Here is a 115,343-nt window from a genome sequence, read left to right as displayed (position 1 = left end):
CCGACAGATCAACTTGAGTATGCGGTGCGTTAACCAGAGGGTTATTCTCTAGTGGCCATTCACCCTTCTTCACTTTCGCCATCTCTTCACGAATCGCGATCATTGCCTCACAGAAACGGTCGATCTCTTCCAGATCTTCAGACTCTGTTGGCTCAACCATAAGCGTGCCGGCAACAGGGAACGACATAGTAGGTGCGTGGAATCCGTAGTCCATCAGGCGCTTAGCGATATCTTCTTCACTGATGCCTGTGTCTTCTTTCAGCGGGCGAATATCAATAATGCATTCGTGTGCTACGCGGCCATTTGTACCACGGTAAAGAACAGGGTAGTGAGGGCGTAGACGCTCCATCATGTAGTTCGCGTTTAGAATCGCAACCTTGGTCGCATCAGTCAGTCCAGCTTCACCCATCATGGCGATATAAGCCCAAGAGATAGGCAGAATTGACGCGCTACCGAGATCTGCTGCAGAGACAGCAAAGTCTTCGCCTTCCACGCCGTTTTCGATGTGGCCAGGAAGGAATGGTGCTAGGTGCGATTTCACACCGATAGGCCCCATACCCGGACCACCACCACCGTGCGGGATACAGAAGGTCTTATGCAAGTTAAGGTGAGAAACGTCAGAGCCAATAAAGCCTGGAGACGTCAAGCCAACCTGAGCGTTCATGTTGGCACCGTCTAGGTAAACCTGACCGCCAGCAGCATGAACCATTTCACACACTTCTTTCACTTGCTCTTCATACACACCGTGCGTAGAAGGGTAAGTGATCATAATGCTAGACAGGTTGTCTTTGTGCTTCTCAATTTTTGCCGCGAGATCGTCGATATCGATGTTACCGTCGTCATCACACTTCACCACGACGACTTTCATTGACACCATAGAAGCTGTTGCAGGGTTAGTACCGTGTGCTGAGCTTGGGATCAAACAAACGTTACGGTGACCTTCACCGCGGCTGTCATGGTAGCGTTGAATCGCGATAAGACCAGCGTACTCACCAGATGCCCCCGAGTTTGGTTGTAGGGAGAAATCGTCGTAGCCTGTGATTTCACACAGCTTCTCTTTCAAGTCTTTCGCTAGAGCTGAGTAGCCTGCTGCTTGCTCGATGGGAGCGAATGGGTGAATTGAGCCGAATTCAGGCCAAGTCACCGGGATCATTTCAGCCGCCGCATTCAGCTTCATGGTACAGCTGCCCAGTGGAATCATACCGTGCGTCAATGAGAAGTCTTTGTTCTCTAGCTGCTTGAGGTAACGCATCATCTGCGTTTCGCTGTGGTGCGTATTGAATACTGGGTGAGTTAGGTACTCTGAAGTACGACGCAGTGCTTCAGGGATAGCCGCGAACTCGTTGGCTGCGATTTCAGAAGACAGTGCATTGATTGCTTCTTTTACGCCAAATATAGCAAATAGTGCTTCCACATCGTCAGTCGTTGTCGTTTCGTCGCAACTGATACCTAGCTTGCCGTCTAGCTTACGCAGGTTGATGTCTGCCGCTTGTGCTTTCGCGTACAGCTCTTCTGTCTTACCAGCCGTGTTGATCGTAATGGTATCGAAGAAGCTATTGTGTGCGAGCTCGTAGCCTGACTTAGTCAGACCTGCTGCAAGCATAGCGGTCATGTGGTGAGTACGACGAGCAATGGTACGTAGACCTTCTGCGCCGTGATAAACCGCATAGAATGAGGCCATGTTTGCCAGCAGTGCTTGAGCTGTACAGATATTTGAAGTCGCTTTCTCGCGGCGGATATGCTGCTCACGAGTCTGCATTGCCATACGCAGCGCTTGGTTGCCTTTTGTATCAATAGACACACCGATGACACGACCAGGCATGGTACGTTTGTGCTTGTCACGTGTTGCCATGAAGGCGGCGTGTGGACCGCCGTACCCCATAGGCACGCCGAAACGTTGAGCGGAACCGATGACAACATCTGCGCCCATTTCGCCAGCTGGTTTCAACAGTGCACATGCAAGTAGGTCAGTGGCGACAGCCACCAATGTTTTGTTGGCTTGCGCTTTGGCGATGATGTCTGTTAGGTCACGAACTTCACCCGTCGTACCTGGGTACTGCACCAGCGCACCGAATACGTCTTGCTCCGGAAGTGATTCAAGCGAACCGATTTGTACGTCAAAGCCGATGTATTTAGCACGAGTCTTGACCACTTCTAGCGTTTGTGGGTGAACATCGTCGGCAACGAAGAATACGTTACTTTTGCTCTTGCCTGCACGCTTACATAGGGTCATCGCTTCGCCAGCTGCTGTTGCTTCATCGAGCAGAGACGCGTTAGCGATATCCATTGCCGTCAAGTCCATTACCATTTGTTGGTAGTTCAGCAATGCTTCTAAACGACCTTGAGAAATTTCTGGTTGGTAAGGAGTATAAGCGGTATACCAGCCTGGGTTTTCCAATACGTTACGTAGAATCACGTTTGGCGTAAAGGTATTGTAGTAACCCTGACCGATGAATGTACGTTTAATTTGGTTTTGATCTGCGAATTGACGCATTGCAGCCAGCATGTCTGCTTCGCTTAATGCTTCAGCCATTGTCATTGGCTGTTCTAGGCGAATTTGAGCTGGTACGGTCTCGTCGATCAGTGCGTCAAGACTGACAGCATTGATCGCATCCAACATTTTTTGTTGGTCAGATTTGTTTGGTCCGTTGTGGCGAGCAACGAACTCATTTTGTGTACTGAGGCTTTGAAGTAATTCAGTCATTGTCCTTTACCTACTCCGTCATTCCGGGTATCGGATATCATTACTGATATAAATAATTATACGTCCGAACTTTGAAAAAAAGCTGCCTCCCAGTTGGGGGCAGCTTTAAACGGGTCCTAATTACTCGTCTTCGATCGAGTTTAGGTACTCTTCTGCGCTTTTCAGATTGTCTAGCTCTGATGCGTCTGACATCTTCACCTTAACAATCCAACCGCCTTCGAAAGGTTCTTCGTTGATAAGCTCTGGGCTATCTTCTAACTCTTCGTTGATTTCTAGAATTTCACCAGTGATTGGCGCGTAGATATCTGAAGCGGCTTTTACAGATTCAACCAAAGAGAAGCTGTCACCCGCTTCGATTTCTGCTTCAACTTCAGGTAGGTCTACGAATACAACGTCACCTAGCATTTCTTGTGCATGCTCTGAAATACCGATAGTTACTGTGCCGTCACCGTTATCACGTACCCACTCGTGGCTATCTGCAAACTTCAGTGTGTTGTCCATTGCTTCATCTCCAAAAATATAAATTTGATTAAATTGTTTATTGGTAAAGTGGGTAGCGATTACACAACGCTTTCACTTCTTTGCGAACGCGTTGCTCTACTTCTGCGTCACCTTCAGGGTTGTTCACCAATCCATCCAGTACATCGCCAATCCAGTTACCGATGAGTTTGAATTCTTCAGCGCCAAAGCCGCGGCTTGTACCCGCAGGCGTCCCTAAACGGATGCCCGATGTAATCATAGGCTTCTCTGAATCGAAAGGGATGCCATTTTTGTTACATGTGATCCCCGCACGCTCCAGTGCTTCTTCGGTTTTGTTACCTTTCAAGCCCTTAGGGCGAAGGTCAACCAGCATTAAGTGCGTGTCGGTGCCGCCAGTCACAATGTCACAACCGCGAGTTTGCAATACTTCTGCTAGAACTTTTGCGTTATTGATCACTGAATCAATATAAGTGTTGAATTCTGGGCCTAGCGCTTCACCGAATGCGACGGCTTTAGCTGCGATAACGTGCATCAGAGGTCCACCCTGAAGGCCTGGGAATACCGCTGAGTTAATTTTCTTAATAATGTCTTCGTGGTTAGTCAGAATCATGCCACCACGAGGGCCACGTAATGTTTTGTGCGTCGTTGTGGTTACAACGTGTGCATGTGGCAGTGGGCTAGGGTGAGCGCCTGTAGCGATAAGACCCGCGATGTGCGCCATATCAACCATTAGAATCGCATCGACTTCATCTGCGATTTCACGGAACTTAGCGAAGTTGATAGTACGCGGAATAGCACTACCACCAGCGATGATCATTTTGGGTTTGTGCTCCAGTGCCAGAGCGCGAACGTCTTCGTAGTTGATTTCTAGGGTTTCACGATCCACACCGTACTGAACGGCATTGAACCATTTACCAGAAAGAGCAGGTCGCGCACCGTGAGTTAGGTGGCCGCCCGCATCGAGAGACATGCCTAGAATGGTATCGCCAGGTTGAAGCAGAGCCAGTTTAACCGCACCGTTTGCCTGGGCACCAGAGTGAGGTTGAACGTTCGCGAAATCGCATTTGAACAGCTGTTTAGCGCGCTCAATGGCAATGGTTTCTACGGTATCAACATGCTCACAACCGCCGTAGTAACGACGACCAGGGTAACCTTCTGCGTATTTGTTGGTTAGGCAAGTGCCTTGAGCTTGCATAACGGCTTTAGAAACAATGTTTTCTGAAGCAATGAGCTCGATTTGTTCGTTCTGACGGGTATTTTCCGCTTGGATACCAGCGAAAACCGCGTCGTCTGTAGCAGCAAGATTCGTCGAGAAAAAGTTCTCTAGGCTGTGATTTTGGTAAGTGTTGTTCATGGTAGATGACCTTCCATTCGCGCTAACGAGATTATTAATAGGGTTATCGCTCTCGTTAGTCCTCTTTCTATTTTCTGCCCTCAAAACTGAAGACAGGGTGAATTCTATACCCCAAAGTGATGTGTCAAAATCTAGGGGAAAAGCCGATTCTCACTGTTAAATCACTTTATCAGCCAGTTCGGAAATAGCATCTCTACAACTAACAAGTTGGTAACATAACGGTTGTCGAAGGAACAATCAACCAAAAATTTCCTATTGGAAACATGGTTTCTAAAAATGTTACAAAGAGCACGCTTTATTTCCTATTGTTATCTTTCCTCTCTGAGTGGGTTGGTGCACAATGAAAATGAAACAGGAAGTGGACGTTTAATAAGAGGGAAGCATGCCCGAAGATATCTATGATGAGTACCCATCTTTGACTCTGGCAAAAGAGGCCGCCGATCAAAATATCGAGCCCCTGAAATTGGGTGAGAGAATCAAGGATATTCGCGGTAAGTTAGGGATCACTTTAGAAGAGGCGAGTCAACGTACTGGTCTCGCTCGTTCAACCCTAAGTAAGATCGAGAACGAGCAGATTTCTCCTACGTTTCAGGCGATGCAAAAGTTGGCGCTTGGATTGCAAATAGATATGCCACAACTCTTTGAACCACCTAGAAAAAAGGTGGCAACAGGGCGTAGGGATATCACCAAAAATTTGCAGGGGAAACCTCACCCGACACCGACCTACGAACACGAGCTGTTAGCGACTCAGCTTTCCAATAAAAAGATGATGCCTTTTAAAAGCCAAGTGCATGCTCGAAACTTTGAGGAATACGGTGATTGGGTTCGTCATGACGGTGAAGAGTTTTTGCTGATTTTGTCTGGCTCTGTCATGTTCTATTCGGAGTTTTATGAACCGGTGGAGTTGAGTGAAGGAGACAGCGTTTACTATGACGCGAATATGGGTCATATGCTGATCTCAACCAGCGAGCAGGATGCCAATATTTTGTGGGTGACCGCTAAATAACATGATTTAAATACAATTTCCTATAGTGAAGGCAAACGTTTGCTATTGGGATTTGGATGAGTACAATAGCGCCATCTCGGGCTTTATCAGTCTGGGGTGGCGTTTTCTTTTGGTGCCTTCTAATGTGAATATGATGTTAAATGTCACACTTTGGACTGTTCTCCTGCGGTTAATGGTGCAAAAATTCTCCACTCGTGTTTATTATTGGAAACAAGGTTTCCTTGAACGGAAAACGAACCTGATTAAATGGAGACAACAATGACTCAAGATCTACTCAAAACACCACTTCATACACTTCACGTGGAAGCTGGTGCGAAAATGGTTCCTTTCGCAGGCTATGACATGCCAGTCCAATATAAGCTGGGTGTAAAGAAAGAGCACTTGCATACTCGCGACGCTGCGGGTCTTTTTGATGTGTCCCACATGGGGCAACTTCGTTTGCACGGTGAAGGTGCCGCGGCATTTCTTGAGTCGTTAGTTCCTGTTGATATCATTGACTTACCACAGGGTAACCAGCGCTATGCTTTCTTTACCAATGAAGAAGGCGGCATTATGGATGACCTTATGGTGGCAAACCTAGGTGACCACCTTTTTGTTGTGGTTAACGCTGCATGTAAAGAGCAAGACATCAATCACCTTGAAGCTCACCTACCTGCAGGTGTTGAACTAGAGATCATCGATGATCGCGCATTGCTGGCTCTTCAAGGCCCTAAAGCCGTTGATGTGCTGAAACGTTTCAACCCAGAAGTGGCTGAGATGCTATTTATGGATGTGAAGAAGTTAGACATCCTAGGTGTCGAATGCATCGTCAGCCGCAGTGGTTATACGGGTGAGGATGGTTACGAAATCTCTGTTCCGAACACCCATGCTGAAGAGCTTGCACAGAAGCTGACAGCAGAAGAAGAAGTGGAGTGGATTGGCCTCGGTGCACGTGATTCTCTTCGTCTAGAGTGTGGCCTGTGTTTATACGGACACGATCTTGATACAACAACAACGCCTGTAGAAGCAAGCCTTCTTTGGGGCATTCAGAAAATTCGCCGGATAGATGGTGAGCGAGCAGGCGGTTTCCCCGGTGCCGATATCATTCTTAAGCAGATTGAAACGAAAGATGTGTCACGTAAGCGTGTTGGCCTAGTGGGGCAGACGAAAGCGCCAGTGCGTGAAGGTACGGAGCTGTTTGATGCTAATGACAATAAAGTTGGTGTTGTTACCAGCGGTACAGCGGGTCCAAACGCAGGTAAGCCCGTTTCGATGGCCTATGTACGTGCTGACCTCTCCGCTATTGGTACGGAGCTGTTTGCAGACGTTCGCGGTAAAAAGCTGCCGATGACGATTGAAAAAATGCCATTTGTACCTCAACGTTACTACCGCGGCTAGTGACAGCCCATAAGATAGTCTCGTTATTGAAAAGCTCACTAAGGTGGGCTTTTTTCTTTTGCAGCCTCACACTTTAACTGATAGTTAAATTTTTAGCGTCATAGTTTCAAGCAAGTTAACATTTTTGAGGAAAAGATAGCTCGACGATCTTAAATTACTCGACTTGAAGAATTTCTGATGGGTACCATTGCTGTTTGATTTAAATGTGCATGGAAACCTGTATGAGAAAGCTATCCATACTTTTGCCTCTATTGCTTGTGTCCAAGAGTTATGCGCTGGATGTGACCCCCTATATTGTCAATGGCACCGCTGCGGATATCAATGAATTCCCTTCATTTGCCAGTTTGTATTTTAATGATGGTAGTCAGTATGGGAACTTTTGTGGAGCGACGGTCATTAACTCTCAATATGTGTTGACCGCCGCACACTGTATCTACAATGAGAGTTACAAGAATTTGCATACTTGGGTGGTTCCCCAGTTAACAGATCAGAGTCAGTACCCAAGCGGGAGCTTTCAAGCCTCTCGAGCGAAAGAGTTCTATTTTCCTGATGATTATGTCGATTCTAAAGCGCAAAGGTGGCCCAACGATATCGCTATTATCAAACTAGAATCCCCACTCAATATTTCGGATTATCAATATCTTCTGAATACCACACAAAATGATAGCTACGCATTGAACAATGGAACGAATTCGTTCAAGGCGGTAGGGCATGGTTTGATTCAAGGCAATGTGGCTTCGAGTGGCACCTTGCTGGAAACGAGTTTGGAGCTAGAAGATAAATCAGTGTGTGGTTCTACCGATAAGCAGCTGTGTTTTGATGGTGTCCAAAATGGCTCGTACAAGAACGCAGTCTGTAACGGTGACTCAGGCGGCCCGGTCTATTGGCATGATGGTGGTCAGTTTGTTCAGATTGGCATTACCAGCTTTGGCCCTGAAACTTGTGGCGATCCTTCTCAGCCCGCCACCGGTGTATTTACAGAAGTGTACGATTATAATTCATGGATCAGCAGTGTAATTTCTGGTGGGCAAACTCCTAAATATTATGTTTCTACGAGCAATGGTGGTACACGTTCTCTCGTCGACAACACAGTGCAAAGCACTAGCGACAGCAGTGGTGGAGGCGGTGGTGGCTCACTGGGCTATCTGTCTTTATTGTTAATACTGGGCGCTTTTTCCAGAAGGAAGTTAACAAGTTAGATACCGTTTGTCCTTTCGTGAGCTAAACTTAACGTTGACGGATACGAAAGGGAGACGGGAATGTGAAAAATTCAATTTGGTTTCTTAGCCTGATACTACTCAGCTCCCGATTAATGGCGTTTGATGTCTCGCCTTATATTGTTAACGGGAGCAACGCAAACATCGTTAATTATCCTTCTTTTGCCAGCCTTTTTTACCGCAACGGAAACACTTACAGCACCTCTAGTTATTGTGGCGCGACAATGATAAACAGCCAATACGCGTTGACCGCAGCTCACTGCATTTACGGTAATGAAAGTACCATGTTATACACGGTTGTGGTGCCCCAATTAGAGGATGAATCCAATTTTCTCACCACTCAGCAGGCGCAAGCTTCAGAGTTTTATTATCCGGATGATTATGTTGACTCAGCGTCAGAACTTTGGCCTAACGATATCGCGATTATTAAACTCGAAACCGCACTTTCTGTATCCGATTATTCTTCACTGTTAAATACGACGTTAAACAATAACTTTCCTAGCCCAGCAGATTACAAAGCAATAGGCCATGGCCTGATAGAGGATGGTTCGAATGGTACTCGGTTGTTGGAAACGTCGCTGGAATATATCTCACTGGCGAGCTGTCAAACCCAATACAGTAAGGTGACAGATAAACAAATCTGTTTTGGTGGACCACTGGTTGGCAGCTTGCAAAACTCTACCTGTAATGGTGATTCAGGTGGGCCAGTCTATTGGTATGATGGCAGTCAGTACATTCAGATTGGTATTACTAGCTTCGGACCGAGTACGTGTGGGGATGCGTCACTGAACGTGACTTCCGTGTTTACTGATGTCTATGATTACATCGGTTGGATAAACAGTGTTGTTAACGGGCAAGTCACACCAAAGTACTATGTGACGACCGTCAATGGGGTCCGGGTTTTGAACAGCAATGTCAATGGCAGTTACACCAGTGCGACGTCTGAGGGTGGTAGTGGCGGAACCCTTAACCTTGTCGTTTTACTGTCCATGGGCATGATTTATTCAAGGAGAAAAGGCATCCTAACTCGCCTATTCAAATAGATACGAGATATATAAACCGAATCTCAAAAATGAGACTAAGTGGTAAGTATCTAAAATAAAGACGATAAATTGTGCGTTTGAATCGCTATCAATGATTTACTGTGTTGACTATTTACAACTAAACGATAGTTTTAAATGACAGAATAAGTTGAGCCGGAGAGTTCGCAGATGGCAAATAAATGTACCCACGAAATAACCTTTCTTTCAGACGTGAGCATGCAATCCAAATTGTTTAAAGATTCTTTAGAGCAAGGCGTTCAATTGGACGTCACTATTGTTCCGATTGAAACGCTGGAAGAATGTGAAGGTAAGAGTGCCGTTCTTGGCGATTACATTCTGTTTGACTACCACTATCTTGACGACGAGAGATTTGATTTCTATAGCCACATTCGCTCTCTAAGTAGCAAGAACTCAAAGGAAATTGTGATTAACTGTCCGAAAGATGTGCCTTCGACACAACTTTTTAAATGGCGAAATCTCGTCGGGGTTTTCTATGTCGATGACGACATTTCTTTACTGTTAAAAGGTATGGAAAAAATCATGCAGGATGAAATGTGGTTGTCGCGCAAAGTCGCTCAAGATTACATTGAGCATTTTCGTTGTGCGAACAATGTAACCACATCGCAAGCTTACGCCAACTTAACCAAGCGTGAGAAAGAAATTATGCGCTTGCTGGGCCATGGTGCATCCAATCTGCAAATTGCCGATGAGTTGTTTGTTAGCGAGAATACAGTGAAAACCCACCTACACAATATTTTTAAGAAGATTAATGCTAAGAACCGTCTTCAGGCACTATTGTGGGCGAATAATAACATTGCACTCGAAGAAAGAGTTTAAAAGCGTTTAGTTTTAGGGTCGTGATTTAAAAACGGGAGCTGAATTGCTCCCGTTTGTTATTAGTCGTATAGGGTCGGAATTGGTTGACGTTTATGTTGTGTCGCTTTGTAGATGGCGATCAGTTTGTCTGATGCTTCTTGTGACACTGGCTTTCCTTCCAAGAAGTCATCAATCTGGTCGTAAGTAAGGTTGAGCGCATCTTCATCGGCTTTTTGCGGGGCCAGTTCTTCTAGATCGGCGGTGGGTGTCTTTTTAACAAGAAGTTCTGGCGCTCCTAATGTTGCTGCGACTTCACGTACCTGACGTTTGCTCAAACCAAATAATGGCGCTAGGTCACAGGCACCATCACCGAACTTGGTGTAGAAACCAGTAATGTTTTCCGCTGAGTGGTCAGTACCAAGTACTAGCCCCCCGACATACCCAGCAATTTCGTATTGAGCAACCATGCGCGCTCGAGCTTTCACATTACCTTTTACAAAATCGATCTTAGAGGCTTGTTTGGGTAAGAGGTCTGTGTGCGCTAGCGCTTGATGTGAAGCGGCATGTAGGCCATCTACACCAGCTTTGATGTTAACCGATACTGAGTGTGAAGGCTGAATGAACTGAAGCGCGATTTGTGCTTCGTCTTCATCTTTTTGTTCGCCATAGGGCAGACGAACAGCAATAAATTGATAGCCGCCATCCGTTTCTTCGTTCAGTTCATTGACGGCAAGCTGTGCTAGGCGGCCACAGGTTGTTGAATCGACTCCGCCACTGATACCAAGCACTAACGCTTTGCACTTTGCTTCCTGCAATTTACGCTTAATAAATTCGACACGACGCGATATTTCAAACTGTGGGTCGATTGATGGCAATACACGCATCTCGTCGCGAATTAGCTGTTCCATTATGTTTCCTTCCTGCAAGCAATGATTTTCAAAAATAATGGTAATATCATACCTAATTGAACAGATTTGAACACGGTGAACAGTGATTTCACAATCATCAGGAAAGAAAATGAACAAAATCGCAGTATTCGGCAGCGCATTTAACCCACCGACGCTTGGCCACAAGAGTGTGATCGACTCACTGACCCATTTCGATCGGGTTTTACTGCTGCCGAGTATTTCTCATGCTTGGGGGAAAGCAATGCTTGACTACCAAGCTCGATGTGAATTGGTCGATGCATTTATCGAAGATCTGCAACCTAGTAATGTTGAACGGTGTCGAGTTGAAGAAACGATTTATCAACCAAACCAAAGTGTCACAACCTTTGCAGTTTTGAATGAATTGCAGCGTCAGTGCCCAGAATATGACATTACTTTTGTCATTGGCCCTGACAATCTATTTAATTTTGCTAAATTTTATAAAGCAGATGAAATACTTAGTCGATGGTCAGTGATGGCATGTCCTGAAACTGTCAAGGTCCGTAGTACGGACGTGAGAAATGCAATAAGTGACAAAAAAAACATTAATTCACTGACGACGCCTAAAGTTTGCCAAATGTTAGCCGAAAAAGGGTATTATTAACGAATGCTGTACTAATTATTCGGGGTGTGAATGAAAGGTCGCTCATTGATATTGATGATTGGGGTAGTGTCTTCCTCTGCTGGCGCATGCGAGCTGTATAATACTGGCTATTCGTCTGATTCGGTGTTGTTTCATTCTTCACGCGGGATCTGTTTCTCTTTACTCGATGGCATCCAATATACTGCGAATAAACTCGATGCTTTTGATGAGTGGATATCGGAAGAGCGCTCTACAGACTATTCCTCATACTGGGCTGACTGGGTTTTGCAAACAGAGACCAGCCCAATCCTGAGTCAAAGTCTTGCTTCTAATTATATTGGCATTGGTGTTTGGGTTCCGTCGGAACTAGAAGACAAAATCAATGTTGCAGAGACAGAAGATTGGATCATGAGTCATGGGCTGCAGTTAAGTGTTGGTTTCGGCGAGAAGAAGCTAGGCGAGCCAAGGCTAAGGTTGGATTATCGCTGGCATGATGACTACGAACGTGATGTTATCATGCAGCTAGAACTCCCATTCTAAACCTAGCAGTTTAACGACACCCATAGTGCTTTTTATGAGTCGAACATGTTGACCACGGTTGATGGTTCATTGGACATAGTGAGTTTTTCCTGTCGCTCAATCAGGATTTGAGGCTTTTCGGGACGTGAGTAGAAATAGCCTTGGATCTGGTTGCAGCCCATTTCATGCAACTTATCGAGTGCGTCTTTACTTTCCACACCCTCTGCGACTAGCTCAACGTTGAGCTGCTTCGCTAATTGAATGATGAGCCAGACCACGTGTTCAGAGGTTTCGTTACACAGCATGTTACGAATGAAAGTGGCATCGATTTTGATACAATCAATCGGGTAACTGTGGATGTAATTCAAACTCGAATATCCGGTACCGAAGTCATCTAACGCCACTGTGAAACCGAGTACTCTAAGCTGGTTGAGTATGAATCTTATTTCGCTGGTGCGTGAGAGAAGCACGGTTTCTGTGAGTTCAATGGTAAACTCACTCGGCTTGAAACCATATTTGCTAATGGTTGAAGTGAGATGTGCTAGATAGCGATTGGTATCATTGAGTTCATGAGCCGAGCAATTGATGCCAAGTTTAACCTGATACCCTAAACCTTGTTCAAGCTCTTTTTTCGCCTGGCAGGCGAGATCGATGATACGTTCTCCCAATTCTACAATGAGTCCAGACTGTTCAGCCGCTTCGATGAACTCTAAAGGCGAAATCATACCTAAAGTTTTGCTTTCCCAGCGTGCTAAAATTTCGAAGTAGTCCCAGTTATCTTGATCACAACGCACAATTGGTTGGGCGAGTACGTAGATTTCACTGGGTTTCAGGTTGGCTGGTGACAATTCGTTACGAAGTGCATCTATCACCATGGTTCGTCGATAATATTGCGCACTCAAATGAGTATCGTAGCACTGGACTTGAGAGTTTCTTGAACGCTTACAATCTTTGAGCGCGAGGCTAGCGTTAAGAATCAACTGATCGGCGGTCAGTCTATGATCCGTTTTTCTGGCAATACCAATACTGACGCTAATTTTAATATTGTGCGCCGAGTCTTTGTAACCACCCTCCAATTTGCCAAGAATAGTCCGACATACTTCAAGCGGGTCACCGTTGTAGGTGATGAAGGCGAATTCGTCGCCAGCAATTCTAAATGCTAATTGTCTGTCTTGAATTGAGGACTCAATTGCGTTGGCGACAAACTTGATCACTTGATCGCCGATGTAATTGCCATACAAGTCATTGACGGATTTAAAGCTATCAATATCGACGTAAGCGAGTGTAAATCCATCCTTCCGCTCTTCAGATAGTCGTTCTAGTTTGTCTGACAAGAAACTGCGGTTAAGTAAACCAGTGAGATTATCATGCGAGACTTCGTAACTCAGCTGATTGACCAAACTCTCAGAGCGGGCAGCAAGCCATTTAGATCTCAAGCTATGTACCACCACGTTAGCAAATAATTTGTGGTAGTAAATGAGTGCGTCACTGTCTTCGATAGGGGTTTTGAACGTAGACAGTAATACACCGAGTACATCTCCAGAGCGAGTTCTTATTGGTACCCCCAAGTAAGCTTTTATTTGGTGCTGTATGAGGTAAGGGTCTTGCGGGTATTCTTGATCAACCTTGTTATCATAAAGAATATAATCGCGGTCCGACTTTCTGACATGCTCACAAGGTGTGCCCCGCAGGGCATAGGAGATGGTTTGACCTAACGTATTGTTGCACGCATGGGACAAGGTTTGCGCATTTGAATTGAACTTATCAATTTCAATAATGCAGGTGCAAAAGGACTCAAAGTGTTTGTGTAGTACAAGCGTGACCTTGTCGAGTAACGCAGGCCCATCGAGTTGAAGCGTTTTGTTCACCACATCTAAATCCATCGATGTGGTTTGTTGTTGTAACCTAGCCATTTGAGTAACCTACCTTGTCGTGACCAAAATCACTTATTTGTTGGTATTGGTTCAATCAAAATATGGTACAGGTCTCATAATAATTCAAATCATCAAAACCACTTTTTTGTATTAATGGTCTTGCATTTGTTCTCTCGCTAGCCGCTGTTTCAGATAGTCCAAGAATAATTTCGTTCGGGTGTGTTGATAGTCAAGCTTCGGATAATAGGCGTAAACTGTTGCTTCATCAGCGGTTATTCGGGGCAAAATACGCTTTAATGTGCCGGATCTGATTTCATCTTTGATCATGACATCATTGGAGATCAAAATACCCATAGCATTTTTTGCTGCATAGAACAGTGCTTCTGGATTGGTGGTGGCGAGGTTGCCTGAAAGGACAATTTTTTTTCCGTTGGTCAGGGTGATTTCGCGTTGTGGACGTTCACCCCATACTAACGCGTTGTGCTGTGTCAGCTCGTCAATGGTTTTAGGTTCGCCATATTTTTCTAAATAGTCTGGTGACGCGTAGAATCCTGCCTTGTGTTCGAATAGGGCAGATGCCTTAAAGCTAAGTGAATTCAACTGCTCAATTTCTCGACTGATAAACAGATCCAAACTAAGTTCAGGCAACTGACCTGGGGTGGTAGTGATGAGCTGGATGCGAATTTCCGGGTACATTTGTAAAAAGTCATCGAGGTATTGGACCAAAAACTTAGAGCCGACGGCAATGGTTGCGCCAATCTTGAGTAGCCCGGCGGGTGTCTGATTAACCGAGCGGGTTTCGTCGACAATGGATTGCCAGCCTTCGAGCTGAACTTTTGCACGTTCATAGAATAGGGCCCCTGCTTCAGTTTGAGTTACGGTACGTGTCGTGCGTTTCAGTAACTGCACCCCAATACGTTCTTCGAGCCAATGAACCCGCTTACTGATCGCCGAGCTGGTGGTATTCATCTTTCTTGCGGCGCCGTTGAAACTGCCTTCATCGACCACTCGAATGTAACTTTGAACACTTTGAATCCAATCCATCCTTCCCCCAATTGATTCTTTATAGGAACTAATTAGTTTCCAATTGAGGATATTATCATTCATTAGCATCGAATTTAAACTCAATTGCATAAAGAATAAACGAGGTGATGTTATGAAGAGAACGCCGATTCTGCTGGCGATGATGATAATTGCAACGGGTCAGGTAGGTGTGAGTATCTATCTACCATCATTACCCATGATCAGTGAGACGCTTCAGGTTAACCAAGCTGATGTCCAACTTCTCGTCACTTTGTTTCTAGTTGGCTTTGGTGTTTCACAGCTTTTTTATGGCCCACTGTCGGATGCGATTGGACGTCGTCCGGTATTTCTTCTTGGCCAAGGGATATACCTGATCGGGACGGTGATTTGTTTGCTGTTTTCTCATCACTTATGGATATTGGCGTTGGGTCGTCTTCTGCAAGGTCTCGGGGCGGGCAGTGCGTCTGTATTAGGCCGAAGTGTGCTGCGTGACTGCTACGATGGCGCAGAGCTAACCAAAGCTCTCTCTTATGTGTCTGTTACAGCCTCAATTATGCCCGTGATCGCGCCTGTCTTTGGTGGCTGGGCAGCATTCTATCTGGGTTGGGAAGCCGTGTTTATTTTTGTTCTGGTCTACCTAGCCGCAATTTTTACACTGGGTTACTTCATCTTACCTGAGACCATGAACTACGGTCGAACATCATTCAAGGTAGGCCAAGTAGTCAAAAACTATGGAGAATTGATCACCAACAAACAGGTATTGAGTAGCGCAAGCTACAACTGGATTACTTACCTTGCTTGTATGGTTTCTTTGTCTGTAATGCCTTTCATGTTACAGCATGAATTGGGCTTAACGGCTGCCGAATATGGTTCGGTCATGGTGATACCGTCCGCGGGACTATTGATTGGTACGCTGGCGCTGAATGTACTCAATCGCTATTTGAACGCGCATCAACTGATGGTCTTAGCGATAGCGATCATGATGGCGTCTGGTACTTGGCTGATAGTGACAGGTTTGACCCTGTTTAATATCATCTGGGCCTTTACCTGGATGACCATTGCGCAGGGCTTGTCTTTCCCTCTCTCAATTAGCATGTTGCTTGGACCACATAAACGGCAAGCGGGATCAGTCTCTGCCTTGTCGGGTGCTATTCAGATGTGTTTGGCTGGTGTGTTGGGGGGATACTTGGTTGAAAACTGGATAGAGAGCCAATTAGCGTTAGGCATGGTCTATCTGATCTCTGCGAGCCTAATGGCAATGGTACTGTATTCAAGCCGTGTGAGACGCGCTGTAGGCCAAGAGTTTGCTTGAAAGGAGTAAAGCCCCTGCTACAATGCGCCTCAATGATTGAAATGACGATCTGAGAGGTCGACGATGGAACACAAACAATTCGAAGAGTTAGTCACTGCGCTTTGTGCAAAAGAGAACTTACCACAAGCACTTGAAGTGTTGAAACAACATGAAAATGAAGAAGTTGCTGAGGCGGCGCAGTCTCTAACAGGTCAGTTTGCTTTGGCAGAAGTTGACGGTGAACAACGCATTTACCATGTGACGATGCAAGAAAACGATCACGGTGAAGAGCAAGAATACGTTGAGCATGTGATGAATGAAGGCGATGACTTGATTCGATTTGTAGCTTGGTTCTTTGAAGTGATGTTTGATGTGAAGCGCAAAGATACCTATCAGGCAGCAGGTAAAACATACCAACAACCAAAACGCGCAAAATAGTCGAGTTTACGTTTTCGATAAAAACAAAGCCCCATATTTGGGGCTTTGTTTCTTTTTAACCAACAGAGCTTTGGCTGTTGTCCATGGTTACCACGTTATCGGGCACATTACTTAAGCCTTTTTCTGCTAGCCAAGCTTGTAGATTGTCGGCGCCACCAATGTAATGACCATCAAGCCATATCTGAGGAACAGTTACTGGTGTTTTTTCACCGATAATGGCTTTCACTTCTGGGATCATGCGATACAGAGCCGCGCTGTCTTTAACGACATCGTGATACTGGTAATCAATCCCAGCGTCATCAAGTAATTTCTTTGCTTTCACACAGTAAGGGCAGGTCGCTTTGCCGTAAACAATGTTGCCTTTCAACGTATCACGCTTGGTCCATTCCTGAATGATCGATTGGACCAAAACACCGCGGTTTAAGGCTTCACCTTGACTGACAACTTTGCCTTCTACCATCAGAATAGGTGCATGCCACGCACCCACTTTCAGAGGTTCCCACCAATGAGAGAGCCAATCTTTTACTTCCAATTCTACAGGGATACCCGCTAACTCATTCTCAAATGTATCTTTAAGAATGTCTTTTGTTAGTGTGCACTCACCACATGGAATTTTAACACTGAACGGCCCCCAACTGCCGCCCCAGCGATAGAGTGTTAATTTGATTGGATCTGTCATAGAGCTCTCTCCCATAGTTACCTTTAGTTAATAGAACGGTAATGGCGGATATTTATTTCATTTGGCGAGATTTTTTTGATTCCCAATGTGTAATAAAAGCAACAGATACGATAATGATCGCCGCGCCCAGCCATAATCGACCAGGTGGCACCCAACTGAATACGAGCCACCCCGCCAGTACATTCAATGGTAATTTGGCATGATCAAAGGGTTGAACAAACGATGCATCTGCAACCGAGTATGCTTTCACAATAGCCCATTGAGCTAATGCTGTCAGTACGCCTGCGGCGAACAACACCATCCAGATGGTGCCGCCGACAGGGGTCTGCCAGTCAGGAATAGCGAGTAAGATGTTGAATGGGGTGATGAGGATCAGGAGATAGACCACCATAGTGGATGGAGAATCATCAGAAGAAAGCTTTTTAACCATTAATGAATAACAAGCCCAAAAGAAAGCGGCGCCTACGGGGAGTAGTGCTGCCCAACTGAAGTCATCGGCCCAAGGCTCCAGAATGATCATAGCACCGATAAATCCGGACAGTGTGGCTCCCCATCGTGCGATACCCACTTTTTCCTTAAGGAACAACCCCGAACCAACCGTTGCGAAAAGTGGTGACGTCATCAGTAGGGCTATTCCTTGCCAGATTGGCACAGGATAAGCCAGGGCCCATAACCAGAGTTGAATTCCGATTACAGAAAGAAATACCCGGAAGATGTGCATTCCGAGATGTTGAGTACGCAGAGAATGTCGAATGCCCAATGTTTTTAAATAGGGCAGAATGACAACCAGAGCGATCGCGTATTGGATCAATGCGACAGTCGTGGAAGATAAGCCGAAATTAATACTGGCGACCTGAGCGAGGCTGTTAACCAAGGCAAAGGCTAAACCAGCCGTAAGCATCCAGCTTGCGCCTTGTATAGGGTGATGGGGTCTTGAAGCCATAATAGTCGTGGTAGAAAAATAGTAGGCTGAATCATACGATGTTCTTGGTAGTACGTCATCTATCTATCTTGTTGTACTTCATCAAAAAAACTGAAGAAACAGCCTGCTTCCTTTTACGGTATTGCGACGCCAGCGATGACGGGCTAGTGGGTTTTAGGTTTATTGAGCAGGTAAACCGAAAATACAACCAAAGTCATTCCCATAGCGTGCCAGACAGTAAATGCTTCCCCTAATACGAGTACTGCAGATATTGCAGTGATCGCTGGGCCAATATTACTGGTTAGGCTCAGTTGAGTCGGTGTTAAGCGCGCCATCGCGGCCGCAATCAAATAGGAAGGAACAACCGTACAAAAAATACCTAATGTAACGCCGATGGTAATTAGCTCTGAGCTCCAACTGTAGATTTCGGCCTGACTTAATAGCAGGTGAATGACGATTGCGACTCCGGCACTGCCCATGCCAATGCTCGTGAACAGAGAGCTACCCATGCTAGAGATGAGCGGCTTACTCCACACAAGATAAAAGGCGAACACTAAGGCCGACATGATGGCGAGACCGCTGCCGAATAAAACAGAGCTGCCAAGGGCGTTAAAGTCATGGACAAAGATCAAAGAGATACCAATATAGCCAAGCAATGTGGTCACAATGACCCGACGGCTTGGGACCTGCTGATACAGAGCCCAACTAATGAGTACGACAAAAGTGGGGAACAAGAAAATCAGTAGTCGCTCTAATTGAGCAGAGATGAACTCCAATGACGCGATATCCAGATAGCTGGCGATGTAGTAGCCCATGATACCGATAGCCACGGCTTTAAGGCCATGTTGCTTGGCCTTGGTACGATTGTCTGGTGTGCGACACAAATACACCAACATGGCCAGATAAAGAGGCAGAGAGCTGAATGCACGCAGTGCCATGATAGAAGTTGCGTCACCACCGTATTGGTAGGCGATCTTGATCAGTACAGGTTTAATGGAGAAGAGTAGACAACCCGCTAGAGCCAGCAATAGGCCAACTTGAGTGGCGCGAAAAGCAGGAGGTCGAATCGTCTGGGTGTTTTCGGTCATTATTCTCGTATCCTTTATTGATAGTTGGGCTACGAGAAGAATTAGGCTGGCTACGTTTTCTCGTAGCCAGGCACAGGTTTACCTACCGGCTACAGGCAATGAGAAGGAGCCAAAGGTAAGTAAACGAAATTTGCATCAGAGATATTCCTTAGTGATGAAAAACCAGATTAACCAGCATAGTGAGGAAAGGCAATCAGTTTTATCGCTCAAGATTGGCTTCAATCTGCCTCAGTGCTTTTTGATACATTAGCCATGCACAGATACCAGCTAATAGGTTACCAACCATAGAGCCCCAAAATAGCCCTTCTATTCCGCCAAGATGTGCACCCAGCCATAGACAAGGCAAGAAGAACGCGAATAGACGCAGCGCTGACATGGTTAAGGCGGTGTAGGATTTACCTAATGCATTGGCAATGGATACCATTAGCATGCAGATGCCTAGTGGTCCGAGGCTGACTGGGACAATCAATAAATGCCAGATTAAAATCTCAGTGACTTGAGATTCACTGGTCATCAATGAAGCTAGCCAATCGGCTGATAGCCAGGTAATGGCGGCAATCAGGAGTTGAAGTCCAATCACAAACTGGCTGGCGATGACTACGAGTCGGCGTATATCCGTGATGTTTCGCTCCCCTAGCAATCGACCGACCATTGGTGGCATTGACATCGTAAGAGCAAGCACAGAGACGATAGCAAAAAACTCGAACCTTGATCCCAACGCCCAAGCAGCGACTGCGGCAGTGCCAAACCCTGCAAGTAATTTGGTGGCTAACATCGAAGACAAAGGTGGTAGCAACTGGCTGATCATCGCTGGCCCCATGATATTACCAATCGACTTAACACTTTGCGCGATGTTGAGATCATGCCAGTCAAAGCTCATCCAATGTTTGCGTGTGACCTTAGGTGCAACGATCAGGATACCGATACCAAAGGCGATAATGGTTGCGATGGCAGCGCCGTTCAGTCCGAGATCGAGAGTAAAAATGAAAAAGGGATCTAGGACTAGGTTAAGTACACTGGTGACCATCATCATTGTGCCTGGCAGCATAGTATTACCATTGGCTCGGCAAACACTGTACAAGAAGTAGAGTAGAGCGCCTGTCCAAGCACTGATCAGCCAGTATATCCAGTAGCTGTCAATTACAGGAACCAGGGTTTCTGGAGCACTGAGTAACTGTAGGATCGGGACTCGAATAAGGTAAATAAACACAGAGATAACCGCAACACCAATTGTCCCCATGGCAATCACTAACCCGCCAAGCTGGTGGGCAAAGCGTGTGTTGTTAGCCCCAATAGCCTTGGCGATTACGGCGGTTGTTGCGATACCTAACCCGACTTGAATGCCGATGATGATCATCTGTATTGGTAAGGTAAACCCCTGTGCTGCAAGCGGCAGTACGCCAAGCTGGCCGATGAAAGCACTGTCGACCAACTGAAAGCTCATCAAAGACAGGACACCAAATAGCATTGGCCATGTCATTTTGAACAGCTGTTGACCCAGTGATGGGGAGTTTTCAATGTTTGTAGCAGTCATATCATTCAATCATTCTGTAAAAGAAAAACCGAGGCAGTGCCCCGGTCTCAACTTATTCTTCCTTGAACTCTTCAGCATAACCTTTGGGTGGCGGTGTCCAGCCTCGCTCACCACCCTCATGTTTGTCTGAGCGATCGGTATTCATCGCCAGTTTTATTTGCTCTTCGAGGTGCATAAAGAGTTTTCGGTAGTTGTTATCAAATCGTTCGCCTTCAGAGTCATCTTCCCAAGCCTGATAAAGCATATCGGATTTCTTGTCTTCAATTCGGCGATACGCAGTTCGTTGTTGCTCTACATGAAATGGGTGGTATCCCAGAGATTTCAAGGCCTGTGCTCCAAGTTCAAGCGCAGAATGGTAAGTTTCTGACTCGATAATGTCAGCGCCAGCCTGCCGCAATAGGTAGCTATGACCTCGATCGAAGGCACGGACCAACACTTTGACCTTTGGATACGTGTGTTTGACGTACTTGGTCAGCTCAACGCTGGTTTCTGGGTTATCAATGGCTATAACCAGCATAGAAGCTTCTTCAATACCAGCGGTGTGAAGTAAATCGGGCCGAGTGGCATCACCAAAGTAAGCTTTGGTGTCGATACGTCTCACGACATCCACTTGAGCAGCCTGATGATCAAGCACCACAGTTTTGACCCCATTAGCGACAAGTAATCGATTTACAATTTGTCCAAAGCGGCCAATACCCGCAATGATGACGGTGCCCTTTTCTTCAATTTGATCGGCTTCACGGTCATTCGACTCAAGCTCAAATCTTGGCAAGATGACTTTATCGAACAGGATAAATAAACCCGGAGTCAGGAACATCGAAAGGGCGACCACCAGTGACAGAGTTTGAGCAATATCTTGTGGAATGACATGATTCTGCACCGTAAAACTAAGCAAGACGAAACCGAATTCGCCTGCTTGGGCCAAGCTGAGTGTAAACAGCCACTTGTTGCTGTTTTTAATACGGAATATCAACGCTAACACGTAAAGAATGGTCGCTTTTAGCAACATTACGCCCAGTGTTAAACCGATGATAAGTGCAAAGTCGTCGAACAGGATACCAAAATTGATGCCAGCCCCAACGGTGATGAAGAACAGGCCAAGCAATAAGCCCTTAAACGGATCGATGTTGGACTCAAGCTCGTGGCGAAATTCACTGTTTGCCAGAACCACGCCTGCAAGGAAAGTCCCTAGTGCTGGGGACAAACCAACTAAGCTCATCAGTGCCGCGATACCGACAACTAACATTAATGCCGTAGCGGTAAAAATTTCGCGAAGCCCTGAACTGGCGACGAAACGAAATAGTGGACGACTTAAATAATGTCCTCCAACGACCAGACCAATAACAGAGCCAATAATCACCAAGGCATACGCCCAACCCGGTAAACCTGTGACTAAACTGAGCTCATCATGGTGATCGGCTGCACTGCTGACCGCCGCCTGAGCTTGTTCCACCAACTCGGGGAGTGCCAATAGTGGGATAAACGCCAGCATAGGAATAACGGCGATGTCTTGGAACAGCAATACCGAGAAGGCATTCTGCCCCCCCTCTGTTTTGTTGAGGCCCTTTTCATTAAAGGTCTGTAGTACAATCGCTGTTGAAGAAAGTGCGAAGATCAAACCAATTGCAAGGGCAATAGTCCATGGTTGGTCAAACAGTAAAGCGACACCCATGATGACCGCTGTTGTCCCACCGACTTGTAATCCTCCTAAGCCAAGCAAGCGATTTCTCATTGACCAGAGCATCTTTGGCTCTAACTCAAGGCCGACCAAAAACAGCATCATCACAACACCAAATTCAGCAAAATGCTGGATGGTGGTTGTTTCTTCTCCAACTAAACCTATGATCGGTCCAATGACGACGCCTGCAATTAAATAACCGAGTACAGAACCGAGCCCAAGTCGTTTTGCAATAGGAACAGCGATGACAGCGGCAACAAGATAGATAAATGCTTGTAGGAAATAACCAGTCATTGTAAACCTCCTACAATGATCTCATCCAAACAGTGGCAGAGCTTTTCGACTTTTGCAGCTTTGTCGTAATCGACTCTATCTTCAACCAATGCCGATAACAGTGCTTGCCAAGCCTCAACATGTGTTTTGATACGACCGTCTTCTTTCGCGGTACGTGCACCAAACAGAGCGAATGGAGCAAGGTATTCCATACCTGTCAGTGTCGCCATTTGTTCAAGAGGTTGGAGTAATTCACGTATGGTGAAGTGGTTGTATCCTTCTGTTTGGTACGCTTCTTCTTGACCCCCCGCAGTGAGAGCACAAAGAAACTTCTTACCGTGTAATGCAGTGCCATCGTGGCCATAAGCAAAGCCGTACTCCAATACCAAGTCTTGCCACTCTTTTAAAATTGAAGGTGTTGAATACCAGTAAAGTGGGAACTGAAATACGATTACATCGTGGTCGATTAGACGTTGTTGCTCACGATCGATATTGATGTTGTAGGTCGGGTATTCGTAATACAGATCAACCGCTGTAACCCCTTCGACTGCATGACAGGCTTTAAACAGTGGTTGGTTAACTTCAGAGCGTCGCTGAGAGGGGTGGGCATAGAGTACTAAAACTTTATTCTTTGACATTATCCAGTTCGCAGATCTTAGGTTTAGAACTTTATTGTTGCACACAGATCAACTTTTAACCATTGGTTACTTTCTGCTAAGTCATGAAATAGTTTCAGTTTTTTTGTTGATAAAAAGTTGAGAACAAGTCCAATAGATCGCTGAGATGATTCACGGTCAATGAAGCATGTTGAGTAAATGTACTCGGTTTACCATGAGTCACGAGACAAGACGGCATACACGCGTTACTTGCTGCCTGTAGGTCATAGACATAATCACCTACGTAGAGAATTTGTTGCGAATCCAATTGCCACTCTTTTGCGAGTGCTAGAAGTGAATCTGGAGCCGGTTTAGGTGGGAAATGTTCGCGACTGATGATACGAGAAATATTAAGCTGATTGTGGGCAACCTTGCGCTGAGAAGCTTGTTGACAGTTGCGAGTAATGATCGCGGTGTGAAGTTGCTGTTTGGCGATGAAGTCAAGTAACTTATGACAGCCGGGCATAGGCGAGGAATGATCTGCATCATCCAGCTCGTGTTGAAGGACTAACTGTTTGGCCCTTAGAGCAGATTGAGTGCACTCCAGCTCATCGATAAAAGTCAACAAGTCGACGTCCTTGGGACAGCCGACTTGTGTTCGTAACCATTGAAAGTCCAAGTCTGAGCTGACTAAAGTATTGTCCAGATCAAAGACGATCGCTTTAATCTCGGTAATTTCCAGCACAACCACATCCATGAACTTTTCCTTAGCGTAATTTAGGCGAACTCTTGCTCCAAGTAAGCCACAATATCAGAAGACTCGTACATCCATTCTACTTTGCCTTCTTTCTCGATTCTCAGGCAAGGTACTTTTATTTTGCCACCGCCCGATTCGAGCTCTGAGCGGTGAGAAGGATCGGATTTAGCATCTCGCAATTCAATATTAACGGACTGACGCTTCATAGCACGACGAACTTTGACGCAAAATGGGCACGCCTCAAACTGATACAGGGCAAGAGACTGAGCTTTTTCATTGACCGCCTGCTGGTCTTCTTGCGTACGCTTCACGCCTTTTGGTGAGAAGACAAAGTTAAGCAACAGGATAACACGGCCAAGGAACCAACGGATGAACTTCATAATCTTCCTTTCAAAAACAACAAATTGAGCGACTTTAATGTGGGTTTTCTCCCACTTTTGTATCTCTAATAATGAGCGTTGGCATTGTAACCAAGTTCATTGTTAATTAGTACTTATCTTGTGCTGCTTAGTGACAGTAATACCTAATCGTTTTGCCAACCTGGTTAGATTTGCCCGGTCGGTTTTTAGCTGTCTGGCCGCTTTAGCCCAGTTGAATTCTGCTTCGGTTAACGCAAGTGTAATGAGTTCTCGCTGAAAAGCTTCTGTCGACTCACGTAGCCCCTGAGTTCCATTTATCGCTTCAATCTGCCTTGCAGGGCTTGGTATCGCCACCGAGTTTTCGGTGGGCAGAGAATGGAGCTCACCGATATCGTCAATGGATACGGTGATCAATTTGCCATTGTTGCCCTTTGCTCGGGCTTTTAAAGCCGCGCGATTAATGACATGTTCCAGCTCTCGCACGTTACCTGGCCAGTTATAACGCGAAAGTACGAGTTGGGCATCTTTCCCGAGCTTTATTTGCACTATTCCCAGTTTACGACGAGCTTGCTCCAAAAAATAACCCGCTAGCAAAACGATATCGCCTTCACGTTGTCGGAGTGGCGGCACGCTGATCGGATAAACACTGAGGCGATGATAGAGATCAGAACGGAAACGGCCTTCGCTGACTTCTTCTTTTAAGTCACGATTGGTCGCTGCAAGCACACGCACATCGATGGTCTCGACCTTATCCTGCCCAACTGGCTGGATTTCATTGTTCTGCAAGGCGCGTAGAATCTTACTTTGTGCCGCGAGTGGCAGTTCACCAATCTCATCGAGAAATAGGGTACCGCCATCGGCAAGAGCAAACTTGCCAAGGCGTGATTTATCTGCCCCGGTAAAGGCGCCTTTTACATGGCCAAACAATTCACTTTCGACCAAGCTTTCTGGGATAGCCGCGCAATTGACGTAGACCAGGGGCTGCTTACGACGATGAGATAAATGGTGGAGGCTACGCGCTACAAGCTCTTTGCCTACACCCGTTTCTCCGTTGATCAAAATGTTAAAGTTGGATGGAGCGACCACATCAATGTCCGATTTCAACGAGATCATTTTACTGCTGGTTCCAATGATTTCTCCTCCATCACGCTCCCATGCATCTTCATTGAGTTCTTCAAATCTTTGCTGTGTCTGCTTAGCTTGGTGTTCTAGTTGGTTAACGGTCATTGCCACTTTAAGCGTTGAAGCTAATATTGCGGACAGGGCGTCTAAACTGCGAGTAGGGATTTGGTCAAAAACGTTGGGTGTTAAGCTATCAAGCGTCAGGATGCCAAGTAGTTTGTCCGAGTATAGCAAAGGTAACCCCATACAGGCGTGCATCGGCAGGTCACCATCGTAATCGAGAAGGAGGTTGTCGAATGGATCAGGCAGTTCACAGTCAGCGTCGAAACGCACTGCGGTTTTTGATGCGCAGATCGCCTCGAATCTTGGGTGTTCCTCAACTTTAAAACGACGGCCTAGTGTGTCTCTTGTTAAACCTTGAATGGCAAGTGGAACCAAAGTGTCACCTTGCAGAGATAGTAGAGCGACGCTGTCACATTGGATGGCTTTACGAATCGCATCAAGCAACTTATTGAATCGGTCATGTTCGTTGTGACCCGTCGCGAGGCCAATGGTCATATCGATCAGTGTAGAAACTGAAATGTCTTGCATGGTAAGGCTAAGCTCCAGAGTGCGTCGGTTACTTATGTGGAAAATGCAGTGAAGTAAAAGTAACCAATACGAATGTGTAATTATTATATTGTAGAGTCATTTAGACATAATTCAACTATGTCATAATGACATTATGTCAAAGGATAATACTATAAAATCCAAGTAATTAGGTAGTTTTTAAACTTGGCATCAATTGTGCTCATAGAAGGGAAAAGATAACCCCCCACTGAGGAGAGAATCAAGATGCTCAACAATCAACATATCGAAGTCGTAAAAAGTACCATCCCTTTGTTAGAAAATGCTGGCCCGGCTTTAACACAGCATTTTTATCAACGAATGTTTTCGCACAACCCAGAGCTTAAAGATATCTTCAATATGACGCACCAGAAAACCGGTCGTCAAAGTGTTGCTTTGTTTGAAGCGGTAGCAGCTTACGCTAAGAACATTGAAAACCTTGAAGCATTGACATCAGCAGTTGAACGTATTGCTCATAAACACACTAGCTTTAACATTCAAGCTGAACACTACCAGATTGTTGGTCATCACCTAATTGAAACCTTGCGCGAATTGGCGTCAGAGGCATTTACCAAAGAAGTAGAAGAGGCATGGACAGCGGCATATCTGTTCTTGGCCAAAGTGTTTATTGATCGTGAAGGCGAGCTGTATCTTCAGCGTAAGCAAGCCATTGGTGGCTGGGAAAACGCACGTCAGTTTGTGGTTAAACAGAAGCAACCTGAATCAGAATACGTTACCAGTTTTGTACTTGAACCAAAGGATGGTGGTGATGTGTTGGATTACAACCCTGGTCAGTACGTTGGTGTTGAAGTTAAGCCGTCTGCAGGCGAGCACAATGAAATTCGTCAGTACTCTCTGTCTCAGAAACCGAATGGCAAAAACTACCGAATTTCTGTTAAACGTGAAGTGGGAGAACACAATGGATTGGTGTCTAATTTCATGCATGACGAAGTAAATGAAGGCGATACCGTTCATTTATATGCACCGGCAGGTGATTTCTACTATCAAGAAAAAGACGCGCCAGTGGTTCTGATTTCTGCCGGCGTTGGCGCGACGCCAATCCAGTCGATGCTGCAAACATTGGCTGCGGCTGATAAAAAAGACGTCTCGTACCTTTACGCTTGTAATAGTGCTGAGCAACATACCTTCAAGAGTGAAACAGAACAGCTGATTTCACAGCGCGGTTGGCAGCAGTTTACATGGTACTTAAACGATCAGGCTCATTTCGAAGGACAGATGAACCTGTCTTTAGTGGAGCGCGAGTTACCGTTAAGCAGTGCTGACTTTTATCTTTGTGGACCAGTCGCGTTTATGGAAGCGGTGGTTAAGCAGTTAGAAGGATTGGGTGTGACAAGAGATCGAATTCACTACGAAGTGTTTGGACCTCATACCTATCTTTAAGATTGATAAAGGGCTTCCCATTGGGAAGCCCTTTTTAATCAACCGAAGGTGCGTTTGAACCAACTCCAAATAGGGTTGCTTCGTTGCGTTACTGGGGAATTGTCGCTTCCCAAGTAGTAGCTCGCGAGATACTGTGTCCGGATGGCATTGACATCTAGACCAGAAAGGTCGTTTTGTAGATTAGCGGTGGTTTCAGCGTGGTCATTAGCCAGGCTGAAATCCATTTTCAGATAACCCTGAATATAGAGCCAGACATGTGTTACCAGAGTTAGCATTTGATAATCTTGATACTCGAATCGCTTGGCATTTTGCTCACCAAGGTTATCGTGTAATGCTTTCCACATGGCTTGAACCGCTTCTCGGTTGGTTTCAACACGAGACAGGCACTCAATATGCGCTTTCGTCATGATGCCGAGTAAATGGGATTCATCGGCGCTATTGGGTTTATTCTGTTTTACTTTGTCAAACAAGACCGATTGTTGCTGCAAAAGTTGCTGCCACAGTTTGGGATGTTCCTTTACGGCGTCCAGTGACTCTGCGCTAATAGCTGTGAATGCCTGTTCCAGATCAGTCATTAGATTGTAGAGTCTCGATCTGAACTTCAAATGAGCCTTTGTCACAGTCAATAAACAAACTGCTGCCAGTAATCATGATGGATAAATCCATGCCGCGTTCAACGACTTCGGACAAAGCATCGATGCCTTCTGCACTGAGTCGATATATGTTGGCGTCATATTGGTGAGATTTGTTTTTGGTTTGTGCCCACCAGACGTCAGATTTGCTGGTAAAGGTGAAGATGTCGACCCTTTTAGCTAAGCGAGTGGCTTTCTTAATACGATCAAGGGAAGGTTCACCAATTTCAATCCAGTGTAGGATCGTATCGTCCAGTGCTTTGACCCAGAGATCCGGTTCTTCAATTGAAGACAACCCTTTAGTGAATGCAAGTTCTGGTTGATATTGAATACAGTAAGCCAGAATACGCGCCATCATTCGTGGAATGGTTTCTGATGGGTGCTGTGCAATAGTCAGTTGCGGAGAATCGTAGACGTCACGGTTAGTGTCCGAGAGCGAAATTCGGAACTTATAAATAGTCGGTTTTATAGCCATAGTCGTTTACTACACATAAAAAAATAGCCAGCTTGAAGCTGGCTATTGTAAAACTTTATCTAGCTAGTTGAAAATTAAACTAGTTTGATGTTTTCAGCTTGTGGGCCTTTTTGACCTTGAGATACAGTGAACTCAACTTTTTGACCTTCAACTAGAGTACGGAAACCGTCGCCAGTGATTGCTGAGAAGTGAGCGAAAACGTCAGGGCCGTTTTCTTGTTGGATGAAACCGAAACCTTTAGTTTCGTTGAACCATTTAACTGTACCAGTAACAGTGTTAGACATAATGTATATCCTTGATAAATCTTGTAAAAGCCATGACGGCAACGATAGCGTGGAAAAGGAGATTGCTATTGCGCACGACGTTACGGAAGAGATACAAGAAATCCAACGAAACGGCGAAATAAAAACAAGAACCGTTTTCTAGCTGCCCTCTAGTCTAAAGCTAAGTGGCACTAAGTCAATAAAATTCATATGATAGTTTTCCGTTACTATGCTCTTTTCATCCGAAACTTGCGCTATGTATAGTTTCGGAAATATTACTGTTTGGGCTGTAGATAGTGTAACATTCGTTTGTTTAGTGATTTATTCTACCAAATATGGCCTTGATGAGTAATTTATCATCGATTGGTAGTCGTTTGTAAAATCAATGCAGGACAAAATTATGGGCAAGAGTGCCAGAAAAAAAAGGAATGATGTCGCTTCTCTTCGAGCGAATTTAGAAGTCGGGCGAGGTGAAGTACAAGATAATGCGCTAAAAGCGGTTGTCACCAGTCCACTATTTAAAACACGTGTCGAAAAGGCAGCAAAAGGAAAGGGAAGCTTTACACGTAAGCTAAAACATAAGGGCAAAGAGCCCTATTCAAAAGCCGCTTAAACAGCTGCTTTCGAATAGGGCTCTATTTATCGCTATGGGTTGTAACTATCGTTCGATTCGCGGAGAGTAGATAGAGTAAGCCGTTACCTGACCAGCGACGATCGCTGAAAACATAAACAGTGCTGAAAGACCAATACTGGGAATAGGTAAAATGGATTGCTCAAACACAGATTGCCCAGCACTGACCAAAACTCGACTACCTGGTACCAAAATGATGATGCCCTGGACAATATAGATAGACCCTGTGAGGTCCATCTTCTTCGCTACCCAAGTGCCGTAGAGCGTGATCAGTACGGTGGTAATCCAAGTCCCCACGACCCAACCACTTTCGAAACCTAGGTAAAACGGTCCCCACATGCCAAGTACAGCAACTGGCAAACCAAGCAGAATGTCTGTTGGTCTGGCATTAAAAATGATGCCAAGGGAGGCTGAAATGAGAAATAGGCCTGAGATATGGAGCCAAGTCGGTATCTCATTGACGTAAGAAGTGATCTCTGGCTGCCCCCAAATGGCTTCTCCGATGTTCAAACCCATCATAATGCCGACAAACAATTTGATTAGGGTGAGAAAGCTCTGACCTAGCAGGCTTGTTCCAGATACCAAATCGTTAAATGCCAGACATTCGAGTGAGTTAGCGATGGATAAACCAGGGACAAATAGGACGATAGCGGCGATACACAACGCCCATACGGGAAGATCGACACTGGTACTTGCGAAAAAGGCGACGAGAACACCAGTCACCAAGGCAGCCACAAACTCCACCGCTATGGAGCGTCTAGCTTTGCAGACTTGTTGTGCACCCCAAGCGAGAAAACCGAGAAAGATGGATATATACACCGCTTCTAACGTACTGCCGACTAGCATCAGATATGCTGGAGGAATGCCCATGTTCGCAAGTGCGATCACCCATTTGGGGTAGCCGACAGGTTCCGGAACGGGCTCCTTACTCGGTTGGTTAATTCGAATGATGGTATTAGCCAGCAAACTGAGATTAATCGAAGCAGGTTGATGGCGTTTCATCACCACAGCATTGTTATCGTCGGGAAACTGATAATTAACCGTGGTTGGCGTTGCTTGAATCATGACATCGACGCCATGTTTACGAGCATAAAATTGAGTGTATTTTTCTAATTTGTAGGGTGCGCAGCCACTACGATGTAAGGTATCACCGATCTCGACGATCTTTTTGATTCTGTACTCTGAAGGCATGGTATGTAGTACGAAATATCGAATGCGCGCAAAGGTACCAGAGCGATATGTTCTGTTCGAGTATCAATCTATTGAACAGTGGCTAGAGTCACACTCTTTTTGACATTTCACAAAGTAACAGAACCAAAAGCGAGAACTTAGATTTCAAGCAGCTATTTGACTCGCTAATCGATGAACAAAAATGCACCAGATCACAAAATTGGTAATAACTATAGATGTAAATATTGTTACTAAAATGTAACCTTATATTTCTCTTTTTGCTGTTTTAGTGTCTTAAAAGCTTGAACTGTCTGGAACCTTACCTATTGTTTTGTTAACCTTTATTTTACATGTGGAGTGGGGGCATATGGTGGACAAAAAATGTATCAATTTAGGGGTTGAATTTAGTGTGAAAACGGCGAAAATATATGCAAAATGAGTTTGCAAGAATGAAAGGAAGCTTTTTCCCATTTAAAAAGCGAGGTTAAAGATGAAACTATTTCTGGTAATAATGGCATCGATTTCAGCAGGTATACTATCCGCTGATCACCTTCACTCTTTCATGTTGGGGCTTTCTATCTCCGCGTTGGCTGTGGGTAGTTGTTACTGGTTTGCGTTCAGAACCACACGTTTCCCTCAGCTTGCATTGCTATTACTTATCTGCGGTATGCTCTCTAAGTTAACCATTACGGTGATCGGTGTGAGTTGGAGTATGTCGGAAGAGTTGATTACGTCTCCATTGGTATTCGCATTGTCCTACCTCTTCTTCTCTTTAATCGTGACTTATTTGTGGTTCAGCTACCGAGACAGCATTACCCCTAAGCCCAATAAGGTCCAAGAAGCTCAGACATAATCGTTGAGATAAACTAGACGGGTAAAAAGCCAGTGTTGTGAACACTGGCTTTTTTGTATTAATCTAACCATATGTGGAGTCACACTCTCATAATTTCATAAAACTTTTCAATAAGCGTAACGATTGATTACAAAGCGAATAAATTTCATTGATGTTTGTTTATACTCAAACTCATCATAAATACTCCGATTGTGACTAGAGTTGGTAACGTCCCATGAAAAAAACGTTTCTTCTAAAAGCAGTACTTTTCTCCTCTATCGCTGCGACATGCAATGCCAATGCGGCGCCTACAATTATCCCTGAGCCTCCGACATTAGGGGCCAAGGGGTATGTATTGATTGACTACAACACAGGAAAGGTGTTGGTTGAAAAGAATGCGAATACTAGGTTAAACCCAGCGAGTTTGACCAAACTGATGACCGCTTATGTTGCGGGGCAGGAAGTGAAAGCCGGTAATATCACCTTGGATGATCAAGTTGTGATCAGCAAAAATGCTTGGGCAAAGAACTTTCCAGATTCGTCGAAGATGTTTATTGAAGTGGGTACCACTGTACCTATGATGGATCTATATCGCGGCCTAATTGTTCAGTCAGGCAACGATGCGAGTGTGGCGATAGCAGAATACGTCGCTGGCAGTGAAGGGGCTTTCGTCAATTTGATGAACTCTTGGGCTGAAAAACTGGGTTTGGAGAATACCGCGTACACCAATCCACACGGCTTAGACAGTCGTGGCCTTTATTCTACCCCTCTTGATATCGCTAAGCTGGGTCAGGCCATCATTCGTGATCTACCCGATATCTACCCTCTTTATAGCGAGACTTCCTACACGTACAACGGCATTACTCAATATAACCGAAATGGCCTTTTACGGGATCGCAGTATGAATGTCGATGGTATGAAAACGGGCTATACCAGTGGTGCTGGCTACAGTTTAACGACATCGGCAACCAACGGTGATATGCGTTTGATAGCCGTCGTGATGGGGGCGAGCAGCAGCAAAAGCCGTGAATCGGAAAGTAAGCAGCTACTAAGTTATGGTTTTCGCTTCTTTGAAACAGTTGCACCTACAAAAGCTGGTGAGATGGTAACCGAAGCAAAAATCTGGATGGGTGAACAAGATCAGCTGAGCGTAGGTGTTGAAGAAGATATTTACATGACCTTACCAAAAGGCAATGCAGCAAAGCTCACGGCTGAAGTCGAGTTTGATCGTGAATTGGTCGCCCCGATTCGTCAAGGGGAGAAAGTCGGGACCATCATTTACAGTGTTGATGGAGATGACGTTGCCACGGCTGACCTCATTGCTCAGACAGATGTGGAAGAAGGCAGCCTGTTTAAACAATTGGTCGACTGGTTTAAACGATTGATCTCGGGCTGGTTTTAGTTGACTGGAAAAGCGGATGCGTAAAGCGCCGCTTTTTTATTGAGTGTTGAAGGCATGATTTGAGCACATTGCTATTTCTTATCAGGCGAAGCGATGCCTAGACAGGCAGTGAACAAACCAAACTTTTAACTAACGTTAACTCCTCGCTGACATCTTAGTGAATGATAACGCTCAGAATTCATCATACTAAGCGATACAAGGATTCACTCAATGGAATTTACCGAGAAGGATAGAGAGGCACTATACAATACATGGATGTCTCAGAAGTCCAAAATGCGTCTCACGCAAATGGAATTTGCTAGAAAATTAGGGATGAACCAGCTGAGCTTTTCGCAGCTCTTACGTGGAGACGAGCCTTTGACCATGTCCTTCATTAATCAATTCTGCCGACTACTCCATCTCGATGCTAAACTGGTTTTTCCCTCTCTCAAGGAAACCAGTGAAACCGGTCCTAAGGTCGTTTATCTTCAAAGCCGTATGAGTGTTGATGGTGAGATTCAAAACGCTTACATAGAAGGCAACCAAATTGTGGTTGAGTACGCGCATACTCTGAATCAAATATAAGGTGAGTTCTTCTGTTTGGTCGTCGATTTCGATGGTACTCTAGTCTCCCTGTTGTTTCTGAATAACAAGACCATGTTAGAAAAAGAAAACCTGTTGAAATTAGCACGCGTACAGATGCCATTTGGCAAATATGCTGGACGCGTTTTGATTGATCTTCCTGAAGAATATTTGTTGTGGTTTGACAAGAAGGGCTTTCCCAATGGCGAGCTGGGCGATCTCCTCAAGCTATGCCTTGCGCTAAAAATTGAAGGATTAGACAGCGTTGTTAAGCCTTTGAAACGCATGTAACCCGAAGAACTTAAATAAAAGACTTACTATGAATTTTGATATTGAAGCCTTGAGACATCACCAATTGGTTGAAGATGGTCAATTGGAGGGGTGCTACATCCATCAGCCAGCCCAAGGTAGCCAGCAAGATGACCCCGCCGTCTTGGAAGAACGACAAGCGTTAGAAGAGATGGGGTTTAAGGTGGTGCAGGTTCAGGCCAAAGGCAGAACAACAACCTTTGCAGAGGCGATGCAAACACTAGTGATGAAAAAGGGTTATCAGCCCAATTCCTAAGGGTAACCCGCTTGGTATCTTTACCCTATCCCGAAATAAATCCTGTTTCTAATATAAAGAGTCAGAGCGTTAGCTGACTCTTTGTGCTTCTATCACACAGTGGCTTGAACAAACACCCGTACACGATTCGCTTTGTATTCTGCAAGAGTAAAAACTAATAGCTACCAAGTACTGAGGAATCCCCTAATGATTTTGATAAAAATCATTAAGTTAAGGTAGATGCACATCTTGTCATATGATCAAATGGTTTCGCCAAAAATCAATAATCAGACAACAAGATGTGCGAACTTAATATTTTACACGACTCTCTTTACCAATTCTGCCCTGAATTGCACTTAAAACGACTCAACAGTTTAACGCTGGCTTGCCACGCATTACTTGAATGTAAAACGCTCACTCTTACTGAACTTGGTCGTAACCTACCAACGAAAGCCAGAACAAAACATAACATCAAACGAATCGACCGATTGTTAGGTAATCGTCACTTACACAAAGAGCGACTCGCTGTATACCGTTGGCATGCTAGCTTTATCTGTTCGGGCAATTCGATGCCCATTATTCTTGTTGACTGGTCTGATATTCGTGAGCAAAAACGGCTTATGGTATTGCGAGCTTCAATGGCGCTACAGGGGCGTTCTATTACTCTTTATGAGAAAGCGTTTCCGCTTTCAGAGCAATGTTCAAAGACGGCTCATGACCAATTTCTAGCCGACCTTGCAAGCATTCTACCGAGTAACACTACACCGCTCATTGTCAGTGATGCAGGCTTTAAAGTGCCATGGTACAAATCCATTGAGAAGTTAGGCTGGTACTGGTTAAGCCGAGTAAGAGGGAAAGTCCAATATGCAGACCTAGGTTCTGAAAACTGGAAGCCCGTCAGTAGGTTACATAGCATGGCCTCAAGTCGTTCAAAGACTTTAGGTTATAAGAGGCTGACTAAGAGTAATGCAATCTCATGTCAAATTGCACTGTATAAATCTCACTCTAAAGGTCGAAAAAATCAGCGTTCGACAAGGACTAATTGTCATCATCCATCGCCTAAAATTTACTCTGCGTCAGCAAAGGAGCCGTGGGTTCTTGCGACTAACTTACCCGTTGAAACTCGAACACCAAGGCAACTTGTTAGGCTCTACTCGAAGCGTATGCAGATTGAAGAAACATTCCGAGACTTGAAAAGCCCTGCGTACGGACTAGGGTTGCGTCATAGTCGAACGAGCAGCCCAGAGCGTTTTGATATCATGCTGCTAATCGCCCTAATGCTTCAACTAACATTTTGGCTTGCTGGAGTTCATGCTCAGAAACAAGGTTGGAATAAGCACTTCCAAGCGAACACTGTCAAAAATCGAAATGTACTCTCAACAGTGCGCTTAGGCATGGAAATTTTACGGCATTCTGGCTACACAATAACGAGGGAAGACTTGCTCGCAGCTGCAACCCAGCTTGCTCAAAATCTATTCAAACATGGTTGCGCTTTGGGGAAATTATGAGGGGATCTCTCAGTACCAAGTATTATCTTGTACTCTTGTTTTCTCACAATGTTATTTGACACATTGAGTTGTCGAAGATATTTCTCTCGGTTGCTTCACGTCAATTTCATTGATTTACCCAAACCGATTTGATGCGCTTCACTCCACTTATTCACCTTACTGTTTTAATGATTGTATTGGTATTTATTTTTTCCTAGATGATATATCAGTAAAGCGCTTGTCAGTCAGTGAATCTAGCTCCCATTACATTGGGTATTGGTTAGGTGGTTGAACTTCTTTCTGCAAATCAAAACAGCCTTTACGATTTAATGGTATCGAGCTCACTAAATAAAATATTATTTGGGCTTAATTATGATTAACGCAACAGGCATAATTAGGACGCCTGTGAACAGGATGTTATGGTTTTTGGGACAGCGACCGAATTCAAACTCATCCGCCAATTATCTTCAATTGAATATCCACGAGGCCTCAACGAACCAGAGTTTTGATATCGGAACAGTACTTTTTCAGGAGATGCCCCACATGCCAACCCAGCATGAGCCTAATCGTCGCCCTCTAGCGGTGCGTGAAATATCAGTGGCCAAACGTATTGCCGTTTGGTTAAGTCAGAAAAACATCACCCCTAACCAAATTTCACTAATGAGTATGGCCTTTGCTGCAGTGGGTCTTATTTTTTCGATTGGCTACCACCTATGGCCAATGGCAATTTGGTTGGTGCTGTTTGCTCTGATGATTCAAATGAGGTTGTTATGTAACCTTTTTGACGGCATGGTCGCTGTAGAAGGCGGTAAGAAAACACCTGCCGGGGAATTGTTTAACGATGTGCCCGATCGCATCGCCGATCCTCTATTGATCATCGCTGCTGGCTTGGTGGCTAACTCTGCGTTTGCTATGCCACTTGCTTGGGTAGCGGCACTGCTTGCGGTACTTTCCGCTTATATTCGCGTATTAGGCGTGAGTATGGATTGCCCTGCGGATTTTCGTGGACCAATGGCAAAACAGCATCGTATGGCACTGCTGACAGTCACCTTGTTACTGATGGCATTTAATCAATGGTTTGGCTTCCTACCAATCTTTATTAGTGCCTACTTAATGGATATCGCGCTGCTGGTTATGGTGCTTGGCTGTGCATTGACCTGTTGGCGTCGTTTGGTGTTCATTTTTAATACCAAAGCGCAACTGAGCCCCCTTTCTGCGACGGAACAAGCTTGTCAACAAGACGAATCGCCAACCAAAGAATCAGACCAAAAGCCAATAGGGGAGATTGATCATGATTAATATCCCAATGCATTCGCTACATATGATGGCGGCGATCACACTTGTGCTGGTGATTGGTACGCTGGTTTATCTGTATTTATCACGCCGTAACCCAAGCAAAGATTATCACGAACTCAAACTGCGTATTCGCTCTTGGTGGTGGATGATAGGGATTGTGTTCGTTGTACTCTACCTGCCGACTCAATACACGCTGATCTTTGTTGCTTTCTTGAGTTTTATGGCGCTGAAAGAGTTCCTTTCAATAGTGCCTACCCGCATGGCCGATCGACGAGTGATTTTCTGGGCATACCTCTCTATCCCATTTCAATACTATTGGTTGTCGATCGGTTGGTATGGCATGTTTATCATCTTTATTCCGGTCTACATGTTCTTATACCTGCCAATGGTGGCGGTATTGATTGGTGATACCAAAGGTTTCATTCGCTCAGCTGGTATCATTCATTGGGCGCTGATGCTAACGGTGTTTTGTGTTAGCCACATGGCCTATCTCTTAGTACTACCTAGTAAGAACCCAGAGGCGGGCTCCATGGGTATGCTACTGTTCTTGTTAGTCTTTACCCAGTTTAATGATGTGTGCCAATACGTGTGGGGCAAGAGCTTTGGTAAACATAAAATTGTACCGAAAGTCAGTCCAAATAAAACGTGGGAAGGCTTTATTGGTGGTGCAGCAACCATCATCATCACCAGCTATTTTGTTGCACCTTATCTGACACCGCTAACTTCCGTGCAGGGTTTAGTCGCTGGTATGATCATCACCTTCAGCGGCTTTATTGGTGATTTGGTCATTTCATCAGTCAAACGCGACTTACAAATTAAAGATACCAGCCAGTTTATTCCTGGGCATGGTGGTATTCTGGATCGTATTGACAGCCTGATGTTTACGGCGCCTTTGTTTTTCCATTTCATTTACTATCTCTACTACTAGGAGGACGCGATGAGAATGTTCAAAGTTCTGTTCGTCCTGCTGTTCGTGAAACCATTGGTGTTTGTTGGCTTAGGGTTAAACCTTATCAATAGGCAAAACTTGCCGCTGAAGGGCCCAGTGGTTGTCGCAGCGAATCACAACAGCCATCTAGATACCTTGGTGTTGCTGGCGCTTTTTCCCATCAGTATGGTACACAGAGTGCGCCCGGTAGCGGCGGCGGACTACTTCCTTAAAAACAAAGTTTCGGCATGGCTGTCACTCAATGTGTTAGGCATTATTCCCATTCATCGTTCTCCGAGTAGCAGTGATCGTCACGCGGTTTTTGATGAGTGTCATAAGGCACTCAACCAGGGCGATATTTTGATCATATTCCCTGAAGGCAGTCGCGGTGCACCGGAAACCATGAGCGGTTTAAAGAAAGGCATTTATCATTTGATTAATCAACACCAAGCTTGCCCTGTTGTTCCGGTTGTGATGCGAGGGTTAGGGCGCGCGCTACCGAAAGGCACCGCGATGTTTGTCCCCTTTAATTGTGATGTGGTATTGGGTACACCGATTGCGACGTTTGACAGTGCGGATGAGTTTCTCGTGACGATGCAAACCGAATATCAGCAATTGGCACAAGCGTGTATCGTCACTAACTACGAAGAGTAAATACACTTTGTTACGTCACTAACTGTAAGTTACCTGAGGTATACAAGCCCTAAACATAAGCGGTATAAAAGTGTATTGGAAAGTAAAAATATCAAAAGGATAAAGCATATAGGGAGCAAACCGTTGAATTGGGGGAGACTTTAGCGCTATTGGAAGATTACCAAATGAGTGGACACGGTGATTATATGGAATATCAGTGGAACTGAACTTATTTTTAATAAAGATGGTAGTATTAAACGTTAAAATAACTTCAAATTTGAGATTGGATCACCTTTGTGAAAAATAAATTAAAAGTGCATGTAAACAACTTAAAAGGTGAAGGAAGGGTTTATAACGCTACATTAAAACGCCTTTTAAATACAAATCAGTCGGCATTAGATGATGCCGACAAGAGCTATTTTGGCTTTGAGACGGGGTACAGCAATCTTGTTAAATTGTTTGCTATAGGCCACCACTTACCTTCAGTTTCCAAACAAGAAGCCAGTGATCATTTATTCTCTGCTCAACAATATTTAATGTTGTGGCAACGTGTTCTTGTTCAGCCAGCGGGAGAGATTGTTCCTTTCATTTATCAAGGGGTAGATTTCGCCATCCCTGCCAGTGGGAAAATACAATCAATCCCTTCTCCGGAGTGGCTAGAAATGATCTATCTCACGATCGTTACTGGGCGTTATCAAGATTTAAACTTGCTCATGGGCTTACTTAACAGTGGTCAGGTGTTCTATCGTGCTGAACTGCAGGCACTCCATTGTGAAATTGTTTTGCATATGCTGGGGCTAAAAGACAGTGAAGACATTTCTGCTGCAATCAATCAATTGACCACTCTTATTGACAGTAAAGAGAGCTCAAGCCAAGGTCAATGGGCCCCTTTCCATGCTATTACCATCACGCTTGGCTTTTTTGATGTGATGAAAGCCGTGCACCAGCAAGATCAAGAGGCTTATCGTAAGGCTATGTATCGTGCTTTGGAAATGCACAAAGAATGGTGGACGCATGACAATGACTTTAGTGAAAGGGCTCAAGGTTATGTTGCTTTACCATTACTGACGGCTGCCAAATATGCATACGAAAAACATGGATTCACGCTAGATTTTGAGTGCGGTTACTTGCCTACATACATTTATCTTGATTAAGTAAACCGTTCACACTTATGCGTAAGCTGGCCAGATCTTCCCTTTGGTCTTGTTGGGTTCAATAGATGAGTGGTTTGATGTAGAGATTGGTATGGAGTGTTCAGGGAGAGCCAATGAGCCGACCATTAAGACTTGAATTTACTTGTGCGCAGTGTCCTATGACTTTTCTACAAGCTCTCAAAATAAACGGTGTCAATATGGACGGATTGAACACTTGAACCAATCCCGGTAATAAAGTGATATATAGAACGTCAAGCCGCAGAGGTAATGAATGAAATTTGCGTTATTACAGTTTTCGATTAGTGCTCGTGCTCAGGTTAATTACGAAAAAATTAAACGAGCGATATGTGAAGCAGAACAGAACGGCGCACAAGTATTATTAACTCAAGAGTGCGCGCTTTCTGGTTATCCACCGATAGAAATCAAATCGATCAGTGATATTAATTTTGAACAGCAAGAAGCTGCATTTTCACAAATCGTCGAGCTTGTGCAGGAAAAGAAAATCTATGTTTTCTTAGGCCTTGTCCGCCGCTGCGGCAACAAACTCGCAAACTCAGTCGCGATTATTCAGCCAACTGGCCGCGTTGATTACTATGACAAGAGAGCCTTGTGGGGTTGGGATGCTGAACACTTTACCGTAGACAGTGACTTTGATGGAGTGGTCGACATTCAAGGGGTAACCGTCGGTGTCCGTGTGTGTTATGAAGTGCGTTTCCCCGAATATTTTCGAGAACTTTACAAACAAAACGTTGATGTCGTTGTGATAAGTTCCTGCGATATACAAAAAGAATTTGATGCTAATCGCTATTCCATACTTAAGTCTCATCTCTTAACTCGTGCCATTGAAAATGTTTTTACGGTCATTTCGGTAAATTCAGCGAGTATGGAGCAGACGGCGCCGACTTGTGTTGTTGATCAACATGGCACCACGTTGGTTGAAGCTGAGCATAGTGCAGATTCAATGACTTACTTTGATTACCAGTCGCTCGAAAATGGATTTGGAGCCAAGGGAATTATTCAGTATGCGGATAAGTTACTAGGCGTAAACTAATCCAATAAGGATAAGTCTTGACTGCACTGAAAGCGGCTCAAGCAGAATCAAGGTTTATAGCCATTTGTCGAATCACTTCGCGTAAGCCATCGGCAGGATGCCCAAGCGCTACCTGAATGGCGTGTCATTCTACGGCTATTAGCCAGAATATTTAATCAAAAGTTCAATAATAGTATCCAGTTCTTGTTTCGCACGCCCTTCAAGTGGGTACCCGATATTGATTCTCACACAATCGGAGTAGAGGTCGAGGGTGGTAAAGAGATGCCCAAGGCGAATATCAATGTTATGAGTATCGATTTCGCTCTGTAGCTGTTGACTGCTCAGCCCCGGAGCTTGAATCCACAGCACCATCCCGCCTTGTGGGTTGCTGATCTTTATGTTGTCTGGCAATTGAGTGGTGAGGTAGTCGATATAGTCTTTTCTTAGCGAAAGTAGTTTTTGTTTTCTGCGTCTTAGTTGCTTGGCGTACTGGCCAGAATCGATGAAGTCAGCCACGGCCAGCTGAACCGGAGTCGGAACTCCATAGCAACTAGCGCCAAACTGACTTTGATAGATAGACTGATAACGCCCAGGTATGCACCAGCCCAATCGATAACTCGGAGACAAACTCTTTGAAACAGACCCACACCAGAGAATATAGCCGGCTTGATCGTAATATTTAGCGGGCAGAGGTGTATGGTCAGAGTAAGAGAGTTCTAGGTAAACATCGTCTTCTACCACAGGGATCTGGTATTGATTTGCCAGTTGTGCCAGTGTTTGTTTTTGCTGTGCCGACATGCTGATTCCCTGTGGGTTCATATGAGAAGTACAGAAGATGCCCGCTTTAACATTGCCTTGCTTAAAGTGTGTTTCCAGCTGTGCTAAATCGATCCCGTCATCTAAAGAGGGAATTTCGACAATTTTTCGCGCCATCTGGCCAAGTAAATCGATGATGCCGTTAAAGCATGGTGAGCTGATCGCGATGGCATCACCTTGCTCGGTGCATGACTCTATCGCGGTTTTTATCGCTGACATACAACCTGCTGTGACGACAAGATCATTGGCAGAAAAATGCACGCCCACTTTAGAAAAGTGAGTCGACAGTGCCTGACGCAGCAGAGGTTCTCCCTGAACATCTGGGTAGTGATTGAGTCGATCACCCATTCGCCGCAGTGCTCGACGAAAACTGCGTTCCAGCTCTGTCACAGCTTGTTGATCGCCAGCAGTACTGGAAACACCTAATGGGCCGCGCAATGCTGAATACACGAAATTAGAATGGCGAACCGTGGATAGAGTACTGACAAACTGTTTGAGCTCGGGTGTCTGATGAGAGTGTTGGCGAGGTGCAACGAAGTAACCAGCTTGAGGGCGAGACTGGATCCAGCCTTGTGATTCCAACTCTTGATAGCAACTAACGGCGGTCGACATACTAACAGAGTGCTGCTGTGAGAGTTGACGCAAAGAGGGCATTCTATCCCCTTCACACAGCTTAGCGTGTTGAATATCTTCAATAAATTGATTAGCTAACTGCTTATAAATGCTCATCATTATGATATCTGTACTGGTTTTTATTTAGAAAATTGTATCTGTACCCCTTTTTGTTCGCAAGCGATACTCGTCTTCACAGAATAAATGGAGGGATAACAATGAAAAGAAATGATCTGTTACTGGCCGCATTTGTTATGGCCGTTTGGGGATTTAACTTCTCAATGATCAAGATGGGGATCACCAGCGTTCATCCATTGATTGTGACAGCCGCACGTTTCGCTCTAGCGGTGATTCCGGCGATCTTTTTTATCGCTAGACCGAATGTGGCTTGGCATTATTTAGTCAGCTATGGATTAGTGTTTGGTGTTGGGGTTTGGGGGATGGCATCTTGGTCAATTACCGCTGGTTTGTCTTCTGGAATGTCCTCGGTTATGTTGTCGAGCAACGTATTGATAGGCATGGTGGTGGGGCTTTTAGTCTTTAGAGAAAAATCGTCACCTCGAAAATTGATGGGGGCTTTGCTGGCGATGGTCGCGTTACTGGTGCTGGTGTCTGCGACCAATGGCAATATTACGACTTCAGGCCTGATGCTGATTATGATTGCGGCAGTCAGCTGGACATTAATGGGGGTCATCGTGAAGGCTTCCAAAACCAAGCAAGCTTTTGCATTTAATGTATGGGGAATGTTGTTTGCACCTGTCCCGCTGGTGTTGTTCGCGATGGCGTTGCACGGCGAGAATATCGTTTGGCAAGCCTATGAGAATTGGGATATGAGTACGACAATTGCGGTGACTTTTCAGGCTTATCCAACCACCTTGTTTGGTTACTGGGTCTGGAATCGAATGCTGATTAAGTACCCGTTAAGTACCACAGCACCTTTGACCTTGCTTGTCCCGGTTTTTGCTTTAATCTGTGGCTATTTCATGTTTGGGGAAGTGTTGTCTTTGCCTCAAGTGGTCGCCAGTGCCTTGTTTCTGATCGGCATCGGTTTGATTGTCACACCTCAATCACAGGCTCGTTTAGCTGTGGGTACTTGTGCTAAGTCTTTGTGAGGGAATCTTTTTTATGACTAAATAGGCTGTCTTTCTCTTTCGGCTGTTGCCGGCAGGACAGATTAACAGTCTACTTCTGTTGAGGCCTGTGTTAGCATTTGCGTGATAAGTCTCACAAATAAATGACAAAATTGTGAGAGCGATACATGCTGTTTGCTCGCATTCAGCCTCAATATAAGTGAATTTTACATGTCTAATATGACTCAGGCAGTCAACCGAGCAGAAACCTGTCTCCTTGATTGCACTGACCGTCCGGCTACTTCCCCCTCACTCAACTTTGTTCAAAAACTTCAACTTAATAACCCAGTTTTCTGGTTGAGTGGAAGTTTTCTGATTGGTTTCGTGATGTTGGCAGTACTTGATACACCTTTGCTGACAAAGTGGGTAAACGGCGGCTTTTCTTACGCGATTGAGTACTTTGGTGCTTATTGGCAGGTGCTGTTATTACTCAATTTTGTGATTGGCCTTTATCTGGCGATATCGCGCACCGGGTGTGTACGTTTGGGTGGCTTATCGACACCGGATCTCGATTGTTTTAAATGGCTATCTATTATCCTATGTACTCTGCTCGCGGGTGGCGGTGTATTTTGGGCTGCCGCTGAGCCGATTGCACATTTTGTAACGGCCCCTCCTTTTTTCGGTCAAGCGTCACCTAAATCTGCTGCACTCAATGCTTTATCACAATCGTTTATGCACTGGGGATTTTTAGCTTGGGCCATACTGGGCTGTTTATCATCCGTGGTGTTAATGCACTTCCACTATGACAAAGGTTTACCTCTGAAGCCCCGTACACTGGTTTATCCGATTTTTGGCGATAAGGCGATTCACGGTTGGATCGGTGATTTGGTCGACGCGTGCTGCATCATTGCTGTCGCCGCGGGCACAGTAGGGCCGATTGGGTTTTTAGGTCTGCAAATTAGCTACGCGTTGAATACGCTGTTTGCCATTCCCGATACGTTTGTGACACAAACAATGGTCGTCTTGTTGGCGATGGTTACCTACACTTTGTCTGCATTGAGTGGTGTCAGTAAGGGCATTCAACTCATCAGTCGGTATAACATTATCCTGTCAGCAGCGCTAATTGGTTTTATTCTGGTGTTTGGCCCTACCAGCTTTATTGTCGATGGCTACCTTCAAGGCGTAGGCCGCTTGGTCGATAATTTCGTTCCTATGGCATTATATCGTGGTGATGCAGGGTGGCTTAGCTGGTGGACCGTGTTCTTTTGGGGGTGGTTTATTGGCTACGGCCCGATGATGGCGATTTTTATCGCGAGAATTTCTCGAGGAAGAACCATTCGACAGTTGATTCTATCTATCAGTATCGCAGCGCCTTTGATTACTTGTTTTTGGTTTAGTATTGTGGGGGGCAGTGGGTTAGCTTTTGAACTCAGTCATCCGGGTTCTATCTCTGCCGCTTTTGAAGGGTTCAATTTGCCCGCTGTTCTTCTTGCGATTACTAGTCAGCTGCCTTATCCAACAGTTATTGCTGTCCTCTTTCTGATCCTGACAACGACTTTTATTGTTACCACTGGCGACTCAATGACCTATACGATTAGCTCAGTGATAAGCGGAGAAGAAAACCCCAATAAAGTGATGCGCAGTTTTTGGGGGGTAATGATGAGTATGGTTGCTATTGCTCTTATCGCATTGGGTGATGGTGGTATTTCCTCATTGCAGTCGTTTATTGTGATTACTGCGGTACCAGTATCATTTGTTCTGCTACCTGCTTTGTGGCAGGGACCAAAAGTGGCGCATAAAATGGCGGTAGAACAAGGTTTGGCATAATTTTAAATGCCAGATAAGAGACCGAGCCAGTTCACAGGCTCGGTTTTTTATTGCTCGCATTAAGTCGGTTGAGCTGGTGGTTACCGATGGCGGTATGTTGCGTAACATTTGACTGACGGATTAGAGCATTGATGCCAACCGTAAAAAGTCAGCAAAAAATCTAAGCATCTCTTTTCCATAATGTTTGTGTGGCTATTGTTGGCTCTAACCACATTGCAATTGCATATTGCGATTTTTTTTGCAATGTGCAACTTACAATATGCACTTAATGGATATTCTCCTCTCTTTTCGCTTAAATCTCATCGCTGTTAGCGCTTTCCCACTTGGCATGTAAATTGTAAAGATTTTGTTAATATTGAGTTACCTATCGGGTGGTGGGGCTTTTAAGCAGAGGCTCTTGAGAGCAAGCCTTAATAACAAATGCTTTTGATAATAATCTGTTAACGAGTCTTTACCTGTTGTCTTGATGGAGCAAAATCAGTTCAGAACACACGATGTCCGCGGCATAAAAATGAATATGTTGTCTTGGGACATAACCGTGAAGGGAGCCCAGAAATGGAAATGATTGAACTCGTGTATGTCAGTAAAGCGGTTCAACGGCTTGAGCAAGAGCAATTGGAACAGATTCTGTCCAAGGCACGTAAAAATAACACCAACAACGACATTACCGGCCTTCTGTTGTACGACGGCTACGGCACCTTTATTCAAGTATTAGAAGGGCCTGAAGACAGCGTCGAATCCCTGTTTCTTAAAATAAAGAAAGACACTCGACACACCAACATCAACCGTATTGGTTTTCATCATATAGAGGCTCGCAGTTTCCCTGATTGGAAAATGGGTTTTAAAGTGCTTGATCAGCATCTTGGGTCGTCATTTCCTGGCTTTAGCGACTTTATGGCTCACAAAGGCGATCTCAATTATCTGTTGGAGCACAAAAGCTTTGCCATGCGAATGATCAAGCATTTCGTTAAAAAGGATTGAAGGGAGAACAGGCATGTTATCAAGACTAACCATTGCCCAAAAAGTGTATTTGCTCGGCTGTAGCCAATTGCTTGCCATGTTAATCATGGGCGTGTTTGCCCTGCATCAAATGAACAAAATTGGTAGTGAGCTAACTGATATCGCGGAAGAAGACATCCCGTTGACCAAAATGTTGACCTTGGTAACAGAGCATCAGCTGGAACAAGCGATTCTATTCGAGAGAGCTCTCATTAAGGCGATCCGTGTTGAGCAAGGTATGGCCCAGAAGAGCGTATTCGAAGAGGCCAAGAAAAAGGTTCATGACCTGACGGTCAAAACCGAAAAAGAGCTCTACGACGTTGAAGCCTTCATAGAGAAAGCGATTCCGTTATTGCACTCAAGCGAGGCAAAAGAAAAATTTAAGCGGCTCCTAGGTAAGCTGAAAGCTGTTGAGAAATCTTACAGCACACTTGTTGCTCAAGTTGACAAAACAATGGACTACGGCAGCAATGGTGACATTGGGGAAATGCTCAAGTTCTCAAAGAAAGTTGAAGCCCACGAAGATGAAATCGATAAAGCGTTGATTGCGATTCTCGACGAGGTACAAAACTTCACTCTCGCCAGTGCTCTACAAGCTGAAGAGGATGAGAAATTCGCGATAAAGTGGATGACGGTTATTGCTTCAGTCTCAATTGTGCTGGGCATCATTATGCCTTTCCTAATCACTCGTGCTATTCGGACGCCGATATTGAATCTCATCGATAGGCTCAAGCAAGTGGCGGAAGGCGATGGAGACTTGACCATTCGATTGGATGACTCTTCCCGAGATGAAACGGGTACCGTAGCGAACGCGTTTAATACGTTCCTGGGTGTGTTGATGGGGACCATTACTCAAATCAATGCTAAGGCGGAAGAGCTCGGGCAGTCTTCTGAAGTGGCGGTTTCTGCCATGCAGCGTACTTTGCAGAATGTAGAAAAGCAGCGTTGTGATATTGAGCAGGTAGCCACCGCGATTAACCAAATGAATGCGACGACACAGGAAGTAGCAAACAGTACCGCAAACGCCTCTTCAGTGACTGATGCAGTCAGAAAGCACGTGATGGAAGGGCAGAAAGAAGCACTCGCGACTCAAGAAGTTATCCAAGAATTAGCCAATGAGGTCACCACCTCATCTGGGGTGATTGAAAACCTCGTGTCTGAAACCAATAATATCGGGCAAGTATTGGAATCTATCCAAGGTATCGCTGAACAAACTAACTTGCTGGCGCTGAATGCGGCTATCGAAGCTGCACGCGCTGGGGAAACAGGACGCGGTTTCGCGGTGGTTGCAGACGAGGTTCGTTCGCTCGCTCAGCGCACTCAGGAAGCAACAGTAGATATTCAAAAACTGGTCGACACACTGCAGTCTGAAGCGAAAAACGCGGTGTCGAGTATGAAGAAAGGCACAGATACCGCCAAACTCTGTTTAGAGAAGAGTTCTGATTCTGCCAACACTTTCTCTATGGCTGCTGAGTCGGTCAATGAGATAGCGGGCTTAAACTTGCAAATTGCGGCAGCTGCAGAGCAGCAGTCCACCGTGGCTCAAGATCTGGATAATAATCTAACTAATATCAAGAGCTTGGCTGAAGAAACCGCGGACGAAACGAAGAGCACAGCGGTAGCCAGTGAAACGATCGCCAAAAACGTGATTGACCTGCATAAGAACCTCAACAAGTTTCAAGTGTAAATACTGTTTAGAGATTCGGGAAAGGCCAGACTGATACTCTGGCCTTTTCCGTTATTTGTGCTTGTATTTATGCACTAGGTCTAAAGGGATATGGCAGTAATCGTGTGGATTACGAGTCAAACGATCTTGATGCTCATCATCACTTGTTACGTAATTGGTAAGTGGCAGAATTTCGACCACAATCTGATCACGGTCTGGTCGAGCATCAATGAATGCTTTGGCATCACTTAAATGTTGTGGATTTTGGCTGTAAACACCAGTGCGATATTTTTTACCGACATCTTCGCCCTGTTTGTTGAGGCTATAGGGGTCGATTATTTCAAAGAAGTAGCCCATCAGCTCCTCAATGGACACTTTTTCTGGATTAAACTGAGTGCGGACACATTCCGCGTAACCATCGTACTCTCCTTTGGTATCTTGATTGGTACCGTTAGCCCTGCCAGCTTCGGTCATTGATACCCCAGTCAGATGCTTCATAAACTCTTGCACACCCCATAAACAGCCACCGGCAAAATAGATTTCTTCCATTACATGATCTCTAGAGATTAACTGCCACTTAATTAGAGCAAAATAGCGCCTATAGCTCTATCTCTTTTTACTTTTTATCACTCTCGCCTGAGCATTGATTTAACGGTTTAAACTTTTTTTTGCATACCTGCCTTTGAAATTTTAAAAATCATAGCCTTAAAGTGATGATTTGGTGCCTTAAATTTGCGATTTTGGGGTGTTTTAAGTTGTTGATATAAAAGGGTTTGTTTTTATGGAAAAACAAGGGCTTAGAGTGCTAGTCTTGCGGCAACTAAGGAGAACACATGTCTATAAAGAATCATATTTATCATCAGCAGGACTTTTCGCACCAAGACTTACAGCAGCATGTATATGAGGGTTGCCAGTTTATCAATTGCTGTTTTGACCGTTCAGACTTGCGTGATGCTAAGTTTATCAATTGTAAGTTCATTGAAGCACAAGCACTGGAAGGATGCAGCTTTCAATATGCTAACCTCAAGGATGCCAGCTTTGAAAACTGTATGTTAGCTCTGAACCAGTTCGTTGGGGCGGAGTGTTTTGGGATTGAGTTTAGGCAGTGTGATTTAAAAGGGGCGAACTTTCAACTGGCTAATTTTGTTAATCGCATCAGTCACTCGGCCTACTTTTGTTCAGCCTACATTACCGGCTGTAACCTGACTTACGCTAACTTTGAGCGTACCTTGTTAGAAAAGTGCGAGTTATTTGAAAACCGTTGGAGGGGAGCCAATCTTTTCGGCGCAAGTATGCAGGGGGCAGATTTGTCGCGAGGTGAGTTCAGTAAGGAGCAGTGGGGCACATTCAACCTAGAGAACGCAGACCTAACTCATGTTGACCTAGAGGGGCTAGACATGCGCCGTGTCTCGCTCCATGGTGTGAAGATCTGTGACTGGCAGCAAGAACAACTGCTGTCGCCGTTTGGTTTGATAGTCCTTGGTTAAAATGGCGACTTTAAAACAGTACCCAACGAATTGACATTGAAATAACGGCGAGTGAAAAGACACTCGCCAACCAGATTAAGACAAACCATCCTAACTGCTTCATCAGTGATACCCCTCACCGTGTTTGAGCTTTCCTCTGAATACCCAGTAAGAATAAGCGCTGTAGGCGATGATCATGGGCAGCAAAATAGCGGCTCCAGCTAATAAGAATGCTAAGCTGGAATCTGGCCCAGCGACCTCTTGATACGTGAGGGCAAAAGGAACCAAGTAGGGATAGGTGCTGACACCAAAACCGAGTGCTGAGATAACAAATAGCCCAATTCCGCAAAGGTAAGCCTTGAGGGCTTTGTGTTGCAACAAAGCGGAAAAAAGTGCCCAGATACACATCGCAGCAGTGATTGGAATGACTAGGAAAAGCAGGGTGTTAGGGAAGCTGAACCAACGTTCAAATACCAATCCATTACTCAGAGGTAACCATATGCTGACGATGGTGATGCAGCAAACTAATGCCAGCCCCCATCGCTTCGCGATCGTGTAGTATCGGCTAATAAGGTCATCAGGTAATTTCATTATCAACCAGCAAGCCCCTAAAAGTACATATGCACACACCAAAGCCAGGGCACAGAAGAGGCTGAAGGGACTTAACCAGTCAAACCAACCGCCCGCATAGGAACGTCCTTCAACTTCGATCCCTTGGAGAAGGGCGCCGAGCATAATGCCTTGCATCGCTGTTGCCAGTAATGAACCTATAAAGAACGCACCGTCCCACAGGAATTTGCCTCGTTTGGTTCTAAAGCGGTATTCAAACGAAACCCCTCGTAGTATCAGGCCCAACAGCATGAGGATCAGCGGCGCATAAAGTGCTGGCATGACGACGGCATAAGCCAGCGGGAACACTGCGAACAATCCGCCTCCCCCTAAGACTAGCCATGTCTCGTTGCCATCCCAGACAGGCGCAATGCTGTTCATCATGAGATCGCGTTCGTTTTCACTGTGAGCGCTGGGGTAGAGAATACCAATTCCCAGATCAAACCCATCCAAAATGACATAGATGAGGACAGCTAACCCGATTAATCCGTACCATATTAGTGCGTAATCCATAGCGCCTTCCTCATGTTAGATGGTTGGAATGAGAAGCAGGTGGAGAATCTGTACCATCAGGGAGGCGACTATCCAACGACTCTTCATATTTTGTTGGTGATTTACGCATCAAGCGCAACAGATAAAAGAATCCAGCTCCGAAGACAATAAAATACACAACGATAAACGCGGTTAAGGAAACGCTTATCGCTGCGGCGTCAATAGGCGACGCAGAATCCGCAGTAGTGAGTAACCCGTACACTGTATAAGGTTGGCGGCCGACTTCAGTGGTTATCCAGCCAGCCAATACAGCAATAAAGCCCGCTGGGCCGAAGACGACGCACAGTTTATGGAACCAAGGCGTTTTAAAGAGAGCATTGCGTTTGCGTAGCCACAAACTGCACAGACCGATGAAGAGCATGCCAAAACCAATCCCGACCATCACTCTGAAGCTCCAGAACACGATACCAACAGGAGGATGTTGATCCGCTGGAAACGCATCAAGTCCCTTGACTTCGCCATCCCAGTCATGAGTCAGAATCAGGCTACCAAGTTTGGGAATTTCGACTTTATATTCCACTTCCTGAGTTTCATCATTGGGGATACCAAACAAGATTAGCGGCGCGCCTTTGTGTGATTGGTAATGACCTTCCATCGCTGCGACTTTAGCTGGTTGATGCTCCAAGGTATTCAAACCATGCATGTCACCAGCAACAATTTGGATGGGTGTGACAATCGCTGCCATCCACATCGCCATTGAAAACATTGTCCGAGCGAGAGGGTTGTGTGGGGCTGATAGTAAGTGGTAGGCACCCACAGCTGCAACGACAAAGGCTGTGGTTATATAGGCGGCGAGTAGCATATGAACTAATCGATATGGAAAAGAAGGGTTGAACACGATTTCGAACCAACTCTCTGGAATGAATTGACCCACTTCATTGATTGAATAACCTGCGGGCGTTTGCATCCAGCTGTTAACGGAAAGTATCCAAAATGCAGAAAGAAATGTGCCGAAAGCGACAACGCAAGTTGAAGCAAAATGGAGCTTTTTGCCGACCCTGTCCATTCCGAATAGCATGACACCGAGAAAGCCTGCTTCAAGGAAAAAGGCGGTAAACACTTCATAGCCCATCAAAGGTCCGAGTATCGGCCCTGTTTTGTCGGCAAAAACACTCCAATTTGTACCGAACTGATAGCTAAGTACAATTCCACTGACTACCCCCATGCCAAAACTTATCGCGAAGATTTTCAGCCAGTACTTGTACAACTGAAGATACTTTTCATTGTTCGTTTTCAACCACAAGCCTTCCAGCACGGCCAAGTAGCTTGCTAGGCCAATAGTAAAAGCCGGGAAAATAATGTGAAAAGAGACTGTAAATGCAAACTGGAATCTTGCTAAATCAACTGCCAGCGTTTCCATGACACGCTCCTCGCGGTGAACATACTTTTATGTACGATGTCCGGTCAATGATTGTTCATAACCTGAGAAAATTAGTAGTGCGCCAATTGCTGGGAACGCTCGTAAATAGAATAAACAAGTCAATTCGGAAGCAAAGATATGAGCTTGAAAAGTAGAATAGATGCCATGGCCCCCAATTTTGAACCCGGCGGCAAATACGAAAAGTTTTATCCTATATTCGAGGCCGCGGCGACAATTTTTTACACGCCAGGATTGGTGAGCCGAGGCGCGACTCATGTGCGTGACAGCATAGACTTGAAACGCATCATGATCATGGTGTGGTTGGCGACTTTCCCTGCAATGTTTTGGGGGATGTTCAATATCGGCAACCAGTCTTCCATGGCGCTGCTTAGTGTGTACTCAGCGGCTGAGTTGGAGTCCGTGGTTGCCGAGAGCTGGAGGTTAATGATGGCTTTCGGCTCTGCACAGGGCGTCGCCGATGCAGGCTGGATGAGTAAGATGTTGCTAGGAGCCACCTACTTCATCCCCGTCTACGCCACCGTGTTTATTGTTGGAGGGTTTTGGGAAGTTTTGTTTGCTGTAGTGAGAAAGCATGAGGTCAACGAGGGGTTTTTTGTCAGCTCTGTGCTGTTTTCTCTTATCCTCCCAGCGACTATTCCCCTATGGCAAGCGGCGCTTGGTATCACTTTTGGTATTGTGGTGGCAAAAGAGATTTTTGGTGGTACCGGTAGGAACTTTCTAAATCCAGCGCTAGCAGGGCGAGCCTTCCTCTACTTTGCCTATCCAGCCAACATGTCAGGGGGCGCGGTGTGGGTCGCGGCGGATGGTTATTCTGGTGCGACACCTCTCAGTCAATGGTATGAAGGTGGGCAGGGGGCTTTGATTAACAACATGACGGGCGAAGTGTTGGCCTGGAGCGATGCCTTCTTGGGTAACCTACCCGGATCGATGGGCGAAGTCTCTACGTTGTTGATCATGCTGGCTGGCTTGTTTCTCATTGCGATGAGAATCGCGTCATGGCGGATCGTTGCAGGGGTAATTGTCGGGCTGGCTGTGGCTTCGACTTTGCTCAACGTAATAGGCTCTCAAACTAACCCTATGTTCTCGATGCCTTTCCACTGGCATTTTGTATTGGGTGGTGTGGCCTTTGGTACTTTCTTTATGGCGACAGATCCTGTCTCAGCAGCGTTTACCAACAAAGGGAAATGGGCTTATGGTATTCTCATTGGTGTGATGACGATAGGTATTAGGGCGCTCAACCCGGCTTACCCCGAAGGGATAATGCTGGCTATTCTCTTTGCAAATTTGTTCGCTCCTTTGTTCGATTTCATGGTCAAAGAAGCCAACATTAAAAGAAGAGTAAAACGGAGCCGTCACTAGTTAAATGAAAAAACAGCATTTACCACAAAAAATATGTCTGGTCTGCCACAGACCGTTTACATGGCGCCATAAATGGCGCCGCTGTTGGCAAGAGGTCAAGTATTGTTCAGAGCGTTGTCGAAGACATCGCGTTCACCAGGGGAGCGTTTCTCCATTATAACTTAGGAAGCGACCACTATTATCTGGTGTCGCTTCAGCAATGATCTTGACCAAGTCTGCTGCCACTCTATCAGGGGCAAACAATTTTCCCTCCGGTACGTTGGTCTGGAAGGGTTTTGATAGCGCGGTGTCGGTTGTCCCAGGGTGGAGAGAAAGCACACACGCTTTGGGCATTGTTCTTCCCCATTCAATGCTCAGGGTTTTAAGTAGCATATTGAGTGCTGCTTTCGATGAGCGATAGCTATACCAGCCTCCCAGATGATTATCGCTAATGCTGCCGACTTTGGCAGAGATAGTGGCGAATTTAGGCTGCTGGCTTTGTTTCAACGACCGTTGGAAATGTTTGGCGATCAGCATAGTTGGTAGAGCGTTATGCATGATATTTTTGATGTAAAAGTCTGGGTCAAATGACTTAAGGTTTTTCTCTGGCCCAGTATACTCATCATGAAGTACTCCAACGGCATTTATAATCCAATCTACAGACTCGATTTCGCCTGCTAGTGATTCGACTTGCGCTTCGTTAGTGACATCCAACTGGTGCCAAATAATAGATTCGGCGGCCTTAATGGGTTGATGCTTTCTGTAAGTAGCATGCACTTCCATGTCTGGGTAGTGTTGGACTAAGTTGCGACAAATTGCGTGCCCGATACCACCGTTTCCGCCCAAAATAAGTACTTTCATGATTTACCCTAGGATTTAGATGCGTGTAGAGAGAATAAGACGTATAAGTTCGACTTCTCGTCTTTTTACGGCTGATAAGTTGAGAGAGATTAATGTCTGATTACTTTTTATTTAGCGCTTCTTTTTGAGGATTGTGATGGTTTAGTTGCTGATTTGTGTGATTAATTTCACGCAAATAGCAAAGACTTACACAGATTTCTATAAAAAGCGGAGTTCCCTTCTAAAGTCATAATTCTATAAGCTAGTTTTATATGTGCTAGGTTTCTTAATTTAGAGTGTGTATGTTATGCCACTTGTTAAACGGAATTTAATGGTCTTAGGTCTCGGCTCGTTATTGATTGGTGTGGCGGCTCTTTTTGCCAGCCAGCACGAGTGGCGAGACAAGAAGGGTGATACCAAAATAAGGGTTGGTGTCACTTTGACACCGCTCGCTTCCCCTTTTTTGATCGCTGAACATCTCGGTCTGTTTGAACGCTATGGGCTCGATGTCACTCTCTATCCGTGCTCAAGTGGTGTTGCTTGTACTCACTTGATGTTAAACCGAGACGTAGAATACGCTACGGCTTCTGAATCTGTGGTGATGTTTCAGAGTTTTGAACGTGAGGACTTGGCACTACTGGTGAGCTTTGTTGAATCAGATAATGATCTTAAGCTGCTGACGCTAAATCCATCTCAAGTTCACGATGTGCGATCTTTACAAGGGAGAAGGATCGGCGTTGTCAAAGGCAGTGCTAGCGAATTTTACTTTGATTCAGTACTGATTGCTAACAATCTCAAAAGCCTGAATGTAGAAAAAGTCTACCTTCAACCTCATGAGCTGGTCCCAGCGCTTTTGTCCTACCGTGTCGATGCGATTTCGGCTTGGGAGCCTATGGGATATAAAGCGGATATTCTATCCGCTGCTGAAGTGAAAAACCTCGGCACGCCGGGGATTTATCAGCAGTCATTTAACTTGTTATCGACGATGCCTTATCTGGCGTTTGCGGGCAAAGAGCCGATGTATTTGCTCGGTGCGCTTGATGAAGCTGTAACATGGATCAATGCCAACCCGAGTAAGGCACTCAACATTATCACTAAGCGCCTCAATATTCCTGCCAATCAGGTCAAGTGGTCTTGGGAAGATTACGTTTTCCGTTTATCGCTGGGCAATTCATTACTTTCTAATCTCCAATTACAAGCTAGGTGGGCGGTAGAAAGTGGCTTAGTCGTAGGCGAACAGCCCGATTTCAGAGATCTTTTTTTTACTCAACCTTATCAACAAATTATTGCTTTGCGAGAGTAGACTATGCTGAATTCACTGTTTAAAAAGCTCTTTGTATTGTCGACCACAACCTTAATGCTGACGTTGTTCATCATTGTTTCTTTTGCCAAAGTAGCTCAAGAGCAACGCGTAACCAAAGCCGATTTAGATCAGATCATTGATTTACAATTGTCTGTTGATTTACTGAGAAGCCAGTTGTGGGTTTTTCTTCAATATGGTGATGAAGCGAGTCTCAGCGAAGTGGACGTGGCTCAAGCCGAATTGGCGACTAAGTTAACCGCTTATAAGAAAAATAATAGTCAGCTAGGCAACATCCAGCGGATGAATCAGAGTTTAAACGCCTTACTCAACAAAGAGAAACAAGTCTACTTTTTATCAATTAATGGGCTAGATGACCAAGGCTTGGCGAATATCAATTCACGTGGTCTGCTTCATTCACGTTACAATATGATTGTACAAAACATGACGGAAGAGCTGGCGTATGTTCATCAGTCTGTACTTAATCGCAATGCGAAAAGTCTGCATCAGGTGATGATTTATGCCGCAGCATGGTTGATCATCTGTTCCATTTTAGTCAGTGCAACGGCCTGGTTAATCTCGTTTCGTTTCAAGTCGGGTGCTGAAGCAATGAAAAATGCGATCCTCGATTTGGCTGAAGGGAAATTAGACTCGAAAGTTGAAGCAGTGAAAATGGACACTGAATTCCGAGTCATGGCGCAATTTTTTAACCAGATGACTATGTCTCTGTGTGACACCACAGTGACTAAGCAAGAGTTGGAAGAAGAGGTGATGCGCCAGACGCAGCAGCTTAAACACAAGCAAGAACAATTGATCTTCTTATCTGAGCATGATCCTCTGACCAATCTGGTTAATCGACGAGCATTTGATAGAGCCTTAGAGAATGCCATCGTTAAGGCTAACCGCACTCAATGTAAGCTGGCGATATTCTTTATTGATTTAGATGACTTCAAATCTGTGAATGACACATTCGGTCATGAAGCGGGAGATGCTATTCTCGTCGAGGTTGCCAATCGTATCACAGCGGCAATTCGTGAATCTGATTTTGCTGGCCGTTTTGGTGGGGATGAGTTTGTCATCTGTCTCGATCTTTTGTATGACTTTGATATTGTGCCGAAAAAGGCTGAGCAACTGCTGGATGTGATTAACGCTCCGATTCAGTTTAATGGTCGTACGCTCAAAGTCGGTGCCAGTATTGGTGTCAGTTATTTCCCCGATCAAACTAAAAACAAAGAAGCTCTGCTGAGTGTCGCTGATGAGGCGATGTATCGAGCGAAAAAGATGGCGGGTTCCGCGTGTTTTGATGGCAAAACAACAGTGTGCAAGAAAGGGTCGAAATCAGTCAGATTAACCTCTATCAATGATTAAAGTGATAATGAGCTTAGCGTGATCTAAGCAAGGTTACTGCAAGGCTCAGCTGAGAAATGACCAGTTGGTTAAACATTTCGTTCTCCTCTTCGTCTCCCGCTTAGAAATGATTCGCAACCGAGTGTATACAGTGAATGTACCATGAGGCATAGCGCTATAGGCTACCACTCGCCTCATTTTAAATTCAGGCCAATTCGGGCATTGTTGAATGGTTTGGTATCAGGTTCGGTCTAGATCATCATTTAACAGTTCCTTCAAGTCCTGAATACTGTCAATGTTTTCTGCTACTGGGCGCTTATTTGGGTTGTACCAGATGGTTTGCAACCCAGCTTCGTTGGCTGGATAAATGTCTTTTTCAAGCGCATCACCAACCATGACTAGTTGCTGTGGTGGATGACATAGAGTTTTCGCTATCTCAAGGTAAAACTCTGCCCTGTTTTTATCCAACCCTAAATTCGCTTTACAGAAGTAACCGTTTATATACGGATCCAACCCCACTCTTTGAAATGCTTGCTGTATGTCTTGTTCCGATGAATCTTGCGCACTGGTCGCTACGTAGATCGGATACTGAAGGCTAAGTGCTTTGAGCGTACATTCCGCGTTTTTCACTGCTTTAACATTCGGCCACAAGTACATTTTCCCTTGTTGATCAGGAAAATCGACCATCAACGTATTGCCCCAATCAAATAGATAGATTTTGTTCATTGCTCTCTCCGTGACGTTGTGACCTCGTGATTTCCCATCGATGGTTATCACTCTAGAGGTAAATTTCGCCGAAATGTGGATGTATTTACCTTGCCTATAGTATTAATTTCCGCCGCTGTTCTTTCTAAGGCTATGTATTTATGTGCTTATTATCTTGGCATTCTCTTTGCTGACCATTTTTTACCTCAGTGTTGGCTAGCTGAATGTGGCTATCAATAAAAGCCATTAATATTATGGATATTTCGTACCTCCATGATGTCAAAGCTAGTGCTTACACGTATAACATAGTACCTGACTTCAATGATCAGGTAAGAATAATAGGCTGTCATTCTAATAAGGATTATTTATGAACATTAAGCCGTTACGTTGGTTGCTTCCGTTCGTTATTCTTGGAAGCGCTTACGCTGGCTATGCCGCGATTGCGTCGAGTGCTCCCGAAGATGCTGATCAGAAACCTGACAAGAAACCTCTGACTGTTACAGTCTCAACCGTTCACTCAAGTGATCACAAGGTGCTTATCATTAGTCATGGTGAACTGATACCTGTAGAAGTGACTCAGCTCTCAGCTCAGGTTTCAGGTGAGGTCATTGATTGGCATCCGAACTTTGTTGCTGGTGGTGTGGTGAAAAGGGGCGAAACCCTATTCACAATTGAAAGTGACAACTATCAAGCCGCAGTACTTCAAGCAGAGGCTGACTTGGCGAGTGCCCGAGCTGCGCTGATTGAAGAAAAAGCCAAAGCGGAGGTGGCTAAACGACAGGCGAAAAACCTGCCAGCTAAGCAGGTGACGGACCTTTATTTGCGCAAACCTCAGGTACTAAGTGCCATGGCTCAGGTGAAATCTGCACAGGCTGCGCTCAAGCGCGCCAATCGAGATCTTGAAAATTGCAAAATAGTTGCACCCTATGATGCTTTGGTCGTAGCGAGGGATATTGGTGTTGGCCAGTACATTTCAGCTGGAGCGCATGTGGCGACGTTAAACAATATTGAAGCGGCTGAAATACATATTCCCATTGCTGGATTTGATAGTGCCTTTTTACCGCAGCAATACGCTGGTCTTTCTGCCAATGTGATTCAGCGAGGGATTGTAGACATTCAACGTGAGGGGGTGATTAAACGTGACCTTGGCGTTGTTGATAGCACGACTCGAATGATCAATATGGTCATTGGTATTGATGACCCATATGCGATTAATGCCGATGCTTCTCCACTCCAGTTTGGTTCCTATGTTGAAGTGCAATTTGTTGGTAAGGAACTAAAGCACATTTACCGCTTGCCACAAGAGTTGGTGAACAATCGACAGGTATGGGTAGTCAACGAGAACAATGAACTAGAACCCCGTACGGTCAATGTTCTGCGAGCAGAGAAAGAATTTATGCTCATCAGTGAAGGCTTGACGGACGAGGATCAGATCGTGTTAACCGTTCCTGAGTATCCGCAAAAAGGGATGCAAGTTGAAGTCGCTGTCGTTCCAACAGACTCTGAGCAATAAGGACGACACATGGACGATTCAAAACAAAAAGGGCTCATTGCTTACTTTGCTCACAATCCAGTTGCTGCCAACCTTCTTATGGTGTTTGTGCTGATTGTCGGAACGGTCAGCTTTTTCTTTATTCAACGTCAAATGTTTCCCAATATTGAAGTTAACTACATCAATGTGAGTGCTCAGTACCCAGGCGCGTCTCCACAGGAAGTCGAAGAGAGTATTCTCATCAAACTCGAAGAGTCGCTCAAAGATGTTACAGGGATCAAAAAGGCAGTAACGACGGCATCTCGAGGCAGTGGAGCGATAGAGATAGAGGTGGATGTTGATCAAGATGTTGACGACGTGCTGGATAAGGTCAAACAGAAGGTGGACTCGGTCTCTAATTTTCCCGCTGCAATGGAGCCTATTCAGGTTTATCAGTTTGAATTTCGCCAGGATGTGATTGAAATGGCGTTGGTTGGTAATCGCTCGCTTCTAGAGCTCAAGCCGATAGCCAAGCAGATCGAAGATGAACTGCTGCAGCTACAAAATGTCGCTTTGGTCGAGCTTAGTGCGCCGGACTATGAAATTGCGATTGAAGTTGAGCCGCAGATACTGCGCAAATATAACCTAACGCTTAACGATATCACACAAGCGATCCAGCGTTATTCCGCGAACTACTCAGCAGGAGAGGTGAGAACGAATACAGGGATGATATCGGTTCGTATCGAAAATCAGTACTACAACGGTGATGAGTTTCGCGATATCCCTGTCAAAATCGGAGCGAATGGCGGAAAGGTATTGCTTCAGGATATCGCCACTATTAAAGATGGCTTTACAGAGGATGACCGATACTTCAAGTATTCTGGTGACAATGCCATTTACCTTTCTGTAAAAGCGACGAAAGACCAAAATATGGTGACGGTTGCTGAATCAGTGAAGTCTTACATTGAACAAAAGAATGCGCAATTGCCATCAGACTTGAAGATCAAAACTTTGGTCGACATGACCTATTACCTCAATGCACGCCTCGATATGATGCTGAAAAACCTGCTGCAAGGTGCTGTTTTGGTTGCATTAATGCTCAGCCTTTTCTTGCGCGTCAAACTGGCAATGTGGGTAATGATAGGTTTGCCTGTCTGTTTCCTCGGGGCGGTGATGTTAATGCCAGCGATTGGTGTCAGTATCAATATTGTCTCCCTGTTCGCTTTCATTATGGTGTTAGGCATAGTCGTTGATGACGCTATTGTCATCGGTGAGAGTGCTTATTCTGAGATCGAGAAAAGCGGCGGCGGAGTTGATAATGTGGTACGTGGTGTTAGGCGCGTAGCAACGCCAGCTACGTTTGGCGTCCTTACTACGATTGCCGTATTCGCGCCGTTTTTGATGTCTAAGGGCATTGAACGTGCCTTCTTCTTTGGTATTGCAGCAATTGTCATTCTCTGCCTCATCTTTAGCTTGATTGAGTCCAAACTGATATTGCCGTCACATCTGGCACATTCGCACTTTAAGCCGATTAAAAAGGGAAGTTGGCGAGATAGGTTCAACCAGCGTTTCTTTAGTTTTGTTCATGGCCCGTACAAGCGCTTTGTTACCGCTTGTACTTACTGGCGCTGGAGCGTATTTGCTGGATTCTCAGCGTTGCTTGTGATCAGTATAGCTTTGGTTATGGCGAACTATGTGAGAATCATACCATCGCCGAAAGTACCACATGACTTCCCAAGCATTAAGCTTGTGATGAACGATAATGTGTCAAGTGCACAGACTATTGACGCCTTGAAGCTGATTGAGAGTACGGTGCTAAGAATTGATGAGGAAACGGAGAAGCAGACCGGTCAGAACATGATTAGGGACGTTCTGACGTTTAATCAGGGACGTAAAGAAGGTCGTTTGGTGATCCCACTAGTGGATGAAGAACTTCGTCCTTTTAATACGTTTGAGCTGGCTCGTCGCTGGCGTGAATCGTTGCCCGTGATACCCGGTCTGAAAATGCTGACTATTGCAGACAATGTTAACGATGATGGGAAAGGCGATGAGTTCGGTTTCCTTTTATACGGTGCCGATATCGAGACACTCAACGCTGCGGGAAGGACATTGATCCTTGAACTCAAGCAGCAGGAAGGGTTATTTGATATCTCGTCTTCTATTGATTCTGGCAGTCAGGAAGTTTTGTTGTCTCTGGCACCAGTTGCCTATGATTTGGGGCTTAACCTTTCTGATATTGCATTACAAGTTGGCGGAAGCTTCTATGGCGGCGAGGCACAACGTGTGCTGCGTGATGGTGAAGAGATCAAAGTGATGGTTCGTTACCCTAAGCTGACCAGAGAAGCATTTGCTTCGTTGCGCTATGCGGTGATCACTACCCCGGAAGGCAAGAAAGTGATGCTGGGGGATGTCGTCAACATTAACCAGAAACCAGGGGTAAGCAGTATTCGTCGTGAAGGAGGCTACCGTAGCGTCTATGTTTATGGTTCTATTGACGAAGAGTTGGTAGAACCAAACGAGGTGATTAGTAGAATCCATGAGCAGATTATTCCAGACATCCTAGGAGATTACCCAGGTGTGACAAGCGAGCTGGGTGGCACGATTGAAGAACAACAAGCTCAGCAAGATGAGCAAAAAATCTTCTTTGTTGCAGGGATGATCATCGTCTATATCTTATTGGCCGTGCCGCTGAAGAGTTATACCCAACCACTTATCATCATGTCCGTCATCCCGTTTAGCCTCACGGGTGCAATCTGGGGACATTATTGGTTTGGTTTGGACCTTAGTATGATGTCTACCTTCGGCCTAATCGCGGCGGCTGGGGTCGTGGTGAATGACTCGTTAGTCATGACGGATTACGTCAATCATGTGCGTGCCCGTGGGGTGGCAATTAAGGAGGCTGTGATTGAAGCCGGTTGTGCAAGGTTCCGTGCTATTACACTGACTTCAATCACTACGTTCGTTGGCGTTTTACCCATTATGTTTGAAACGAGTTTGCAGGCAAGATTCGTCATTCCAATGGCAGTTGCTTTAGGTTTTGCCGTGTTGTTTGCTACCTTATTAACGTTAGTACTCGTTCCTTGCTTGTACCTGATGCTGGATGACATTAAGGGCATCTTCCGCTGGATAAAACAGAAACTGACTCGCCGCTCGACAGCCGAGGTTGTTGAACCATAATTCAGACACAAGGGGCAATTAAGCCCCTTTTCTTATATATGACCTAGGCTAGTTTTCTTTGTTGATCTGTCTAGAGCTTCAAAGTTTATAGTGTTGATATCAATATAAGGGTGAAGCATTTATCGAATTTTTCAACTGGCACAGCAAGCCGGCTACCAAATGTTTGTTGCAAAAAAGTCTAAATAGAAACGACTGCGCAAAGTGTGGCTTTGGGGAGGGTGTCATCAAACCAATCCGCTGTGTTTTACGTTTGCAGAAAGCCTTGTGTCATGAGTTGGATATTGTGCTCGAACAGACGGTTTAAGAACTCTTCACTGAGTTCAATACCGTGGATATTGAGTAAGGCTTGCGGAGCAATAAAGGGAAAGACCATTAAGCTAACGTAAGAAACGCGACATAAGGTCGGATCAACGTCTTTACGTAGTACACCGCTGTCAGCCAATTGGTCGAAGACGACGTTCTGCATCGGCTGAGCGATGTCGTCGAAGACTTTTTCCAGTAGTTTTCGCTGTGTTTCGGACGGTGGCATATTCATGACTTGTGCGACTAATCTAGGAAACTGGGGTATTTTGACCATTTCCCTATAATAGGTGCGCATCAGATCGAGGAAGTTTTTCTGATTGCTATCGGCAGCCAGTGCTCTGAGTTGTTGCTTCATCGGATCAAGTGTTTCACGCAACATGGTCTCAAACAGCCCTTCTTTGCTACCGAAGTAGTATCGAATCATCGCGACGTTCACCTCTGCTCGCTTAGCCACTAATCGGGTCGAGACTTTGTCATAAGCCATCATTGTAAAGAGTTCTCTAGAGTGCTGGATAAGCTTGGCTCGCGCATCGATTTTTGTACTCGGACGGCCCGCTTTTCTGAATGATTCAGCCACGATTAATGCCTTAGATATTAAACAGGTGATTAATTATAGAGCGATGTTCTGGGACTAGATAGTTAAAAAATTCAACACTATTTAATCATGTGATTAATTCATTGATTATTGTGAGCGAGTTAAACGTGTAGCGTGGTACGGAAAGAAAATACCCGCACAGTGGGCATACTGTGCGGGCAAACAAGGGCAACAATTTAAATTTTTTAGTTTGGAGATTGTTGGTCAAAATGTCCATATCCAAACTGTTATAAAGTATTCGTTGTCTTTAGAATGACTTTGTATCAGTGTAACCAACGTCGTTTAAAGTAACACTAATGTTATTTTTGTTTAAATGTTAAATATGAAAATATAAATTTCATTTATGAAAATTTCGTGCAACAAATAGAGAGTAACTTTGCACGATATCAAGGGGCGCTATTGGTTGCTGTGTGCCTCAATTGAGTCTCTTTGTGGATAAACGAGAGCGGTATACACCGCTCTGGATTTATTGATTCGCATTTGCTTGCCAATTGACCTGACGGCCATTGCTCAGTTTTGCCACTATGGAATAGGGTGATATTTTGATCTCTGACAAGTTGATGCTTTTGGGGCCAAAATTAGCGGTAATAGTACTGCCGTCACTAAACACGGTTTGCTGAATTTGGCCTGACTCATCTAGCCATTTAAAGTCCAAGAGCTGTTTGTCCCACAATTGTTCATGGATTGGTTTGTAACCCTGCTGATAGTGTACAAGTGCTGCAAGTCTCGGGCTATTCGGTTCGCTTGCCTCATCTCGTGCCAGATGAACCATTGGTGGCGTATTGTAAAGCATGGAAGTCAAATCACGCTCTGCCTGAACATTGGTGAACTTTAAGCTGTCACTGTGCCAGTGGTGGCTATTGATCACTTCGTCATGAAAGACGGTTTGATAAAGAGGCACCCTGAACTGTGGCATAAACAGTAACGTTTTATAGGGTTCTTTTACTTGAGCACGCTTAAAAAAGAACTCTGGCTTATGATCTGGATACCAGCGTCCGAGAAAGTAAGGTGAGTGGCGATCATGTTTCATTTCTTTATCAGTCCAGCCAAAACCTACTGTTTCAAGGCCATGAGCAAAAGCGATTCCGGTAGTGGTGAGGCTATTCCCATCTTCTGATCCAAGTACCACATCATTTTGTTCGGCAATCCAATCCATTCTTTGATTGAAGGCATTTAACATAGCGCTTTCACTACTATGATCTCGATAGTCTTCTCTTGCCATGGCTGTGGCATCGACATCAAGAAACAAACTGTTAAATCGACCATATTTAACAATGTCCTTAACTCGTTGCTTAACATAATCTAACTGACAATTCGGGTTTAGGTAGTAACCATGCCCACGGAATCCTTTTTTCTTTTTGCCGTTTGCTTGTTCAATCGCACATTGCTCTCTCATCGATTTTGGTAGCTGTGCGGTTAACCATGTGTCGTTTAAGCCTCGCGGAATGGCAGTGTTATAGGAATCATAAGTGGCAACCAGATAGCCTGAACGCTTTGCGGCATCAATGACCTTTGGTTGATAAAAGGCGGGCATCCAGTTGTCAAAACCGAGCCAAAGTTTGCTCAGCCCGGCTTTGCTCATGTTCGCGAGCATATCGCTTGATAATGCTTGTCCCCACCTATCGGGAGCGATCAGGTATGGCGAAGCCTGTTCGATAAGCCAGCGTTTTCGTTGCTGAGCCACCTGAAATTGATCTGCAATGGCATTGTTGTTTTGTGATGGCGCTGGTGCCGAATACATGAGGTGTAAAGAGGCATTCAGCGAGTCGACCAGCACTTGTTTATGATAATGATTCATCAGGTCCACCCCTTTTTTTAGCGGCTTAAGCTGTGTTGTTGCAGAGCGAGGTATAGTGAGACTGGTTTGTTTAAAGTACCAGTTTTTAAGGCCCCACCAGTCTTTGACATCGTCTGTGCTAATCATGTCTTTACCGAACAGGTAAACTTGGCTGGCCCCAATCAACTTCACTAATTGAGGGTTAGTCTTTGCCTTATCTGCGAGAGTGGATGAAAGATTGTGGTCAATTCGCCATTGTCTGTAAGCCTTCGCTCCGTCCAGCCAGTCGTTGCCTACTGTAATACGCACCTTGAAGGCCTGATTTTGGTTGAGTGAGGTGAACTGATGTTTCGCCTTCATGTCAACGTTAGGCTCTGAACTGGAGAAACTCAGAATATTGTTAGTGGGGGTGATTAACTGGTAACTGATGGTTTTTTCACCTTGTTGAACCGTCCAGAATGGCATTTTTAAGTCTTGAGTCGTGTTAGCTCCTGAGTGGTTTTCTTGCAGATAATTGGCCCAAATCTTGTTGTTTGTCGGGATCCGCATTCCTTCACTAAACGGTAGGTAAAGCGTATCCGTTTGAGTTTGTGCGAGATCAAACCAACTTAAAGCTAAGGGTTTGCCTCGTGAGATTGGTGGCTGTTTAGTGACAGAGAAACTGAGCTCCAATGCGCCGTTTTTTAGCACTGCGGAGGTCTTGAGACCGCTTGGCTGTAGGATCCAATTTGCTTGATTGGATGACTCTTCTTTAAGCTGCGAACTTGTCTGAGGTTGGCCATTCACGCGCAACGACGCGCTGTTAACGATGAGGTTATTCCAGCGGATGCCTAAATCTTGTGGAGAAATAGAGATGTGATTGGCTTGGTCACTCAGTATCACATCTTGGGCTGTGACGGCGAAACTTATCGCCAATAAAGAGAATGAAGCCAGAGTGGTCAAAGGGTTGAGTTTAGCAGGCATGACAAATTCCTATGGGTCGTTAGAGACATTCATTAGAGATCACGATCGAAGGATAAATGTCACCCATATGTCTCAATTGACTGGCTTTCGAGCTTACCTTTACGGTGAAAAGGGAATGGCAAGTCTTTGTATGTATTCAACTTTAAGTCCTTGTTGATACTCAAAGATAGAGACCGACGCACTGAGGTGCTTGGCTCCTTTGGGTTGCTGGGTTTTATCAGGAAACGGAACGTTGAACTGTTGAATTGGCGTACGTTTGTTGAGCAATGTATAGTCGTGACTAAACCATTGCCAGTTTGCAACCGGTTTGGCACAACTGTTTACCACGACAGGTGGGGTAATAATGACCCGCCGAGTTATGTTGTCTAGCGTTAACCAGTGGCTATTTTTCGGTATCGCGACGACTAAATCGTAGTCATTGCCATTAAGCTTTAGTCGATAGATGCCTGCTTTAGGTTCCTGAAGCATTTCTTTACTTTCGATCTCCTGATAGCTTGGCTGAGAGGAAAGTAAGCCCCGCAGGATGGCTTTCTTTGCGGGTGATATCAGCTCAACTTCTAGCGTTGAGTGGACATTTTCAGCGGACAACTTAACTTGAAATCCTTGTGAGGAAAGGCCGGAACGACGAACAAAACTAAGGCTAAGATCGGCGGGTAACGGTTTTGAATAGCTGACGAGTTGCCGCCCACATTGAGAACGCTGCATAATTTCCTGCTTTATGGGTAACCAAAACTCATGGTTGATACTGTGTTGATTGAGTGCGAGATGCAGCTCTTGCCAAGCGAGCTGAGATTGGTTTCTGAGCAGTGCTTCATAGGTTCGAGCTAGTGGCGTGTTGTCAAACCAGTTTGCGTACACGCTGGGTGGAGTGAACAAAATACACAACACATACAACAGTCGATAAATCATGACGTCGCCTCATTAAGTCGGTAGCCGACCCCACGGTGGGTTTCTATGTTCAATACTGGCAGCTTTTGGCGCAGGCGGAGCACATGGTTATCTATGGTGCGAGTGCTAGGAAATGCTTGATATCCCCAAACTTTATTGAGCAGCTCATCTCTGTGAAACACTCGCCCCTGATGTTGCACTAGTAAGACCAATAACTGAAACTCTTTCGGCTTCAAGGTAATAACTTGGTTGTTGAAACTCGCTTCGCGTTTGGCTACGTGGATTTCAATACCACCATAACTCAATGAGCTATCTCCTAATGGTCTTAGGTGGCTTACTACTCGAGCTAACAATTCTTCATGAGAAAAGGGTTTAGTGACATAGTCTTTGGCTCCTGCCATCAAGCCTTCTACTTTCTGTGACGTGTCTACTTTTGCAGTGAGGATAATGACGGGTAGTGCTTTTAACAGTAACCAGTGTGGTAAATGCCTTAAGCTGTCGCCGTCGCTCAGCTGTCTGTCGAGGATGACAAGATCCGCTTTAAACCATTGTTGCTCAACTCGATGAGACTCCTGCTCCCAGAGGCAGTGGTAGCCGTTTGATTCAAACAAAGACACCAGCCCTTGTCCAAGCAATAGGTCGTCTTCAATCAATAGTAGGGTTTTCACAACGGTAACTCCAAAGTACAACGAGTAGGGCGACGCTGAATGCGCAACCTTCCACCCATTAATTTGATGAGATGTTCAACAATATTCAAACCTATTCCCATATTTTCGCCACTGGTGGATTGCCTTGCTCGTGTGAGGAGTCGTCTCATCGGAGAAAGAAAGTCGCCCTGATCCATGACTTCAATAACCAAAGTGCGGCTCAGTATGACGTTAACCTGTATCTTGCCTTGCCCGTGTTGTTTGGCATTGTTGATTAGGTTATCCAAACAAATGGAAAGCCAATAGAAAGGCAAGGTTAATTCTCTATCTTGGTTTAGCTGGTATTCCAGCTGGTGCTTTTGACAGATATGCTCAAGCCAATCACCAACGTAAGCCGTTTGTTTCAGTAATTGATCAGAACGTTGTGTGCTCAGGTAGATTTTACTGTTCTCCGTCAATTGCGCTAATCGTTGATGATCGGACATTAAACGCCAAACGGCTTCTTGAGTCCTTTTGGGTAAGTGATCAAACTGATGACGAAACATTTCTACCGTCAACCCAAGGCTGGTGATTGGCGTTCGCAATTCATGTGTGAGCAACTGCAAAATGAAACGTCTTTCACGACTTTGTCGACGTTTGGCGTATAGTCCTCTTGCGGCTATCAAGAGTGTTAGCAAGGACAATCCAGCGACAAACAAACGCAGCGCCAGAATGTTTTCCGAGATCTCACTGATACAAAGGTTGCTATAACGCAACGTACAGCTTGGGCCTGAAAGCGTCATATTGAGCTTGCGCACCAGTGGTTGCCATGTTTGCGCTGGTATGGATTTCCAGCCCTGCTCGCCACTTAGCCAAAGCCTATCCTTCTCCATCCAAGCTCGATAGCCATTTAGTAAGGCTTCTCGTCCTTTTCCTGAAAGTGGCGATAGGGCATGATGCAAAGGGTGTTGCACATTACCAATGGTCAGGAAGGGCAGCAGTTCCTCTTTTTCAGCATCGGGCCGCAGCGCAAGGTAGCGATCAGCAAAACTTCCGCCAGCGGGATGGCGCAGAGTTCGGTCGGTAAACCACCGTGGGTTGAGACTTTGACTGCGACACATTGCCAATTCGAACTCAACCGCGTCTTTGAGATGTTCAGCCGTAGAGCCCTCTGAACGACAGGTCTGAGATACCTTATAAACCGTTTCAATCTCTGGCCAAGAATAATGCGCAAAATCTGGGTAGCGAGCACTTTCCTTGAGTAGTTCGACTGGAAAGCGACTAAGTTGCTGTTGACTTACCGATAAATCCGCCGATTGCCAGCTCTGTTGATAAAGTGATTGCCATTTGTCTTGAACACTCTGTGCCTGAGAGCAGAGAGGAAATAGCATGACAAAACACATAGCCAGGTAATATTGGCGCATTGGTGGACTCGTGTTGGCGTTGGATTCTCTGAAATTCTAGCGGTTTTTCAGTGGAGTTTGTAACCCCTATGTCAACACTGTTGTTCGAAAGTGAGGTGACTTTACTTAACAAAGGTTAATGATTGTTGATGACATGAGCATTAATCTTGAGCTCTGCAAAAAACAGGAGAAGTAGAATGTTAGAGTGGCGAGTCAAAACGTTTTCAGAGTTATCGGTATACGAACTGTATGATTGTTTACGCTTACGAGTGGATGTGTTTATCGTCGAGCAACAGGCACCTTATCGTGATTTGGACGGTAAGGATGTTGACCCGGAAACTCGGCATGTTATGGGGTTCGATGGTGATAAACTGGTAGCCTATAGCCGATTGATGCCTCAAGGACTGGGCTACCCCCCAGAGGTGCAACAGTTTATTGAGGCCAACGATAAGGACGTGAGTATCGGTCGTGTCATCATTGCGAAAAGTCACCGCGGAAAGGGTATCGGGCACGATCTCATGGCATTGAGTTTTAGTACGATCCGAGAAATTTATCCCCAAGATTCGATTTTTATATCCTCTCAGCAGCATCTTAAAGATTACTATGGTGCCTATGGCTTTAAAGTCTTCACAGACCGCTACTATGAAGATGGATGTACCATGTTGGGACTCCGCTTTGTGCCGTCCATTAAAGGTGGCACTGAACCTGTTAATCTTGCAGTTTCTGCGAGTTCCAATTAAGCACTCTCCAGTTAGGGCGCTCAGCAATAGCTCTCAACTGAGAACATGGGTTTACCAAGTAAACGAAATCAGCGCGTTCGCACAAAGGCAGATCGTTGATTGAATCGGTGTAAAAGTGGATCTCTGAATAAGTTTCGTCTCTGGCACTGAGCCACTGTTCTAGTCTAGTCACCTTACCCTCTCGATAGCTTGGAACACCGGACACTTTTGCCGTGTAGCGATCACCCTCGGTGACCAAATCGATTCCCATGGATTGTTCAACGCCCAGACGCTGTGCCACAGCTTCGACAATAAAACTCACGGTTGCGGAGATAATTAATGTGTTGACGCCTTGTTTATTGAGCTGCTCTAACAGCGGGATAGATTGTTGAAATTGCTTTGGGGCAATCCATTTATCAACGCATTCGTTGACCAGCTTCTCAACTTCTCCTAAAGAGAGGTGGGCAATAGGGGCCATGGCGAACTTAAGGTAGTCATCCATGTCTAGCTTTCCCTGAGAATACAAGGCCATCAGTCGCTGATCTTCTGTGAGGAAATTTGCATCATCGACAATACCTTTCTCGACCAAGAACTCATTCCAAATCATTGCACTATCGGTATTGATTAGTGTTTCATCTAGGTCGAATACGTACAAAGGTTTGGTCATGGAGTCTCTCTTAATGATGTTGGTTCGGCCGAAGTGCAGGTTAACGGGTAACTATGACATTTTATTTTCACTCAAAGCAATTCCTATTAGTCGGTCTTGCCAGAAGCAGACACTTGATTTTCGACATTGATGATCTTTTGGTATTCGCCAGATTGAATCAATTGTTGTATTCCTAAATTGAGAGCTTCACTAAGGCGTTCACTACGCTTATGATCGTGCTTAGAGAACATAGTGTACATGTCGTTTTCTATAATTGGCTTAGGGTGAATTCGTAGCTTATTTAACTGTATCGCAGAAAGCGATGTGCCCATCATGTAATAACCGCGTTCAACAGCCGCTGGGTAAGCGTCTATACGCTGTTTTCCAAGTTTAATAAAGTTGCTTTGGTCTTCATTTGTAACTTCGACGTTTACGCCCAGTGACTGGAGCAGTCGTGTCACCTCATAACCTTGTGTGGCACCAATATGATAGTTGTTTAAGTCTACAGGTTTTTGCCAATCAAAGTTGCTGTCGATATGGTAGAAAAAGACGATTTTTTGTGTGAAGAGAGATTCAGAAAAGATGAAAAGGGACTCACGCTCATCGTTTTTAAACCAAGGGAATGTTCCGTCATATCTGCCTGACTCCACGTAACGGTAGGCTCGGCTCCAAGGGTGATAGTCGATAGTGACCCGATAACCCTGCGTTTCGTAAGCGGCGGTAACGAGATCCTCTGCCATTTTGTATTCGGGATTACTCTGGCTACTTGTGTAAGGTTCCCAGTCTCCAACAACAAATGTCACGGTGCGTTCATTGCTCTGAGCGAGACATAGTGATGAGTGTATAATCAACAATACTGATGTGAAAAGTCTACTCATACTTCGCCCTCTTATTATGCCCTATCTTCAAATTTAGATGACAATTTAAGTAATAAGTAGTTTGACTGACAAAGATTAATGAATGGGCGCTTGTTTTAGCAAGCGCTTAGCCTTGTTGAAAAAGCATTCCGACTCTGTCACCTTGGCGGTCGTACATTATTTGGTGGAGGCTGGCGCGCCATTGGCTACTTTCGCTTTGTTTTGTGCGCTTTGATAGGCGGGAACATAGTTAATGAGTGCTTGTTCTATTTCCTTTGGTTTTATCGGCTTGGATAAGAAACCATTCATGCCAATTTCAAAACAACGTTCTCGTTCTTCTTTGATCACGTTGGCTGTCACGGCGATAATGGGCACATAAGCGGCCCAACCTTCGAGTTGGCGTATCTTTTGTGTCGCTTCGTAGCCGTCCATAACCGGCATGTGACAATCCATTAAAATGGCATCCACTTTATTGTGTTGACAGTATTCCCATGCTTCTTGGCCATTCTGGGCGATGTCGACTTCAAGTCCGAGCAGATTCAGCATTACTTGTATCACTTGTTGGTTAACTCGTGTGTCTTCGACGACTAACACTTTGAGACCAGTGGTGTATTTCGGTGCCAGCTTTTTCATCTGAGTAGTTGAAGAGGCCGGAAACTCAACCAAGTTGGGCGAAGGTTGAGTGAATGCGCTTCGCCCTAACACGGCTCGAACTATTGGTATCGAGAAGTAGAAGCTGCTGCCGAGGTTAACTTCGCTAGTTACTTCAAGCGTACCCCCCATCATTTGAACGATTTTCTGGCTGATTGCTAGCCCTAGACCTGTTCCTCCGTACTGTCGTGTGATGCTGCTATCAGCTTGCTGAAATTTGTTAAAGATTGAGCCCAATTTATCTTTTGCAATGCCTACCCCCGTATCTTTTACTTCAAACTGTAGCTGCTGACCGGACTCACTCTCCAACATCTTTAAATTGAGTTCGACGTAACCCCTTTGGGTGAATTTAAGCGCGTTCCCGATAAGATTGTTGATGACCTGTTTGAGACGTATTGAATCGGCTTCAATTTTCTGAGGTACAGCCGGATCGATGTTGCAATCGAAGAACAACTCTTTCTGTTTGGCTCTAATACTGTACTCGTTGGCTTGCTGTTGTATCAGTAGCTTTAAGTCGAATTCAGTCGGATCTAATTCAAAGTGGCCGGCTTCTATTTTAGAAAAATCGAGGATGTCATTGATGATATCGAGTAGGGTATGGGAAGAGGTGAGTAGAATGTCGACATAATTGCGCTGTACTTCGTTGGGTTGGGTTTCTTTCAGCAGCTCTGCCACACCAACTATGCCATTCATTGGGGTTCGTATTTCATGGCTCATGTTGGCTAAAAACTCACTCTTCTTTATATTCGCGATTTCCGCTTTTTGTTTGCAATCGGTAATTTTTTGGTAGTTGTCCTGCAGTTGTTCAACACAATGGTTATAATCTTCGATTAGTAAGCTGATTTCATCACCAAACATCCGCTTGGGGGGCGTTAACTTACTTGGAGTGGGTCCATCATCGAAGTCCGCCATGGCGGAAGAGAGGTTAGCAATGGGTTTTGTAATAAGCCTGAGGGTAATCCAAATTAAGCTGGCAGCAACGATAAGGGTTTGGGCAAAAGTTAAGGAAAGAACAAGCCAAAATTTTTGCCAAAGTAGCTCATAACGGGGACCAATATCCGTTTCTATTTTCAGTTGACCGAGTGTGAAGCTCTTGTTGCCTTGCTGAAAGGTGAGATCCCAAGTATTGGTTATCTTTTGGCCTTTTGTTGGTGTGCCAAGATCAATGATAGACTTACTGCTATCGATAATGGTGAGTCGGTCTACCCAAGGTAATAGAAATATCCCCTTCGCTTGGGTCAATAGCTGCTTTTGATCTTCCATCCACAGGCTATTCTGTAAACTGACCACATAGTTGTCCTCGACCTGCAACATCTGCTTATCGAGGTTTTCTTGCTCCGTTCGGTAATCGACGTACAAACTCATGCCCGCTATAGCAAAAGCCAGAGCCGTGCTGACGAAAAAGGTGACAATGACAAGTTTCTTGTCGATGCCAAGTTGACGTTGTTTTCTCATAGCAAATTTTTTATGTGTATTATTGCTTACTAATAGCCTAGCTGGCGTTGTGGTTTTAGGGAAACTATTTTGAACATCAAGTCACTATCCATCTCAGTTTTTCACGGAGAAGTGCGAGGTGAAATCACATCGGCACAGTAAAGGAATACGGCAAAGAGGCTTTTTTGATGTTTGTGTTTTCTACTGAGTGTCACTGACATCAGGTTCGTTGCCCGAATGATGGGCTGAAGCAATAAAAAACACCATTGAGTGAAACATGGTACATACTTAAATAAAGCTCCACTTTAAAAGGACTTACAGTGAGGCGTTGGAAAATCTGGTTGATTGTTTACAGCCCGGCTTTGTTGTGGGCGGGGCTGTCGTTAAAAGAGGCGAATTGGTGGGTAGAAAACCTGGTCGCTTACCCAAGTCTGTTTTTAATCGTCTATCTATTGTTTGCACTGATTCTTGCATTAAGAATGAAGTGGGCGCCAAGTGCGATATGTATTGTACTGGCGGGAGCATTTGCCTTGATGGCTCCAAAGTCCAATCAAACGCTAGTTGCACGCTGCACGAACTCCGTCTCAGTAGTACAGTTTAACCTCTACTATGAAAACCCTGACGTTAACGCATTTATTAACTACTTACTCACCAAACCTGCTGATTTAGTTGTGATGCAAGAAGTTGCACCAGACATTGGTGATAAGTTGCAAATGCTTAATGATGTTTATCCTTATTTTTATGGAGGGCAAAAAGGGGTAGGTTACCCTTCAAGTCAGATGATACTGAGTGTTTCCCCGTTAAAAAATATGTCAGTGTTTACAACGCCGGATCAACAAAACATCATTCGTGGAACTTGGTATCCTCACAATCAAAGCGCGATGACGCTCATTGTGGCCCATCCCACTTCACCGAGGAACAAAGAGTTGTGGTATCGGCGAAATGCTCTGATCAGGACTATTGAATCCTTGGTCGAACTCTACCCCAGCGATGAGGTCATGATATTGGGGGACTTTAACCTCTCTGCGGTCAGTTTACGTTTTGCAAAACTGTTCCCGACTTTTCAGAAAGCTCCGGTGGCAAGTTGGCCAAATTGGTCAGAGGGTTTTAATACGCCTCCAGTCTCGATGATCGCCATTGATCACTTGTGGCTACAGTCTATGAATTCAGGCAGAAAGATTTGCCAGCGTCAAAGTTCACCTCACCCTGCTGGTTCAGACCATTTTCTAGTCAAAACTGAGATTGGTTATTGATTATTATTCTCAATTTGTTGCTTGAAGGTTTTAGCTAGGTTACCCTCCGATTAACTTAATCAGCCTTTGGATGGTAACTATGGCAAATTTGGCGATTACGGAAATTAAATCCTTTATTCCCAGCAAAGATTTTGAAGTTTCGCAACGATTTTATCAGGCGTTGGGCTTTGAGGTTGCTTCAGCCTTCGGTGACGTTGCTTACATGCGAAAAGAGCACACCGCTTTTCTGCTGCAGAACTACTATCAAGTTGAACACGCACAAAACACCATGATGCATTTACTGGTAGAGGATGCGATGGGTTGGTTGGAGCATGTTCAGGCGTCCGGTGTCGAAAGGGACTTTGAGTGCAAAGTGACGGAGTTGATTGAACAACCGTGGGGCATGTTGGAGTTTTGTTTGATCGATCCTTCTGGCGTGCTGTGGCGAATCGCGCAAAACATCCGGTAATGTAAAAACGCCCCTCATTCTAGAGGGGCGTGTGCCTTTAATCCAACGACTTCTTGAACCTTGTCGAGGCGATCAATAGGCCAATCACAGTAAAGCAGGCCAGCCATAATGTGTCGTGCCACATACCGCTTAGGTCAGAGCCACGCAGTACAATACCGCGAATTAAGCGCATAAAGTGTGTGGCGGGTAAAGCTTCAGAAATCCATTGAGCTGCATTGGGCATCGCTTCATACGGGAACATAAAGCCTGACAATAATATCGAAGGCAGCAAAATAAAGACGGTCATCTGCATCGCCTGCAGCTGTGTCGACGCTATGGTCGAGATCACCAAGCCAAGAGTAAGGCTTGCGGAGATAAACAACAGTGTCCCTAGAAGGATCTGGCTAATAGCTCCGTTAATCGGGACATCAAAGATGAAGTGGCCTAATCCCAGAATAATGAACACCTGAATCAGGCCGACAAAAATATATGGGACGATTTTAGCGACCATCAGTTCGAATGAGTGGATTGGTGTAGTGATTAACAGTTCCAGATTGCCACGTTCTCTTTCTCTTACAATGGCGGCACTGGTGAACAGAATCATTGTCATTGTTAAAATGACACCAAGCAAACCCGGCACAATATTCACCGCAGAACGGCGACTTGGGTTGTAGAACAAAGCGACTTCAAAAGTCTTTTGTTGTTCTGGGCGGATTTCAAAATCAAAGTCCGTTAATGGCATATTCTGCAGTGCTAGAATCGCTGAACTGATCATGGTATCGGAACCATCGACAACCCATTGCCCTAGTACTCGCCCTTGGGTCATTCGTTGCGTCAGGTCAGATGGAATAATCAGAACAGCACGTATATCACCGTTCTGAATCGCTTGTTCTGCCTCTTCAGCAGTCGGATATGTAGCTTTGACATCAACCACCTGGGTGACCTTGACGGATTCTGTTATGACGCGTCCGGCAGTGCTCTGACTTTGGTCTACAACACCGATAGGAATATTTCGTACATCGGTGTTAATCGCAAAACCAAATAGCAGCAGCTGAATCAGGGGAATCATCACAACCATGCCAAAGGTGATGCGGTCACGGGAAAGCTGACGGATTTCTTTAAACATGATCGCCTTCATGCGAGCGATAGACTGGATCATTGTCTTCCTTCTCCCGTGACGGTGACAAACACATCTTCTAGGCTCGGTCTGGCTAGATTCATTTCCGCTTCGCTGAGCTCAGGAAACTGCTGGCGTAACCATGCAATCGGATCTTGGATATGTTGATGAATCAACACTCGAAGTCGAATGCCTAACTGCGCGGCAGAGCGTACTTCCTCTCTGGCAAGAAGGGATTCTTTCAGTGCCCGCAAATTGTCTGCTTTGACTTCAACAATATTGACACCCATATCGGCCATTAACTGCTCTGGTTCGCCATCGGCACGAATTCTTCCTGCCTCCATGATAGCCAGTCTGTGGCAACGCTCCGCCTCATCCATGTAGTGAGTCGTAACCAGAATCGTTGTACCTTGGTCTGACAGATCAAAAAGCTGTTCCCAGAATTCGCGGCGGTTTTCAGGGTCAACGGCTGAAGTCGGTTCATCAAGAAACAAGAGCTCAGGCTGATGCATAGTAGCAGCTGCGAGAGAAAGGCGTTGCTTCTGGCCTCCACTCATCCCACCGACACGTTGTTTTCGGCGCTGGTCCAAGCCGTAGGTTTTCAACTGTTCATTGATACGTTGCTTGAGGTGCTTTGACCCCATCCCAAATATTTGACCGATAAACTCTAAGTTTTCCTCGACGGTTAAGTCGTCATAGAGGGAGAACTTCTGCGTCATGTAGCCAATTTTGAGGCGCAGCAGTTCAGATTGGCGTGGTATTTCAAGCCCCAGTACATCGACATCACCTTCACTTGGGCTCAGTAAACCAGTCAGCACTCGAATGGTGGTGGACTTCCCACAGCCGTTAGGTCCAAGAAAGCCGTAAATACTGCCTTTGGGTACATTGAGTGTGATGTCGTTAATGGCGGTGAAATCACCAAACCTCTTTACCACATTTTCTGCTTTAATCGCATATTCCATAGGCACTACTCTCTAGACAATTCGATTTGTGCTGGGATGCCAGATGGTAGTCGCTGAGCCGAGGATTCAAGGTCAACTTCCGCCAGATACATCAAGCGAGAACGCTCGTCTTCGGTGAGCGCATAATAGGGCGTAAATGAGGGCTCGCTCGCAACCCAACGAACGGTTCCAGAGATTGGGTTTTCAACACCATCTACCGTAACGGAAACGGATTTGCCCGGTATGAAATTAATGCGATGGCTAGCTGGCACATAAACACGCGCATACGGGATGCGGCTTGCTTGTATCACGGCGACCACACCATTGACGGGAACGCGTTCGCCCAAATTGTAAGGTAAGTTATCCAACACCCCATCACGGGTGGCGGTAATGGTGAGCTCGCTAAGCTTCTGTTGCTGGAGAGTCACATCAGCCATAGAAGCCGCGAGTTCGGCTTTTGCTTGTTCGATATCTTCAAGGCGTGAGCCAGCTGTCAGCTTGCTAAATTCTTCCTTTGCTGAGTCCAGTTCCGCTTTCGCAGAGTCACGTGCCGCAAGTGCGGTGTCTTTCTCTGATTGGCTTATCAAGCGTTTTTCAACCAACTCTGCTTTTCGGGTGTAATTTTTCTGGGCTTCAGTTAATTGAGCTTCAGCACGTTTAACACGAGCTTGAGAAGCAGCAATGTCTTCTGGGCGTTCACCATTGGTTAATTTGAGTAGGTAAGCTTCTGCTTTGGATTGCTCAGCAACTGCACGGGCGAGTACCGCTTCTTGGCTAGTGGTATCAAGTTGCACCAACACTTCGCCTAGTTTTACTTGTGATCCTTCTGTCGCAGGTAACGCACGGATGATTTCGTTGGCGGTTGCAGTGAAGGTAACACGGTCTCTCTCCAACGTACCAAGTGCTTGAGATGAGTCATCTTGTGTACAGGCAGTTAACAGCGAAATCAGAACAGAACCGATCAAGAACTGTTTCATAAAGTACTCCAAATCAGCAAGTTAAGGTGAAGGTGTCGCTAAGCGGAGCGATACCATTGATTGTCTAAATAGGATATATTCTCGGTTAACTATAGATACAGAAACTTAATTCATACAAAATTAATCTAGTGATTAATTTTGTATAATTTCTTCTTTTTCTTCATGCAGTTATTACAGAGGTTGCAATGGACTTTGAGCAAATGAGTGAGCAAGCTCTTTGGGAACTAGCCAATCCACTAATGGACAATTTAATGCAGGCTTCGACAGAGATAAATCATGCGAAACATGTGCAGGATTTTACCCCGCGCTTGCGCGATATCGTAAAGCCGGACTATTTCGAGCGTGTCGTGAAACAGTATCAGTCACAAAAAGGCGTGTTCGCTGACCGAGTTCCGGTGGCACTGTTCAAGCGCCCTGATTCAACCGCCTTTGTCTGGAAGCAAGGTTTCAGTCGAGTTGAAGGAGATTACGTCGCTGAAATGGTCTTGGTTTATCGTGAAGGGAAGATCATGGTGGATCACGTGATGGTGTTTTAACCGAACTCTGACGGCTATAGGCATTGCGGTCCCTCAGATAAGGCTTTAGAATCGCGTCTCCACTAACATAAGCGCATGTTTGAGGAACTATGAACAATGCCCAAGCGATAGTGGCGCATCAGGCGAAGCACACGATGTCACCTAAGCGTGAAATTGTACTTCGCGAGATGTTGTCACTGGCAAAAATGGCATCAATGATTGCTGTCCCATTTTTGCTTATTACTCTGGCTTGGATCTAAACCAGAGCACACAGCACAAGGATGTGTGCTACCGGGTTTATTCTGCTACACCACCTTGAGTCAGCTTCGCCGGGTCAAGCAAACGCTCTAGCGTAGCACGATCGAGATCAGTTTCTTCTTCTGCGACGTCAACAATAGCACGTCCTTGTTTGTATGCCTTCTTAGCCACTTCAGCTGCTTTCAAATAGCCAATAACAGGGTTCAGCGCCGTCACCAGAATCGGGTTTTTCGCTAATGCGACTTGAAGGTTGTCTTCACGGACATTGAAGGTCGCGACCGCTTTGTCTGCCAGAGCCAGCGCGCTGTTGGCTAACAGTTCGATGCTTTCCAGTACATTGTGAGCGATCACAGGCAGCATGACGTTAAGCTGGAAGTTGCCAGATTGGCCGCCTACGGTGATGGTGGTGTCGTTGCCAATGACTTGTGCGGCTGCCATGGCTGCGGCCTCAGGGATCACTGGGTTTACCTTACCCGGCATAATGGAAGAGCCAGGTTGTAGGCCTTGAAGTTCAATCTCACCCAAGCCAGCAAGTGGGCCGGAATTCATCCAGCGTAGATCGTTCGATATTTTCATCATCGCTACGGCAGCCGTTTTGAGCTGACCGGAAAGAGCAACTAAGGCATCCTGACTGCTCAAGTTGTAGAAGAAGTTTTCGCTAGACGTGAACTGTAAACGTGTTGCCTGAGAGAGGTTATCTGCAAAGGCTTGAGCAAATCTTGGATCAGCATTGATACCTGTACCGACAGCGGTACCACCTTGGGCCAAAGCTTTAACGCCAATCAGGCTTTGTTCAATCCCTTGTTTCGCTTGTTCAAGCTGGAACTGCCAGCCGCCAAGTTCTTGATCAAATGTGATTGGCATGGCGTCCATCAGGTGTGTTCTGCCTGTTTTCACAACATGGCCGATTTCATTGCGCTTACTCTGTAGCGTAGTAATGAAGTGATTTAACGCTGGGGTAAGCTGTTTTTCTACGGTGAGGGCTGCGCTGACCTGAATCGCTGTTGGAACAACGTCGTTACTGCTTTGACCCATGTTGACATGGTCGTTAGGGTTTACGTCACCACCAAGAATATCACTGGCTAACGTCGCAATCACTTCATTAGCATTCATGTTCGAACTGGTGCCTGAGCCAGTTTGAAAAACGTCAATTGGGAAGTGCTCTAGGTGCTGACCATCAATAATGGTTTGCGCGGCGTCGGCTATCGCATTGGCAATATCACCTTCCATTAGACCCAGTTGAGCATTTGTTAAAGCGGCCGTTTGCTTAACGTAAGCCAGCGCCTGAATAAATGCGTTTGGCATCGTATGTTTGCTGAAATGAAAGTTGTCGACTGCGCGTTGTGTTTGTGCCTGATATAGGGCATTCACGGGTACTTTCACTTCTCCCATGCTGTCTTTTTCAACACGGAATTCTTGCGGGGCAGAAGATTGAGTCATTGGTTATCCTTTTGAACTTAGTCGTGTGGCGTTTGGATACGCTGCAATTGTTGTTGTAGGTTTAAAAACTTAATATCGCCATCTTCCCATTGGTAGTAGTAGCGTTTTAAACAGAGCAGAGGAGTATGGATCGCGTCGAGGCAAACCCGTCGGAATGTACGGCTTCTCGCAGGATCCTCAATCGCTTCAATCAAATGAAAATACACCTGACGTAGGTAAAGTTCACACAGTAGTGGGTTCTCATTCTCCGTACCTTGTTCATACAATGAAGATAAGGTCATCGCCCAGTGTATGTAGTCGTGAATGATATCGGGTTCGAATCCACAAGGTGTGTAACGATCAACAAATCTATCTTGTGCTTTAAAGAAAGCATTATAAAGCGGTTTTTGGCTATCCATACTGACCTCAAAATTTTTGTAATGAGAATTATTATCGCTTTAAGTGCTCGAATCAACCCTGTTTGCTGTATGGATGTCAGACAGTGCGCTGGCGCACAATCAGGTGCGGTTTTCTGATGATATCAACGGCGATTACTGCGGCGCTTCAAGATAAGAGCAGTGCCGAAAGGAATAAACCGGTGCCATAGGCGGTATGGGTGAATAGGCTTAATGCTCTCGCTAGCCTTGGTTTTGGGGTTTTGCTTGCAGCGATGCCAAATCCAAGACAAGGCTGAACAATGAAGTAAGGGAAGGTTAAGGTTACCAGGCCAGTCAACCAAGCTTTTGTCACTGTTGGAGAGGTAAGCCACGTTTCTCCAGCCCAATAAACATGTCCGATTGCGAAAACTACCCCGATGAGATAGTGCAGTAGCCAACCAAGGGTGTTTTCTCCCCAAACCGATGGCGTGTTCATAATGGTCTTATGTATCCATTTCCCTTTTGGAATCCCAGCTATCCACCTTGCGACTAATCCGTAATTGAGCGGTGGAATGCCAAGAATCAGTCTTTGCATGATTCCCCATGAGTCCATGATGACGGTTGCGCCGATTCCGATCAGAGTCGCTTGAAGCAAGATATGAGTTTCCATTTGAATATCCTCGTTGTATTCGCTGATGGTTTTGATAGATTGCATCTAGGCTACAACTTGAAGTCGACTTTAAGTCAAGGGTGATTAATATGGATATCGCGGATGTGTCTCGTCGGTCTGGGCTCAAGCCTTCTGCACTCAGATACTATGAGAAACTTGGTCTGATTCGTTCAATTGGCCGCAATGGTTTACGAAGACAATATGCCCCCAGCGTACTGAATAAGCTCAATATCATCTGTCTGGGGCGCTTAGCAGGTTTATCGCTTGATGAGATATCAGTTATGTTTGATGACAAGGATGAGCTGTCGATAGACAGGGCTCTGCTCACTCAGAAAACGCATGAAATCGATGCTCAGATTAAAAGACTGCAAGCGGTGCGGGATAGTCTCAACCACGTGGCAAATTGTCCAGAGCGGTCACATCTAGACTGCCCTTCATTTCAAAAAATGATGAAATCGGTAAAACATTACCTGTGACAGTTAAAGTCACCTTAGCTTGCCTAACAGGCTTATCAGTCAGCAGTTTGCCATAGATAGGCTTACACTAAACACTAGGTCAACAGACTCTAATTAGAACCAATAAGGTCGCACTTTGCTAACCGACAAAAGACTCACATTTGCCAGCGCCAATTTGTTCAATTTCATCGAACCACCCGGTGCGTTTTATGACTTTGAGAATATCTATGATGCTGATGCTTGGCAAGCTAAATGCCAATGGACAAAAAATGCCATTCAGAGCCTCGAAGCAGACATAGTGGCACTTCAAGAAGTATTTAGTCTTGATGCTGCCTGCCAGTTATTCGAAGAAATGGGCTACTCATATTTTGCTAGTGTAGATAGCCCAAACATAGAAAGTGATTACATCTACTCTCATCCCGTTGTTGCTCTGGCTTCTAAATACCCCATCTCACATGTTGAAGCGGTCACGTTACCGGCATCATCGCTAGCAGGCTATTCAATCTCGTTGCCAGCGTTTAGCCGTCAGCCCGTTTTTGCAGTGGTAGAAGTTCCAGATATTGGTGAAATAGCTGTTTATGTCAGTCACCTAAAATCTCAGAGAGCCACCGAAGCGATAGAAGAAGGTGGAGGACACCCGCTGGTGGGTCAATGGCTTTCAAGCCAGCAAAGAGGATGGGAAGCGGTGATGCTGAGATTGGCGATGGAACAACAATACGCGAAGCATCCGATTCCGACTGTTCTGATGGGAGATATGAATCAGTCGATCAGCAGTGACATCACAGGTTTACTGACCAAAACTATCGAAAGCGAATCAGGCCTTAAGCTGCGAGACAGTTGGGACATTTTCGCTATCAAGCAGCCTGAGACAGAGCGTCCACCCACACACTATCATTTCGCAAAAGGTAACGTGCTCGACTACATCTTATTGTCGCAGGAGTTTCAGCCCGACTCGCAGTACTCAATGGCCGATGTGACATCTTATTCCACGCTCGACAATCACCTCATAAATCCAAGTTTTGAGCGGGACAAGCAGGCGAGTGATCACGCGTTTGTCTCGGTGACAGTTAGGTTTGTGCTGTGATCGACACTAATTGATAGCTATTCATCAAATTTCCAATAATTAATGTGTTCTTCTAGCGATCGATAGCGTTTCAAGTGTGCAAAAAAATCCCCTCGCAAAAATGCAGAGGGGATTGAATTCGGAACGACTAGGCGTTACTTAGATTTTCTTTGTTGTTCTTTACGGGCAATTTTTTCTTTTCGACGTTGAGCAATCACCTGATCGGCCTCGCCTCCAACGTGTGTTTCGCCGCGTTTGTTAGCGAGTTGAACTTGCTTTTCACGCTCACGGAAGCGCGCTTTTTGCTCATCTGTATGCTTGTCGATACATTTAGGGCAGCTAACGCCTTTTTCAAACGCTTCCGATTCTATGTCTTCCTGAGTAATTGGCAAACGACACGCATTACACATCTCGTAGCCACTTTTCTCTAGCTGGTGGTTTACCGCGACACGGCCATCGAATACGTAGCAATCGCCTTCCCACATGCTTTCTTCTTCAGGCACTTCTTCAAGATACTTCAGGATGCCGCCTTCTAGGTGGTACACCTCTTCGAAGCCTTGTTCCTTCATGTAAGCCGTAGATTTTTCACAACGAATACCACCAGTACAGAACATAGCGACTTTCTTGTGCTTCGCTGGATCCATGTTTTCAGCGACGTACTCAGGGAAGTCACGGAAAGTATCGGTTTTCGGGTTAACGGCATTTTTGAAGGTACCAATTTCGATCTCGTAGTCATTACGTGTATCGACGACGAAAACTTCAGGATCTGAGATCAGCTCATTCCACTCGTCTGGCTTAACGTAAGTACCGACCACATGACGAGGGTCGATGCCTTCTACACCAAGAGTCACGATTTCTTTTTTCAACTTAACCTTGGTACGGTTAAACGGTTGGTTTGCGTCGAATGACTCTTTGTAAACGATATCTGCAAGGCGTGAATCCTGCTTGAACCAGGCGAGAAGAGTGTCGATACCTTCACGGCTAGAAGCGACCGTACCATTGATGCCTTCGCTGGCCAATAAGAGAGTGCCACGGATTTGATGTTGTTCCATCAGCGCTTTTAGCGGCTCACGAAGTTCCACATAATCTTCAAGACGCACAAACTTATAAAGCGCGCATACTACGTAATCTGTCATGTTTTTTCCTTTTAGCGAACTGGAGCGTAAATCCAGAGCTTTGAGTTAAATCGGGCGAAGTATAGCGGAGAGCGCTAGCGACAAATACAGACAGTTTTTAGGGTTAAATTGATGAATTATGTTTTGTCATATTCTGATGATAAAAGATTGATCTATACCGTTAGCTCAATCCGATTGCCGTCTGGGTCAAAGAAGCAACTTTCGTAGTAGCCATCCCCCGTCGTTCTCGGGCCACTAAGTAACTCGTAGCCATCTGCAACTAAACGTTGAGTCAATTGTTCTACCGCAAGCTCTGAACCAAGCGAAATGGCAATATGGATAAAACCAGTGAATTGGTCATATAGGTCATCTTTTGACTCTGGAATGCTGTCCATTTGCATCAGTTCTAGCCGGCAACCACTGCTAAACGATAGGAAGTAAGAAGAGAAGTTCTTTTCACTGTTATGGTATTTTTTATTGGGCGTTGCGTTGAAATACTTGATATAGAAATCTTTGAGTAACTCTAGCTGTTTGGTCCAGAGCGCAACGTGCTCAATGTTCATAATTGCATCTCAGTTGTTGTATTTGATAGGAAATGCTAATCGTGATCTAGGAAGGAAAAAAGAGATGATTTATTTCGTTTTTTTTCCTTATTACTGATGATATTGGTTGGGAAGAAGCTATGGATGCGTGACACTTAACTCTGGCGGAGTTGTAGTACAGAAACGAGGATCTGATTGCCGAATGCGTTTTCCCAATTAATGCTCTAATTGGGGGCGTTGGAACGAAATAAATCCTCTCATTTTGAATGGGAGGATTTATTATTGTGTTTTATGGCTTAAGGTTTGAGTTTAAGTACCTTATCGATATCTTCCGCGCTGTGGCGTTCTGGAACCTGCTCCCACTCTTCGCCCCATGCACGGTTGACGATACGACCACGCTGGACTGCATGGCGAGCTTCAATGGCTTCAGCCCAACGCTTAAGGTTTTTATAGCTATCTACGTCAAGAAATTCGCCAGCGTCGTAAATCTTACCCAGCACTAAATTGCCGTACCAAGGCCAGATAGCGATATCCGCAATGCTGTATTCTTCACCAGCGATAAAGGTATGGTTTGCTAGCTGCTTGTCCAACACATCTAGCTGACGTTTCGCTTCCATTGAGAAGCGATTGATTGGGTATTCAAACTTCTCTGGCGCGTAGGCGTAGAAATGACCAAAGCCACCGCCTAAGTACGGTGCGGAGCCCTGAAGCCAGAACAGCCAGTTCATGACCTCTATTTTCGCTGTAACATCTGTTGGTAGGAAATGGCCGAATTTCTCGGCAAGGTAAAGCAAAATATTACCAGATTCGAATACGTTGATTGGTGTGTCACCTGAGCGGTCAACCAATGCTGGGATCTTGGAGTTTGGGTTCACCTCGACAAAGCCAGAACCAAACTGATCTCCGTCGCCAATTTTTATCAAATAAGCGTCATACTCAGCGTCACTGACCCCAAGGGCGAGAAGTTCCTCAAGCATAATTGTCACTTTTTGGCCATTTGGTGTGCCCATAGAATGCAGCTGGATTGGGTGTGAACCAACGGGTAGCGCTTGCTCGTGTCGGGCCCCTGAATCTGGTCGGTTAATGCTGGCCCATTGGCCGCCATTCTCGTCATCCATTTTCCAAACTTTTGGTGGTACGTATTGGTTAGTCATTATGATTCCTTGTCCAAAATTGATATCCGGCACTAGATTAGATGGTGGTGATATGAAGAGATAAAAACCCCTCGTTATCAGATTATTAGAACCTTTGGTTATTGCAAATCGGTTAATTGAATAAGGGGTTGCTAATGGAGGGAGATGGACGGATAAGCAACCCATTTATTTTACCTTAGGGGTGGTACGACTATGCTCGCTTAAGGTGTTCTAGTGCTGAGTGGAGTGAGGGGAGAATATAATGCCCCAATGCTTTTACGTCTTCGCAAGGTTCCACTAGGTCGGGGATTTGGTAGGTGGTCATCTTCGCGGCTACGGCACTCTTTACACCATTATTGGAGTCTTCGAATGCGATACAGTGTTCGGCGTGAGCATTGACTCGATCGGCTGCCAGTAGATAGATCTCTGGATCGGGCTTGCCGACTGACACTTCGCAGCCGCAAGTCAGGCTGTCAAAGTATGAGTCTAAACCCGCAAGGCGCAGTTTAACTTCTGCGACGTCACGCTGAGTAGAGGTCGCCACAGCGGTTGGAATTTGCTGTTGTTTGAGCCATTCCAAAAGTTCAACAACGCCGTCTTTAACTGGAATAGGTTTGTGTTTGACGATAGCATCGTAGTTGCGACGCCACTCATTGTGGAGTTTGTCGAGGTCATCCCCATAAGCGGCTCGAAAGATCTTTTCTATGCCTGCGGAGTTACGACCGATGATGGAGAGATAAACGTCTTCATAGAAAGGTAGGTTGACGTTCACGCAAGCTTGTTTAAAAACACGCATGCATACACGCTCGGTGTCCAACAGAAGGCCATCCATATCAAAGATAGCGGCTTGAATTTTCATGAGTACAGCATATTAATTAACAGTTCGGGCGCTCATTTTTGCACACTTCTAAATTATAGTAAAAGCGCCGAAAAAAGGTCTGGTATTGACCAGACCTTTACTAGTTGTACTTAGACTATAGCATCCACATTCTTGCCGTACGTGCCGGAATATTGAATGTATGGTTACGCGATGTGACGACAGTGGTATCTCCAGTTAGCGTATCTTTGTAAGCAAGGTTCCAGTTGAACTCATGTTGATACGTATCGACGGTTATAGACTTTGCTTCGCCACACTTATTGATGCCAACGACGCCCGCTTTACCACGCTTGAAAACCAGCGTGCATTGATCACTGTGCACAACAGTCATTGGTTCACCTTGCATCGAGTTGTGGAACTTAAGCATGTTGATCATCGTGGTGTCTTTCCATACGTCAGCCCAGCGGCCATTATCTCTATCTTCGCTGTCTGGTAGTTCATCACTATAGATAAGTGGTGTGCCGCCATCTTTACCCAATACGTAGGCATAAGCTAACTGCTCATCTTTGGGGTCCATAATTTGATAGCGAAAACCATCGTTGGTGGGAATGTCGTGTGTCACAGTGAAGGTAATGGCACGTGAATTCTCTAAAGCTTGACCGAACGCTTGAGGATCATGGAGTTGGCTTAATCCACCACTGAAAGAGAAAGCGCTGCGAATAGAAGCGAACAGAGGGAAATCGTAAGCGGCATGATCGGTGTTGTTTAAATAGGGCGCTAAAAAGGCTTCATAACCGCTATCGCCCTTACCACCACTGGTAATGACCTCACCGAAAACATGCATTCCAGCAGTAATGTCTGATGTGAAAATCTGATCGATTTGATACTGGCTCATGTGTTTGACGGCATCAATGCGAAACCCCTTGATTCCCATAGACTTGAGTGCTTGAAGGTAGTTTTTCTGCTGTGACACAACCCAGTTATTGGGATCTAAATCTGGTAGTCCGGTATCGCCATTGTCACCACAAAGTCGCCAGTACTGTACGTGACCAGGGTCGTTCCAGTTGGTGATACAACCCGCTGGGTGGAAGTCATTGCCAGAAAAAAGATTTTGGCTCAAGTTGCCAAATAAGGTCTGGTTGGCGTAGTAGTGACTACGTGAAGCGTACTCGTTAAGTACGTCTGAGCCTGGGTAGTTGAGATCGCTGCGCTTTGACGCCTCATTGGCCATATGGTTGAGGACAACATCGGCATAGACTTCGACGCCTTGTGTTTTAAGTGCAGCGATCATGGCTTCTAAGTCTTGTTTATTGCCCAGTGGAGAGTCGATAACACGAAAATCCTGAGGTTGATAGCGTGCCCACCATTTTGTGCCGCTAGATTTCATCGCGGGAGAAATTAGAACCTTTTTGAATCCGTTAGCGGCGATTTGCTGGGCGTTGTTTGTCACATCCGAATATTTCCAGTTGAACGCGTGTAGGATTGCGTCGGCATAGGTCAGTTGCGGTGCGCTGAGCGCAACAGTGGCAGCGAGTAAAGTTGTTATTTTTTTCATAGGGTGTTTCTCGTTATTGATATTCAGGGCAATGATATTTTTATAAATTGCTATTAATAGTGCTTGAAATGGAAGACTGGATTACGGTCACACTCTGTAGGGGGGCAATTTACAAAATTCCTACAGGGGTAGAATTTTGTGATGAGTTTGGTTGTTTTGCGTTCGAATTGGTTGGTAAATGTCCAATTTTCAAGGGTTAAATGACGCCTCGCTGCTGACAGATGATTGTCGTCGTTGCGGAAATCAAAGAATGACGAATAGTGAAAATGATCCGTAATGTTTAGTAGACTGTGTCCCTAATTACAAAATGATAAAGGGAAATGAGAATGAGTCAGCAGAAAGTCGCGTTTATTGGCTTGGGTGTAATGGGCTACCCTATGGCAGGCTACTTGAGTAAAGCGGGATATTCCACCAAAGTGTTTAACCGCACTAAAACCAAAGCAGACAAATGGGCTGAGGAATACCAAGGTGTTGCGTGTGAGACGCCTAAACAAGCGGCTCAGGATTGTGATGTTGTGTTTGTTTGCGTGGGTAATGACGACGACGTACGCAGTGTGATTTACGGTGAAGATGGCGTTCTTGCTGGATTGAAGGCAGGAGCCGTGCTGGTGGATCATACGACAACGTCCGCTGAGCTAGCGGTTGAATTGTCGGCTGCAGCTAAAGAAAACGGCAATCAGTTTATTGATGCGCCAGTTTCTGGTGGTCAAGCGGGCGCTGAGAATGGCGTGTTGACCATTATGTGTGGCGGTGATCAAGTGGTGTTCGAACAAATCTCACCAGTGATGGATGTGTACGCTAAACAAATGACGTTGCTGGGAGAAAATGGCCAGGGTCAACGTTGTAAAATGGTTAACCAAATTTGTATTGGCGGTATTCTCCAAGGGCTTAGCGAAGCGTTGCTACTCGCTCAAAAATCTGGTTTGGATGTAAAACAAGTGGTTGAAACCCTCAAACATGGTGCAGCGGGTTCATGGCAAATGGAAAATCGCGCCGTGACCATGTCACAAGATAAGTTTGATTTTGGTTTTGCTATTGATTGGATGCGCAAAGACTTAGGGTTCTGCCTGAAAGAAGCGGAACGAGTCGGGCTAGATTTACCGTTAACTAAGAAGGTCGATGAGCAATACGCTGAGCTACAACAAGATGGCTATGGGCGTATGGATACATCTGTTCTGATGAAAGCGGTGGCGAAAAAACAATAAGCGCTGAGTCAAACAATACGCCGATGCGTGCAGGTTAGCGATCGGCGTATGGATTTCAGTACTGATTCAAGCGGGATACTCTATATCAGTAGAAGATGAACAGCTCTTTGGTGTCAAATAACTTAAAGAATTCGAATCCTTTCATAGCCAACTCTCCTCATTTGTAACATCTATGGTTAATGGATTGGTGAAGCCTTATATGAGCTTCATTGCTTAACTGCTGTTACCTATCTAAAACTAGTGCAACCTACAGTTTTTTGCCAAATTGTTGATGAGTTAAACATCTGTCCAGATCAAATCTCTGCTACCCCACGGACTCACAAAAGCCGTGGGGCGTTATTGCAAGTTATTGTTTCAAATCGAAGCGGTCAGCGTTCATTACTTTGGTCCAAGCGTCTACGAAGTCGCGGACGAATTTCTCTTTGTTATCATCCTGAGCGTAGACTTCAGCGTAAGCACGTAGGATGGAGTTAGATCCAAATACAAGGTCGACTCGGGTTGCTGTCCATTTTTCTTCACCGCTGCTGCGCTCGACAATAGAGTAGGAGTTACGCCCAGTTGGCTTCCATGTGTATCGCATGTCTGTCAGGTTGATGAAGAAATCGTTCGTCAGTGCACCGACATTATCAGTGAATACACCGTGACTAGACCCAGAGTGGTTGGTTCCAAGCACACGCATACCACCAATCAGAACCGTCATTTCTGGGGCCGTTAAACCCAATAGCTGTGCATGGTCTAACATCAACTCTTCAGGGCTTACCGCATAATGCTGCTTCTGCCAGTTTCGGAATCCGTCAGCGACAGGCTCCAGCACATCAAAGGAATCGACATCTGTTTGGGCAGCACTTGCATCACCACGTCCCGGAGCAAAAGGAACGGAGATGTTTATACCAGCGGCGCGCGCTGCTTGCTCAATGCCAACGTTACCAGCAAGAACTATGGTATCCGCGACACTTACACCTGACTCAGAGGCGATACCCTCTAGAACCGAAAGGACTTTAGCGAGCTTTTCGGGTTCGTTACCTTGCCAACGATTTTGTGGCGCAAGGCGGATACGAGCACCATTAGCGCCACCACGTTTGTCTGAGTTACGATAGGTACGAGCACTGTCCCAAGCGGTGGAAACCATCTCGCTAACGCTTAAACCACTTGCGGCGATTTTAGCTTTGACCGCTGCAACATCGTAATTGCTTTGACCAGCAGGGACAGGATCTTGCCAAGTTAGCTCTTCTGCCGGAACATCTGGGCCAAAGTAGCGGGATTTTGGTCCCATATCGCGGTGAGTCAGCTTAAACCACGCACGAGCGAAGGTGTCGGAGAAGTAAGCGGGATCCTTGTAGAAGCGTTCTGATATCTTGCGGTATTCAGGATCAATTTTCAGCGCCATATCGGCATCCGTCATGATCGGGTTGTGACGAATACTTGCATCTTCGACATCAACAGGTTTGTCTTCCTCTTTGATGTTATCTGGTTCCCACTGCCATGCACCCGCTGGACTCTTTTGCAAAGACCAGTCATAGCTGAACAGCAGATGGAAGAAACCGTTATCCCATTGAGTTGGATGGGTTGTCCACGCACCTTCCAACCCACTGGTCACAGTGTCACGGCCAATACCACGAGAGGTGTGGTTGTTCCATCCAAGACCTTGTTCATCTAGCTCTGCACGCTCTGGTTCGGCACCCAGTTTATCGGCGTCTCCATTACCATGTGCTTTACCCACGGTGTGGCCACCAGCGGTCAGTGCGACAGTTTCTTCATCGTTCATTCCCATACGTTCAAAAGTGACACGCATGTCCTGAGCCGTTTTTAGTGGGTCTGGTTTACCATCAACACCTTCAGGGTTGACGTAGATTAAGCCCATCATGACAGCGGCAAGCGGGTTTTCTAAGTCACGCTCACCCGAATAGCGACTGTTTTCACCACCGCTCTCTGCTAGCCATTCTGTTTCTGCGCCCCAGTAGATGTCTTTTTCTGGGTGCCAGATGTCTTCGCGACCAAATGCAAAGCCGAAGGTTTTCAATCCCATAGATTCATAAGCCATGTTGCCAGCTAGGATCATCAGATCAGCCCAACTGATTTTATTGCCATATTTCTGTTTAATAGGCCAAAGCAAGCGACGAGCTTTGTCTAGGTTTGCATTGTCAGGCCAAGAGTTCAGAGGAGCAAAGCGTTGGTTACCGGTATCCGCACCACCGCGGCCATCGCCAGTACGATAAGATCCTGCAGAGTGCCATGCCATCCGAATCATTAAGCCACCGTAATGGCCCCAGTCTGCTGGCCACCAGTCCTGACTATCAGTCATCAGAGCTTTAACATCATTCTTTAACGCTTCAACATCGAGCTTTTTAAGCTCTTCACGATAGTTAAAGCCTAGGCCCATTGGATTCGATTTCTGGTCGTGCTGATGCAAGATGTTGAGGTTGAGGGCGTTTGGCCACCAAGCTACGTTTGATGAGTCTGAAGAAGTTGCACCGCCATGCATGACAGGACATTTACCGCCAGTATTCACGTTTTTGTGTTCCATGATTTGCTCCTTTAGTGTCGCTTATTCACGGCCACCACTTTGATGTTTCTTATATCGGTGACCATCGAATCATTGGTTAGCCAGTTAAAACCAAGGACGTTTTCTATCGGTCTAGCGTCTGATTGAATATCCGTCATTGGACTGACTTGATAGCATTGAGAATAGATGGCGAGAGAGCTTTTATAAAACTGGTTGTGGCTATGTTATTGATAGACGTTTTCTATCTCATGCATACCGATGGCGTAAGAGGCAAAATATCACGGAAATTTAAAAAGGGAAGCAGGGCTGCCAGCGAAGATTAGCAACCCTGTACACGAGTAATTAGCTGAACTTTATTTCAAGCTGTTCGGCGGTCTGCCAACTATCGTGGCTGGCAAGTTGTGAGGCATACTGGACAATATTGGTGTAGCGCTCAAGTAAGCCAAAGTTCGTCAGAATATCAACAATAAATGACATCATAATATCCGCACCAGTGAGTTTTTCGGCGACTAGGTAACGCTTGCCTTGCAAACGCTGGTCGACATAACTCATCACTTTGTGTAACTCGACTTCAGCATAATCAGGTAGGAAGTTCATTTGAGCGCCATCTTTAGAAACGAAGACCTTTAGTAGTAACGGTAGAGCAGCAGAGCTTTCTGCAAAGTGCAGCCACTGCAGGTAGTCGAGGTGGTCATCAGAGCCTTTAGCTGGCGCCAGCTTCTCTGGCGCATACTTATCGATAAGATATTCAGTGATTGCGCCAGACTCTGTAATGACGCGGCCATCTTCTTCAATCACCGGAGATTTACCCAGTGGGTGGATAGATTTAAGCTCTGGTGGCGCGAGAAAGGTCACACTATCACGATGGTAGGGGACGATGTCATAATCGATGCCTAGCTCTTCTAACAACCAGATAATACGTTTGGAGCGAGACTGGTTAAGGTGATGTAGTTTAATCATGCTGACCTCTGTTTATAGTGGACGGTTAGTTTTTACAACCAGTTTGCCAAAGTTTCTACCTTCCAGAAGGCCGATGAATGCTTCTGGCGCATTGTCAAACCCTTCCACTAAATGTTCACGATAATGAATTTTTCCTTCCGCAAGCCATTGGCTCATGTCGGTTGCAAACTCTTCATAACGATGAGCGTAATCATCAAAAATAATGAAACCCTGCATTTTGATTCGCTTGATCAGCAACTGCCCCATCAGCATTGACATTCTGTCAGGGCCTTGAGGGAGCGATGTTGCGTTGTATTGAGAAATCAAGCCACACAGTGGAATACGCGCTCCAGTGTTGAGAAGGGGCATCACAGCGTCAAATACTTTACCGCCAACATTCTCAAAGTAAACGTCGATGCCTTGGTCACACGCTGTCGCTAGCTGTTCTGCAAAATCTTCCGCTTTATGATCGATACACTCATCAAAGCCTAATTGTTCTACCGCATAACGACACTTTTCCTCGCCACCGGCAACGCCAATTACACGACAACCTTTTAGTTTGCCTATCTGTCCGACCATAGAACCTACCGCACCTGTTGCAGCAGCGACTACTAAGGTTTCGCCAGCTTTTGGTTGGCCGATATCCAGCAAGCCCATATAAGCCGTGAAGCCCGGCATACCCATCACACCGAGTGCATAAGAGGGGTGAGTTGGGCTCATGCCCATTTTAATAAGGCCTTCACCATTTGAAATGCCGTAATCTTGCCAGCCAGTGAAAGCCAATACCCATTCACCAACTTGGTAGTCTGGATGATTGGAGGTTTCTACCTGACACACTGTGCCACCGACCATGACATCGTCGATATCAACAGGATCCGCGTAGGATTTTGCATCGTTCATGCGGCCACGCATGTAGGGGTCAAGTGACAAATAGACGCTTCTTAGCAGCAATTCATCTTGAGCAGGCGTAGGCTTTTCTGTTTCTTCTAAGCGGAAGTTTTCGCTAACAGGTGCGCCTACAGGGCGTGAAGCAAGAACAATGCGGCGGTTTACGTTGTTAGTCATTGTGTTTCCTATTATTAGACCAGTCGTCTAGTTTGGATTTCAAAAAATTCCCGTTGATTTGTTGCATCAAACGGGAATGTGTTACTTAAGCGCTAAGTAGAGAGTGAGTGCTCTCTAAACTACGTTCAAGATGTGCTTGATCCTGAACCAGTTTGTTGAGAAGGCTCGCACCAAGCCATTGTTGGTAAAGCTGGGTCGCAACTTGCTGCGCATCCAATGCTTTTATCGAACCGTCTTCGATACCGGATTCTATGCACTGAGCAATGGAATCAATGACTTGTCCTGCACCGTTCGCAAGAGTGATTCGCATCGGCTCCGACAAGTCAGAAACCTCGGCACTAAGCTTAACCACCAGGCATCGGTTAGCATTACAGACACCATTTTCTACTTCTAGCCAGCGGGAGAAGTAGCCCATTAAACGTTGATAGCCATTCCCTTCCTCTGTATGAAAAATCACATTGATTCGAGCTAGGTAGCTTCTGAAATAATCTTCAATCAGTGCCTCACCAAATTGCTCTTTGGATTTGAAATAGTGATAGAAGGAGCCTTTTGGCACATCGGCTGTTTTAAGCAGTTCAGATAAACCGACGGCGGTGAAACCTTTGTTCACTGCTAATTCGTAACCCACATTGAGAATATGTTGGCGAGTGTCGTTTGTTTTTTCGTTCATGGGCGAACTATAAAGCAAATTAGACCAGTCGTCTAGTGAGTGTGAAAGCTTTGAGAGGATGAATTACCGCGCCGTTGAAGGTTAAGCCGCATACAAAGAGGAACGGCGAGAGTTGGACGGAGTGAAAAAGACTCACACAATTACGAACTAAATAAGTTCCCTTCGAATGATGGAAAAACGCCGAATGGACGCAAAAAGTCAAACGATATTGTTTAGTGATATTACTATTAAAGGTAGATAAATGTAGAAGGTCTTTGACTCTATCCAATGAAGTTATTGCTGATAGTTTCACTAAACTTTCGTATTGAGTCATCGCTTTGTATGAAGGAGAGAGGATGAAGTGGTTGCGTTTAGGAACGATCATTCTTGCTCTAGCGGCCGTAAAGCCTTGTTTGGCAAGGCCAGTTGATTTGGTCACGCTGGAATATCCTCCCTACATAGAAATGCAGGGACAACAGGTATCAGGCGTTGCGGTTGAATTAGTCAGGTATGTATTTCACCAGCTTGAAACTCCCGTCAACATTACGGTACTACCATGGGCAAGAGCATTGACACTTGTGAAGCGTGGCCGGGCTGATGGCATATTTACCGCATTCAAAAATCCTGAGCGCGAGAAATTTGCCGATTTTAGTCAGAATGTCCTCTTCGTTCAAAACATCAGTTTGATGGCGCTCAAAGGTAGTAACTACAAACCTGAGGAAATTTTAGCGGGTGATGTATCCAATATTGCGTTGTGTGTCGTTAACGGCGTAAGTTACGGAAAACGGATGGACGCGAAGATTAAGGAAGGTCGCTTTCGGCTGATTTTCCAAAAAAACAGCACGGTAGAATGTGCTCACCTGGTGCGCACTAAACGCGCTGATATCTGGGTGAACAATGAATTTGGCGCCCGAAGCATTCTGGTTAGAGAAGGGTTGGATAGTGATATTGATATTTTGTCACCTCCCGTTGAAGCAACACCCAGCTACATCGCTTTTTCCAAAGAGCGCAGTCATGCCGAGTTACTCGAGCGCTTTGACCAAGTACTGTTCGATATGAAGCAAGATGGGCGTTACGAAGCCCTCATCTATGATTACTTTGAGAACATGAGAGTTAAATGAGAGGCTCTCTTTTCATGTAGATAAAAGCGTTGTCTTCGCCGGTGATATGAAACCCAAAGCGCTGATATAGTCTACCAACCTGATTTCCTTGTAAGTAGCACAGTTGGATAGACTTACGTTTTGCGTCGGCAAGCTCAATACAGTATTGCAGGATTTTGCTTCCCATTCCTTTGCCGTGGTATTGGGTGAGCAGGAAGAAACGACAAAAGTAAAAGTGTTCTCCTTTGTCTTGCAGCAAAAAGCTGCCAATGGGTTGACCGTTAACAGTCACTATGGAGGGCTGGTCTTCTTGCCACTCTTCAAGGTGAATACGTTGTTGCACTTGTTCATTCCAACCGAATACGGCTTTTATCGCGTCGTATTCTGCATTCTTTTTGAGAGAGAATAAGAAGTCGAAATCGCCCGGTGTAGCCGGGCGAAAATCAAAGTCGATCATGCATCAACCAGTTCATAAGTGATCAAGAAAAGCTCGTCTGTATTGGGGTAGATTTCCCGAATCAGCTGTTTAAGTTTTGGTAGCTCAATCGCTTCTTGCTCAGCGTGAAACTCGTTGATATCGTCAAAGTGAAGGGGTTCTACCGCTAGAATCTTCACCTCACATACTTTCTCATCTTTCTCCAAGGTGAAGACTTCAACCTGAGTACCTGGCACGTAATGAGCTTCTGATTCATCACGAATGGTAATGGTTTTTTTACCACAAGTGATCAGTGGAGTCAGAAACTCAAAAAAGAGAATTTTGGTCGGTGCGATCATTGGGAATCCTTGTTTTGACGCTTGTGTTTAGGTACGTAGTTTAAAATGGAAATAGGCACAGGTTTACGCGGCTCAAATCCTTCAACGTCACGACGTTCAATCAGATGGCCGAGGCGGCTTTCGATCATGCACAAATTCTTGAAGTTATCTTTAGATACAAAGGAGATGGCCTCGCCTTGTGCATCCGCACGACCTGTTCGACCAATACGATGTACGTATTCATCAGCAGGGAAAGGCAGATCGTAGTTAATAACACGAGTCAGGCCTTCAATGTCAATACCACGAGCGCCGACACCTGTGGCGATCATGTATTGGATTTTGCCCGCTTTAAAATCTTCGAGTAGCTGAGAACGTACGGCTTGGCTACGACCGCTGTGAAACGCTTCGGCTTCAATACCGCGCTTTTCCAATTGTTGAGCCAGTTTGGCTGCGCCGTGTTTCGTTTCGATAAAGATCAGAGCCTGATCCCAATTGTTTTCTTTGATTAGGTGGCTGAGGAGAGCGGACTTCTTGTCTTTATCGACCGTAATTAGCCACTGTTCGATATTCTTTTTCGACGCTTGATTGGCTGAGATTGAAATCTCGTATGGATCGTGTACCGCTGTTTTCGCTAGGTCTCGAACTTTATTCGATAGAGTGGCGGAGAACAGCAAGTGCTGAATATCGGTTGGCAGTCGGTCAAGGATTTTGTTGATGTCGTCAATAAACCCCATATCGAGCATACGGTCGGCTTCATCCAGTACCAACATTTCAACTTCCTCAAAATGTACGGCGTGTTTGCCATACATATCGATCAGTCGACCGGGTGTCGCGACCAGAATATCCACGCCTTCAATTAGGGCTTGTTTCTGAGCCTGTTCATCCACACCGCCGTACATCGCGAGTGACGTAAGAGCGAGGTGTTGGCCGTAGTCTCGAATCTTTTCTTCAACCTGTACAGCCAACTCACGTGTTGGCGTGAGAATCAAACCACGAATACGTTTCTTACGCTGTATTTCTCCCTGACTCAATTTTTCCAGCATTGGCAGCACAAAGCTAGCGGTTTTACCTGTACCTGTTTGTGCGGCTGCAATTAAATCTTCGCCACGCAGAACCACAGGAATAGCCTTGGTCTGAATCGTCGTCGGTTTATCGTAACCCAGTTGTTGAATGGCGTCGGTAATTGGTTGGCTTAAGCCGAGCTTAGAGAATGGCATCTGTACACTCTGAATCTAACTAGTGAAGCGGGGTAAACCCAGTATTTGGCACTGAGTTTAACATGAATACGTCCACACGGGATCGTTACCTCGCTTAATTCTCGTAATATCAGCGACTAAGAATCTCCGTCACAATGTCTGTTTTTACAGAGTTAGCGATAAAGCAATGTTGATGAGCGAGGTGATGCATCTTCTCTAGCTGGGCGTAATCAGGTTGCTTGCTACCAGAAAACACGATGTTAGGTCTTAGGGTTACTTTCGTTACCGAGGTTCGACCTTTGTCATCTTCTTCCATAATGCCTATGGCTTCATCAACATAAGAGTCGATGACGTAACGACGTTTAGCAGCAATCCCTAAAAATGTCAGCATGTGGCAGCTTGAAATAGCGGCAATAAATGCCTCTTCAGGATCGACATTTTCTTCGACCGAATAAGGCAACGGTACCACATGAGGTGATGCAGACGCAGGGACACGGACGCCGCCGTCAAACTCCCACAGATGCCCACGGCTGTATTGGTTGTCGCTGAATGTCTCATGTTCGGCCCGCTTCCAGCGAATGGTAGCACTGTAATCTGACATGCATTCCTCCATGAATATGATGCAAAATAAGAGAAGTAGACCTTCGTAGAATATCGTATTAACGGGGTGTGACATAGGCAGTATGTCAATAATTCGGAAGCGTTTATCGACTCTGATTGCAGTCTCTACCGACTTATAGGCTTTTATCGCTATCCCAAAACTCTGATAGTGACTATTTTTCATCGATTACAATGGCTTGATAGGCTGTGTTTCGAGACTAGCCCTATACTATGAAACGTTAGGGATAAATAAAAAGGAACCCAAGCCAATGAAATGTGCTTCCCCTCTGACACTACTACTGAGTTTAACTATGAATGGCAATCTGCACGCTGCTGACTCTGCGGAGATGGTGTTAACCAATGCCCATATTTACGGTCATCAAAACGCCGATTCGATCGCTATCGCCAACGGTAAAATTCTTTATGTCGGTTCACAAGAAGATATGAAGAGATTCGCTGGCTCGATGACTGAAACCATAGATTTGGACGGTGGTTTTATCGCACCGGGCTTTATCGACAACCATAATCATGTCTTTGAGGCTGCGTCGGAAGCGGGCGGTCAATGTGAGCTGAGTATGGATGCAGGGATTGAAGAACAAATCCCCTATCTAAAAGCGTGTCGTAAAGAGGCACGCCGAGGTGAGTGGGTAATGGGCTATGGTTTTTCGATAGAAGCAGTGCTGGCAGAAGACAACAGACGGACGCCATTAGAGGTCATCGACTCGATTTTCCCTGATCAGCCTGTGATCATTATGGAACAGACTTCCCACTCAATGTGGGTCAATTCGGTTGCGTTAGATGTCGCGGGTATCAATAAACATTCACCGGAGCCACAAGGTGGCAAGATCCTCAAAGATGAAGAGACTGGTGAGCTCAATGGCATCTTGTTTGATAACGCTGGCGATATTGTTATGGAGATGGCTTGGAATAGTCTTGAAGAACAGTTTGATCAAAGTTATGAAGGAATGATGGCTGGGCTCGATGAAGCGCGACGACATGGAATTACCACCATAGGTGATGGCCGACTCTACTGGAAACGTGGTTGGTATGAAGTATGGAAAGAAGCAGAAAAGCGCGGTGACCTGACGGCACGTGTTTCTTTAAGGCCTTGGATCTACCCGACAGATTCAATGCAGCCGCAACTTTCCTTCCTGTCTAAAGTGTTGGCAACAGACAAGTCGCGTCTTGTACTGGTGGATCAAGTCAAAATGTACAGCGATGGTATTCTGGTCAATGGGACGGCGAAGACGCTCGCACCTTACTTAGACACTTATATTCCAGACGAGCCCTACGGTATTAATTACATTCCGCCCAAAGCAATGGCTGATTGGCTCAACGCATTGGATAAAATTGGCTATGGTGCGCATATCCACGCGATTGGTGATGGAGCGATACGCGAATCCCTCAATGCGATAGAGGGCATGCGTAAGCAAGGCAGCAATAAAAACTACACCCTGACCCATGTAGAGCTGGTGAATTCGAAAGACGTCGAACGTTTTTCTCAACTTAATGTAACCGCGGACTTTCAAGTGGGGTCTGACTATGTTGCCTATCACGAGCATCAATGGGCGGAGGCGTTTCTCGGCGCGAAGAGAACACGAGCACTCATGAACCTGAAAGCCATATTCGAAACAGGTGCTAACGTTTCCTTAAGCAGTGACTGGAATGTGCATGACATCAATCCTTTGGTTGGGATTGGTAACAGTTTAATTATGGGCAAAACCGGCTTGCCGAGTGTGGAAGATGCCATAGACGCCTATACCATCAATGCGGCAGTGAGTTTAGGCCTCGATGACATTACGGGCTCAATTGAAGTGGGCAAAGCGGCAGACTTTGCGATTCTATCGCGTGATATTACAAAACTGTCGGCAGAGAAAATCAAAAAGACAGATATCTGGATGACGTTCCTCAATGGCCAAGTTGTCTATGACATCGACGAATAAATCATCGCGCTGCACTATCCTCTAGTGCGGCGTTGTATTCCAGCTGATTAGCGCGTGAATTCATGGCATTGTCTGAGTGATTTTATAACTTGATGGCCTGTTTTTGACAGGGTCAGTCCTGGTCGCCAGCTCAGCTCGACGCGTCGTGGGATATCACTCTGTTCAAACTCAGAATCCAGCTTAATTAAGTTACCAGTCTCAAGCTGTGCCTTGATGTTTGCTAAGGGCAGAAAAGCAAAACCATGACCAGATTCAAGCAGTTTAATCAATATAGATAAATCACTGATGATGGCATAATCTGGGCTGAAACCTTCACCCTCTTCGCCAACCTCTCCCCATATCAGTTCTTTGTGTTTATTGAGATCAGCAATCGATACAGGTTGAGTCTTCGCTAGAGACATAGAGTGTTGGCAAACTAAGCCCTCTGAATAACATCCCAGTTTGGCGCATTCCACGTCTGGCTGATGAAGCTGATTTGATTCATGTCGAACGATAACGTCAGCTTCTCCAGCGACCAAAGCTTCTCGTAAGTCAGTATGTTCCCCACGATAGATCTCGACATCAAGATTGGGCAGCTGAAAAAGATCCCCGATGGCGTTTAACAGCAATGATTCAGGTACATAATGCTCAATACCTATGCGTACAGCGATTGGCTCACCAAAACTTATTGCAGCTGCTTTATCGGCGAGTTTATCCAACTGGGCAAGCGTATGAGTCAAGGAAGGAAGTAATTGCTCACCTTGCTCGCTCAAGGTACTTTTGTTACCTGTACGATCAAAGAAAGTGACACCTAAATCAATTTCAAGATCAGAGATCCACTGGCTGACCTGAGACTGCTTTTTACCGAGCTTCCGCGCTGCCGCTGAAATAGAACCATTTTCAATGGCGAGAAGAAGAGCTTTAAGGTGAGTGGTATTCATCAGTGATTTCCGAGCAGTTAAGGCAATAGAGCCCATTTTAGAAAATACTCGTAACGTTGTGAACAATGGAGACCAAGTTGGACTTGATTAATGTCGATGCCAACCTATTTGTTGTCACTGGCACGACAATAAAAGTTGCGATCTCACATACAGGGTAATCAAGAGTCGAAATAGGCTCATTTTTGACTAAGATTGTGCGACGATTTGCGTCGTGGTAACTGGAATTCAAGGGGCTGTCAATGATAACAGAAAAACAGAAAATGCTCGCAGGTGAACCCTACGATGCTTGGGACAAACAGCTGTACAGTGAACGTATTGATTGCCGAAAAAAACTACAAAAGCTCAACAACAGCATTCCTGATACGGTTCAATGGCGAGAAGCGATAGATACTCTAATTCCGGATTCCGAAGGCGCCTATATCGAGCCACCGTTTCGCTGTGATTATGGCTCTAATATCAAACTGGGAAAAAACTTCTACGCTAATTTCAATTGTATCGTGTTAGATGTTGCACAAGTCGACATTGGTGACAACGTATTATTTGCTCCAAATGTTCAAATCTATACGGCAGGTCATCCATTAGATGTCAAAGGTCGGGTGGAAGAAGGGATAGAATTCGGTACATCCATCACGATTGGGAATAATGTCTGGCTAGGCGGCGGGGTTATCGTCTGTCCGGGGGTGTCCATTGGCGAAAACAGTGTGGTGGGAGCGGGCAGTGTTGTTACAAAAGATATACCCTCTAACGTGGTAGCTGCAGGGAATCCCTGTAAAGTCATAAAACCTATCGAGCAAAGATAACTTAGCCTTGTGTTGTTATGCCATGGATGAACTGATTATTGCGTTTATTCGCCTCATTCACAGCTTTAATGTTGAATTTGATGTGAAAGCGATGACTTGGCTATTTTTGAGATTGGCACACTCATTCAGTATGAGCATGTCTGTTATAGTCCCGTTCTTTCACTCACTAGTTAAAGCGCCAATGATGGTCTAGCGAGAATAAATTGAGTATGTGCTCAACGAAATAGAACCACGTGCAATGTATGAACGTTGGCTGGCAAGGAGAATAATGGAAGTTCAACTAGTAAAAATAAAACCTGAAGAGCGATACGTACTTGAGAATTTGTTCTGTTATTACGTCTACGACATGTCAGAGTATATGAAATGGAATCCAACTAAAGATGGTCATTTCGATGGGTATGATGTTTCAAAGTTCGATCCTTACTGGGAGCGAGATGACCACACTCCTTATTTCATAAAGGTCAACAACGAAATGGCTGGTTTTGTTCTGGTTCGTCGTTACCCCAGTGACCCAAAACGGTACGACATTGAGCAATTCTTTGTGCTACGCAAGTTTAAAGGTCAGGGAGTCGGTCGGGGCGTTTTGGCGCAAGTCGTGAAAGCCTATCCGGGCAAGTGGCAGATTCGAATTCTGCAAGAAAATTCAGGCGCGCTCAGTTTCTGGAAGTCTGCAGTATCGCGTATCGTCGGTGAAAACTATACGTTGTCAAAAGCGAACGATGTGGATCTTGTTATGCTCTTTATCCAATTTGAGACACCCAGCGGACAAGCCATGCACGCGTCATTTGGTCGTGAGGCGCTTTAAACTTAAAAACTTAAAAACTTAAAGGCACAGGCACCCTAAGAAAGGACAAGTCGTTACCTGCGTAGGTAAGATATCGGATTTGTTGGTTTTCATGTGGTGTTAGCAATCGAAGACAGCGAGAAGGAGTTGCGAATGAAAGTTGCGCTGGTTACTGGAGGCTCGAAAGGCATTGGTTTACAGGTGGTCATAAGACTGATAGAGCTAGGATATAAAGTCGTCACTTGCTCTCGTTCACAAGAAACGTGGACTAAAGTGTTAGCTAAGTATCCCAAGCTAAATAGTGTGGATTACCAGACGGTCGACATCGCGGATGAACGAGCACTAGAAAAGTGGTTTGCTCATATCGCAGAACAGTATGGGCGGCTGGATGTTGCAGTAAACAACGCATCACCAACACTGGCTTCTAGGGGGAGTATTACTGACGTAGACGTATCACGTCTCAAAGAAACACTGCACGTGGACTTTTTATCCCAAGCATTATGCTTACGTGCCGAACTAAAATTGATGAAGGAGGGGGCATCAATCGTTAACGTTAGCTCCGTTAATGGTCTTAGACCGACTCCCAATGCATCAATGTACAGTGCCGCTAAACACGCTCTTGAAGGATTAACTCGTTCCGTTGCTCTTGAAAGCATTGCCGATGGAATCCGAGTCAATGCTGTAGCACCCGGTGTAACATGGACGCCACGCTGGGAAGAGCGCCAGCTTGAGGTGCCGAGTATTCGCGCCGATGTATCTGATGTCGTTCCGGTGAAGCGCTTCGGAGAAGTGAATGAAATCGTCAATGCGATCGAGTTCTTGTTGTCTGATAAGGCGAGCTATATTGTTGGTCATACATTGGTCGTGGATGGTGGGCTATCATTGGCATAGATTGCCAACAAGAGAGTAAGGGGAGTAAGAGGACAGGCACCCTAACACTTTCCTCGAAAGTTAATATTGCTCAAGAGAGACATTCTCAGCTACCCATTTAAGAAGCTGTTTTGCGGCTTTGGACAGTACTTGATTTTGGCGAACAATGTAACCGAAGTCAGTATTGGGGAAGCTGGGTAGCGGTGTCACCTTTCTAGAGAGTTTCAACCTTGGATTGAGGGAGAAGTCAGGCACAATGGCGGTGCCAAACCCGGCTTCTGCCCAATCTATTTGTGCTTCTACACTGCCTACTTCCATCACCCTGTGTCTCGGCAGGCCTAGCCCCGGCAGAGAGGCATCAATCAACTCACGTGTTCGAGTATCGTGACCTAACAAAATGAGAGTTTGATTCTCTTCGCTGTTCTCGCGCCAATCGAAGAGGTTATCGCCGAAAGCACACCAATGGATCTGGGTAAGTGACGTAAAGTGCAGCGGCTGACTCTCTTTCTGTGCAATCACAAAACCTATATCAGCTCGAGCACTTTTTACCAAATCCACCGCTTGGGATGAGGTCGTGTTGAACAACGCTAAGTCGATACCAGAATACTCGTTTTTGAATTGTTGGAATGGTTTGATAAGTAACAGTCGTGAAACAATATCACTCGCCGCAATTGAGAGCGTACCTTGGGTTAAATCGCTGAGTGCATTGAGATCGGATTGGCAGACTTGCAGCTCATTCAACATGTGTTGTGCGGTGTCTAACAATCGCTTTCCCGCTTGAGTCAGTTGTACTGGGTTGCGTTCGATCAACTTGGTACGAGTAGCTTGCTCTAACTGTTTGATGTGAAGGCTGACATTGGGTTGCGTCATGTGCAGTTCAATCGCTGTTTTTCCGAAATGTTTCACTTCTGCCAAGGTGACAAATGTACGTAACCAGTTCAAATCTAACATAGAAAATTGCTCGATATGATTTTCTTATCAAGTTGATGAGTATAATTAACTTCTCTTATTTATGCGAGCGTCCTAAGATTTTCCGGTCTGTTTAGGAGAATGAATTATGTCGTCTATCGTTGTAGTGGGTGCAAACTGGGGTGATGAAGGCAAGGGCCGCATCGTTGACTTTTTGGCAGAGCAAGCCTCTGCAAGTATTCGTTTCCAAGGTGGTAACAACGCGGGCCACACCGTCGTTAACGATCTAGGGACGTTTAAGTTACACCAGCTACCAAGTGGCGTTTTCAACCCTGACTGTTTGGCCGTTTTAGGCCCGGGTATGGTTATCAGCCCTGAAGCGCTGTCACAGGAAATCGCGGAAGTTGAACAAGCTGGGGTTAAAGTGAACATGTGCGTCTCTGATCGCGCAACACTGTGCCTACCTTTGCATGCACAAGAAGATACGTTAGAAGAACAACGTTTAGGTGACCAAGCATACGGTTCGACTCGGCAAGGTATTGCACCTGCATACGGTGACCGTGTGATGAAGAAAGGTATCTTAGTGGGATGGCTACAGCAACCTGACGTTCTAGTAGAACGCCTCAAATTCTGGATGGACTGGAAACTCCCACAGCTACGTGCGCTTTACCCAAGCTTCGAGTTTGAACAAACCGCCGAAGAGATGGCTAGCTGGTTGCTGGAAGTGTCGGCGCCATGGCGTGATGCTATCTGCAACGTAACGCTTCCGCTAAAAGAACGACAAGCAAAAGATCAAACTCTATTATTCGAAGCACAACTCGGTGCTGGCCGTGATCTGGTATACGGCGAGTACCCATGGACCACCTCTTCAAACGTTGTGTCTATGTACGCAGGCATCGGTAGTGGTCTTCCTGCTCTGCGTCCAGAGCGTGTTATTGCCGTAGCAAAAGCGTTTAGCTCGTCGGTCGGTACTGGTACGTTAATCACTGCAATGGAAGAGCAAGATGCATTCCGCGAGCTAGCGGGTGAGTTCGGCGCAACAACAGGTCGTCCACGTGACATGGGTTACTTTGATGCGGTAGCAACAAAGAACGGCGTTGAACTTCAAGCCGCGACGGAAATCGCTCTGACTAAGGTCGACTGTTTAACGGGTCTTAAAGATCTCAAAATCTGTGTCGGCTATGAAGGTGAGCACAGTGAAAACCCGATCTGGCCTCAAACGGCTGCACTCGCGCCAATCTACGAGACAATGGAAAGCTGGAGCGAAGACATCACAGGTTGTCGTAAATTTGAACAGTTACCAATCGCTGCAAAACACTACGTGTTACGTATTGAACAACTGATGGGTGTACCAGTGAAGATGGTATCGGTTGGTCCTGGGCGTGAGCAAATGATTATGCGCTAAGACGTCGATAGTACGTCTTATTGGCAAGCGGCTTTTATCTTTTCCGGGGTAAAGCCGCTTTTTTTATGCACGTAATGCATGATTAAGCCAGCACAGTTCTACCGAGTGTCAGATCGCGAATGTTTCCAACAGCTTGATTAGAGAACTCTGCGGTTGAGAGTAAGATTTCTCATCAGAGCAAAGCAGAGTAAAGTATCTGTCCTGAATTTCTCTTCCTGTTTAAAGTGGCCTCTGTGCGGTGTCCTTCCCATACGCATGCCGCTTACAAGGCTTTCAACACCTCACTGGCATTTGTGGTTAGATCTATCCATAAAACGGTTTTGTACTTATTCGCGCCTTAACTAACCTTAGAGGAGTCGATACGCCTTTTAGTCGAGAACGTATTGGCTTTGCGGGGCGAATGTTATTCATCGTTACCCAGTCCAGAATTATTGGGATTGTTTGATGAGCAAGCTCTACTCGCAATAAAAACGTAGTACTAGCTGTACTAAGTGTGTCGCTGTCATTGAGCGCGGGCCAACATTGGGGAAGATAAGATGGTTGATATTGATGAAGAAAAAATAGCATCAGTGGTGTCCAGTTTTCAGGTACCAGCGAAGCCTACAGTGTTGTCCGAATTGCAGGAGATAATGGGCGAACCAGAGCCCGACATCAGTCTTGTCGCGGACCTAATTTCAAGTGATATTGGACTTTCATCAGCCATATTGAAGGTAATTAATTCGCCATACTATGGTATGGGCAGAACGATATCCGAGATAAAACAGGCGGTCATGATTATCGGTCTCACTACAATAAATAGCCTTGTGACCTCTTTACTACTTAAATCAGCCCTTCAGGGAAAAGCCTCGATTTCATTGGAACGTTTTTGGGATGACTCTTTAGATGTTGCCAATGCCATGCTGTTTATTGGCGATAGAATTAAAGACAAAGTGCCTATTGATACGCTCTATACAGTGGGTTTGCTTCATAATTGTGGTATTCCGTTATTGGCTTTACGGTTTGACGACTACAAAGAAGTCTTGATCGAAGCAAATCACAAAGGCTGTAACTCCGTTGTATTAGAAGAAGAAAAATACCATACCAACCATGCGGTTCTAGGCTACTTTATTGCTAATTCTTGGCATTTGCCTAAACCATTGTGCGCAATTATTTTACAGCATCACAATACGAATTTCTTCGATACTACTTTGGACAGTGAATCCCAACTGGCATTAGCGATACTCAAAGTGGCAGAAAATTTCGTTGAGCGTGCTAAGCGTCATAATGACTCCCCTGATTGGCAGGATGTCGAACTAGGCGTTTCTGAGGTACTCGGATTATCCACGCTAGACTTTAAGGAGTTGGAAGACGACTACGATGACTTATATACACAAGCCAATGACGAGTTAGAGCGTTAGGCGACACTTTGCTTACTGGTTGGCGGCATGCCATTCTAGACGGGGCTTACTCTGCCAAGCGTCAGAAAGCGAATGCTTCCCACAGCCTGACTAGAGAACCGTGTTGCTGAGAGTAGGATTTCTCGTCAGAGCAAAGTGGCTGTATTATCCACCTCTTGCTACCAACCTTTTCATTATTTTTACTTCCTTTACTCGTTACGAAATGTTCGAAGAATTTGAGTTTGTCTTTAAACCAAGAGTACAAGAGTCTAGAGACAAAAGATTGAAAATTGCTGCCCCAATTTTTGAAATTAGTTGCCTCATAAATCGGTATCTCTAGGTTATTGCAAATACGTTATTTATAACTATCTGTGACTAAAATTGTCGGTTTCTTAAATTTTTAGATCTAATTTAACTATTAATAATTAACGAAAACCTCTTGATAACAGCTATCAACAGTTAAGTTCAAAAATAGCGGTTGGAGTTAATTAAATTGGAATGAGTCTGTACAGAGAACCTAAGCCAACATTAGATAGTCAAACCGAAGATAATATTATTCCGATAAGGGCTAGGAAGAAGATAGGTTGTAGGTGTTTAAGCGGGACTTGCCAAACCTCATCGGGTAGCACTTCTTTTTGCGAGTCATGTTTGTCACTTCAAGCAGTGCTCGATAGCTACCTTAACACATGCTCAGATTTAGAGTGTGATGAGCTTGTGGAAGCCATATGGGATCTACAATGCGCAAAGATGCAGATTAGAAATACAATCTTATTGTTTCCGCAACAGCCACCGGATGATGTAATTGTTACGATAAGTAAGCTTCAGGGCCAATTGACGACTCTAATCACTAGCCTAGATAGGATAAAACAAGGAAACCAACTCTACTTGCTTCTGGTTGCTATCGCGAGAGAGACAAATTTAATGCTAAAAAGTAAAAAAGTTCAGTGGTGGATGTCATGAAGTTCAACAATTTACCCATAATGGCTCAAATCGTAGCACCTGTTTTAATCGCGGTCTTTCTATTTGCCGCATCTACAATCTTGTCAGACGTCCTTCTTAGAGAAGCAAAGTCGAGCGGCCACGTGTCGCTCGTTAGTTCGGATAATGTTGCCAAGCTAATGTCGGCACAGCGCAACGTTTATCGAATACGTATGGCTTCTGCTAGCGCTTTTTATGGCGAAATTACATGGGATGAGGCTCGAAAACAATTTGGACAACTCAGCGAGACAGTTAAACAAAGGCTCTCTCAGCTAGATAGTGCCGATGGCGTGTTGGCGATCAACACAGATCTGAAAGATAACATAATCAATGCACTTAATCAGTACGGTGTGACACAAACAGTGTTGGCTGAACGTTTGAGCTCCCTTCATATATTATCCGCATCGTTGCCTGATTTGAATTCAGCGTTATCACGGGCGAACAACGAGTTTTATACGTCACACAAAGTCATGAGTTTTGAGCAGCGTCAAGAGTGGCGAGACTTGTTGTCAGAGCTTTACTTGTTATCAAGTCAAATCCAGCAAAACCTTATTCGCCTAGAACGCAGTGCAAACACGGAATATCTCAATAAAATCCGTCTTAATTTAGAGAGTTTTGAACAATCCTTGGAGTCCTTCAGCTCGAATAGGGCTAATTTAGCCCTCAAAAAAGTGCTTATGGATTACGAGAAACAAATTTTGATGTTAGAAGATGGTTATCTAACGTTGACCAAGGATATTAATTTAATTGGTGAGCAGGGTACGTTATTGAGAGAAATGTTATCAACCTTATCTTCCGAACTAGAAGAAAAGAACAAGCAATCTCTAGAAAGGGGGATTACTCTTACCAATACCACGGAAACGGCTCTTGTGTCCTCATCAATACTAGCTGCACTTATAGCGCTTATATTAGCAGTATGGATAGCCAAACACCTTAACCTGAGCATACGTTCACTGAGTGAAACGATTGATGGTATGTCTTCTGGCGTGCTTAGCCAAAAAGCAAATGTAAGCGGCAACAACGAAATTGGTCGTTTGGGCGCCAATACCGATAAAACTCTAGAAATCTTAGATCAAACAGTGAGTGAACTTAGGGGGGTTGGTTCAGATGTCGCGTCTTCTGCGACACAACTTGCTTCGACTATGGTTGAACTTGAAGGTAATGCTCTAGAGCAAAAGGCGCAAATAGAAAGAATAGCCTCAACCAGCACCGAGCTTGCTGCGAGTTCGGAACAAGTGGCAAGTACTGCAAACGGTGCAGAAACTTACGCAAGGCAGGGAATAGAAATTGCGAAAGAAGGTGCGTCAGCGGCAGAAGCTCGAGCGAGCCTGTCAGATGAACTTCTTGTGGAGCTGAATCAAACTTCTCAAGTCGCTAGGAGTTTAGAGCAACTCTCTACAAGAGTAACGGAGTTTGTTAGTTTGATTGAGAATGTGGCTGAACAAACAAATTTGTTGGCGCTCAACGCTGCAATAGAAGCAGCTAGGGCAGGTGAGAGTGGCCGTGGCTTTGCCGTTGTTGCGGATGAGGTTCGAGTGCTTGCCCAGAAAACGTCCAATAATACCGAATCTATTCAAGAGCTAGTTCGTTCTTTGCAGGATGGCTCACAAGATATGGTGACTTCTGTAAGCGTATGTTTAGGAAAAGTCACCGAAAACGCAACGCTGGCCAAACAAAGTGAAGAAGACATGAATTCATTGCTCGATGGTATAACTAAGATCATCGACCAGAATAATGAAATGTCGTTGGCCGCCAATGAGCAGAGCCAAGCCATTGCATCTATGAACGATAACATCCATCAGATTGATGAGAGTCTCAGCCAAAATGTACAGGGTATCAAGCAAAGTGCTGAAGCTGCATCGTTTCTTTCAGAGTTGTCTGAAAGGCAGCAAGGTCAGCTGAGTTTTTTTAAGTCTACTTAACACTTTAAGAGCCTCTATCTATAAGAGGCTCTACGTCTTTGTTTTGGTCTAAATTCTAGGTCGAAGTTGCGACCATATTTGAATGAAATTTAAGGGGTAGGTGTAATCTAAGAAACGATAAGACTTTGACTGGCAGGCAAAGTGTCTGTTCCATCAACTTCATCGACACTTAATTCCTCGGTCAACACTCTAGATGGGCCATTAGAGTATTTACACACAGCGCATACCTTACACCACGCTAACCTTGGTATTGTCGACGGTCGTGGTCTCTTTCTGTGTGAATTTTCAAATCACTGGTTCGTTATTTGGTAAGGCCAGTATTACTGAACTGGAGCCTTTCGGAGGTTTAACATATCAGCATATTTTGCAGTTAGAACTATGGCGTTTAGCGGTTTCTCAGCTCATTCATGTCAAACAGTACCACATGATCTACAACGCACTTTCATTGTTTGCCCTTGGTTGTATACTTGAGCGAAAAATAGGGGCTAGTGTTTTCCTATCAGTGTGGTTTACGTCGGGGGTAGTTGGCACCTTGGCCAGTACGTTCACCGTGCTTGAGCCATGGAATTTAGGCACTGGTGGTTCCCAAGCCATTTTAGGATTGGCTGGCGCGGGACTGGTTATGTTTCTAAAGCGAGAGGTTGAAGGCAAGTTAGCGTTGGCAGTGTTGACGTTTACGATCGGCCCTGCATTCGCTTTGGATGTTGTTTTCAGTGAGTCCCATCTTCCAAAGTTGGGTCATGTGGTTAGCTATACCGTAGGTGTCGTACTTTCACATTGCTTCCAACTAAGTGGCAAAGGTCGCTGTTCACCCTTAGTCTAATTTGATAGCTAACCTTTGGCATGTTAAATCGCTGAGTAGCGACATATGCTCACTATACTTGGTTTTTGTTACCGAGTAGCCCCTTAGCTGCCATCACAATGTGGCGCTCGTGAACACATCAGAAATCAAACAAAAGGACAGTATGAAAATAACAACACTCGTCGACAATACTCGATTGGATAGTCGGCAAGATCTAGCGGTTGAGCGTGGTTTATCATTGCATATCGAAACTGAGTCGTTGAAAATTTTATTCGACATGGGAAGTGGTGATACGTTTTGTCGAAATGCGCCGCGATTAGATGTGAACATCGAAGACGTAGATATCGCCGTGATATCGCACAGGCATCATGACCATTGTAATGGTGCTGTCGATTTTGTTGCCCATAACTCGAAAGCCAATGTGTTTTTGAAACACTGCTCCGAAAAAAACTATTATTTCCGCGCTTACGGTTTTAAAAATGATGTCGGTATTACCATGGATTTGCTAAAAAATAGCCATGATCGACTGGTTTTGGTGAATCAGACCACTGAAATAGCACCCAATGTATTTGCTATCACGGATATCAGCAGCAAGCACGACAAGCCCAAAGGTAATCGATACCTCTACACACAATCTCAAACTGGATGGGAGAACGACTCATTCGATCACGAGTTACTCCTTGTGATTAAAGAACATGACGGGTTAGTGATATTTACTGGCTGTGCGCATAGTGGTGTTCTTAACATGGTCGATACGGCGGTTCACCACTTCCCAGGCGAGAAGATAAAAGCAGTGGTAGGGGGCTTTCACCTTGTTGGACTGCCATTGTTTAACAGTATTGGTGGGTCTAAGGACGATATCAGAAACCTCGGGCGGGCGTTGCTGCAATACCCCATAGATAAACTGTATACAGGTCACTGCACAGGGAAGAAGGCTTATGACTTGTTAAAAGAAGTGTTAGGAGAACGTTTGGAAGCGATACCTACTGGTCGGTGTATTACCGTTTAGCGAAGTGAGAACCATAACAACTTCAGTGTGGCGTTCTGTGCTCACTTTATAGGTTAACTATTTAAGTCAACTAGGATGAAGTTTAATAAATAAAATATTATTTATGTTTAATAGAGAGTGACTTATGTTTTTTGAAAATAATGTTCGATTAAATTAGATATAAGTTATTGATTTAAATTGTTGAAATTTGTAAATATAACTATTGTTGAAATTCAAGGCTCAATTATGAAAAAAATTTCATTAGCTCTATTTTTGCTCATAGTGCTCTCATCGGCATTTATGAACTCTTATAACCATTACGGAGATATTGTAGAGAAGGTTATTGCCTTTATAATCCCTCTACTAAACTACATTGTGGTAATTGCTTTGTTCGCAAAATTTAAAGGGGCCGCACTATTTACCAAGCTTCAGTTAAGAGTGATAGCAATCCTTTATGTAATGATAGTTTTTGTGGAATATGGATACCCGATATTTGAATACAGTGAGCAAACCTTACCATCAGATTATTTATTTAACCTATCTCTACAATTCGTTTTAAACGTGATTATCGCAAGGACTATTCTAGATGAGTAATTTAACTGCCATACTAAGTCAACTAGGACAATCATCACCGCTATATTCAATGCTTTTTAAAATGGCTCGACAAATTGGAAGTAGAAACGACGCCAATGAAGTCTATAGAAACCTCATGCCCGTTCTTGACGACCTGTTGGCTAAGGGCTATACCTTCGAATCAAAAGAGATTCAAGCCATTGTCGCAATCTTAAGGGACTTACCAGCATTTGGTGCTAATCAAAGGAACTTTGAAAAACGATTCTTAGTGAATGAATACACACTCAGGAAACTACCTAAAAACCCATCAGCTTTAAACGGATGTGGCTGTTGGCATTAAAACTAAAGGGACATATATGGTCACCTCGCTGATCGCAAGGCCCGATTGAAATTAATTTCAATCTTTTCTTTGAGCTAATTCATAGGTCTCCTTTGCGGAGATTTACATTGATGGTCGACGGTCTTGCGACATATATCCGGCGTCGTTATAGCCAGGGCGGGATCACACTTCGCTCACTTCTTAATCAAGCCGTATTCGAACTTAAAATCTAAGTCGAATTTCCCGAAAACTGCCGAGAAAATACAAACTCCCCAGTTTGAAAAATGATCAATATGTTTTCGGATTGAACGATTAAGTTAGTATGCTCTCACCCTGTCGTTATAGCAACGTTGAGTTTGCTGCGCCCTAATGAGTTCCAAATTGACGTCTTATCCTCCTCTACACACACATGGCTTTCAATAGCCGCTGTCCCTAACAGGTTTTGGATAAGACAAACCGTTTTATTACATCAGTGTATTACCGCTCTTTTACAGATGGTTCTCTTTATCAGCCACACGCCAAATCAGGATTGTAAGGCGCTCCTTTTACCAAGACGGCCCAAATAATCCGTGCCAGCTTATTCGCGAGGGCAACGACCAATTTGCAGACATGCATCTTGGGCTTTAATGTCTGTAGCCACAGACTGAGTGGGTCCGATTTTCGTTCACACCAGTTTATCACCGCTCTTGCCCCCTGAATGAGCAGTTTCCTTAAATCTCGGTTTCCGCGTTTGGTGATTTTTCCAAGAGAGTTTTTGTCACCACTGCTGTATTGAGATGGCGTCAACCCTAACCACGCGGAAAGTTGCCGACCATTTTTGAACTCACCAACGCTGTTTATCGAACCAATGATGCCTGAAGCGACAAGAGGCCCTACGCCAGGGATGCTCGATAATAGCGCGTAATCCTTGTGTTGACGGGCACAACTAATCAGTTGTTGTGTCAGCGCGTCAATCTCTTCACTAAGCTGCTTGTAGTGCTCCCAGAGCTTTAAAACGAATGAACGAGTGATATGGGAGAGTTCATTATTGGGGTCTTCCAGAATCGTCGGGATAGCACCTATTAAACAGGTGCTGCTGGGTTCTGTGACGACGCCGTATTCCGCCAGAAGCCCTCGAAGCTGATTCACAGTGGCCGTTCGTTGTTTAACGAATTGACTCCGTATCCTTTGCAACGACTGAATATCTTGTTGCTCAATCGTTTTAACTGCAACAAAGTGGATTTTAGGCCGTTGAGATGCCTCAGCAATGGCAATCGCATCATTAGCATCGTTTTTGTTCCCCACTAGCATAGCTTTAACCATTCGTGCAGGTACGAGCTTCACTGTATGCCCAAGCTTTTCAATTGCACGCCCCCAATAATTTGAGCTGTAACAGGCTTCCATCACAACAGTGGTTGGGGCGTATTGCCTTAACGTGTCCAACAATCTATTTCGGCGTACTTGGCCATTCAAAACCGGTCTGTTTTGTTGGTCGAATACAGCAATCTGAAACACATTTTTTGCTAAATCGATACTAATAAGCCTATATTTCATGTTGGTCACCTTTATCCTTGATTCTATCAAAACTTAATCATGGCACATTGCGATGCCGAGATAGAGGTGACCATCTCATCAGACACTCTCAGAAACGACAAGTCGTTGAATGGCCACATAGGCAAGGTATATGTCCTACCCACTTTCACTTATTCATGCAGCCTAGGATATCTATGAGTATCATTGGGATGAATTCGGCAATGCAATGGCGTCGATAAACCCCGTTTTAAGAAAACAAGTCTACAGCCTCGCAAAACAGGAAGAGCTATATACTTATGGTCAAGAACAGAAATTTTGGAAGTGCGTTAGTGAAGCGGCTTTGTAGCTTGTCATTGGTTTTGTTGGTGGGATGTTCCTCTCCGAGTTTAACCGAGCCCTACAAAGCCTTGCTGACACAAAAAGAACACTGTTTCGAGTTGGCTAAGTCAGGCAGTGACGTTTTTCCACAATCAGAATGGTTGTCAAATTTGTCTAAGGAACAGCAAAGAGTCGTGCTCAGTTACTTAGCGCAGTACGCCTACAACCAGTGTATTGGCGAGCAGGTTAGGGCTCTTAAGCAGTCCGTTTTGCAGCAGTCTAAAGACATTCAAACGTTTTTCAACGAATACGTTGGCTTGCATGAGCTTAATGGTGAAATGCCGACTGATGTCGATAGGCAAGCACTCTTAACAATACAAGATCAAATACAGGTGCCCTTTGTCTCCAATGACGTCTACGAGTCCTTATAACCTCTATAGCTGGACGCTATAATCAAAGAACTAAAGGACAACTAAAGGGACAGCCACTCTCAGAAACGACAAGTCGTTGAATGGTCGCATAGGCAGAGTATCTGTCCTGCCCACTTTCCCTCAAACCCGATTTCTTCATACTGATTGAGCATGGCTATGTTCATTATAATTCATGCTTTTCAGTAGCTTACTAAAGTGTTTGTCCTATCAAGGTTTCATGGCGATTAGAATAAACGCCGTCATGGGTTTTCGCTTGGAGTCCTGTGAATAAGTGTGCGTCTAAGAAACTAAGGGTTAACACATTGTTTGAAACAAGTCATTGTTAAATAAAGTCTAAGTTAATGCCATTCCGAATTAATTCTTTAAGTCGTTATTAACTCATTTAACGAGCACTAAACCTTTTCTCTAAATATAAATTATAAATTAATAATTTTAGGTTATTCGATAAAGATTGTAGTTTGAATGCTCTTTACTTTACATCACAGGGCTGGCAGCTAATCAATGGAAAAGAATAAAGGATTGACGGAAGAGCAAATCAAACGTTTTCACCGAGATGGCTATCTAGGACCATTACCGAGGTTCGCTAATATTGAATTAATTCAAGATGTTTTCATGGAAGCTAGGGAGATAGCTCTAAGCCCTGAGCCTCATCCTCTGTACGGTCGGTATTCTGTACGGGATTGGCATTTAGTATCGACGAAGATTAAAGAGTTGATCACAGGTGCAGCTTTGATCCCACAACTACAGTCCCTAATTGGAAGCGATTTAGCGCTTTGGCGCTCAAAAATTTTTCACAAGAAACCAGGAGAAAACGGTACAGGTTGGCATCAAGAGTGGGGGGATTTCGATGGTGAGGAAATTGGCAATAACAAACCTAGTTTAAGGCCCAAACAAGAAAGGCGAGATGGTTGGTGGAATTTAACGGTTTGGATCGCTCTCACAGATGTTGAGCCTGATTGCGCTCCTTTGCGTTTCATTCGTGGTTCACATAAAAACAATATCCTAAAACTATGGCTCCGATGACAGAATCTGAGTTTTGGCATGATCCATTTATAGACTGTAAAACAATCGAAGACGTTGTCGAACGGGCGAATAATTTCACATTAG

At 45.2% G+C, this 115,343-nt stretch carries 112 protein-coding genes (1 of these 112 running past the window's edge); 55 read left to right on the top strand and 57 right to left on the bottom strand.

The window, feature by feature from the left end; genetic code table 11:
- From gcvP to OH455_RS14425, 3 genes are all read right to left on the bottom strand, one after another.
- Window positions 1-2,704, bottom strand: the 5' portion of a protein-coding gene (gcvP, locus tag OH455_RS14435; RefSeq protein WP_269981888.1) for an aminomethyl-transferring glycine dehydrogenase. It extends 161 nt beyond the left edge of the window; 2,704 of the gene's 2,865 nt are visible here — the first part of the coding sequence; its start codon is at window positions 2,702-2,704; the stop codon falls past the left edge of the window.
- 120 nt (window positions 2,705-2,824) lie between these two features.
- Entirely contained in the window at window positions 2,825-3,205 is a 381-nt protein-coding gene (gene gcvH / locus OH455_RS14430) for a glycine cleavage system protein GcvH (RefSeq protein ID WP_006961445.1), read from the bottom strand.
- 37 nt (window positions 3,206-3,242) lie between these two features.
- Entirely contained in the window at window positions 3,243-4,538 is a 1,296-nt protein-coding gene (locus OH455_RS14425) for a serine hydroxymethyltransferase (protein ID WP_206373389.1), read from the bottom strand.
- Window positions 4,539-4,920: 382 nt separating this feature from the next.
- Here OH455_RS14425 and OH455_RS14420 point away from each other — a divergent pair, with 382 nt between their 5' ends.
- The 5 genes from OH455_RS14420 (at window position 4,921) to OH455_RS14400 (ending at window position 10,018) form a co-directional block, all read left to right on the top strand.
- Window positions 4,921-5,544 carry a helix-turn-helix domain-containing protein gene (locus OH455_RS14420; RefSeq protein WP_045974111.1) on the top strand — a complete coding sequence of 208 codons (624 nt, stop codon included), beginning with the start codon at window positions 4,921-4,923 and terminating at the stop codon, window positions 5,542-5,544.
- A 258-nt stretch (window positions 5,545-5,802) separates the two neighbouring features.
- Complete coding sequence (gene gcvT, locus OH455_RS14415; RefSeq protein WP_269981887.1) at window positions 5,803-6,921, top strand: glycine cleavage system aminomethyltransferase GcvT; 1,119 nt, start codon at window positions 5,803-5,805, stop codon at window positions 6,919-6,921.
- Between the two features lie 221 nt (window positions 6,922-7,142).
- Entirely contained in the window at window positions 7,143-8,120 is a 978-nt protein-coding gene (locus OH455_RS14410; protein ID WP_269981886.1) for a S1 family peptidase, read from the top strand.
- A 62-nt stretch (window positions 8,121-8,182) separates the two neighbouring features.
- Window positions 8,183-9,181 (top strand): S1 family peptidase, encoded by a 999-nt coding sequence (locus OH455_RS14405; RefSeq protein ID WP_269981885.1) that lies wholly within the window; start codon window positions 8,183-8,185, stop codon window positions 9,179-9,181.
- A gap of 168 nt (window positions 9,182-9,349) precedes the next feature.
- Complete coding sequence (locus OH455_RS14400) at window positions 9,350-10,018, top strand: LuxR C-terminal-related transcriptional regulator (protein ID WP_206370067.1); 669 nt, start codon at window positions 9,350-9,352, stop codon at window positions 10,016-10,018.
- Window positions 10,019-10,077: 59 nt separating this feature from the next.
- On the opposite strand, the gene nadE is transcribed toward OH455_RS14400, so the two are convergent.
- Entirely contained in the window at window positions 10,078-10,905 is an 828-nt protein-coding gene (nadE, locus tag OH455_RS14395; protein WP_045974107.1) for an ammonia-dependent NAD(+) synthetase, read from the bottom strand.
- Window positions 10,906-11,014: 109 nt separating this feature from the next.
- On the opposite strand from nadE, the gene OH455_RS14390 reads away from it, so the two are divergent.
- Window positions 11,015-11,527, top strand: coding sequence for a nicotinate-nicotinamide nucleotide adenylyltransferase (locus OH455_RS14390; protein ID WP_219348756.1), 513 nt, complete (start codon window positions 11,015-11,017; stop codon window positions 11,525-11,527).
- Between the two features lie 30 nt (window positions 11,528-11,557).
- A complete protein-coding gene (locus OH455_RS14385; protein ID WP_269981884.1) occupies window positions 11,558-12,046 on the top strand; it encodes a hypothetical protein in 489 nt (162 codons plus the stop codon).
- 32 nt (window positions 12,047-12,078) lie between these two features.
- Here the strand turns inward: OH455_RS14385 and OH455_RS14380 are convergent, their stop codons facing one another.
- Window positions 12,079-13,938 carry a sensor domain-containing phosphodiesterase gene (locus tag OH455_RS14380; protein ID WP_269981883.1) on the bottom strand — a complete coding sequence of 620 codons (1,860 nt, stop codon included), beginning with the start codon at window positions 13,936-13,938 and terminating at the stop codon, window positions 12,079-12,081.
- A gap of 111 nt (window positions 13,939-14,049) precedes the next feature.
- Entirely contained in the window at window positions 14,050-14,943 is an 894-nt protein-coding gene (locus OH455_RS14375) for a LysR family transcriptional regulator (RefSeq protein WP_206370071.1), read from the bottom strand.
- A 112-nt stretch (window positions 14,944-15,055) separates the two neighbouring features.
- On the opposite strand from OH455_RS14375, the gene OH455_RS14370 reads away from it, so the two are divergent.
- Both OH455_RS14370 and OH455_RS14365 read left to right on the top strand, forming a co-directional pair.
- On the top strand, window positions 15,056-16,234 hold the full coding sequence (locus tag OH455_RS14370) for a multidrug effflux MFS transporter (protein ID WP_269981882.1): 1,179 nt from the start codon (window positions 15,056-15,058) through the stop codon (window positions 16,232-16,234).
- 63 nt (window positions 16,235-16,297) lie between these two features.
- On the top strand, window positions 16,298-16,651 hold the full coding sequence (locus OH455_RS14365) for a hypothetical protein (protein WP_269981881.1): 354 nt from the start codon (window positions 16,298-16,300) through the stop codon (window positions 16,649-16,651).
- 55 nt (window positions 16,652-16,706) lie between these two features.
- Here OH455_RS14365 and OH455_RS14360 read toward each other — a convergent pair whose 3' ends face one another.
- From OH455_RS14360 to norR, 9 genes are all read right to left on the bottom strand, one after another.
- Window positions 16,707-17,330 (bottom strand): glutaredoxin domain-containing protein, encoded by a 624-nt coding sequence (locus OH455_RS14360; RefSeq protein WP_206370074.1) that lies wholly within the window; start codon window positions 17,328-17,330, stop codon window positions 16,707-16,709.
- Window positions 17,331-17,382: 52 nt separating this feature from the next.
- Window positions 17,383-18,273: a DMT family transporter gene (locus tag OH455_RS14355; RefSeq protein ID WP_269981880.1), complete on the bottom strand. Its 891-nt coding sequence runs from the start codon at window positions 18,271-18,273 to the stop codon at window positions 17,383-17,385.
- A 143-nt stretch (window positions 18,274-18,416) separates the two neighbouring features.
- The gene (locus OH455_RS14350; protein WP_269981879.1) at window positions 18,417-19,340 is read right to left on the bottom strand and encodes a DMT family transporter; all 924 of its coding nucleotides are present in this window, start codon (window positions 19,338-19,340) and stop codon (window positions 18,417-18,419) included.
- A 199-nt stretch (window positions 19,341-19,539) separates the two neighbouring features.
- Window positions 19,540-20,874 carry an MATE family efflux transporter gene (locus tag OH455_RS14345; RefSeq protein ID WP_269981878.1) on the bottom strand — a complete coding sequence of 445 codons (1,335 nt, stop codon included), beginning with the start codon at window positions 20,872-20,874 and terminating at the stop codon, window positions 19,540-19,542.
- Window positions 20,875-20,926: 52 nt separating this feature from the next.
- A complete protein-coding gene (locus tag OH455_RS14340; RefSeq protein ID WP_269981877.1) occupies window positions 20,927-22,846 on the bottom strand; it encodes a monovalent cation:proton antiporter-2 (CPA2) family protein in 1,920 nt (639 codons plus the stop codon).
- Entirely contained in the window at window positions 22,843-23,463 is a 621-nt protein-coding gene (locus OH455_RS14335) for an NAD(P)H-dependent oxidoreductase (protein WP_269981876.1), read from the bottom strand. Before OH455_RS14335 ends, OH455_RS14340 begins: the two co-directional genes overlap by 4 nt.
- A 94-nt stretch (window positions 23,464-23,557) precedes the next feature.
- Entirely contained in the window at window positions 23,558-24,178 is a 621-nt protein-coding gene (locus OH455_RS14330; protein ID WP_269981875.1) for an HAD family hydrolase, read from the bottom strand.
- Window positions 24,179-24,198: 20 nt separating this feature from the next.
- Window positions 24,199-24,558, bottom strand: a complete 360-nt coding sequence (locus tag OH455_RS14325; protein ID WP_269981874.1) for a glutaredoxin family protein — start codon at window positions 24,556-24,558, stop codon at window positions 24,199-24,201.
- Window positions 24,559-24,660: 102 nt separating this feature from the next.
- Window positions 24,661-26,250: a nitric oxide reductase transcriptional regulator NorR gene (norR, locus tag OH455_RS14320; RefSeq protein WP_269981873.1), complete on the bottom strand. Its 1,590-nt coding sequence runs from the start codon at window positions 26,248-26,250 to the stop codon at window positions 24,661-24,663.
- Between the two features lie 243 nt (window positions 26,251-26,493).
- On the opposite strand from norR, the gene hmpA reads away from it, so the two are divergent.
- Window positions 26,494-27,666: an NO-inducible flavohemoprotein gene (gene hmpA, locus OH455_RS14315; protein WP_269981872.1), complete on the top strand. Its 1,173-nt coding sequence runs from the start codon at window positions 26,494-26,496 to the stop codon at window positions 27,664-27,666.
- 38 nt (window positions 27,667-27,704) lie between these two features.
- Here the strand turns inward: hmpA and OH455_RS14310 are convergent, their stop codons facing one another.
- The 3 genes from OH455_RS14310 to OH455_RS14300 all read right to left on the bottom strand — a co-directional run bounded on the left by OH455_RS14310 (window position 27,705) and on the right by OH455_RS14300 (window position 29,057).
- The gene (locus OH455_RS14310; protein WP_269981871.1) at window positions 27,705-28,241 is read right to left on the bottom strand and encodes a hypothetical protein; all 537 of its coding nucleotides are present in this window, start codon (window positions 28,239-28,241) and stop codon (window positions 27,705-27,707) included.
- The gene (locus OH455_RS14305) at window positions 28,234-28,773 is read right to left on the bottom strand and encodes a YaeQ family protein (RefSeq protein ID WP_269981870.1); all 540 of its coding nucleotides are present in this window, start codon (window positions 28,771-28,773) and stop codon (window positions 28,234-28,236) included. Before OH455_RS14305 ends, OH455_RS14310 begins: the two co-directional genes overlap by 8 nt.
- A gap of 74 nt (window positions 28,774-28,847) precedes the next feature.
- A complete protein-coding gene (locus OH455_RS14300; RefSeq protein WP_006960450.1) occupies window positions 28,848-29,057 on the bottom strand; it encodes a cold-shock protein in 210 nt (69 codons plus the stop codon).
- A gap of 379 nt (window positions 29,058-29,436) precedes the next feature.
- Here OH455_RS14300 and arfA point away from each other — a divergent pair, with 379 nt between their 5' ends.
- A complete protein-coding gene (arfA, locus tag OH455_RS14295; RefSeq protein WP_269981869.1) occupies window positions 29,437-29,649 on the top strand; it encodes a ribosome alternative rescue factor ArfA in 213 nt (70 codons plus the stop codon).
- Between the two features lie 45 nt (window positions 29,650-29,694).
- Here arfA and OH455_RS14290 read toward each other — a convergent pair whose 3' ends face one another.
- A complete protein-coding gene (locus tag OH455_RS14290; RefSeq protein WP_269981868.1) occupies window positions 29,695-30,858 on the bottom strand; it encodes a threonine/serine exporter family protein in 1,164 nt (387 codons plus the stop codon).
- 469 nt (window positions 30,859-31,327) lie between these two features.
- Between OH455_RS14290 and OH455_RS14285 the strand changes: the two genes are divergently transcribed.
- The 11 genes from OH455_RS14285 to OH455_RS14235 all read left to right on the top strand — a co-directional run bounded on the left by OH455_RS14285 (window position 31,328) and on the right by OH455_RS14235 (window position 40,725).
- Window positions 31,328-31,690: a hypothetical protein gene (locus tag OH455_RS14285; protein WP_045974086.1), complete on the top strand. Its 363-nt coding sequence runs from the start codon at window positions 31,328-31,330 to the stop codon at window positions 31,688-31,690.
- A gap of 214 nt (window positions 31,691-31,904) precedes the next feature.
- Window positions 31,905-33,071: a D-alanyl-D-alanine carboxypeptidase family protein gene (locus OH455_RS14280; protein ID WP_269981867.1), complete on the top strand. Its 1,167-nt coding sequence runs from the start codon at window positions 31,905-31,907 to the stop codon at window positions 33,069-33,071.
- A gap of 210 nt (window positions 33,072-33,281) precedes the next feature.
- Entirely contained in the window at window positions 33,282-33,635 is a 354-nt protein-coding gene (locus OH455_RS14275) for a helix-turn-helix domain-containing protein (protein WP_269981866.1), read from the top strand.
- A gap of 72 nt (window positions 33,636-33,707) precedes the next feature.
- Window positions 33,708-33,923, top strand: a complete 216-nt coding sequence (locus OH455_RS14270) for a DUF3820 family protein (RefSeq protein ID WP_045974132.1) — start codon at window positions 33,708-33,710, stop codon at window positions 33,921-33,923.
- Window positions 33,924-33,951: 28 nt separating this feature from the next.
- Window positions 33,952-34,197 (top strand): hypothetical protein, encoded by a 246-nt coding sequence (locus tag OH455_RS14265; protein WP_269981865.1) that lies wholly within the window; start codon window positions 33,952-33,954, stop codon window positions 34,195-34,197.
- Between the two features lie 278 nt (window positions 34,198-34,475).
- Window positions 34,476-35,684 carry an IS4 family transposase gene (locus OH455_RS14260; RefSeq protein ID WP_269981864.1) on the top strand — a complete coding sequence of 403 codons (1,209 nt, stop codon included), beginning with the start codon at window positions 34,476-34,478 and terminating at the stop codon, window positions 35,682-35,684.
- Between the two features lie 522 nt (window positions 35,685-36,206).
- On the top strand, window positions 36,207-36,962 hold the full coding sequence (locus OH455_RS14255; RefSeq protein WP_269981863.1) for a CDP-alcohol phosphatidyltransferase family protein: 756 nt from the start codon (window positions 36,207-36,209) through the stop codon (window positions 36,960-36,962).
- On the top strand, window positions 36,955-37,887 hold the full coding sequence (locus tag OH455_RS14250; RefSeq protein ID WP_045974082.1) for a phosphatidate cytidylyltransferase: 933 nt from the start codon (window positions 36,955-36,957) through the stop codon (window positions 37,885-37,887). The genes OH455_RS14255 and OH455_RS14250 overlap by 8 nt, the downstream gene beginning before the upstream one ends.
- 9 nt (window positions 37,888-37,896) lie before the next feature.
- The gene (locus OH455_RS14245; protein WP_206370090.1) at window positions 37,897-38,541 is read left to right on the top strand and encodes a lysophospholipid acyltransferase family protein; all 645 of its coding nucleotides are present in this window, start codon (window positions 37,897-37,899) and stop codon (window positions 38,539-38,541) included.
- A 275-nt stretch (window positions 38,542-38,816) separates the two neighbouring features.
- A complete protein-coding gene (locus OH455_RS14240) occupies window positions 38,817-39,674 on the top strand; it encodes an Imm49 family immunity protein (RefSeq protein ID WP_269981862.1) in 858 nt (285 codons plus the stop codon).
- A gap of 271 nt (window positions 39,675-39,945) precedes the next feature.
- Window positions 39,946-40,725: a carbon-nitrogen hydrolase family protein gene (locus tag OH455_RS14235; RefSeq protein WP_269981861.1), complete on the top strand. Its 780-nt coding sequence runs from the start codon at window positions 39,946-39,948 to the stop codon at window positions 40,723-40,725.
- A gap of 138 nt (window positions 40,726-40,863) precedes the next feature.
- On the opposite strand, the gene OH455_RS14230 is transcribed toward OH455_RS14235, so the two are convergent.
- On the bottom strand, window positions 40,864-42,249 hold the full coding sequence (locus OH455_RS14230; protein ID WP_269981907.1) for an aminotransferase-like domain-containing protein: 1,386 nt from the start codon (window positions 42,247-42,249) through the stop codon (window positions 40,864-40,866).
- A gap of 101 nt (window positions 42,250-42,350) precedes the next feature.
- Here OH455_RS14230 and OH455_RS14225 point away from each other — a divergent pair, with 101 nt between their 5' ends.
- The 4 genes from OH455_RS14225 (at window position 42,351) to OH455_RS14210 (ending at window position 47,715) form a co-directional block, all read left to right on the top strand.
- Window positions 42,351-43,244: an EamA family transporter gene (locus OH455_RS14225; protein ID WP_269981860.1), complete on the top strand. Its 894-nt coding sequence runs from the start codon at window positions 42,351-42,353 to the stop codon at window positions 43,242-43,244.
- A gap of 189 nt (window positions 43,245-43,433) precedes the next feature.
- Complete coding sequence (locus OH455_RS14220) at window positions 43,434-45,029, top strand: BCCT family transporter (RefSeq protein WP_269981859.1); 1,596 nt, start codon at window positions 43,434-43,436, stop codon at window positions 45,027-45,029.
- Window positions 45,030-45,584: 555 nt separating this feature from the next.
- Window positions 45,585-46,010, top strand: coding sequence for a BLUF domain-containing protein (locus OH455_RS14215; protein ID WP_269981858.1), 426 nt, complete (start codon window positions 45,585-45,587; stop codon window positions 46,008-46,010).
- 13 nt (window positions 46,011-46,023) lie between these two features.
- Entirely contained in the window at window positions 46,024-47,715 is a 1,692-nt protein-coding gene (locus OH455_RS14210; protein ID WP_269981857.1) for a methyl-accepting chemotaxis protein, read from the top strand.
- 51 nt (window positions 47,716-47,766) lie between these two features.
- Here the strand turns inward: OH455_RS14210 and OH455_RS14205 are convergent, their stop codons facing one another.
- Window positions 47,767-48,243 (bottom strand): peptide-methionine (S)-S-oxide reductase, encoded by a 477-nt coding sequence (locus tag OH455_RS14205; RefSeq protein ID WP_269981856.1) that lies wholly within the window; start codon window positions 48,241-48,243, stop codon window positions 47,767-47,769.
- A gap of 284 nt (window positions 48,244-48,527) precedes the next feature.
- Here OH455_RS14205 and OH455_RS14200 point away from each other — a divergent pair, with 284 nt between their 5' ends.
- Complete coding sequence (locus tag OH455_RS14200) at window positions 48,528-49,181, top strand: Qnr family pentapeptide repeat protein (protein ID WP_269981855.1); 654 nt, start codon at window positions 48,528-48,530, stop codon at window positions 49,179-49,181.
- Window positions 49,182-49,191: 10 nt separating this feature from the next.
- Here the strand turns inward: OH455_RS14200 and OH455_RS23435 are convergent, their stop codons facing one another.
- The 3 genes from OH455_RS23435 to OH455_RS14190 are packed head-to-tail and all read right to left on the bottom strand — an operon-like array spanning window position 49,192 to window position 51,681.
- On the bottom strand, window positions 49,192-49,284 hold the full coding sequence (locus tag OH455_RS23435) for a DUF2474 family protein (RefSeq protein ID WP_084720241.1): 93 nt from the start codon (window positions 49,282-49,284) through the stop codon (window positions 49,192-49,194).
- Window positions 49,284-50,282 carry a cytochrome d ubiquinol oxidase subunit II gene (gene cydB / locus OH455_RS14195; RefSeq protein WP_269981854.1) on the bottom strand — a complete coding sequence of 333 codons (999 nt, stop codon included), beginning with the start codon at window positions 50,280-50,282 and terminating at the stop codon, window positions 49,284-49,286. Before cydB ends, OH455_RS23435 begins: the two co-directional genes overlap by 1 nt.
- Before the next feature lie 10 nt (window positions 50,283-50,292).
- On the bottom strand, window positions 50,293-51,681 hold the full coding sequence (locus tag OH455_RS14190) for a cytochrome ubiquinol oxidase subunit I (protein ID WP_269981853.1): 1,389 nt from the start codon (window positions 51,679-51,681) through the stop codon (window positions 50,293-50,295).
- Between the two features lie 138 nt (window positions 51,682-51,819).
- Between OH455_RS14190 and OH455_RS14185 the strand changes: the two genes are divergently transcribed.
- Together OH455_RS14185 and OH455_RS14180 are read left to right on the top strand one after the other, a co-directional pair.
- On the top strand, window positions 51,820-53,061 hold the full coding sequence (locus OH455_RS14185; RefSeq protein WP_269981852.1) for an NADH:ubiquinone reductase (Na(+)-transporting) subunit B: 1,242 nt from the start codon (window positions 51,820-51,822) through the stop codon (window positions 53,059-53,061).
- A gap of 4 nt (window positions 53,062-53,065) precedes the next feature.
- Entirely contained in the window at window positions 53,066-53,221 is a 156-nt protein-coding gene (locus tag OH455_RS14180) for a DUF2256 domain-containing protein (protein WP_084720242.1), read from the top strand.
- Here the strand turns inward: OH455_RS14180 and OH455_RS14175 are convergent.
- Complete coding sequence (locus OH455_RS14175; protein ID WP_269981851.1) at window positions 53,194-53,901, bottom strand: SDR family oxidoreductase; 708 nt, start codon at window positions 53,899-53,901, stop codon at window positions 53,194-53,196. The two genes, OH455_RS14180 and OH455_RS14175, sit on opposite strands and share 28 nt — an antisense overlap.
- Window positions 53,902-54,211: 310 nt before the next feature.
- Here OH455_RS14175 and OH455_RS14170 point away from each other — a divergent pair, with 310 nt between their 5' ends.
- Together OH455_RS14170 and OH455_RS14165 are read left to right on the top strand one after the other, a co-directional pair.
- Window positions 54,212-55,183, top strand: coding sequence for an ABC transporter substrate-binding protein (locus tag OH455_RS14170; RefSeq protein WP_269981850.1), 972 nt, complete (start codon window positions 54,212-54,214; stop codon window positions 55,181-55,183).
- 3 nt (window positions 55,184-55,186) lie between these two features.
- Window positions 55,187-56,548, top strand: a complete 1,362-nt coding sequence (locus tag OH455_RS14165) for a diguanylate cyclase domain-containing protein (protein ID WP_269981849.1) — start codon at window positions 55,187-55,189, stop codon at window positions 56,546-56,548.
- A gap of 219 nt (window positions 56,549-56,767) precedes the next feature.
- Here the strand turns inward: OH455_RS14165 and OH455_RS14160 are convergent, their stop codons facing one another.
- Window positions 56,768-57,253 (bottom strand): HAD family hydrolase, encoded by a 486-nt coding sequence (locus OH455_RS14160; protein ID WP_269981848.1) that lies wholly within the window; start codon window positions 57,251-57,253, stop codon window positions 56,768-56,770.
- A gap of 346 nt (window positions 57,254-57,599) precedes the next feature.
- Between OH455_RS14160 and OH455_RS14155 the strand changes: the two genes are divergently transcribed.
- Together OH455_RS14155 and OH455_RS14150 are read left to right on the top strand one after the other, a co-directional pair.
- Entirely contained in the window at window positions 57,600-58,745 is a 1,146-nt protein-coding gene (locus OH455_RS14155; protein ID WP_269981847.1) for an efflux RND transporter periplasmic adaptor subunit, read from the top strand.
- 9 nt (window positions 58,746-58,754) lie between these two features.
- The gene (locus OH455_RS14150) at window positions 58,755-61,880 is read left to right on the top strand and encodes an efflux RND transporter permease subunit (RefSeq protein ID WP_269981846.1); all 3,126 of its coding nucleotides are present in this window, start codon (window positions 58,755-58,757) and stop codon (window positions 61,878-61,880) included.
- A 244-nt stretch (window positions 61,881-62,124) separates the two neighbouring features.
- On the opposite strand, the gene OH455_RS14145 is transcribed toward OH455_RS14150, so the two are convergent.
- The 5 genes from OH455_RS14145 to OH455_RS14125 all read right to left on the bottom strand — a co-directional run bounded on the left by OH455_RS14145 (window position 62,125) and on the right by OH455_RS14125 (window position 68,456).
- Window positions 62,125-62,760, bottom strand: coding sequence for a TetR/AcrR family transcriptional regulator (locus OH455_RS14145; RefSeq protein ID WP_269981845.1), 636 nt, complete (start codon window positions 62,758-62,760; stop codon window positions 62,125-62,127).
- 484 nt (window positions 62,761-63,244) lie between these two features.
- Complete coding sequence (locus OH455_RS14140) at window positions 63,245-65,518, bottom strand: glycoside hydrolase (RefSeq protein ID WP_269981844.1); 2,274 nt, start codon at window positions 65,516-65,518, stop codon at window positions 63,245-63,247.
- Window positions 65,519-65,617: 99 nt separating this feature from the next.
- Entirely contained in the window at window positions 65,618-66,427 is an 810-nt protein-coding gene (locus OH455_RS14135) for a DUF2861 family protein (protein ID WP_269981843.1), read from the bottom strand.
- On the bottom strand, window positions 66,424-67,074 hold the full coding sequence (locus tag OH455_RS14130; protein ID WP_269981842.1) for a response regulator transcription factor: 651 nt from the start codon (window positions 67,072-67,074) through the stop codon (window positions 66,424-66,426). The genes OH455_RS14135 and OH455_RS14130 overlap by 4 nt, the downstream gene beginning before the upstream one ends.
- Complete coding sequence (locus tag OH455_RS14125) at window positions 67,071-68,456, bottom strand: ATP-binding protein (protein WP_269981841.1); 1,386 nt, start codon at window positions 68,454-68,456, stop codon at window positions 67,071-67,073. The genes OH455_RS14130 and OH455_RS14125 overlap by 4 nt, the downstream gene beginning before the upstream one ends.
- A gap of 176 nt (window positions 68,457-68,632) precedes the next feature.
- Here OH455_RS14125 and OH455_RS14120 point away from each other — a divergent pair, with 176 nt between their 5' ends.
- Window positions 68,633-69,175, top strand: coding sequence for a GNAT family N-acetyltransferase (locus OH455_RS14120; RefSeq protein WP_269981840.1), 543 nt, complete (start codon window positions 68,633-68,635; stop codon window positions 69,173-69,175).
- Here OH455_RS14120 and OH455_RS14115 read toward each other — a convergent pair.
- The 3 genes from OH455_RS14115 to OH455_RS14105 all read right to left on the bottom strand — a co-directional run bounded on the left by OH455_RS14115 (window position 69,144) and on the right by OH455_RS14105 (window position 72,763).
- On the bottom strand, window positions 69,144-69,821 hold the full coding sequence (locus OH455_RS14115) for an HAD family hydrolase (protein WP_269981839.1): 678 nt from the start codon (window positions 69,819-69,821) through the stop codon (window positions 69,144-69,146). The genes OH455_RS14120 and OH455_RS14115 overlap by 32 nt on opposite strands.
- Window positions 69,822-69,907: 86 nt before the next feature.
- Window positions 69,908-70,678, bottom strand: coding sequence for a substrate-binding periplasmic protein (locus OH455_RS14110; protein WP_269981838.1), 771 nt, complete (start codon window positions 70,676-70,678; stop codon window positions 69,908-69,910).
- Window positions 70,679-70,834: 156 nt separating this feature from the next.
- The gene (locus tag OH455_RS14105; protein WP_269981837.1) at window positions 70,835-72,763 is read right to left on the bottom strand and encodes a response regulator; all 1,929 of its coding nucleotides are present in this window, start codon (window positions 72,761-72,763) and stop codon (window positions 70,835-70,837) included.
- 299 nt (window positions 72,764-73,062) lie between these two features.
- Between OH455_RS14105 and OH455_RS14100 the strand changes: the two genes are divergently transcribed.
- Window positions 73,063-73,995: an endonuclease/exonuclease/phosphatase family protein gene (locus OH455_RS14100; protein WP_269981836.1), complete on the top strand. Its 933-nt coding sequence runs from the start codon at window positions 73,063-73,065 to the stop codon at window positions 73,993-73,995.
- A gap of 79 nt (window positions 73,996-74,074) precedes the next feature.
- Window positions 74,075-74,443: a VOC family protein gene (locus OH455_RS14095; protein ID WP_269981835.1), complete on the top strand. Its 369-nt coding sequence runs from the start codon at window positions 74,075-74,077 to the stop codon at window positions 74,441-74,443.
- A gap of 37 nt (window positions 74,444-74,480) precedes the next feature.
- On the opposite strand, the gene OH455_RS14090 is transcribed toward OH455_RS14095, so the two are convergent.
- Genes OH455_RS14090 through OH455_RS14080 form a run of 3 tightly spaced genes read right to left on the bottom strand, consistent with a single transcriptional unit; the run spans window position 74,481 to window position 77,457 of the window.
- The gene (locus tag OH455_RS14090; RefSeq protein ID WP_269981834.1) at window positions 74,481-75,581 is read right to left on the bottom strand and encodes an ABC transporter permease; all 1,101 of its coding nucleotides are present in this window, start codon (window positions 75,579-75,581) and stop codon (window positions 74,481-74,483) included.
- A complete protein-coding gene (locus tag OH455_RS14085) occupies window positions 75,578-76,501 on the bottom strand; it encodes an ABC transporter ATP-binding protein (RefSeq protein WP_269981833.1) in 924 nt (307 codons plus the stop codon). Before OH455_RS14085 ends, OH455_RS14090 begins: the two co-directional genes overlap by 4 nt.
- 5 nt (window positions 76,502-76,506) lie before the next feature.
- The gene (locus OH455_RS14080) at window positions 76,507-77,457 is read right to left on the bottom strand and encodes an HlyD family secretion protein (protein WP_269981832.1); all 951 of its coding nucleotides are present in this window, start codon (window positions 77,455-77,457) and stop codon (window positions 76,507-76,509) included.
- A 185-nt stretch (window positions 77,458-77,642) separates the two neighbouring features.
- Here OH455_RS14080 and OH455_RS14075 point away from each other — a divergent pair, with 185 nt between their 5' ends.
- Together OH455_RS14075 and OH455_RS14070 are read left to right on the top strand one after the other, a co-directional pair.
- On the top strand, window positions 77,643-77,993 hold the full coding sequence (locus OH455_RS14075) for a hypothetical protein (protein ID WP_269981831.1): 351 nt from the start codon (window positions 77,643-77,645) through the stop codon (window positions 77,991-77,993).
- Between the two features lie 89 nt (window positions 77,994-78,082).
- The gene (locus OH455_RS14070) at window positions 78,083-78,232 is read left to right on the top strand and encodes a hypothetical protein (RefSeq protein WP_171351872.1); all 150 of its coding nucleotides are present in this window, start codon (window positions 78,083-78,085) and stop codon (window positions 78,230-78,232) included.
- 37 nt (window positions 78,233-78,269) lie between these two features.
- Here OH455_RS14070 and OH455_RS14065 read toward each other — a convergent pair whose 3' ends face one another.
- The 3 genes from OH455_RS14065 to OH455_RS14055 form a co-directional block, all read right to left on the bottom strand.
- On the bottom strand, window positions 78,270-79,670 hold the full coding sequence (locus OH455_RS14065) for a class II fumarate hydratase (RefSeq protein WP_269981830.1): 1,401 nt from the start codon (window positions 79,668-79,670) through the stop codon (window positions 78,270-78,272).
- Between the two features lie 17 nt (window positions 79,671-79,687).
- Entirely contained in the window at window positions 79,688-80,068 is a 381-nt protein-coding gene (locus tag OH455_RS14060) for a hypothetical protein (protein ID WP_269981829.1), read from the bottom strand.
- 145 nt (window positions 80,069-80,213) lie between these two features.
- The gene (locus OH455_RS14055; protein WP_269981828.1) at window positions 80,214-80,696 is read right to left on the bottom strand and encodes a DUF2938 domain-containing protein; all 483 of its coding nucleotides are present in this window, start codon (window positions 80,694-80,696) and stop codon (window positions 80,214-80,216) included.
- An 89-nt stretch (window positions 80,697-80,785) separates the two neighbouring features.
- Here OH455_RS14055 and OH455_RS14050 point away from each other — a divergent pair, with 89 nt between their 5' ends.
- Complete coding sequence (locus tag OH455_RS14050; protein WP_045976368.1) at window positions 80,786-81,172, top strand: helix-turn-helix domain-containing protein; 387 nt, start codon at window positions 80,786-80,788, stop codon at window positions 81,170-81,172.
- A gap of 115 nt (window positions 81,173-81,287) precedes the next feature.
- On the top strand, window positions 81,288-82,235 hold the full coding sequence (locus tag OH455_RS14045; RefSeq protein WP_269981827.1) for an endonuclease/exonuclease/phosphatase family protein: 948 nt from the start codon (window positions 81,288-81,290) through the stop codon (window positions 82,233-82,235).
- A gap of 134 nt (window positions 82,236-82,369) precedes the next feature.
- On the opposite strand, the gene trhO is transcribed toward OH455_RS14045, so the two are convergent.
- The 5 genes from trhO to OH455_RS14020 all read right to left on the bottom strand — a co-directional run bounded on the left by trhO (window position 82,370) and on the right by OH455_RS14020 (window position 87,376).
- Window positions 82,370-83,350 carry an oxygen-dependent tRNA uridine(34) hydroxylase TrhO gene (gene trhO / locus OH455_RS14040; RefSeq protein WP_045976370.1) on the bottom strand — a complete coding sequence of 327 codons (981 nt, stop codon included), beginning with the start codon at window positions 83,348-83,350 and terminating at the stop codon, window positions 82,370-82,372.
- A gap of 152 nt (window positions 83,351-83,502) precedes the next feature.
- Window positions 83,503-83,892, bottom strand: coding sequence for a VOC family protein (locus OH455_RS14035; protein ID WP_045976371.1), 390 nt, complete (start codon window positions 83,890-83,892; stop codon window positions 83,503-83,505).
- A gap of 275 nt (window positions 83,893-84,167) precedes the next feature.
- Complete coding sequence (yghU, locus tag OH455_RS14030; RefSeq protein ID WP_269981826.1) at window positions 84,168-85,025, bottom strand: glutathione-dependent disulfide-bond oxidoreductase; 858 nt, start codon at window positions 85,023-85,025, stop codon at window positions 84,168-84,170.
- A gap of 190 nt (window positions 85,026-85,215) precedes the next feature.
- The gene (locus tag OH455_RS14025; protein WP_045976373.1) at window positions 85,216-85,863 is read right to left on the bottom strand and encodes an HAD family hydrolase; all 648 of its coding nucleotides are present in this window, start codon (window positions 85,861-85,863) and stop codon (window positions 85,216-85,218) included.
- 115 nt (window positions 85,864-85,978) lie between these two features.
- Window positions 85,979-87,376 carry an alpha-amylase family protein gene (locus tag OH455_RS14020; protein WP_269981825.1) on the bottom strand — a complete coding sequence of 466 codons (1,398 nt, stop codon included), beginning with the start codon at window positions 87,374-87,376 and terminating at the stop codon, window positions 85,979-85,981.
- Between the two features lie 326 nt (window positions 87,377-87,702).
- On the opposite strand from OH455_RS14020, the gene OH455_RS14015 reads away from it, so the two are divergent.
- The gene (locus tag OH455_RS14015; RefSeq protein ID WP_206370127.1) at window positions 87,703-88,581 is read left to right on the top strand and encodes an NAD(P)-dependent oxidoreductase; all 879 of its coding nucleotides are present in this window, start codon (window positions 87,703-87,705) and stop codon (window positions 88,579-88,581) included.
- A 346-nt stretch (window positions 88,582-88,927) separates the two neighbouring features.
- Here the strand turns inward: OH455_RS14015 and katG are convergent, their stop codons facing one another.
- The 5 genes from katG to OH455_RS13990 all read right to left on the bottom strand — a co-directional run bounded on the left by katG (window position 88,928) and on the right by OH455_RS13990 (window position 93,758).
- Window positions 88,928-91,105 (bottom strand): catalase/peroxidase HPI, encoded by a 2,178-nt coding sequence (gene katG, locus OH455_RS14010; protein ID WP_269981824.1) that lies wholly within the window; start codon window positions 91,103-91,105, stop codon window positions 88,928-88,930.
- Window positions 91,106-91,116: 11 nt separating this feature from the next.
- Complete coding sequence (locus tag OH455_RS14005) at window positions 91,117-91,242, bottom strand: hypothetical protein (RefSeq protein ID WP_269981823.1); 126 nt, start codon at window positions 91,240-91,242, stop codon at window positions 91,117-91,119.
- Window positions 91,243-91,426: 184 nt separating this feature from the next.
- A complete protein-coding gene (locus OH455_RS14000; RefSeq protein WP_269981822.1) occupies window positions 91,427-92,044 on the bottom strand; it encodes a glutathione S-transferase family protein in 618 nt (205 codons plus the stop codon).
- Between the two features lie 12 nt (window positions 92,045-92,056).
- Window positions 92,057-93,088, bottom strand: a complete 1,032-nt coding sequence (locus tag OH455_RS13995) for an NADP-dependent oxidoreductase (protein ID WP_269981821.1) — start codon at window positions 93,086-93,088, stop codon at window positions 92,057-92,059.
- 85 nt (window positions 93,089-93,173) lie between these two features.
- Complete coding sequence (locus tag OH455_RS13990) at window positions 93,174-93,758, bottom strand: TetR/AcrR family transcriptional regulator (RefSeq protein ID WP_269981820.1); 585 nt, start codon at window positions 93,756-93,758, stop codon at window positions 93,174-93,176.
- A gap of 335 nt (window positions 93,759-94,093) precedes the next feature.
- Here OH455_RS13990 and OH455_RS13985 point away from each other — a divergent pair, with 335 nt between their 5' ends.
- On the top strand, window positions 94,094-94,858 hold the full coding sequence (locus tag OH455_RS13985; protein ID WP_269981819.1) for a substrate-binding periplasmic protein: 765 nt from the start codon (window positions 94,094-94,096) through the stop codon (window positions 94,856-94,858).
- On the opposite strand, the gene OH455_RS13980 is transcribed toward OH455_RS13985, so the two are convergent.
- From OH455_RS13980 to OH455_RS13965, 4 genes are all read right to left on the bottom strand, one after another.
- Entirely contained in the window at window positions 94,851-95,291 is a 441-nt protein-coding gene (locus tag OH455_RS13980) for a GNAT family N-acetyltransferase (RefSeq protein WP_269981906.1), read from the bottom strand. The genes OH455_RS13985 and OH455_RS13980 overlap by 8 nt on opposite strands.
- Window positions 95,291-95,611 (bottom strand): N(4)-acetylcytidine aminohydrolase, encoded by a 321-nt coding sequence (gene yqfB, locus OH455_RS13975; protein ID WP_045976383.1) that lies wholly within the window; start codon window positions 95,609-95,611, stop codon window positions 95,291-95,293. The genes OH455_RS13980 and yqfB overlap by 1 nt, the downstream gene beginning before the upstream one ends.
- Window positions 95,608-96,807 (bottom strand): DEAD/DEAH box helicase, encoded by a 1,200-nt coding sequence (locus tag OH455_RS13970; RefSeq protein ID WP_269981818.1) that lies wholly within the window; start codon window positions 96,805-96,807, stop codon window positions 95,608-95,610. The genes yqfB and OH455_RS13970 overlap by 4 nt, the downstream gene beginning before the upstream one ends.
- Window positions 96,808-96,916: 109 nt before the next feature.
- Complete coding sequence (locus tag OH455_RS13965; RefSeq protein ID WP_269981817.1) at window positions 96,917-97,387, bottom strand: OsmC family protein; 471 nt, start codon at window positions 97,385-97,387, stop codon at window positions 96,917-96,919.
- A 268-nt stretch (window positions 97,388-97,655) separates the two neighbouring features.
- On the opposite strand from OH455_RS13965, the gene OH455_RS13960 reads away from it, so the two are divergent.
- Window positions 97,656-99,329, top strand: a complete 1,674-nt coding sequence (locus tag OH455_RS13960) for an amidohydrolase (protein ID WP_269981816.1) — start codon at window positions 97,656-97,658, stop codon at window positions 99,327-99,329.
- A 47-nt stretch (window positions 99,330-99,376) separates the two neighbouring features.
- Here OH455_RS13960 and OH455_RS13955 read toward each other — a convergent pair whose 3' ends face one another.
- Window positions 99,377-100,249, bottom strand: a complete 873-nt coding sequence (locus OH455_RS13955; protein ID WP_269981815.1) for a LysR family transcriptional regulator — start codon at window positions 100,247-100,249, stop codon at window positions 99,377-99,379.
- Window positions 100,250-100,488: 239 nt separating this feature from the next.
- Here OH455_RS13955 and OH455_RS13950 point away from each other — a divergent pair, with 239 nt between their 5' ends.
- From OH455_RS13950 to OH455_RS13940, 3 genes are all read left to right on the top strand, one after another.
- Window positions 100,489-101,049, top strand: coding sequence for a sugar O-acetyltransferase (locus OH455_RS13950; RefSeq protein WP_269981814.1), 561 nt, complete (start codon window positions 100,489-100,491; stop codon window positions 101,047-101,049).
- Between the two features lie 268 nt (window positions 101,050-101,317).
- Window positions 101,318-101,854 (top strand): GNAT family N-acetyltransferase, encoded by a 537-nt coding sequence (locus tag OH455_RS13945; protein WP_269981813.1) that lies wholly within the window; start codon window positions 101,318-101,320, stop codon window positions 101,852-101,854.
- A 132-nt stretch (window positions 101,855-101,986) separates the two neighbouring features.
- Window positions 101,987-102,724, top strand: coding sequence for an SDR family NAD(P)-dependent oxidoreductase (locus tag OH455_RS13940; RefSeq protein ID WP_269981812.1), 738 nt, complete (start codon window positions 101,987-101,989; stop codon window positions 102,722-102,724).
- Window positions 102,725-102,784: 60 nt separating this feature from the next.
- Here OH455_RS13940 and OH455_RS13935 read toward each other — a convergent pair whose 3' ends face one another.
- The gene (locus OH455_RS13935; RefSeq protein ID WP_269981811.1) at window positions 102,785-103,654 is read right to left on the bottom strand and encodes a LysR family transcriptional regulator; all 870 of its coding nucleotides are present in this window, start codon (window positions 103,652-103,654) and stop codon (window positions 102,785-102,787) included.
- A gap of 106 nt (window positions 103,655-103,760) precedes the next feature.
- Here OH455_RS13935 and OH455_RS13930 point away from each other — a divergent pair, with 106 nt between their 5' ends.
- The 7 genes from OH455_RS13930 (at window position 103,761) to OH455_RS13900 (ending at window position 111,996) form a co-directional block, all read left to right on the top strand.
- Window positions 103,761-105,017, top strand: coding sequence for an adenylosuccinate synthase (locus tag OH455_RS13930; protein ID WP_269981810.1), 1,257 nt, complete (start codon window positions 103,761-103,763; stop codon window positions 105,015-105,017).
- 536 nt (window positions 105,018-105,553) lie between these two features.
- Window positions 105,554-106,414, top strand: coding sequence for an HDOD domain-containing protein (locus OH455_RS13925; protein ID WP_206370143.1), 861 nt, complete (start codon window positions 105,554-105,556; stop codon window positions 106,412-106,414).
- A 935-nt stretch (window positions 106,415-107,349) separates the two neighbouring features.
- Window positions 107,350-109,293 (top strand): methyl-accepting chemotaxis protein, encoded by a 1,944-nt coding sequence (locus OH455_RS13920; protein WP_206370144.1) that lies wholly within the window; start codon window positions 107,350-107,352, stop codon window positions 109,291-109,293.
- Between the two features lie 277 nt (window positions 109,294-109,570).
- Window positions 109,571-110,116 (top strand): rhomboid family intramembrane serine protease, encoded by a 546-nt coding sequence (locus OH455_RS13915; RefSeq protein ID WP_269981809.1) that lies wholly within the window; start codon window positions 109,571-109,573, stop codon window positions 110,114-110,116.
- A 142-nt stretch (window positions 110,117-110,258) separates the two neighbouring features.
- A complete protein-coding gene (locus tag OH455_RS13910) occupies window positions 110,259-111,104 on the top strand; it encodes an MBL fold metallo-hydrolase (RefSeq protein ID WP_269981808.1) in 846 nt (281 codons plus the stop codon).
- Window positions 111,105-111,329: 225 nt separating this feature from the next.
- Complete coding sequence (locus tag OH455_RS13905; RefSeq protein WP_206370146.1) at window positions 111,330-111,677, top strand: hypothetical protein; 348 nt, start codon at window positions 111,330-111,332, stop codon at window positions 111,675-111,677.
- Complete coding sequence (locus OH455_RS13900) at window positions 111,670-111,996, top strand: hypothetical protein (RefSeq protein WP_269981807.1); 327 nt, start codon at window positions 111,670-111,672, stop codon at window positions 111,994-111,996. The genes OH455_RS13905 and OH455_RS13900 overlap by 8 nt, the downstream gene beginning before the upstream one ends.
- Window positions 111,997-112,482: 486 nt before the next feature.
- Here OH455_RS13900 and OH455_RS13895 read toward each other — a convergent pair whose 3' ends face one another.
- Window positions 112,483-113,508, bottom strand: a complete 1,026-nt coding sequence (locus OH455_RS13895; RefSeq protein WP_269981806.1) for an IS110 family transposase — start codon at window positions 113,506-113,508, stop codon at window positions 112,483-112,485.
- A 275-nt stretch (window positions 113,509-113,783) separates the two neighbouring features.
- Between OH455_RS13895 and OH455_RS13890 the strand changes: the two genes are divergently transcribed.
- Both OH455_RS13890 and OH455_RS13885 read left to right on the top strand, forming a co-directional pair.
- A complete protein-coding gene (locus OH455_RS13890) occupies window positions 113,784-114,236 on the top strand; it encodes a hypothetical protein (protein ID WP_269981805.1) in 453 nt (150 codons plus the stop codon).
- A 501-nt stretch (window positions 114,237-114,737) separates the two neighbouring features.
- Entirely contained in the window at window positions 114,738-115,259 is a 522-nt protein-coding gene (locus OH455_RS13885; protein ID WP_269981804.1) for a phytanoyl-CoA dioxygenase family protein, read from the top strand.
- Window positions 115,260-115,343 lie beyond the last annotated feature (84 nt).

Origin of the sequence: Vibrio sp. T11.5 (assembly GCF_027587155.1) — a bacterium.
Taxonomy (GTDB): domain Bacteria; phylum Pseudomonadota; class Gammaproteobacteria; order Enterobacterales; family Vibrionaceae; genus Vibrio; species Vibrio neptunius.
The sequence above is the reverse complement of the archived record's forward strand: the minus strand, read 5'-3'. Positions and strand labels throughout refer to the sequence as shown.

Coding starts and splice junctions, on each gene's coding strand:
- gcvH (WP_006961445.1), bottom strand. CDS start 3,205: ATGGACAACACACTGAAGTTTGCAGATAGCCACGAGTGGGTACGTGAT.
- OH455_RS14425 (WP_206373389.1), bottom strand. CDS start 4,538: ATGAACAACACTTACCAAAATCACAGCCTAGAGAACTTTTTCTCGACG.
- OH455_RS14420 (WP_045974111.1), top strand. CDS start 4,921: ATGCCCGAAGATATCTATGATGAGTACCCATCTTTGACTCTGGCAAAA.
- gcvT (WP_269981887.1), top strand. CDS start 5,803: ATGACTCAAGATCTACTCAAAACACCACTTCATACACTTCACGTGGAA.
- OH455_RS14410 (WP_269981886.1), top strand. CDS start 7,143: ATGAGAAAGCTATCCATACTTTTGCCTCTATTGCTTGTGTCCAAGAGT.
- OH455_RS14400 (WP_206370067.1), top strand. CDS start 9,350: ATGGCAAATAAATGTACCCACGAAATAACCTTTCTTTCAGACGTGAGC.
- nadE (WP_045974107.1), bottom strand. CDS start 10,905: ATGGAACAGCTAATTCGCGACGAGATGCGTGTATTGCCATCAATCGAC.
- OH455_RS14390 (WP_219348756.1), top strand. CDS start 11,015: ATGAACAAAATCGCAGTATTCGGCAGCGCATTTAACCCACCGACGCTT.
- OH455_RS14385 (WP_269981884.1), top strand. CDS start 11,558: ATGAAAGGTCGCTCATTGATATTGATGATTGGGGTAGTGTCTTCCTCT.
- OH455_RS14380 (WP_269981883.1), bottom strand. CDS start 13,938: ATGGCTAGGTTACAACAACAAACCACATCGATGGATTTAGATGTGGTG.
- OH455_RS14375 (WP_206370071.1), bottom strand. CDS start 14,943: ATGGATTGGATTCAAAGTGTTCAAAGTTACATTCGAGTGGTCGATGAA.
- OH455_RS14370 (WP_269981882.1), top strand. CDS start 15,056: ATGAAGAGAACGCCGATTCTGCTGGCGATGATGATAATTGCAACGGGT.
- OH455_RS14365 (WP_269981881.1), top strand. CDS start 16,298: ATGGAACACAAACAATTCGAAGAGTTAGTCACTGCGCTTTGTGCAAAA.
- OH455_RS14360 (WP_206370074.1), bottom strand. CDS start 17,330: ATGACAGATCCAATCAAATTAACACTCTATCGCTGGGGCGGCAGTTGG.
- OH455_RS14355 (WP_269981880.1), bottom strand. CDS start 18,273: ATGGCTTCAAGACCCCATCACCCTATACAAGGCGCAAGCTGGATGCTT.
- OH455_RS14350 (WP_269981879.1), bottom strand. CDS start 19,340: ATGACCGAAAACACCCAGACGATTCGACCTCCTGCTTTTCGCGCCACT.
- OH455_RS14345 (WP_269981878.1), bottom strand. CDS start 20,874: ATGACTGCTACAAACATTGAAAACTCCCCATCACTGGGTCAACAGCTG.
- OH455_RS14340 (WP_269981877.1), bottom strand. CDS start 22,846: ATGACTGGTTATTTCCTACAAGCATTTATCTATCTTGTTGCCGCTGTC.
- OH455_RS14335 (WP_269981876.1), bottom strand. CDS start 23,463: ATGTCAAAGAATAAAGTTTTAGTACTCTATGCCCACCCCTCTCAGCGA.
- OH455_RS14330 (WP_269981875.1), bottom strand. CDS start 24,178: ATGGATGTGGTTGTGCTGGAAATTACCGAGATTAAAGCGATCGTCTTT.
- OH455_RS14325 (WP_269981874.1), bottom strand. CDS start 24,558: ATGAAGTTCATCCGTTGGTTCCTTGGCCGTGTTATCCTGTTGCTTAAC.
- norR (WP_269981873.1), bottom strand. CDS start 26,250: ATGCAAGACATTTCAGTTTCTACACTGATCGATATGACCATTGGCCTC.
- hmpA (WP_269981872.1), top strand. CDS start 26,494: ATGCTCAACAATCAACATATCGAAGTCGTAAAAAGTACCATCCCTTTG.
- OH455_RS14310 (WP_269981871.1), bottom strand. CDS start 28,241: ATGACTGATCTGGAACAGGCATTCACAGCTATTAGCGCAGAGTCACTG.
- OH455_RS14305 (WP_269981870.1), bottom strand. CDS start 28,773: ATGGCTATAAAACCGACTATTTATAAGTTCCGAATTTCGCTCTCGGAC.
- OH455_RS14300 (WP_006960450.1), bottom strand. CDS start 29,057: ATGTCTAACACTGTTACTGGTACAGTTAAATGGTTCAACGAAACTAAA.
- arfA (WP_269981869.1), top strand. CDS start 29,437: ATGGGCAAGAGTGCCAGAAAAAAAAGGAATGATGTCGCTTCTCTTCGA.
- OH455_RS14290 (WP_269981868.1), bottom strand. CDS start 30,858: ATGCCTTCAGAGTACAGAATCAAAAAGATCGTCGAGATCGGTGATACC.
- OH455_RS14285 (WP_045974086.1), top strand. CDS start 31,328: ATGAAACTATTTCTGGTAATAATGGCATCGATTTCAGCAGGTATACTA.
- OH455_RS14280 (WP_269981867.1), top strand. CDS start 31,905: ATGAAAAAAACGTTTCTTCTAAAAGCAGTACTTTTCTCCTCTATCGCT.
- OH455_RS14275 (WP_269981866.1), top strand. CDS start 33,282: ATGGAATTTACCGAGAAGGATAGAGAGGCACTATACAATACATGGATG.
- OH455_RS14270 (WP_045974132.1), top strand. CDS start 33,708: ATGTTAGAAAAAGAAAACCTGTTGAAATTAGCACGCGTACAGATGCCA.
- OH455_RS14265 (WP_269981865.1), top strand. CDS start 33,952: ATGAATTTTGATATTGAAGCCTTGAGACATCACCAATTGGTTGAAGAT.
- OH455_RS14260 (WP_269981864.1), top strand. CDS start 34,476: ATGTGCGAACTTAATATTTTACACGACTCTCTTTACCAATTCTGCCCT.
- OH455_RS14255 (WP_269981863.1), top strand. CDS start 36,207: ATGCCAACCCAGCATGAGCCTAATCGTCGCCCTCTAGCGGTGCGTGAA.
- OH455_RS14250 (WP_045974082.1), top strand. CDS start 36,955: ATGATTAATATCCCAATGCATTCGCTACATATGATGGCGGCGATCACA.
- OH455_RS14245 (WP_206370090.1), top strand. CDS start 37,897: ATGAGAATGTTCAAAGTTCTGTTCGTCCTGCTGTTCGTGAAACCATTG.
- OH455_RS14235 (WP_269981861.1), top strand. CDS start 39,946: ATGAAATTTGCGTTATTACAGTTTTCGATTAGTGCTCGTGCTCAGGTT.
- OH455_RS14230 (WP_269981907.1), bottom strand. CDS start 42,249: ATGAGCATTTATAAGCAGTTAGCTAATCAATTTATTGAAGATATTCAA.
- OH455_RS14225 (WP_269981860.1), top strand. CDS start 42,351: ATGAAAAGAAATGATCTGTTACTGGCCGCATTTGTTATGGCCGTTTGG.
- OH455_RS14220 (WP_269981859.1), top strand. CDS start 43,434: ATGTCTAATATGACTCAGGCAGTCAACCGAGCAGAAACCTGTCTCCTT.
- OH455_RS14215 (WP_269981858.1), top strand. CDS start 45,585: ATGGAAATGATTGAACTCGTGTATGTCAGTAAAGCGGTTCAACGGCTT.
- OH455_RS14210 (WP_269981857.1), top strand. CDS start 46,024: ATGTTATCAAGACTAACCATTGCCCAAAAAGTGTATTTGCTCGGCTGT.
- OH455_RS14205 (WP_269981856.1), bottom strand. CDS start 48,243: ATGGAAGAAATCTATTTTGCCGGTGGCTGTTTATGGGGTGTGCAAGAG.
- OH455_RS14200 (WP_269981855.1), top strand. CDS start 48,528: ATGTCTATAAAGAATCATATTTATCATCAGCAGGACTTTTCGCACCAA.
- OH455_RS23435 (WP_084720241.1), bottom strand. CDS start 49,284: ATGAAGCAGTTAGGATGGTTTGTCTTAATCTGGTTGGCGAGTGTCTTT.
- cydB (WP_269981854.1), bottom strand. CDS start 50,282: ATGGATTACGCACTAATATGGTACGGATTAATCGGGTTAGCTGTCCTC.
- OH455_RS14190 (WP_269981853.1), bottom strand. CDS start 51,681: ATGGAAACGCTGGCAGTTGATTTAGCAAGATTCCAGTTTGCATTTACA.
- OH455_RS14185 (WP_269981852.1), top strand. CDS start 51,820: ATGAGCTTGAAAAGTAGAATAGATGCCATGGCCCCCAATTTTGAACCC.
- OH455_RS14180 (WP_084720242.1), top strand. CDS start 53,066: ATGAAAAAACAGCATTTACCACAAAAAATATGTCTGGTCTGCCACAGA.
- OH455_RS14175 (WP_269981851.1), bottom strand. CDS start 53,901: ATGAAAGTACTTATTTTGGGCGGAAACGGTGGTATCGGGCACGCAATT.
- OH455_RS14170 (WP_269981850.1), top strand. CDS start 54,212: ATGGTCTTAGGTCTCGGCTCGTTATTGATTGGTGTGGCGGCTCTTTTT.
- OH455_RS14165 (WP_269981849.1), top strand. CDS start 55,187: ATGCTGAATTCACTGTTTAAAAAGCTCTTTGTATTGTCGACCACAACC.
- OH455_RS14160 (WP_269981848.1), bottom strand. CDS start 57,253: ATGAACAAAATCTATCTATTTGATTGGGGCAATACGTTGATGGTCGAT.
- OH455_RS14155 (WP_269981847.1), top strand. CDS start 57,600: ATGAACATTAAGCCGTTACGTTGGTTGCTTCCGTTCGTTATTCTTGGA.
- OH455_RS14150 (WP_269981846.1), top strand. CDS start 58,755: ATGGACGATTCAAAACAAAAAGGGCTCATTGCTTACTTTGCTCACAAT.
- OH455_RS14140 (WP_269981844.1), bottom strand. CDS start 65,518: ATGCCTGCTAAACTCAACCCTTTGACCACTCTGGCTTCATTCTCTTTA.
- OH455_RS14135 (WP_269981843.1), bottom strand. CDS start 66,427: ATGATTTATCGACTGTTGTATGTGTTGTGTATTTTGTTCACTCCACCC.
- OH455_RS14125 (WP_269981841.1), bottom strand. CDS start 68,456: ATGCGCCAATATTACCTGGCTATGTGTTTTGTCATGCTATTTCCTCTC.
- OH455_RS14120 (WP_269981840.1), top strand. CDS start 68,633: ATGTTAGAGTGGCGAGTCAAAACGTTTTCAGAGTTATCGGTATACGAA.
- OH455_RS14115 (WP_269981839.1), bottom strand. CDS start 69,821: ATGACCAAACCTTTGTACGTATTCGACCTAGATGAAACACTAATCAAT.
- OH455_RS14110 (WP_269981838.1), bottom strand. CDS start 70,678: ATGAGTAGACTTTTCACATCAGTATTGTTGATTATACACTCATCACTA.
- OH455_RS14105 (WP_269981837.1), bottom strand. CDS start 72,763: ATGAGAAAACAACGTCAACTTGGCATCGACAAGAAACTTGTCATTGTC.
- OH455_RS14095 (WP_269981835.1), top strand. CDS start 74,075: ATGGCAAATTTGGCGATTACGGAAATTAAATCCTTTATTCCCAGCAAA.
- OH455_RS14090 (WP_269981834.1), bottom strand. CDS start 75,581: ATGATCCAGTCTATCGCTCGCATGAAGGCGATCATGTTTAAAGAAATC.
- OH455_RS14085 (WP_269981833.1), bottom strand. CDS start 76,501: ATGGAATATGCGATTAAAGCAGAAAATGTGGTAAAGAGGTTTGGTGAT.
- OH455_RS14080 (WP_269981832.1), bottom strand. CDS start 77,457: ATGAAACAGTTCTTGATCGGTTCTGTTCTGATTTCGCTGTTAACTGCC.
- OH455_RS14075 (WP_269981831.1), top strand. CDS start 77,643: ATGGACTTTGAGCAAATGAGTGAGCAAGCTCTTTGGGAACTAGCCAAT.
- OH455_RS14070 (WP_171351872.1), top strand. CDS start 78,083: ATGAACAATGCCCAAGCGATAGTGGCGCATCAGGCGAAGCACACGATG.
- OH455_RS14065 (WP_269981830.1), bottom strand. CDS start 79,670: ATGACTCAATCTTCTGCCCCGCAAGAATTCCGTGTTGAAAAAGACAGC.
- OH455_RS14060 (WP_269981829.1), bottom strand. CDS start 80,068: ATGGATAGCCAAAAACCGCTTTATAATGCTTTCTTTAAAGCACAAGAT.
- OH455_RS14055 (WP_269981828.1), bottom strand. CDS start 80,696: ATGGAAACTCATATCTTGCTTCAAGCGACTCTGATCGGAATCGGCGCA.
- OH455_RS14050 (WP_045976368.1), top strand. CDS start 80,786: ATGGATATCGCGGATGTGTCTCGTCGGTCTGGGCTCAAGCCTTCTGCA.
- trhO (WP_045976370.1), bottom strand. CDS start 83,350: ATGACAGATTACGTAGTATGCGCGCTTTATAAGTTTGTGCGTCTTGAA.
- OH455_RS14035 (WP_045976371.1), bottom strand. CDS start 83,892: ATGAACATTGAGCACGTTGCGCTCTGGACCAAACAGCTAGAGTTACTC.
- yghU (WP_269981826.1), bottom strand. CDS start 85,025: ATGACTAACCAATACGTACCACCAAAAGTTTGGAAAATGGATGACGAG.
- OH455_RS14025 (WP_045976373.1), bottom strand. CDS start 85,863: ATGAAAATTCAAGCCGCTATCTTTGATATGGATGGCCTTCTGTTGGAC.
- OH455_RS14020 (WP_269981825.1), bottom strand. CDS start 87,376: ATGAAAAAAATAACAACTTTACTCGCTGCCACTGTTGCGCTCAGCGCA.
- OH455_RS14015 (WP_206370127.1), top strand. CDS start 87,703: ATGAGTCAGCAGAAAGTCGCGTTTATTGGCTTGGGTGTAATGGGCTAC.
- katG (WP_269981824.1), bottom strand. CDS start 91,105: ATGGAACACAAAAACGTGAATACTGGCGGTAAATGTCCTGTCATGCAT.
- OH455_RS14005 (WP_269981823.1), bottom strand. CDS start 91,242: ATGACGGATATTCAATCAGACGCTAGACCGATAGAAAACGTCCTTGGT.
- OH455_RS14000 (WP_269981822.1), bottom strand. CDS start 92,044: ATGATTAAACTACATCACCTTAACCAGTCTCGCTCCAAACGTATTATC.
- OH455_RS13995 (WP_269981821.1), bottom strand. CDS start 93,088: ATGACTAACAACGTAAACCGCCGCATTGTTCTTGCTTCACGCCCTGTA.
- OH455_RS13990 (WP_269981820.1), bottom strand. CDS start 93,758: ATGAACGAAAAAACAAACGACACTCGCCAACATATTCTCAATGTGGGT.
- OH455_RS13985 (WP_269981819.1), top strand. CDS start 94,094: ATGAAGTGGTTGCGTTTAGGAACGATCATTCTTGCTCTAGCGGCCGTA.
- yqfB (WP_045976383.1), bottom strand. CDS start 95,611: ATGATCGCACCGACCAAAATTCTCTTTTTTGAGTTTCTGACTCCACTG.
- OH455_RS13970 (WP_269981818.1), bottom strand. CDS start 96,807: ATGCCATTCTCTAAGCTCGGCTTAAGCCAACCAATTACCGACGCCATT.
- OH455_RS13965 (WP_269981817.1), bottom strand. CDS start 97,387: ATGTCAGATTACAGTGCTACCATTCGCTGGAAGCGGGCCGAACATGAG.
- OH455_RS13960 (WP_269981816.1), top strand. CDS start 97,656: ATGAAATGTGCTTCCCCTCTGACACTACTACTGAGTTTAACTATGAAT.
- OH455_RS13955 (WP_269981815.1), bottom strand. CDS start 100,249: ATGAATACCACTCACCTTAAAGCTCTTCTTCTCGCCATTGAAAATGGT.
- OH455_RS13950 (WP_269981814.1), top strand. CDS start 100,489: ATGATAACAGAAAAACAGAAAATGCTCGCAGGTGAACCCTACGATGCT.
- OH455_RS13945 (WP_269981813.1), top strand. CDS start 101,318: ATGGAAGTTCAACTAGTAAAAATAAAACCTGAAGAGCGATACGTACTT.
- OH455_RS13940 (WP_269981812.1), top strand. CDS start 101,987: ATGAAAGTTGCGCTGGTTACTGGAGGCTCGAAAGGCATTGGTTTACAG.
- OH455_RS13935 (WP_269981811.1), bottom strand. CDS start 103,654: ATGTTAGATTTGAACTGGTTACGTACATTTGTCACCTTGGCAGAAGTG.
- OH455_RS13930 (WP_269981810.1), top strand. CDS start 103,761: ATGTCGTCTATCGTTGTAGTGGGTGCAAACTGGGGTGATGAAGGCAAG.
- OH455_RS13925 (WP_206370143.1), top strand. CDS start 105,554: ATGGTTGATATTGATGAAGAAAAAATAGCATCAGTGGTGTCCAGTTTT.
- OH455_RS13920 (WP_206370144.1), top strand. CDS start 107,350: ATGAAGTTCAACAATTTACCCATAATGGCTCAAATCGTAGCACCTGTT.
- OH455_RS13910 (WP_269981808.1), top strand. CDS start 110,259: ATGAAAATAACAACACTCGTCGACAATACTCGATTGGATAGTCGGCAA.
- OH455_RS13905 (WP_206370146.1), top strand. CDS start 111,330: ATGAAAAAAATTTCATTAGCTCTATTTTTGCTCATAGTGCTCTCATCG.
- OH455_RS13900 (WP_269981807.1), top strand. CDS start 111,670: ATGAGTAATTTAACTGCCATACTAAGTCAACTAGGACAATCATCACCG.
- OH455_RS13895 (WP_269981806.1), bottom strand. CDS start 113,508: ATGAAATATAGGCTTATTAGTATCGATTTAGCAAAAAATGTGTTTCAG.
- OH455_RS13890 (WP_269981805.1), top strand. CDS start 113,784: ATGGTCAAGAACAGAAATTTTGGAAGTGCGTTAGTGAAGCGGCTTTGT.
- OH455_RS13885 (WP_269981804.1), top strand. CDS start 114,738: ATGGAAAAGAATAAAGGATTGACGGAAGAGCAAATCAAACGTTTTCAC.